Origin of the sequence: Streptomyces sp. AA4 (assembly GCF_000158875.1) — a bacterium.
Taxonomy (GTDB): domain Bacteria; phylum Actinomycetota; class Actinomycetes; order Mycobacteriales; family Pseudonocardiaceae; genus Amycolatopsis.
The window spans coordinates 1,854,735-1,966,675 of record NZ_GG657746.1 but is presented as its reverse complement, the minus strand read 5'-3'; the positions used below and the strand labels follow the sequence as shown (position 1 = coordinate 1,966,675).

The following is a 111,941-nucleotide window of genomic DNA, read 5'->3' as shown; positions in this document are numbered from 1 at the left end:
CGCAGAAGCTCACCGTCGTCCAGGGCACGCCGGAGTACAGCGACACCGCGCCGCAGGGCACCGTCCTGAGCGTGAGCCCGGCGGCGGGCACTCCGGTGGACATCGGCGGCCAGGTCACGCTGGTGCTGTCCAAGGGCCAGGAACCGCTCCCGCCGGTCCCGGACGTCACCGGGCGGTCCAAGGACGAGGCGTTCCAGATCCTCAAGCAGGCCGGGTTCCAGCCGCAGGACGGCGGCGAGGAGTTCTCGCAGAACGTCCCCGCGGGCGCGGTCACCCGCACCGACCCCGGCCCGGGCCAGCCGGGGACCAAGAAGGTCAAGGTCTGGGTCTCGAACGCGGTCCAGGTGCCGGACGTCCGGTACCGCCCGTTCGACCAGGCCGCGGACCTGCTCAAACAGGCCGGGCTCGACGTCGACCGCAAGGGCGGCGACGGCAACGGCCACGGGCACGGCGGCTTCAGCTTCGTGCTGGAGCAGGACCCGGCCCCCGGCTCGTTCGTGCCCAAGGGCACCAAGGTCAAGATCCGGGGGTTCGGCGGATGATCGGCAGCCGCGGCCGGGTGACCGGCACCGTCGGGCCCGGGCTGATCGGCGAGGTGCTGCTGAGCGTCCGCGGCGGCACCGAGGCCTTCTACGCCTATCCGGCCGAACCGGAGACGACTTTCGCCGTGGGAACCCCCGTCCTGGTGGTCGATTTCGAACCCCCGCGCACGGTCTACGTGGAAAGGTGGCAACCGTTGCGCTCTTGACCGCGTCGCAGTGCTGACGGCGCCTGAGCGCCGTGCCAGCTGAATACGGAAAGTGCGGCGAGGGCTATGGAAATCTGGGTCATCGTGGTGATCGCGGTCGCGGCCGTGATCCTGCTGTTCGGGCTCCTGCGGATCCTCTACAAAGTGGCGGAGCCGAACGAGGCGCTCATCATCTCCGGCTGGGGCGTCCGGGTCGAGCGCACCGAGACCGCCGACAGCCTCGGGTTCAAGATCGTCACCGGCCGCGGCGTGAACGTGCTGCCCGGCTTCCAGACCGCGCGCAGGCTGTCGCTGGACACCCGAGGGGTGAACCTGCAGGTCTCGTGCGTGACGAAACAGGGTCTGCCGGTCACCGTGCGCGCGGTCGTGATCTACAAGGTCGGCGACGATTTCGCCTCGATCGCGAACGCCGCCCGCCGGTTCCTCGACCAGCAGAAGGGCATGAACGACACCATCCACGAGCTGTTCTCCGGCCATCTGCGGTCGATCGTGGGCGGGCTGACCATCGAGGAGATGATCCACAACCGCGACGCGCTGACCGGCGAGGTCCGCCAGTCGTCGGCGACCGAGATGATCAAGCTCGGGCTGATCGTGGACTCGCTGCAGATCCAGGAGATCGACGACGAGTCCGGCTACATCGTCAACCTCGGCAAACCGCACGCGGCCGCGATCGCCGCCGCGGCGCGGATCGCCGAGGCGCAGCGCGACCAGGAGGCCACCGAGGCCGAGCAGGTCGCCGCCGCGCGCAAGGCGGGCGCGATCCGGGAAAGCCAGATCCAGCAGGCCGGGTACCAGGCCGAGGTGGACCAGGCCAAGGCGAAGGCGAGCCAGTCCGGTCCGCTGGCCGAGGCGACCGCGCGCCAGGAGGTCGTGGTCCAGGAGACCAGGGCCGCCGAACTCGAGGCGGCGCTGTCCGAGCAGCGGCTGCAGTCGCAGGTCCGCAAACCGGCCGACGCGAAGGCGTACGAAACGCGTACGACCGCCGACGCGGAACGCGACGCGCAAATCGCCCGCGCGCAAGCACAGGCGAAGGAAACCGAGCTGCGGGCGGGCGCGGACGCGACCCGGGTCAAGACCGCGGCGGAGGCCGAAGCGCAGGCCACGAAGGCCCGCGCGGAAGCCAGCGCGAGCGCGACGAAGGCCACGGGTGAGGCCGAAGCGGCGGCCGCCAAGGCGAAGGGGCTCGCGGACGCGGAAGCGGCTAAGGCCAAGGGTCTGGCCGAAGCCGAGGCGGCGAAGGCGAAGGGGCTCGCCGAAGCCGAGTCGATCAAGGCGCGCGCGGCTGCACTGGCGGAGAACCAGGAGGCTGTGGTAGCACAACAGCTGGCCGAGCGCTGGCCGGAGATCGTCGAAGCCGGCGCGCAGGCCTTCGGCAATGTCGACCACATGGTGGTCCTGAACGGCGCGGACGGGATGTCGGACATGTTCACCAAGGCGCTCTCCCTCGGCGGCACGGGCCTCGGCCTCGCCCGCCAGCTGATGGACGCCATGGGCAGCCCCAAGCAGTCCGGCGCCGACGGCGGCCTCGCCCCTCGCGAGGACTGATGAGCTTCTTCACGGACGGTCCTCGCGAGCGACCCCTGTTCCCGGTCCGGGAACGGGAGCTGTTCGGCTACGAGGGCCGTCCGTGGACCGGCCCGCCCGCCGACCACATCGTGCCCGCGCTGGTGCCGTGGCCGACGCCGCTGGGCCGGTCCGAGCGCACCATCGTGGCGCTGCGCGCGGTCGAGGTGTGGCCGGAGGCGATGACGCTGCGGATCGCGGTGTACTCGCGCGACCGGATGGACGGCGCGCCGCTGATCGGCCACCGGCGCATCCCGGACTACAACTCGCTGCTGGTCGGCGTGCTGTTCCCGGACGGCGGACGGGCCAGTTCCGAAACCGTTTCGGTGCCGAGCGCGGGCGAACCGCACGAACCGGTGCTGCGCGTCGAGGAAGGCAGCGGGTCGGAATTCCACTACGAGCATCCGGTCTTCGTGTGGCCGCTGCCCAGCGCCGGTCCGCTGAAGGTGATCGTGCAGTGGCTCGACCGCGAGATCCCGGAAACGCACACCAAACTCGACGGCGGACGCCTGCGCGCCGCGGCGCTCGAAGCCGGCGAACTGTGGCCCGGGCTGCCGAAGCGGCCGGGCAACGGCGTCGCGATGCGGCAGATCGCCGCCGAGGTGACCGAAACCAGAGGCCCCGGGTTGCCGCAGCGGCAGCCGCGCCGTGCCCCGGGCGAGTGAAATCCCGGGGAATTAGCGCCCGCGAAACATTGCGGCCGTCCGCCGGTCACACCCGAGTAGTGTCGTGACATTCGCCCTCGACCTTCGCACTCGACGCCGGATGTTGGATGGTGGACCATGGCTCCTGCCCCGCTCAGCTCGCTCGATGTCGCTTTTCTGTGCCTCTCCAGGGAAACCGCGCCGATGCAGATGGGCGCGGCCCTGGTTTTCGCGCCGGAGGAGCCGGTCGATCCGGACCGGCTGACCGCGCTGCTCGCGCGTCGGGCGGCGACTGTCGCGCCGCTGCGCCGGAAAATCCGCGCCGGGCTCTTCCCGCCCGGCTCCGCGACGTGGGTGGACGACCCGGATTTCCAGGCAGTGAAACATCTTCGCCAGCACCGCCTGACCACGCTGTACGACCCGGACCCGCTGCCGGAGTTCGCGGCGAGGTGGATCGCCGAACCGCTCGACCCGCACCGTCCACTGTGGGAACTCACTGTGGTGACCGGATTCGCGGACGGCAGCTTCGCGATTTTGCTCAAACTGCACCACGCGCTCACCGACGGCGCGGGCGCGTACGCCGTCGCGGCGGGACTCCTCGACGGATTGCCGGTCCCGCAGCCCGCGCCGAGGATCCCGCGGCCGCGTTCGCCGCTGAGCGCGGTGCGGGACACGTTGGAAACAGCGGGAATCGCGTCGTCGGTGGTCCGGGCGGCGCGTCCGCCGTGCCTTCCGCTGGCGGCGCCCGCCTCCGCCGAACGACGCCTCGGTTTCGCCCGGCTGGACTCGGCTGACCTTCGCCGGATCCGGCGAACGCACGGCGGCACCACGAACGACGTGGTGCTCGGGGTCCTTTCCGGCGCCTTGCGCGAATGGCTGGTCAACCGCGGCATCCGCGCGACGGGACGGTCGGTGCGCGCGCTGATTCCCGTGAGCGTGCGCGGGAGGGCGGCCGAGCAATGGGGCGGGAACAAGCTTTCCGGCTATTTGTGCGATCTGCCGATCGGAGTGGACGATCCGGTGCGGCGGCTGACCGAAGTGCGCGCGGCGATGGCGCGCAACAAGGCGGCCGGTCCTTCTCGCGGGGCAGGGGCGTTTCCGCTGCTGGCTGACCGGATGCCCGCTGCGCTGCATCGGCTCGGGACGCGGACCGCGGGGTTGGCCGCGCCGCTGTTGTTCGATCTGGTGGTGACGACGGTGCCGCTGCCACCCGCTCGCTACGCGCTCGACGGTGCGCCGCTCGCGGAGGTGTACCCGTTCGTGCCGCTCGCCCCGCACCAGGCGGTGGGCATCGCGGTCGCGCACTACCGCGACAGTGTCCACATCGGACTGCAGGCGAACGCGGAGGCGGTGGCGGACCTCGGGTCGCTGCGGGACGCGGTGGCCAAGTCGGCGGCCGAGCTGCTGGCCGCCTCGTGAGCGCCGGTGCCTGGCCGGCGCGCACGAGGCGGGAAGATCAGCCGCGCAGCATCTCCGCGACCAGGAAGGCCAGTTCCAGCGACTGCTGGGTGTTGAGCCGGGGGTCGCAGGCGGTCTCGTAGCGGCCGGAGAGGTCGACGTCGGAGATTTCCTGGGCCCCGCCGAGGCATTCGGTGACGTCCTCGCCGGTCAGCTCGACGTGGATGCCGCCGGGGTAGGTGCCGAGCTTGCGGTGCACCTCGAAGAAGCCCTGGACCTCGTCGACGATGCGGTCGAAGTGCCGGGTCTTGTAGCCGGTGGACGATTCGTGCGTGTTGCCGTGCATCGGGTCGCACTGCCAGATGACCTTGTGCCCGGACGCTTCGACCTTCTCCACGATCGCCGGCAGCACCTCGCGGACCTTGCCGTTGCCCATCCGGGAGATCAGCGTGAGCCGGCCGGGTTCGCTGCGCGGGTCGAGCCGCTCGACGTATTCCAGCGCTTGCTCGGGCGTGGTCGTCGGGCCGATCTTGAGCCCGATCGGGTTCGACAGCAGTTCGGCGAACGCGATGTGCGCGCCGTCGAGCTGCCGGGTGCGCTCGCCGATCCACAGGAAGTGCGAGGACAGGTTGTACAGCTTCGGGTTGGCCGCGTCGGCCTGGTCCAGCCGCAGCATCGCGCGCTCGTAGTCGAGCAGCAGCGCCTCGTGGCTGGCGAAGATCTCGGTGTACTGCAGCGAGGAGTCGGTGACGCCGCAGGCGTTCATGAACCGCAGGCCGCGGTCGATCTCGGCGGCGAGCGCCTCGTACCGCTCCCCCGCGGGCGACGAGGACACGAAGTCCTTGTTCCAGTCGTGCACCTGGTGCAGGTCGGCCATGCCCGCGCCGGTGAGCGCGCGGACCAGGTTCATCGCCGCGCCCGCGTTCGCGTAGGCGCGGATCATCCGGCCCGGGTCCGGCACCCGCAGCTCCGGCTTGGCGACGAGCGAGTTGATGATGTCGCCGCGGTAGACGGGCAGCCCGAGCGCGTCGGTGCCGGACGAGCGCGGCTTCGCGTACTGGCCCGCGATCCGGCCGACCTTCACCACCGGCAGGCTGGCCCCGTAGGTGAGCACGACGGCCATCTGCAGCAGCGTGCGCAGATTCGCCCGGATGTGCGGTTCGGTGTTGGACTCGAACGTCTCCGCACAGTCGCCGCCCTGCAGCAGGAACGCCTCCCCGCGGGCCACCATGGCGAGCCGGTTCTTCAGCCGGTCGATCTCGGCGGGCACGGTGATCGGCGGCACGCTCTCCAGCACGCCGCGCACCCGCTTGGCCAGCGCGGCGTCCGGCCACTCCGGCTGCTGCGCGGCGGGCAGCGACAAGGCGGTGTCGAGGCGGTCCCGCAGCTCAGGAGGCAGCGGCGGCAGCTCGGGGAGAGTGTCTACGGGAACGTCGACTGTCCAGTTCACGCGTCTCAGGATAGGGTCTGCCGCCTTCGCCCGGACCGGTGGGCGGCGAGGGTCACGCGTCCGGGGCGTCTTGGCGGTAGAGCGCCCCGAACCGGTCGGCCACGTCGAGGAGACCTGCGAGTTCGCCGGTGTCCATGGCGGGGACGATGACGGACCAGTGGTCGAGGCCGACCGCTTCGGCGAGGATCCGGCGGCGTTCGTCCGGCGGGGCGGCGGCGGAGATTTCGACCAGGAGCCGGGCGCGGTCCTCGGCGGATTCGACCAGCCGGGCTTGGGCGAGTGCGCGGGGCAGGTCGTGCCGGGCGAGTTCCGGCAGGAACGCGAGGGTGAGCCGTTCGCGCTCCGGATCGTCTTCGACGCGCTCGAGGACGGCTTCGGCCTGGTCCAGATGCCCGGCCGCGGCCAGACCGCGCACGAGCGTCCGCTGGACTCGGACCACGTCGCGCTCGTCCAGATATCCGCACAGCTCGAGAGCGACGGCGGCCTCGCCGCGGGCCGCCAGGTCCTCCATGGCGTCCTCGATCGCCGAATCGAGCCGGGCCTCCTCCGGATGGGCGGCCACCAGCTCGACGAGTTCGGCGGGTTCGCCCGCGGCGGCCAGCATCACGACGGCCGAGCGCGACTCGTTCCAGCCGAGCCGCCAGTCCGGTGGGGTCTCCTTCACGCGGCTCCGGACGTACTCGGCGATCCGGGCCAGCGCGGCGCGGTCGCCCTCGGCCCGAAGGCGCCGGGCGAGCAGGATCACGGGTTCCCGCATCGCCGACCAGAAATCGACGCCCCGGATCAGCTTTTCGGCGATCCGCGGGTCTCCTCTTTCGGCGAGAAGGCTCGCCACCGATTTGATCTCGGTCAGCCCCTGCAGGTCCGACTGCACCAGAGGAGCGAGCAGTTCGGCCCGGCGCACATCCCCGGCCGCGACGACGGTTTTGCTCAACGCGCTGATCGCCGCCGCCGCGCGCGGGTCGTCCACCGGACGGCGGGTCACCGATTCCGCCCGCTCCGCCGCCTGGCGCGCGCGGGCGAAGTCCCCCACCGACAGCAGCGCTTCCGCCAGGACCACGAACCGCTGCGCTTCGGCTTCCAGTTCGAAGGACGACCGGCGGGCGGCCGGGTACCGGAGGGTCCAATGGAAGGCTTGGTCGGCCTCGCCCGCGGCCACGAGCGCCTGAACGAACCGGGTGGTCGCCGTGCGCCGGGCGAACGGGTTGGTCATCGATTCCAGCACCGCGGGAATGTCCGCCAGCCTGCCCGTCTCGGCCAGGAATTCGATCAGGAGCGGCACGACCGTGTGCTCGCGCTCCCCTTCGGGGAACCTCGCGACGACAACTCCGGCCGGGTCTTCCGACGCGGCCAATTCGGCCGTGACGTCGAGGCGGAACAGCACTCTGGTGACCCCGCGCTCCTGCGCGAGCGCGCGAGCCCGGTCGACTTCTCCGCGCCGGACGAGCCGCTCCGCTATCTCCGAGAACGCTCTGTCGCGGCTCAGGTCGCGACTCACGGCAGCGGCCAGTTCGACGGCCACGTCCAACTCGTCGACCGCCGCCACTGCCAGTTCGACGAGCGTCCGATCCCGGACGTCGTCCCGGGAAATTTCCCGCGCCAGGCGCCCGGCCCGGGAGAAGTCCGGTTCGGCGACGGCGGCGATGCGACGACGTTGATCCGCGCTGACCCGGTCGGCGATCCGCGCGGCGGCCCCCGGTTCCCCGCGGCGCACCAGAGCCACAGCGGTCTCGGCGAGCAGGGCGTCGCACAGCTCCGGGTCAAGCTCGTCCTCGGCCAACTGCTCGGCTCGCTCCGGCTGTCCGGCGCGGACCAGCTCTTCGGAAAGCTCGAGCAGAGCTTGCCTGCGCGACCGGGGATCGGTCATGGCCTGCGCCAGCGCCACGGCGTGGTCGAACTGCCCCAGCGCGGCCCACACCGCGGGCAGGCGGACCGGCGTGATCTTGTTGCGGTCGCGGAAATTGTCCCGGTACGTGTCGAGCGTGATCAGGCGGAGGAGGTCCGGTTCGGCGGAGGCGAGCAGTGCCGCACGGGCGGCGTCCAGCTCTCCCATCGCGGCCAGATCGCCGCCGGAGACGTCCAGCAGGCGTTCGTGTCTCGCCGGGTCTCCGGCAAGGTCTACCAGCGTGGCTACGTCGCCGCTTTCCTGGACCAGCCGGAAGTAGCCGCGCAGGAGGAATTGCGGGGTGTCCGGCGGCCAGCCCGCCGACCGGTACTCGGCGGCCCACTCGTCGATCGCCTCGCGGTACCGAGAAAGTTCGGCCCCGAAGGCTTCGACAGCCTCGCGGTGCAGATTCTCGTGTCCCAGCAGGAAAACCGCCGGGGCCTCGCGGGGCCGCCAATGCGCCGGGCGGCGGGTGAACGACCGGCTGGCCACGCTGTTCAGGACCCGTTCGACGTCGCGCGGGCGGCGCTGAGTCAGCTGCGCCAGGTCGTCGCTGCTGAGTCCGCCGCGAGCCGCGACCAGAAAGCCCAGCAGGTCCTCTTGGTCTTGGAGCAGCGCGTCGAGTTCGCGCTCCATGTCGGCCTTCGCCGCGACCGCCGCGGGCGACGGGGCCAGGGAGCGCTCGATGCCGGGAGCGCGCAGAGGATGGTCAGAGCGCACATCCGGCGGGACGTCGGGATTGAGGCGGCTCGCGACGATCACGCGGAGGCCGTGCTCGGGGAACGGCAGCAGCGCGGCGATGCTGTGGCCGCCGGAGCTGGCGCCGCGGTCCTCGTCCAGGCCGTCGACGACCAGCACCAGGCGCTCGCCGCGGTTCCGGCAGTGTGCGGCGGCTTCGGAGAAGACCGCGTTGAGGTTTCGGGCTTCGGGATCCTTCGCTGTCTCAAGGATTTCCGCCAGCTGCTCCTGGACGACGTCTACGAAGGCCTCGCGGGTGTCGTCGCCGAGCGAACGCGCAGTGACGAAGAACGACACCACTCGCACCCCGTCGGGCGGCGAGAGCACGAACGAGGCCATCAGGGCGGACTTGCCGGTCCAGGGAGCCGCGCGCCACCACACGTACGCGGGGGCGTCGTCCGGGGCGGTGCAGAAGCGGGTCAGTTCGGCGAGTTCCGACTCGCGGCCGATGAGGTGTTCCGGGGCGACCTGGCGGACCCATTGCCGGTAGCGGGACCGGGCGGGCGGAGCCGCGTGCACGACGACCGAATCGGCGTGGCCCACCTGCACGAGCTTGCCCGTGACCGGGCCCAGGACCTGGTTCGTGATCCGCTCGTCCACCTGGAGACCCCCTCCGACAGCTCAGCTTCTCACGAAACGGGCCCCGGCGCGCCGTTGCGCCGGGGCCCGAGCCAGGGGGGATCACACCACCGCGAGCGGCAATGCGGTCGGGTGCACCGGAGCGGGAAGGTCCGAAGCACCGGTCAGGAACGTGTCCACCGCCGCCGCCACCGAGCGGCCTTCCGCGATGGCCCACACGACCAGCGACGCGCCGCGGTGGGCGTCGCCGCAGACGAAGACTCCGGGGGTTTCCGTCTGCCAGTCCGAGCCGCACGACAGGGTGCCGCGGCGGGTCAGCGTGAGGTCCAGGCCTTCCAGCAGCGGCATTTCCTCGACGCCTTCGAAACCGATCGCCAGCAGGACCAGGTCCGCGGGCAGGGTTTCGATCTCGTCGTTCACCGGGATGACCTCGCGGCGGCCGGTTTCCGGGTCCTTCTGCACGCGGACCTGCTGCAGTTCCACGGCTTTGACGTGCCCGGCGCCGTCGTCGACGAAGCGCTTGACCGCGACCGCGAACTTCCGCTCGCCCGCTTCCTCGTGCGCCGGGTAGGTGCGGAGGATGTACGGCCAGGTCGGCCACGGCGAACGCTCGTCGTCGCGGGTTTCCGGCGGCGTCGGGTACTGGTCGAGCTGGGTGACCGACAGCGCGCCCTGCCGGGTGGCCGTGCCGTAGGAGTCCGCGCCGGTGTCGCCGCCGCCGATGATCACGACGTGCTTGCCGTTCGCGTCGACCGGGGACGGGCCGTCGCCCTCCACGAACTTGTTGGCGGGCACCAGGTGTTCCATCGCCAGGTGGATGCCGTCGAGCGAACGGCCCGGCGTGGTGCGGTCGTCCCGCCCGCGCAGCGCGCCCACGGCGAGCACGACCGCGTCGTACTGCTCGCGCAGGTCCTCCACCGACAGGTCGACGCCGACCTCGCAGCCGGTGACGAACTTCGTGCCTTCCTTGCGCAGCTGCGCCAGGCGCCGGTCGAGGACCTTCTTCTCCATCTTGAACTCGGGAATGCCGTACCGCAGCAGGCCGCCGAGCCGGTCGTCCCGTTCGAAGACGGTGACCTCGTGGCCCGCGCGGGTCAGCTGCTGCGCCGCGGCCAGCCCGGCCGGACCGGAGCCGACGACGGCCACCTTGCGGCCCGACGACACCTCGGACACCTGCGGCTGCACGTATCCGGCTTCCCACGACTGCGCCGCGATCGTCTCCTCGACGCGCTTGATCGCGACCGGCCCGCCGGACAGCGGCGAGATCGACAGCACGCAGCCCGCCTCGCACGGCGCCGGGCACAGCTTCCCGGTGAATTCCGGGAAATTGTTGGTGGCGTGCAAGCGATCGCTGGCCGCCGCCCAGTCGCCGCGGCGAACGAGGTCGTTCCATTCCGGGATCAGGTTGCCCAGCGGACAGCCGGAACCGCCGGAGTGGCAGAACGGGATGCCGCAGTCCATGCACCGTGACGCCTGCGTGCGCACCTGCTCGTTGCGCTCCTCCGGCGGCACGTCCGCGTAGACCTCGCCCCACGAGGAAAGCCTTTCCTCGTAAGACTTCTTCTTCGGTTCCTGCCGTTCGTACTTGAGAAAACCGGTGGGGTCAGCCACGAGCCGCCTCCATGATCGCTTCGTCGACGTCGCGGCCGGCGGCGCGCGCCGCCTTCGCCGCATCGAGGACCCGCTGGTAGTCGCGCGGCATCACCTTGGTGAACGCCGCCGCGCGCCGGGTCCAGTCGCCCAGGAGCGACGCGGCCACGGCCGAGCGGGTGAGGTCGTGGTGCTTCTGCACGATCTGCTTGAGCCAGGCCAGGTCCTCCGCGGACGGCGGAAGCAGGTCCACCATGTCCTGGTTGACCTTCGCCCGGTCCAGATCGAGCACGTACGCGCTGCCGCCGGACATCCCGGCCGCCAGGTTCCGCCCGGTCGGGCCGAGCACCACCGCCCGGCCGCCGGTCATGTACTCGAACGCGTGGTCGCCCACGCCCTCGGCCACGACCGTCGCGCCGGAGTTGCGGACGCAGAACCGCTCGCCGACCTGCCCGCGCAGGAACATCTCGCCGGACGTCGCGCCGTAGGCCAGCGTGTTGCCCGCGATCGTCTGCTGTTCGGCGGCGAAGCTCGCGTCCGGATGCGGGCGGACCACGATCCGGCCGCCGGACAGGCCCTTGCCGACGTAGTCGTTGGCGTCGCCGACCATGTCCAGCGTGATGCCGCGCGGCAGGAACGCGCCGAGCGACTGCCCGGCCGAACCGGTGAGCCGCACGTGGATCGTGCCGTCCGGCAGGCCCTCCCCGCCGTAGCGGCGGGTGATCTCCGAGCCGAGCAGGGTGCCGACGGTCCGGTTCACGTTGCGCACCGGCAGTTCCAGGCGCACCGGATGCGCGTCCTCCAGCGCCGCCTCGGCGAGCTGGATGAGCGTGCGGTCGAGCGCGTGTTCCAGGCCGTGGTCCTGTTCGCGCACGCGCCGCTTCGCGCCGCCGTACGGCGTTTCGGCGGGCATCTCGAACACCGGGCCGAGGTCGAGCCCGGAGGCCTTCCAGTGCTGCACGGCCTCGTCGGTGTCGAGCATCTCGGCGTGCCCGATCGCCTCGTCGAGTGTCCGGAATCCCAGCTGTGCCAGGGTTTCCCGCACTTCCTCGGCGACGAACTCGAAGTACCGCACCACGTGGTCGGCCTGTCCGGTGTAGCGCTTGCGCAGCTCCGGACTTTGCGTGGCGACGCCGACCGGGCACGTGTCGAGGTGGCAGACGCGCATCATGATGCAGCCCGCGACCACCAGCGGCGCGGTCGCGAAGCCGTACTCCTCGGCGCCGAGCAGCGCCGCGACCACGACGTCGCGGCCGGTCTTCATCGCCCCGTCCACCTGCACCGTGATCCGGTCGCGCAAACCGTTGAGCAGCAACGTCTGCTGCGTTTCGGCGAGCCCGATCTCCCACGGCGTCCCGGCGTGCTTGAGCGAGTTCATCGGCGACGCGCCGGTTCCGCCGTCGTGGCCGGAAATCAGCACGACGTCCGCGTGCGCCTTGGACACGCCCGCCGCGACCGTGCCGACGCCCAGCGAGGACACCAGCTTCACGTGGATGCGGGCCTTCTCGTTGGCGTTCTTGAGGTCGTGGATCAGCTGCGCCAGGTCCTCAATGGAATAGATGTCGTGGTGCGGCGGCGGGGAAATCAGCCCGACGCCCGGCGTCGAATGCCGCGTGCGCGCGATCCACGGGTACACCTTGTTCGGCGGCAGCTGCCCGCCCTCGCCCGGCTTCGCGCCCTGCGCCATCTTGATCTGGATGTCGTCCGCGTTGACGAGATACTCGCTGGTGACGCCGAACCGTCCGCTGGCGACCTGCTTGATCGCGCTGCGCCGCTGCGGGTCGTACAGCCGCTCCGGGTCCTCGCCGCCCTCGCCGGTGTTGGACCGGCCGCCGATGCGGTTCATCGCGATGGCGAGCGTTTCGTGCGCCTCGGCCGAAATCGAGCCGTACGACATCGCCCCGGTGTTGAACCGGCGCAGGATCGCCGACGCGGGCTCGACCTCGTCCAGCGGGATCGGCTCGCGCGTGCCTTCGCGGAACTTGAACAGCCCGCGCAGCGTGCCGCCCTCGCGGTAGAGCCGGTGCACCTCTTCGGTGTACTTGCGGTACACCTCGTCGCGCCCGGTCTTCGACGCGTGCTGCAGCAGGAACACCGTCTCCGGCGTGAACAGGTGCAGCTCGCCCTCGCGGCGGTACGCGTACTCGCCGCCGGTCTCGAGTCCGCGATGGACCCGGTCGGTCGGGTTGTCCGGGTACGCCCGGCGGTGCCGCACCGCGACCTCTTCGGCGAGCACGTCCAGCCCGACGCCGCCGAGCTTCGACGACGTTCCGGTGAAGTACTCGTCGAGCAGTTCCTGGCTCAGGCCAAGGGCTTCGAACACCTGCGCCGCGGTGTACGCGCCGACCGTCGAGATGCCCATTTTGGACATGATCTTCAGGACGCCCTTGACGAGCGCCTGCACGTAGCTGCGGACCGCCTTCGCCGGCTCGATGCCGGTGATCGCGCCCTGGCTGATCATGTCTTCGATGGTTTCGAAGGCCAGGTACGGGTTCACCGCCGCCGCGCCGTAGCCCAGCAGCAGCGCGATGTGGTGCACCTCGCGGGCGTCGCCGGTCTCCACGACCAGCGCCACGCGCAGCCGTTCCTTGGTGCGCACCAGATGGTGGTGCACCGCGGAAACCAGCAGCAGCGACGGGATCGGCGCCATCCGGTGGTCGGAATCGCGGTCGGACAGCACGAGCGTGCGCGCGCCAGCGGCGATCGCCTCGGACGCGTCGCGGCGCACTCGTTCGAGCGCCGCCGCCAGCGCGTCCGCCCCGCCGTCCACTTCGTACAGTCCGGAAAGGACGCTGCAGGCGAAACCGGGCAGGTCGCCGTCGTCGTTGATGTGGATGAGCTTGGCCAGCTCGTCGTTGTCGATCACCGGGTACGGCAGGTTCAGGTGCCGGCACGACGCGGGCCCGGGCGCGAGCAGATTGCGCTCCGGCCCCATGATCCGGCTCATCGACGTGACCAGCTCTTCGCGGATCGCGTCCAGCGGCGGGTTGGTCACCTGCGCGAAGTTCTGCTTGAAATAGTCGTACAGCAGCCGGGACCGCTTGGACAGCACGGCGACCGGGGTGTCCGACCCCATCGACCCGATCGGCTCGGCCCCGTTGGCGGCCATCGGCGCGAGCAGGATCTTCAGTTCTTCTTCGGTGTAGCCGAAAGCGAGCTGGCGGCGCAGCACCGAATCGTGGCTCTGCACCACGTGGTCGCGGTCGGGCAGCTCGGCGATCTTGAGCAGCCCGGCGTGCAGCCAGTCGCTGTACTGCTGTTTGCGCGCCAGCGCGGACTTGACCTCTTCGTCGTCCACGATCCGGCCCGCGGCGGTGTCCACGAGGAACATCCGGCCCGGCTGCAGCCTGCCCTTCGCGACGACGTTTTCCGGTGCCACGTCGAGGACTCCGGCCTCGCTGGCCAGCACCACGCGGTCGTCCGCGGTGCGCCACCAGCGCGCCGGGCGCAGGCCGTTGCGGTCGAGCACCGCGCCGACGAGCGTGCCGTCGGTGAAGGTGACACAAGCCGGACCGTCCCACGGCTCCATCAGGCTGGCGTGGAACTGGTAGAAAGCCCGCCGTTCCGGGTCCATCGAGGTGTGGTTCTCCCACGCCTCCGGGATCATCATCAGCACCGCGTGCGGCAGCGAACGGCCCGCGAGGTGGAGCAGCTCCAGCACCTCGTCGAAGGACGCCGAGTCCGACGCGTCGGCCGAGCAGATCGGGTACAGCCGCGAAAGATCGCCGGGGAGCACGTCGGATTCGAGCAGCGCCTCGCGGGCGCGCATGCGGTTGCGGTTGCCGCGGATCGTGTTGATCTCGCCGTTGTGCGCCACGAACCGGAACGGGTGCGCGAGCGGCCACGACGGGAAAGTGTTGGTGGAGAACCGGGAGTGCACGAGCGCGATCGCGCTGGTGAGCCGGGAATCGCGCAGGTCGGGGAAGAACCGCGGCAGCTGCTCGGGCGTGAGCATGCCTTTGTAGACGATCGTGCGCGCGGACAGCGACGGGAAGTACGTGCCGCAGCCGGAAGCGAGGCTTTCGTGCTCGACGCGCTTGCGCAGGCAGAACGCCAGCCGGTCCAGCTCCAGGCCGGTTTCGCCGTGCGGGGACGACACGAACAGCATCGAGAACCGCGGCATCACCGAACGCGCGGTGGGGCCGATTTCCGCGCCCTCGGTGTCCACCGGGACCTCGCGCCAGCCGAGGACGGTGAGCCCTTCTTCGGCCGCGATCCGTTCGGTGAGCCCGACCGCCTTGCGGCGCTGCTCGTCGTCGGAGGGCAGGAACGCGATCCCGGCGGCGTACGCACCGGCCGCGGGCAGCGGGAAACCCGCCTCGGCGCGGAGCAGTTCGTCGGGCAGCTGCAGCAGGATCCCGGCGCCGTCGCCGCTCGTCGGCTCGGCCCCCGCGGCTCCGCGGTGGTCGAGATTCGTGAGCGCGGCGAGACCGTCGGTGACGATGCCGTGCGTGCGGCGGCCCTGGACGTCGGCGACCATGGCGACGCCGCAGGAATCCTGCTCGGTGTCCGGGTCGTACAGACCCTGCTTGCCGGGGATGGCGGAGAAGATCATGGAAAAGGGACCTCCTTCGTCGTTTCGTGCGGTGGCCGGCGAACCGGCCGCGGGGAGCGCACGGGACGACGATGGCCCGCTTGTTAGCGCGACTTTAACACCTGGGAAACACCCCAGCAGCGCCTCGGAGCTCCCCGAACGGGGAAGAACGGTAACGATCCGGCAGCGTGGAACGACGTAGTTCCAGATGGGTTCCCGATGCTTCGGTCCACGAAGCATAAGCCCGGAAGCGGCCCCGCGCACCCGCCACGTGACGAAGTCGATGCGCCCGCTTCGTCCCCTTCGCCCGATCCTCCCAGGTAATCGCACGAATTTCCGGGAACCGCCCACACTCGGTGATCGTCGGTTGCCATAGTGTTCGGCAACCAACAGCTCCCGGGGAGGGCGGTTTCTTTCATGTCCGGCATAAAAGTCGACGTCGAGACGATGAACCAGTACGCCGAGGTGCTCGACAGCCTCCACGAGAAGATCAGCAAGATCAACGACTACATGCGCTCCACCGCGTGCGACACGTCCGGGTTCACCGGCCTGTTCGTGGTGCTGCAGCCGGTGGTGCAGCTGGTCGCGAACCTCTACGGCGGAACGCTCGACTTCGGACACTCGCGGCTGACCTCGCTGTCGGAGGGGGTCAAGCAGGCGGCGCAGGCCTACGCGCACCACGACGCGAATTCCGCGCAGCTGCTGCAGCAGTTCATCGACCAGTTCGACGGCATCGACTCCGGCCGCGGCGCGGCCTGATGCGCACCACACGGTTCTGACGAGGGGGAACAGACATGGCACGGCACGGCGGCGGAGGGCACGGCGGCGGCCACCACTCCGGGGGCACGGGGACGACGCATCCGCCGTCCCGTCCGGGCGGCAACCAGCCGCATCCCGGCAACCAGCCGCATCCGGGAAACACCCAGCCGCACCCGGGAAACCAGCCGCCTCCGGGCGGTCAGCAGCCCACGCATCCGGGCGGAAACCAGCATCCCGGCGCCGGCGGGGACGGACGCCGTCCTTCCGGGGGCGGCGACCAGACGCATCCGAGCGGCACCGGGGGAACCGGCGGCAACTCCGGCAACTCGGGCGACGACAACGGCAACGGCAGGCACCGCGGGCAGCAGGGCGACGACAACGGTCAGTCCACTGGCGACGGACACGGCCGGGACGGTCGGGACGGTCGGGACGGTCGCGATGGCCGGGACGGTCGCGATGGTCGCGACGGCCGGGATGGCCGCGACGGCCAGGACGGCGGCGAAGAAGGCGGCGACGGGCGAGGGCGCGGCGAGAGCGGCTCCGGCAGCGAAGGCGGCGACGGGGGCGGCGAAGGCGGCACCGGCAGCGAGGGCGGCGAAGGCGGCGGCAACGGCGGCGAGGGCAGCACCGGCGGTTCGGGCGGAGACCCGGGCGGCGGCGGTTCGGGCGGGGAGCCCGGCGGCGTCCCGGGCGGCACCGGCGACTTCGACCGCGGCGATTCGATCGTCGAACTGCTGCAGCCGCCGGAAGACACGTCCGGCGAGGACGTCCAGGCGCTGGTGAAGGACGCCGGCGTCGAGGTGATGGCCGTCGAGTGGGTGTACCAGAAATTCACCGGCACCACGCTCACCCAGCAGTTCATCGAACCACTCACCGGCGATTTCTCGAAGATGTCGGCCGACGCCGAGGCGTGGCGCAACATCTCCGAGGCGATGAAGGCGTTCTCCGAGGTGATGGTCGCCAACGAGAAGACCGTCAGCGAATCCTGGCACGGCATGGCTTCCTTGGAGCACAAGGCTTACGTGCAGGCCGGATGGCGGGCGGGGCTCGCCGCCGAGGCCGGGATCGCGTCGCTGATCGCCAAGGGCTTCGACCTGCTGTCGGACACGTCGAAGAAGCTCGCGGCCAAGGCGCTCGACCTGCTGAAGAGCCTGATCGACCGGCTGCTGGTGATGGCCGCCGAGGCGTGTATTCCGATCGCGGGCTGGGTCGCGGACGCGATCACCGCGCTGTCCGAGCTGCTCCCGCTGATCAACGCCCTGATCTCGATCATCGACATGATCAAGGACATCATCACGCGGGTCCAGGAGATCTGGAACTCGATCAAGGACATCGGGTCGCAGCTGCAGAAGATCAAGGACGTCGGCAGCATCGGCGATCTCGTCGACATCGCGAAGAACATCGGCGGCGACGTCGGCGACATCAAGGACAACGCCAAGGGCATCGGCCAGGACGCGAAGGACGCGGTCGAGGCGGGCAAGGAAGGCGTCAAGGGCGCGCGCGAGGCGCACGAGGAGAACCGCCGCTCGCGCGAGTCCGGCGAGGACGAGGGCGACCGCACTTCGGGCGACCACGGCGACCGCCGCGCCGGCGAGGACGGCGACCGGTCGCCGGGGTCGGGCGAACGCGGGCAGAACCAGCGGTCCGAACCGGACGGTCCGCAGCATCAGCCTCCGCAGAACCAGCAGAACCACCAGCCCCCGCAGCAGCCGAACCACCCGCCGGCGCAGCCGAACCACCCGCCCGCGAACCATCCGCCGTCCCACCCCCCGTCCCATCCGCCCCGTCGCTCGGCGAGCGGCCGGATCCACGGCCGCATCGACTAAGGAGGAACTGCCGAGATGTCCCAGCCCGTCACCGCGGACGATTCGTGGAAGACGCCGGAGCTGCGGGAGGCCGAGGCCGCACTCGACCGGGCGGTCCGCAAATCCCAGCAGCTGCTCAAGGACCTGGAGAAGATCAAGCTCCGCCCGCTGCCCAAAACCGACACCCCGGAACGGATCGAGGCGATCAAGCGGGCCGCCTCGCGTCCGGACGCTCCCGCGCAGCTGCGGCTGATCAAGCGGAAGGTCGACGCGGGCGAGTTCTCGTGGGAGGACGTCGCCGCGGGCCGGGCCTTCGCCGACCCCGACGTCCGCGCGCTCGCCGACGAGAAGCTCAGCGAGGCCAAGGACATCCTCGAGGAGCTGGAGGAGGGCCAGAGCCCCGAGGAAATCCTCGAGGCGCGCACCGGCGGCGCCGGGAACCCGTTGTCGGGCACCGGACGCGCGACGTATCCGGACACGCCGGACCGGCCCGCCGGGTTCTCCGCCGAGGACCCGCTGGCGAGCAGCGCCCGGCCGCAGCCGCCCGTCCCGCCGCACGCTCCGGAGCCCGGCGAGTACACGAACGACAATCCGCTCGCGGACCGGACGCCGCCTCCGCCGCCCGCTCCGCCGAAGGAGGAACTGCCCGCACCGCCGGCTCCTCCTGCTCCGCCGCGGCATCGCGCCCCGGAACCGGAGCCGGAGGACGATTTCGCCAACCCGCTCGCCGACCGCGGCGACCGCCCGAAGCGGTCCGCGCCCCAGCCGCCGCCGTCGCCGGGCCGCCGCGCCCGGCGCCAGGACTCCGGCGATGACGACGACTACTTCGGCGGCTCGTTCCTCGGCTGAACCCGCTCCGCACTCACAGAAGTCCGCCGCACGAAAGAGGTCCCCGCCCAACCCGGGCGGGGACCTCTTTTCAGCTCTGCGCCTAAGACTTCTCGGACTTGCCGTTCTCGCCCGACGCGGAGGAAGACCCAGCGTCCACAGTGTCCTCCGCCGCGGCGTCCTTCTCGTCCGGCTCAGCGGGCTTCTCCCCCGCGTCGTCCGAAGTGGACTCGACCGCGGCGGCCGGTTCGTCTCCCTTGCTGCGCAACGTCTCCGGGGCCTCGCGCGGACCGCGTTTGGCCGCGAGGACGAAGTACGCCATCGCGCCGACGAACAGCAGGATCGAGGTCCACACGTTGACCCGCAGGCCGAGGATGTGGTTGGCGGTGTCGGTGCGCATCAGCTCGATCCAGCAGCGGCCGACGGTGTAGCCCGCGACGTACAGCGCGAACGCGCGGCCGTGGCCGAGCTTGAACTTGCGGTCCGCCCACACCACGAGGAGCGCGATGAGCAGGTTCCAGATCAGCTCGTACAGGAACGTCGGGTGCACCGGGCTCTCCGGCAGCGGGATGTGCCCGGTCGCGACGCCGCCGAGGGCGTCCGGGGTCCCGGTCTCCGGGTTGATGCGCTGGTAGATCTCCAGGCCCCACGGCAGGTCGGTGTGCGCGCCGTACAGCTCCTGGTTGAAGTAGTTGCCGAGCCGCCCGATCGCCTGCGCGACGATGATGCCGGGCGCGATCGCGTCGGCCATCGCGGGCAGCGGGATGCCCCGGCGGCGGCAGGCGATCAGCGCGCCGACGGCGCCGAGCGCGACCGCGCCCCAGATGCCGAGCCCGCCGTCCCAGATGGCGAACGCGTTCCAGGGGTTCTTGCCCTCGGTGAAGTACAGCTCGGGGTCGGTGATCACGTGGTAGAGCCGGCCGCCGACCAGGCCGAACGGCACCGCGAACACCGCGACGTCGAGCACCGTGCCCTTGGTGCCGCCCCGGGCCTCCCAGCGCCGCTCGCCCCACCAGATCGCGACGATGATGCCGGCGATGATGCAGAGCGCGTACGCCCGGATCGGGATCGGGCCCAGGTGCCAGACGCCTTGGTCGGGGCTCGGGATCGTGGCCAGGAATGCTGCGGAGTACACGCGGCCACCGTAGCGCGTCGGGCCCCGGTCGTGGTCCCGGTGCCGCGGAACCCTGAGTCAAGTCCCGGTCACAGCCCGGTCACGGCCGTCCCCGGTCAGCCCGGATACTCCAGGTCGGAGGCCGCCGCGAGGTACCCGGCGAGCAGCGCGTCCGCGACCTGGCCGACCGCGGAGTCCTCGGGCAGGAACGTTTCGCCGTGCAGGCTCGGCGCGCCCGCGGTCTCGCCGAGGCCGACGAAAAGCATCAATCCGCGGACGCCGTCGCCGCAGTAATGCGCGAAATCGTCCGCGCCGAAAGACCGGAAATCGACATCCACGTCCGCTCCGCCGCGTTCGAGCCAGATCCTCGCGGCGGCGGCCAGCGCCGGGTCGTTGACCAGGACGGGCTCGCACGGGCTGATCCGGAGGTCGGCGGTGCAGCCGTAGGCGCGGGCGGTGGCGTGCACGATCTCGTCGAGCGCCTCCAGCGCACGTTCGCGGTCGCTCGCGCGCATCAGCCGCAGGGAACCGAACGCGGACGCGGTGTTCGGCACGACGTTCGCCGCCGTCCCCGCGGCCAGCCGGCCGATCGTGCAGACCGCGCCGTGCATCGGGTCGATCCGGCGGCTCGCGACCTGCTGGAGGCTCACCACTAGCTGACTGATCGCCAGCACTGGGTCGCGCAGAAGATGCGGATATCCGGCGTGCCCGCCCAGTCCGTGCAGCACGATTTCGAACTCGTCGGTGGACGCGTTCACCGGCCCCGGCGCGGCCGAGACCACGCCGTACGCCAGCCGCGGCTGGACGTGCGCGCCGATCACCGTGTCGATGCCGCGCTCTTCCAGAATGCCCGATTCGACCAGGTCGAGCGCTCCGGACGGCGACGTCTCCTCGCGCGGCTGCAGGATCGCGTACAGCGGACGCGGGAGTTCGACCCGCCGCGCGGCCCGGCAGACCGCGGTCAGCGCGGCGAGGTGGACGTCGTGGCCGCAGGCGTGCATCAGCCCCGTCTTCGCGGCCCATTCGACGCCGGTGCGCTCGACTACCGGAAGCGCGTCGAGTTCGGCGCGCAGAGCGACCGCTGGCCCCGGGTGCGGAGCGGCGATCTCGATCAGCCGCCCGGTCTTCGCGACCCGCTCGCCCTCGCCCAGCGCGGCGGCCACGACCCGGGCGGTGTCGTCCTCGTCGCCGGACCCGCGCGGGTCGGCGTGAATCCGGTGGCGCAGTTCGACCGCGGCGGGCAGTTCCTCGGCCAACGCGGCGCGCCAGGCCTCGACCAGGTCGTTCATTTCCGCTCCAGCCGGTAGATCCGGGCCGCGTTCTCGTGGCCGGCCAAGTGGGCCAGCCGGACGGCGTCCACTTCGGACAGCGCGTCGGCCGCGAGGGCGGCGCGCAGGAAGTCGGACAGTCCTTGCCGGAACAGCGCGGTGCCCAGGTGATACAGCTCGGCGAGGCCGAACGCGTCGGTGGAGAAAAGGAGTTTCCCGAACGGGGCCAGCTCCAGCGTCTCGGCCAGGATCGCGGGCGCGCGGAAGCCCGCGTTGTGGGTGATGAGGCCGACGTCGACGAAGACGTGCTCGAAAACCTGCGCGAGATAGGCGGCGTTGCGGTGGAACGGGTAGTTGTGCAACAGCAGGATCGGGACGCCCGTGTCGCGGGTCGCACGCAGCAAACCGGTGAGCCGCAAGGGATCGCAGCGGTGGAGGTCGACGTCGGAATCACCGTAGCCGACGTGGAATTGCACCGGCAGCCGCCGGTCGATGCCCGCCCAGATCAGGTGCCGGTGCAGCACTTCGTCGGCCAGCCGGACCGGTTCGCCCGCCTCGATCCGCCTCAGCCACCGCCCGGCCGCGGCTTCGACCTCGTGCGGAGCCGGACGTTCCCCGGACAGTTCCAGCCCGACCCGGTAGGCCGCGATCGACTTCACGCCCACCGCGGTGGTGGTGCGACGGTCAAGCTCAGCGGCGAAGTCATCGGCGAACCCGGCCGCGCTGGTCCCGCCGATGACGTCTTCGGCGACCTGCTCCAACCGGACGATGTCGTGCGCGCGGGCGTCGGCCAGCTCGGCGAATTCTTTCGTGGTGGTGAGGGATTCGGGCAGGAAACCGCCGTCCAGCAAGTAATCCGTGCTGCCGGTGCCGCGGAGGAAGCGCCGGTTGACCTCCGCCGCGCCCAGCTCGGCACGCCGCGCGAGATAGTCGTCAGCCGGGGCGTGCTTCGGCAGGTCGAGCACCGGCGCACAGCGTTCGCGCACGGACAGGCCGATGAGCGAATCGAACAACGACGTCCCGAGCGGCGACACGGTGTCCGCCTCGGTCAGCATCCGCTCGAACCCGTCGCGGTCGACGCCGCCGGTCCGCACGCCGTGGCAGTGATGGTCGACCAATGGCAGGTCTGCGACGAAATCCAGCAGATCGGTCATGCGTCTCCTTCAGCGAGCCTCTCCCCCACCCTACGGGCGAACCGGGGCGCCGAGGCGACCACGCCGACCGCCAGCACCAGCACCCCGCCCGCCACGACGGGGAACCACCGAGCCGGGCCCTCGGTCGGATATGGCACCACGTTGACGTAGACGGTGTAGCCGAGCAGGACCAGCGCGGCGATGGGGAACGCCAAATGCCACCACGGCACGCGCATTCGCCGTCGCACGAACAGGAGCAGGATCGCGCCCAGTGTGGTGAGCAGGTAGATCACCAACAGGATCAAGGTTCCGATCGAGCCCGCCCAGGCGAAGGTGTCGTCCGCGGTGGCACCGAAGAACACCGCGCACAGCAAGATGATCAGCGCGGCCGCGAGTGCGACCGCCGTGACGGCCACGGCGGGGGTGCCTTTGGCGGAGATCCGGCCGATGCCGCGGCCGTCGAAGGCGTCGCGGCCGAGGGCGAACAGCAGGCGCGAGCCACCGACGACGCAGGCCAGGCAGCAGCCGAACGCGCTGATCGCGGCACCCGCACTGATGACGTCGCCGACCCAGGGGCCGACGAAACGGCTCCCCAGATCGCCCAGCAGCGAAGGGGAATCGTGGAACGCGGTGGCGTTGCCGCCGAACGCCATCATCTCGACGGCTGTCACCAGGACAAAGTAGGCGCCGCCGAAGATGGCCGTGCCGAGGATCGCGCGCGGGATGTTGCGGCGCGGGTCGTGGGTTTCCTCGCCGAGCGTCGCGGCGGCTTCGAAACCGGCGAACGACAAGAACCCGAACACCGCGCCGAGGAAGACGCCGGAGACTCCGGTGTCCGGCACGAAAACCTGCGGCGTGAACCGGCCGCTGGGGGCGTCGCCCGCGATCAGCCGGACCAGGATGACCACGGTGACCAGCAGGATGAGCGCGATGGTCGCGCCCTCGACGGCGAGCAACGTGCTGGTGCCGCGGCGAGCCGGGGCGACCGCGAGCAGCCAGCTCCCGAGCAACGCGACCGCGGTCAGCACGAACGGTCCCCACGACGGCGGATGCGGCCAGATCCCGACCTGGGTCAGGAACGCCGTCCCCAGCACGCCCGCGGCGGAACTGGTGACCACGGCGTAGAAGGTGTACGTGCCGAGGAGCCCGATCCCGGACACCACGCCCGCGCGCGGGCCGAGGGTCGCGCCGACGAAGGCGTAGACCGAACCGGCGTGCTGGTAGTGACGGCAAAGCTGGACGAAGCCGTACGCGACCAGCAGCACTCCTGCCGCCGAAAGGAGGAATGCGAGCGGCACCGCGCGTCCGGCGGCCGCGGCGGTTTGCTGTGGATTGATGTTCGCGGCCATGCTGGGTGCCATGAGCGCGACGGACAGCCCGACGGCCTGCCAGACTGACAAAGTGCGCCGCAATTCGGGACGGTCTCCGGACACGGATGCGCTCCTTTCCCCGCGGAGTACACAGTGAACATCCGAGGCGGCGCGGACAACCAGCGCCGACTGGCTGAACCTCGTCCAGCAGCGAAGGAGCGCGCCTTGCCGTCCACCCCCGCAGGACTCGACCGCGACCGGCTCGCGGAACTCGGCGCGGCCGCCGCCGGACAGCTGGAGCAGGCGGGCGTCGAGCTGGTCGCGCTGAGCTTCGTGGACAACTCCGGGATCTCGCGGGTCAAAGCGGTGCCGGCGGCGAAGCTGGCGAGGGTCGCGGCGTGGGGCGTCGGCGCGTCCAACTCGTTCGACTTCTTTCTCGGCACCGACAGCATCGCGGACGGCGAGCACTCCCTCGGTCCCGTCGGCGACCTGCGGCTGCACCCCGACCTCGACGCGCTCACCGTCCTCGCCGCACAACCCGGCTGGGCGTGGGCCCCGGCGTGGCGGTACGACCAGGACGGGCAGCCGCATCCGCAGGACACGCGCGCGCTCGCCGCGACTGCCGTGGCACAGCTCGCCGACCGCGGGCTGACCGCGCGGATGGCGTTCGAGCTGGAGTGGATCGCGACCGACGCGGACGGCGTCCCGCTGCCCGGTCCGGCCTACGGATACTCCCGGCTGAGCGCGAACCACGAGTACTTGCGCGCCCTTGTGTCCACTTTGGACAAATCTGGCGTGGAGGTGGAGCAGATCCACCCGGAATACGCGGCGGGCCAGTTCGAGCTGTCGATCGCCGCGACCGACCTCGTGCGCGCGGCCGATTTGGCAGTACTGACAAGGGAAACCGTGCGAACGGTGACCGCCGCGCACGGTCTGCGCGCGTCGTTCACCCCGAAGTTCGAGCCCGGCGGTGTCGGCAATGGCGGACACGTGCACCTGAGCCTGTGGGACGGCGAACGGAACCTGTGCACGGGCGGGACCGGGGCGCTCGGACTCAGCACGACCGCGGAAGCCTTCGGCGCCGGGATTTTCCGCCGGTTGCCCGCGTTGCTGGCCATCGGCGCGCCGTCGGCGGTCAGCTATCTGCGGCTCGAACCGCACCACTGGGCGGGCGTGTTCACCGCGTGGGGACTGGAAAACCGCGAAGCCCCGCTGCGCCTGATCCGCGGCGCGGCCGGACAGCGCGACACGGCGGCGAATCTGGAGGTGAAGTGCTTCGACCTCACCGCGAACCCGTATCTGGTCGTGGCCGGCCTGCTTTTCGCCGGACAGGCGGGCATCGACGCCGAGGCGCGCCTGCCCGAGCCGGTCAGCGTGGATCCCGGCTCGCTCTCCCCCGCGGACGCCGCGGCGGCCGGCGTCGCCCGGTTGCCGGAGACGTTGTCGGATGCGGTCGACGCGTTCGAAGCCGACGAGGTGCTGCGGGCCGCGTTCGGACCCCAGCTGGCCACCACGTTGGCGGACGTCCGCCGCGCCGAGGTGGCCGAGCTGGGATCGCTGGCGCCGGCGGAGTTGTGCCGGGCAATGCGTTTCCTGCACTGAACCCGCTCAACGAAGCAAGGCCGCCACCCGGGACTGCAGTTCCGGCAGCATCGCGTACAGCTTGTCGCCCGGGCAGTCCGTGTTGTAGAAGTCGCGGTGTCCCTTGATTTCCTTCACCGGGATGCCGTACTGGCGGCACACGTACGCCACGAACACCACCAGCGAATCGAACTGCGCCTTCGGCGGGGCGACCTGCATGTAGGTGCCCTCGTTCTCGATGCCGATCGCGTTGTCGTTCTGGCCCGGGCAATGCGCCGCGCGGACGATCTTTTTCCCGCTGCGCAACGCGTCCAGGCTGCCGTGGCGGCCTTCGAGGCGGTAGCCGCCGCGGGAAACCGTGAAGTGCTGGCCGGTGTCGGACCAGCCGTTGTTGTCGATGTGGTCGTGCTGGTCGTCGCGCGCGACCTGGAACGCGTGCTCGAGCGAGTAGTCGGTGCTGTTGGGGCAGTCGATGTGGTGGATGAGCACGCGGTTGGCCGGATGGTCGAGCGTGGTGAGCGGATCAGCGGGCGGCCGCGCACCCCATTCGGCACAGCTGTAGACGCGGGGCGCGGCCGCGGCGTCCGCGAGGCCGGGCAGCACGAGCCCCGCCGCCGCGGCAGCGCTCACGCCGGCCGCCCCGCGCAGGAACGTCCTCCGGGGAACCTGTCCGATGTCGAAAGCCATGCGCCGCACTGTGCGCGGACGGCGTACACGATGCGTACAACTGGCCGCTCAACCGCGCAGATCCAGCTCCGCGGGGAACGGTTCGGCCAGCGTCAGCACGCCGCCCTCGCTTTTGGCGTGCGGCAGGTAGTCGCCGTCGGAAAGCACGTAGACCGTGGCGGCTTCCTGCTCCGGGTCGACGAGCAGGCAGTACGGGATGAGGGCTTCCGCGTAGAGGGCTTTCTTGAGAATCCGGTCCGGCACGCGGGCGGAGGGAGATTCGATCTCCGCGGCCAGCAGCACTTCGGACGCTGGGTACCAGGTCGTGGCCACGTCGGGGCACGTGACGATCACGAAGTCCGGGATCAGCAGCCGGTTTTCGCCGCAGCGGACCGCGACGCCGGGGAGCAGCGCAGTGCCTTTCGGCAAGGCTGGCACCACTGCGAGCTGCAATCGCTGGAGCCACTGCTGGTGCAGCGCTGTCGGAGCCGGACCCATCACCGATGGCCCCGCCGACTCCCTCGATCCGGTTGCCGAGGAGCTGTTCGTTCGGCAAGGCGAGCACTTCTGCCAATCCGGGAGCTTCGGCCAGGTTGCTGTCGGTGGTTTGCATACCGAGAGAGTACGAACGACCACCGACAGTTTCCGGCCCCAGCCGAAGATCAGGCCGGAGCGACCGCCTCGCGCACGCCCTTCGCCAGCTCCGAGGCCAGCTCCGCCACCCCGTCCGGACCGTCCGCCGCGGCCGTGACCAGCGCGGATCCGACGATCACCGCGTCCGCGAACCCGGCCACCTGGGCGGCCTGCTCCCGCGAACGGACCCCGAGGCCCACGCCGATCGGCAGCTCGGTGTGCTCCCGGGTCCGCCGAACCAGGTCCTCCGCGTGCACGCCCACCGCGTCGCGGGCGCCGGTCACGCCCATCACCGCGGTCGCGTACACGAAGCCCGACGAGGCCGCCGTGGTCTTCGCCAGGCGTTCCTCCGACGACGACGGCGCGACCAGGAAAATCCGGTCCAAGCCATGCTCGGACGACGCCGCCATCCACTCGTCGGCCTCGTCCGGGATCAGGTCCGGCGTGATCAAGCCCAGGCCGCCCGCCGAGGCGAGGTCGCGCGCGAACGCGTCGACCCCGTAGCGGTGCACCGGGTTCCAGTACGTCATCACGACCGCGCGCCCGCCGCGCGCGGACACCGATTCCACGACCTCGAACAGCTGCTTCAGCCGGAACCCGCTCGCCAGCGCCGCTTCCGCGGCCGCCTGGATGGTCGGGCCGTCCATGACCGGGTCGGAGTACGGGACGCCGACCTCGACCAGGTCCGCACCGCCGTCGATCGTCGCGGCCAGCAGGTCCTTCGAATTGTCCACGGACGGGAATCCGGCGGGCAGGTAGCCGACCAGCGCGGCCCGGTGTTCCGCCCGCGTCGCTGCGAACAGCTCGTCGAGGCCGCTCACTTGCCCTCCCCGTCCACGAGCCCGAACCACTGGGCCGCGGTGTCCATGTCCTTGTCGCCCCGGCCGGACAGGTTGACCACGATCAGCCCCTCCGGACCCAGCTCGCGGCCCAGTTCCAGGGCCCCGGCGAGCGCGTGCGCCGATTCGATCGCCGGGATGATGCCCTCGGTGCGCGACAGCAGCCGGAAGGCGTCCATCGCGGCCGCGTCGGTGACCGGGCGGTACTCGGCGCGGCCGGAGTCCTTGAGCCACGCGTGTTCCGGTCCGACGCCCGGGTAGTCCAGGCCCGCCGAGATCGAATGCGATTCGACCGTCTGGCCGTCCTCGTCCTGCAGCAGGTACGACATCGCGCCGTGCAGGTTGCCCGGGCTGCCCTTGGTCAGCGTCGCGCCGTGCCGGTTGCCGTCGATGCCCTCGCCGCCCGGCTCCAGGCCGACCAGCCGCACCGACGGGTCGTCGTAGAACCCGGAGAAAATGCCGATCGCGTTGGACCCGCCGCCGACGCACGCCGCGACGACGTCCGGCAGCCGGCCCGCCTTCTCCAGGATCTGCGCCCGCGCCTCCTCGCCGATGACGTGGTGGAAATTGCGCACCATCATCGGGAACGGCGACGGACCGGCGGCGGTGCCGAACAGGTAGTGCGTGGTGTCGGCGTTGGTGACCCAGTCGCGCAGCGCCTCGTTGATCGCGTCCTTGAGCGTGCGCGACCCGGTTTTCACCGGCACGACCTCGGCGCCGAGCAGCTTCATCCGCGCGACGTTCAGCGACTGCCGCTCGGTGTCGACCTCGCCCATGTACACGACGCAGTCGAGGCCGAGCAGCGCGCACGCGGTGGCCGTGGCGACGCCGTGCTGGCCCGCGCCGGTCTCCGCGATGACGCGCTTCTTGCCCATCCGCACGGTGAGCAGCGCCTGGCCCAGCACGTTGTTGATCTTGTGCGAACCGGTGTGGTTGAGGTCCTCGCGCTTGAGGAAGACCCGCGCGCCGCCGGCGTGCTCGCCGAACCGCTTGGCCTCGGTCAGCAGCGACGGACGGCCCGCGTACTCGGTGAGCAGCCGGTTCAGCTCGGCGGTGAACTCGGGGTCGTGGCGGGCCTTCTCGTACTCCGCCGCGACCTCGTCGACCACGCCGATCAGCGCTTCCGGCATGAACCGGCCGCCGTACGGGCCGTAGTAGCCGCGCTCGTCCGGATCGTGCTTGCCGCGCTCGGTCACCGCGACGGCCTCGGGCAGGCGGGGTGCGAACCGGCGGTGACGAGCTTGACGACCGCGCCCTTCGGGTCGCCCGAGGCCACCAGGCCCTCTCCGACGAGCACCGCGTCCGCGCCGTGCCCGGCGTAGGACATCAGGTCGCCGGGGCCGCGGACGCCGGACTCGGCGACCTTGAACACGTCCATCGGCAGGCCGGGCGCGAGGCGGGAGAACACGTCGCGGTCCACCTCGAGGGTGTGCAGGTTGCGCGCGTTGACGCCGATGACCTTCGCGCCCGCTTCCAGCGCGCGGTCGGCCTCCTCGGCGTTGTGGATCTCCACGAGCGCGGTCATGCCGAGCGATTCGACGCGGTCGAGCAGCGCGGCGAGCGCGTTCTGCTCCAGCGCGGCGACGATCAGCAGGACCATGTCCGCGCCGTGCAGCCGGGCCTCGTGCACCTGGTACGGGCTGACGATGAAGTCCTTGCGCAGCACGGGAATGTCGACCGCGGCGCGCACCGCGTCGAGGTCGGCGAGCGATCCGCCGAAGCGGCGCTGCTCGGTGAGCACGCTGATCACGCGCGCGCCGGCGTCCTCGTAGTCGCGGGCCAGCGCGGCCGGATCGGGGATCGTGGCCAGCTCGCCCTTGGACGGGCTGCGCCGCTTCACCTCGGCGATGACGCCGATGCCGGACTCGCGCAGCGCGGCCATCACGTCACGCGGCGGGACGGCCTTGGCCGCCCTGGCCTTCAGTTCGTCGAACGGCAGCGCGGATTCCCGCTGCGCGAGATCCTCGCGCACGCCGGCGACGATGTCTTCGAGCACGCTCATCGGACGCCCCTACCCGCTGCCGCACTCCTGGGTCCACTCGCAAGCTCGCTCACAAAAACCTTCCCCTTCCCGCCGAAACGATGCTAACCCCCGCTCGATGACCGGCCGGTCCCGGGTTGCTCAGCGACGGCGCTCAGCGACGCGGATCCGGCGGATCGGTCGGGTCGTCCCCCTCCGACAGCGCCTCCCACAGCTCGGTGTCCGGATCCTTCCGCGCGGCCTTGGCTCCCGGAGCGGCGTAACGGGCCCCGAGCTTGCGCGCGGCTCCCGCCCGCTTGACCGCTGCCAACCCGCCGAGCGCGACGAGAATTCCGCCGAGGACGGCGATCAGGTGGCCGAGCACGATTTCCGTGCCGGGCAGCCCGGGCGCGAACCCGCCGAAGCGGATCCCGTCCACGCCGCTCCAGACGCCCGCGGCACCGGCGAGCACCAGCACGATCCCGAGCACGCGGCGCAGCCAGCCGCCGGTCGCGATCGCCCCGGCGACGCCCGCGAGCGCGAGGAGCGCGAGCGGCACGAGCGCGGTGGCGCGCTGCTCGCCGGGTTCGGTGTACAGGACCGTGCCGCGCACGCCCTCGTCGCGGAATTCGGCGAACCACACCATCCGCGACGCTCCCCACAGCGCCAATGCGCCGAGCAGCAGGGCGAGAATGATCGTCCACAGTGGACGCTTCGCCTTCCCGCCGCCCGCGGGCCGGGCTTCCGCCGCGGCGCCGCCCGGTGGTTCCGCCTCCTCGGACCGCTCAGACACCGGCCGCGTCCTCAGCTGGGTCCAGCTCCCCCGCCGGGATCATCGTGCCCGCCGCGGCGATCGCGGACAGCACGGTCCGGGCCTTGTTGAGCGATTCGGTGTCCTCGTAGTCCGGCACCGAGTCCGCGACCACGCCGCCGCCCGCTTGGACGTAGGCGGTCCCGTCGCGCATCAGCGCGGTGCGGATGGCGATCGCCGTGTCCGCGTCGCCGGCGAAGTCCAGGTAGCCGACCACGCCGCCGTACAGCGCGCGGCGCACCGGTTCCAGCTCCTCGATCAGCTGCATCGCCCGGACCTTCGGCGCGCCGGAAAGGGTGCCCGCCGGGAAACAGGCCGCGACCGCGTCGAACGCCGTGGCGTCGTCCTTCAGCTCGCCGGTCACCGTGGACACGATATGCATCACGTGGCTGTAGCGCTCGATCTGGAAGAAGTCGACCACGTGCACGGAGCCCGGTTTGCAGACCTTGCCGAGGTCGTTGCGGCCGAGGTCGACGAGCATCAGGTGCTCGGCGCGTTCCTTCTCGTCCGCGAGCAGGTCCTTGGCCAGCTGCGCGTCCTCCTCCGGATCCGCGCCCCGCCAGCGGGTGCCCGCGATGGGATGCGTGGTGGCGCGGCCGTCGCGGACGGTCACCAGCGATTCCGGGCTGGAGCCGACGATGTCGAAGCCCTCCAGCCGCAGCAGGTACATGTACGGGCTCGGGTTGGAGGTGCGCAGGACGCGGTACACGTCGAGCGCGTCGGCCCCGGTCTCGATCTCGAATCGTTGCGACGGCACGATCTGGAACGCTTCGCCGGCCTTGATCGCCTCGACCGCCTTGTCGACGGCCGCGTGGAAGTCTTCCTTGCTGCGGTGGCGGCGGAATTCCGGCGCGGGCCGGTCGAACGTCACGACGGTCGGCGGGGCGGGCACGCGCAATTGCTCGGTCATCGCGGACAGCCGGGCCAGCGCGTCGTCGTACGCGGCGTCCACGCGCTCGGCGGAATCGTCCCAGTTGACCGCGTTGGCGATCAGCGTGACGGTGCCCTCGTGGTGGTCGAACGCGGCGAGATCGGTGGCGAGCAGCATGGTCAGCTCGGGGATGTCGAGGTCCCGTTCGGCCAGCTCGGGCAGCTTTTCCAGCCAGCGCACGGAATCGTAGCCGAGGTAGCCGACCATCCCGCCGGTCAGCGGGGGCAGGCCGGGCAGCGGTTCGGTGTGCAGCGCCTCGACGGTCGCGCGCAGCACCTGCAGCGGGTCGCCTTCGGTGGGCAGGTTGTCCGGCGGGGTGCCGGTCCAGACCGCCTTGCCGTCGCGGACGGTCAGCGCGGCCGGGCTGCGCACGCCGACGAACGACCAGCGCGACCACGATTTCCCGTTCTCGGCCGATTCGAAGAGGAACGTGCCGGGCCGGTCGGCGGCGAGCTTCCGGTAGATCCCGAGCGGGGTCTCGCCGTCGGCGAGCACCCGGCGCACCACGGGGATCACGCGGCGGCTCTCGGCCAGCGCGCGGAACTCGGCGCGGGACGGGGTGACCGGGCCGGGCCCGGCCGTGGACGAGGCTGCTGAGCTGACCATGCGCTTCATTGTGCCGCTACGGCCGCGTCCGCCGGTCGGCGGGCTCTCAATTCAATGACTGTTGAATTCGGCGTGGCGACCGGTCAAGATGGTCCGGTGAGCACGGAAGACACTACCGCGCGCCGCCGCGGCCGCCGCCCCGCTGGTCAGGACACCCGGGCGGTGCTGCTCGAAGCGGCCCGCGCGGTGTTCGCCGAGAACGGCTACGAACGCGCGACGGTCCGCTCGATCGCCGCGCGCGCCGGGGTCGACGCGGCCATGGTCAACCACTGGTTCGGCGGCAAAGAAGGCCTGTTCGCGCAAGCGGTGCTGAAACTGCCCTTCGAACCGGCGGAACTGGTCACCGTCCTGCGCGACGGTCCGGTGGACGAACTGGGCGTCCGGATCGCGCGCACTTTTCTGACCCGCTGGGACGGCGCGGGCGGCGACACGTTCCAGGCGCTGATCCGCAGCATCGCCGGCCACGAGGCGGCGAGCACCGTGCTGCGCGAGTTCTTCCTGCAGTTTTTCACCAGCCTGCTGAGCGACCTCGGCGGCGACCGGCACGAGCTGCGGGTGGCGTTGTGCGCGTCGCAGCTGGTGGGGATGGGACTGGTCCGGTACGTGGCGCGGTTCCCGCCGATGGTGGAGGCGGAGGTGGACACGCTGATCGCGGCGGTGGCGCCGACGCTGCAGCGTTATCTCACCGGGGACATCGACTAGCGCGCTCAGTGCGACAGCAGCAAGATAAGCAGCGCCAGCCCGCCCGGCAGCACCTGAACCAGCAGGATCCGCTTGGACGACGTCACCGCGCCGTACAAACCGGCCACGATCACGCACGCCAACCCGTACAGCTTCAACTGGAAGCCCGCCGGGTCTGCGGCGATGAGCCCCCAGATCAGCGCGGCGGCGAGAAACCCGTTGTACAGCCCCTGATTCGCGGCGAGCGTCTTGCTCTCGCGGGCGAATTCCTCGGTGGTGCCGAAGGCCGCGCGCGCCCGCGGCGTGGTCCACAAAGCCATCTCCAGCACCACGATGTACAGGTGGATCAGGGCGACCAGCCCGACGAGGACGTTCGCGACGACGGTCATCGCTCGCTCTCGTCCGCGAGCAGCAGCCGTTCGTCGGTGTCGAAACACGTGTGCGTGCCGGTGTGGCAAGCCGGACCGGTCTGGTCCACCCGCAGCAGCACCGTGTCGCCGTCGCAGTCGATGCGGACCTCTCGCACGTGCTGGACGTGCCCCGAGGTCTCCCCCTTCACCCACAGCTCCTGACGGCTGCGCGACCAGTACGTGCCGCGGCGCGTGGTGAGCGTGGACTCCAGCGCCTCGTCGTTCATCCACGCCATCATCAGCACGTCGGACGTCGCGTGGTCCACGACGACAGCCGCGATCAGGCCGTCCGCGTTCCATTTCACCCGGGCGGAAATCTCCGGCGAAAGGCTCATCGCACGACCACCCCGCCGGTGCGCAGCGCGCCCTTCACGTCGCCGATCGTCAACTGTCCGAAGTGGAATACGCTCGCCGCCAGCACCGCGTCGGCGCCGGCTTCCACGGCGGGCAGGAAGTGTTCGGGCGCGCCCGCGCCGCCGCTGGCGATCACCGGGACGCGCACCGCCTTGCGGACCAGGCCGATCAGCTCCAGGTCGAAGCCGGTTTTGGTGCCGTCCGCGTCCATCGAGTTGAGCAGGATCTCGCCCACGCCGAGTTCCTCGCCGCGCGCCGCCCATTCCACCGCGTCGATGCCGGTGCCACGCCGGCCGCCGTGCGTGGTGACCTCGAAACCGGACGCGGTCGGTTCGCTGCCTTCGGGCACTCGCCGCGCGTCGACGGACAGCACGACGCACTGGGCCCCGAACCGGCGCGACGCCTCGCGCAGCAGCTCCGGACGGGCGATCGCGGCCGTGTTGATGCTCACTTTGTCCGCGCCGGTGCGCAGGAGCCGGTTGACGTCGTCGGTCGAGCGCACGCCGCCGCCGACGGTCAGCGGGATGAAGACCTGCTCGGCGGTGCGGCGGACCACGTCGAAGGTGGTTTCGCGGTCGCCGGAGGACGCGGTGACGTCGAGGAAGGTCAGCTCGTCGGCGCCCTCCGCGTCGTACCTGCGCGCCAGCTCCACCGGGTCGCCCGCGTCGCGCAGGTCGGCGAAGTTGACGCCCTTCACGACCCGGCCCGCGTCGACGTCGAGACAGGGAATCACCCGAACCGCCACAGCCATGCCGTCCAGCCTAGTCGGCCGCCCGGTCAAGCCCGCGCGACGGCTTCGTCACTCCTTTTCGGATCCGAAGCATCAAAACGGGGTGCTCGCGCGTCTGAGGATCGTGACGACCGGTTTCGACGATTTCGTGGCGGAACGCCTCGACGGGCTGCTGCGCTACGCGACCGTCCTCGCCGACGACCCGCACCTGGCGCAGGACATCGTGCAGGACGTGCTCCTGCGCGCGCAGCAACGCTGGGCGAAGATCGATTCGCCGCCCACCTACGTCCGCCGGATGATCACCAACGAATACCTGTCGTGGCGCCGCCGCGCCGCCCGCCGCGTGGTGCCGTCGAACCACACGGTGCTCGACGCGCTCGGGCCGCCGACCGCCGATCCCAGCACCGCCTACGACGAACGCGACGAAATGCTCGCTCTGCTGGCCACGCTGCCGCGGAAACAGCGCGCCGCGGTCGTCCTGCGCTACTACGAGAACTACACCGACGCCGAGATCGCCGATTTCCTCCGCTGCGGCGTCTCGACCGTGCGCAGCCAGATCTCGCGCGCGCTGGCGACGCTGCGCGCCGGCCTGCCCTCGTTGCCGACCGCCCTCACCACCGGAGCAGGAGAATGACCCCCTCGAACGAGACCGAGACGCTGGTGCGCGACAGCCTCGAACGGCTCGCCGAGCGGGCGCCGGACGGCCACGAGGTGCTCAACGCGCTCGCCCGGGCCCGCCAGCGCCGACGCCGTCCTCGCCTCGCGCTCGTCGCCGCTGCCGCCGCGGTGATCGCGGTCGCCGCCGGGGTGCCACTGGTGGTCAGCACGGTCACCGAAGCGCCCGCGCAGCTCACGCCCGCCGCCGGGCGGCCGGTGCTCGCGTACACGCCGGGTTGGCTTCCGGACGGCTTCACCGAGCAGTACCGCTCCGGCGGCCCCGGGAACGCCGCGCAGGTGCGGCAATGGCAGTCCGGCGCGAGCCGGGTGGAGCTCGCCGCGCATTCCACGGCCGATCCCGAATGGGCGCAGACCGCGCTGCGCATCTCGGCGCTTCGGGACCAGGTCGTCGTGCACGGCCGGGTCGCCATGGTGACCGGGCCGAACGACACGATCGCCACGCTGACCTGGATGCCGGACGACCACTACGTGCTGACCGCCAAGGTCGAAGGCGTCCCGGACGCCCGCGCGGTGGCCGAGCAGGTGGCCGATTCGGTGACCGTCGAACCAGTCCGGATCCGCGGCGAGGCACGGTTCGGGCCGCTGCCCGCCGGTCTCCGCGAGGAGGCCACGACGGTGCGCGGCAGCAACGCCGACACCGCGACGACCGTCCTCGACGCGAGCGGCCCGGCCGGCAAGGTGCGCGTGACGGTCGGCGGCGCTACCCCGGCCCTCGGCGGCTCCGGGCCGGTGCCGGTGCGCGGCCTCCCCGGGGCTTACCTGCCCGCCGCCGGACCGGCCGACGCGCAGGTCGCCGTGCGCTTGCCGGCCGGACGCTGGCTGACCGTCTCCGGCCGGTTGCCGCGCGAGCAGCTCGTCGCGGTGGCGGACGGGATCGTGCTCGATCCGGCGCCGGAATACGCGTGGCTGGGCGCCCGCTGACCGCTACCGTGAAGCCATGTCCGAACTGGGGGAGTCTCGGAGCACGCTTTCGCGGGCTGCGTACGCCGTCGGAATCGGCGCCGCGATCATCGCCGTTCTGGTGGCCTGGTGCGTCGGGGCCAACTACCTCGCCCAGCTGACCGCGGGCGAGCAGCTGACCTGCCGGTTGCGCGCTCTCCTGCCGTGGTCGGGCCTGGGCGTGACGCTGTGGCAGGTCAGTTCTCTCGTGCTGTTCCTTCTCGCCGGTGCCGGGATTTCCGCGCTGCTCGGGCGAATCGGGGTGCGAAAGGCGACGCTCGGGGTGTGCGCGGGCCTGGTCGTGCTGTTCACCTGGGGATATGTCGCGGCGACCCACGTGGTGATGGAGAAGGTGGCTGCCCACGGCACCTCGGTCGCCGTGCCGACGGCGCCTCCCGGCTCGCCGCCGCCCGCGGATCGCTGCCAGGCGCGGTGACGCCGTCTACCGTAGGGCTATGTCCGAACTGGAGCGTCTCGGCGCCGAGAAGTACGTCGTGCTGACCACTTTCCGCCGCGACGGCCGCGCGGTCCCGACCCCGGTGTGGGCCTCCCGCGACGGCGGCGAACTCGTGCTGTTCTCCGAACGCACCGCGGGCAAAGTCAAACGAATCCGCAACAACGGCGAGGTCCGGCTGCAAGCCTGCGACGTCCGCGGCCGCCGCGTGCACGGCGCTCAAGTGCGCGGCACCGCCCGACTGCTCGATGCCGCCGACACCGAGCGCATCCGCGGAGTCATCGCGCGGGATTACGGCATCGTCGGACGCGTGACCATGTTCTTCAGCCGCCTCCGCGGCGGACCCGAGCGGACGATCGGGATCGCGGTCAAGATCGCCGAGTAATTCACCGGGCCGCCTCGCGAAGCCGGGCGCCCATCGCGGCCGAATCGTGGTCCGGACCGCAGCCGTCGGCCAGGATCACGTCGCCCACCAGGTGGTTGGTGCGCAGGGGCAGGATCTTGGGGTAATCCGCCGAGGCGTACCACTCCTCGGCTGCGGTGAAGTCGGGGAATTCGATCACGACGGTCGCACCCGGCCAGCTGCCTTCCAGCACGCGGGTCTGTCCGCCATGGACCAGGAAGCGGCCCTGGAAAGGGTCGAGCGTCGCCTGGATCAGCTCCATGTACTCGTAGACCTCGGCGTCCACGGTTCCGGGCTGGCGGAGGTGGGCGATGGCGTAAGCGGTCATGTCCGACTCCTCGAATGGATTTCGTTGCCTGCCAAGCAATCCTCGCCGCTGCCATGCATGGAGTCGATTACCTCGCGGGTAATCGTTCAGCCCCCATAGCGGTCCGTCAGTTCGCGCCCGATGCGAGCGAGTTCGGCGCGGACCGGTTCCGGTTCCACCACCTCGACCAGGTTTCCCCATCCGGCCAACTGTTCCGCGAGGGAGCGCACCCAGTGCGCAGCCACCTTCACCCGAACCCGGCCGTCCTGCTCCCCGAGCACCTCGCAATGCCGACCGAAATGCGAGCGCAGCACGGACAGGTACCGCGCGTCGGTCAGCACCGTCGCGGACACGAGCGAACGCCGCTGCTCCATCTCTTCGACCACCCGCGCCCACTGTTCGCGGAGATCGAAGTCGTCCGGCCGTTCCGAGGGCAGGTCGGTGGTCTCCGCCTTCGACATCCGGTCGACGCGGAAAGTCCGTTGTCCCGCAGGGGTTCCGGCGATCAGATACCAGACGCCGTCCTTGTCGGCGAGGCCGTACGGATCGACCAACCGGCTTTTGCCGCTGTAGTCGAACCGCACCTTGCGCCGCCGCACGACCGCCTGCTGCAGGGACTGGACGAGCGCGGGCGGCTCACGATCGTGCTCGCCCCATCCCGCCGGATCGGACACGACGGCGCGCGCGGCGGCTTCGGCGTCGGCCCGGAACGTGGCGGGCAGCGCGCGGACGAGCTTGCGCAGTGCAGACGACAGTTCCGGACCGCCGGACGCCGCCGGTCCCAGCATCAAGAACAACGCCTGGGACTCGGCCGCGGTCAGCCCGCTGAGGTCGGTGCGGGCCCCGCCGACGAGCGACCATCCGCCGCCGCGTCCGGGCTGCGGATAGACCGGGATCCCGGCCGCCGACAACGCCTCCAGGTCGCGGCGGGCCGTGGCCACGGAGATCTCCAGGTCCTCGGCCAGTTCGGCGGCGGTCACCCGGCCGCGGGCCTGGAGCAGGAGGACGGCAGCGACAAGACGGTCAGCGCGCATGTTTTCGATTCTCTCCCCAAAGTGCTCAGAAGATGAGCACTTTGGCCGAGAAGCTAGTTCCACAAACCGAGCAGACAAGGAATCAGAGATGCTTCGAGGACTCAGCACCGTCACCTTCTACTCCCCCGACTTCGACGCGGCGAAGCGCTGGTACACCGACCTTCTCGGCGTCGCGCCGTATATGGACACGCCCGCGTACCTGGAGTGGCGAATCGGCGACTACCAGCACGAATTCGGCATCGTGCACAGCTCCTACGCCACCAGCGAACTGTCCCGGACCGCCGATCTGGCCACCGTCGGGCAGCCCGCGGGCGCGGTCGTGTTCTGGCACGTCGAGGACGTCCCCGCGACGCTCGAACGTGTCGTCGCGATGGGCGCGAAGGTCCACGACGCCCCGCGCGACCGCGGCACCGGATTCATCACCGCGTCGGTGATCGACCCGTGGGGCAACGTTCTCGGCCTGATGTACAACCCGCACTACGTGTCGGTCCGGGAAGCGCTGGTGCAGGCATGACGCACTTCCCCGACGCCGCGGCGTGGCGGAACTGGCTGGCCGAGCACCACGATTCCGCCACTGAGATCTGGGTGGTGCTGGCGAAAAAGGGCACGCCCGGTCTCACCTACGAGCAGGCACTGCAGGAAGCGCTCTGCTACGGCTGGATCGACGGCCTGACCCGCCGTTGCGACGATTCCACCTACACCCAGCGGTACACGCCGCGCCGGCCGAAAAGCCCGTGGTCGCCGCGAAATCTGGCCCGGGCCGAGCGGCTCCGGCAGGAAGACAGGATGCGCCCGGCCGGGCAGCTCGCGCTCGACCGGGCCGCGGTTCCGGCTTGTCGTCCGCTGCGCGCCGCCGTCAGCGGACCGCGGCGAGGGCTTCCGGCAGGGTGAAAGCGCCCGCGTACAGCGCCTTCCCGACGATCGAACCCTCGACGCCGTCCGACGCCAGCGCGGCCAGCGCGCGCAGATCGTCCACACTGGACACTCCGCCGGAGGCGATCACCGGGGCGTCGGTGCGCGCGGTGACCTCGCGCAGCAGGTCCAGGTTCGGGCCGCGCAGCGTGCCGTCCTTGCTCACGTCGGTGACGACGTACCGGCTGGCCCCGTCGCGGTCGAGCCGCTCCAGAACCTCCCACAGGTCGCCGCCGTCGGACGTCCAGCCGCGCGCGGACAGCCGGTGCCCGGCCTCGGTGATCCGCACGTCGAGCCCGATCGCGACGCGGTCGCCGTATTCGGAGACGACCTTCGCCGTCCAGTCCGGGTCCTCGAGCGCCGCGGTGCCGAGGTTGACCCGCCGCGCGCCGGTGGCGAGCGCCGCCTCGAGCGACGCGTCGTCGCGGATGCCACCGGACAGCTCCACCTGCACGTCGAGCCGCTTGACGACGTCGGCGAGCAATTCGCGGTTGCTGCCCTTGCCGAACGCCGCGTCGAGGTCCACGAGATGGATCCACTCGGCCCCGTCGCGCTGCCACTGCAGGGCGGCCTCGAGCGGACTGCCGTAGGAGGTCTCGGTGCCCGCCTCGCCCTGGACGAGTCGGACCGCCTGGCCGTCGGCAACATCAACTGCGGGAAGGAGCGTGAAAGTCACGCGCACAGACTAAGCGGCGGGGCCGGGCGCGCCTTCCGGGGGATGTGCGCGCACTCGGAGCGGCGGCTCAGCAGCGCGGGCAGAGTGAGCAGCAGCACATCTGCCGGTCGCCACCGCGTTCCCGCTCCCGGCTACGCCAGCGTGCCCAGCCAGTTGCGCAACAGCTGCGCGCCCGCGTCCCCGGACTTCTCCGGGTGGAACTGGGTCGCCCACAGCGGCCCGTTCTCCACCGCCGCGACGAAGTCCTCGCCGTGGTTCGCCCAGGTCACCTTGGGCTGCTGGCCCGCGAGGCCGGAGTCCAGGTCCCACGTGCGCGCCGCGTAGGAGTGCACGAAGTAGAACCGCTCGGCGGGGTCGATCCCGGCGAACAGCTGCGAATCGGCGGGCGCGCGGACGGTGTTCCAGCCCATGTGCGGGAGCACGTCGGCGTGCAGGCGCTCGACCGTGCCCGGCCATTCGCCGGTGCCCTCGGTCTCCTCGCCGTGCTCGACGCCGCGCGAGAACAGGATCTGCATGCCGACGCAGATGCCCAGCACCGGACGTCCGCCGGCCAGCCGTTTGCCGATGATCCGGTGCCCGTGCACGCCCAGCAGCCCGCTCATGCACGCCGAGAACGCGCCGACGCCGGGCACCACCAGGCCGTCGGCCTCCAGCGCGGCATGCGGGTCCGCGGTGACCTCCACCTCGGCGCCCGCGCGCGCGACGGCGCGCTCGGCGGAGCGGAGGTTTCCGGAGCCGTAATCGAGGATCACCACACGAGACACAACCCGAGCCTAGCCTCCCGGGGAATTTCGTTCCGAGCCCGTTTCGTTCTCGCCCCGAACGGGTACCCACGAAGCTATGTGCGGGCGCGGCCGGCGCCCCCGGACCCGGAAAGAGGACGAAATGTCCGAGTCCGATCTGCTCTGCCGGATGTTCCAAGCATGGCGGGAAGACATCGACAGCGTGCCGTTCCCGCAGTTCAGGGAGCTCACCATCCCGCTGCAGAAGACTCGCGCGGAGGTCGATCGCGCGCGCCGGTCGACCGCGCAGACGGCGCCTCCCGCGCGCCGTGCCGACGGCGGCTGGTGACCCCGGGCGGTTGCCCGCTGCCGAGGTCCCGGCTCATCCGGTGAAGAATTCCTTGAGGGACAACGCGATCGAACCCGCGTCGAGCCCGTGCACGAGATCGTGGTCGGCGAGCGTGCCGTAAATCCGCACTTCGGTGTCCCGGCGCGTGCCGAGGTTCAGCAGCCGGTGCGGCCGGTCCGCGAGCGCGTCGGCGACGCAATGCGCGGAAGTCCCCTTGAGATACGGCTCTACCAGCGCCACCTCCGCCACGTCTGTCACCGCGGCGCGCAGTCCTTCGACATCGAACGGGCGCACCGTCGAGGTGTAGAGGACCGTCACGTCCATGTCCTCGGTCGCCTCCAGCACCCGGTCCAGCATCGGCCCCACCGCGATCACCACGCCGCGCGCGCCCCGGTGGATCGTCTGAAGCCCGACGCCGAGGTGCGGTTCGGAGTTCTCCTGGGCGGACAGCCGCAGGTACGTCCGGCTGTCGCCAGGCACCGAATCGAGCAGCAGCCGCCGCGCCTCCTCGGGATGGCCGGGAATGTGCACGTACCAGCCGGGCAGGGAGTCGATCAGCGCGACGTCGCCGGGTGCCTGGTGCGTGCGGCCTTCCATCGGCATGTCGTAGGACGCGCCGTAGGACACCAGCACCGCGCCGAGTTCCTGGTGGCTGAGGTCCAGTTTGATCTGCTCGAAGGCGCGCTCCACGAGGAACGCGTTGAAGGTGTGCACGATCGGCCGCAGCCCGGCGAGGGCGAGCCCGGCGCCGGTGCTCACGAGCAGCTGCTCGCGGATCCCGACGTTGAGCACCCGGTCCGGATGCCGGCGCGCGGCCTCGGCCAGCGCCGCGGTCGAGATGTCGGCGAGGACGATCGCCACGTCCGGGTCGGAGTTGACGATTTCTTCGGCGGTGGCCAGGAAGGTGTCCCGCATGTTCGGCATCAGTGCGCGCCTTTCGGTTCGACGACGGCGACGACCGCGAGCGGCCGTCCGGGATGAGGGGTGGTGAACGCGTCGTACAGCGCTTCGTGATCGCGGCCGGAGACCGTCCGCACAGCCCAGCCTTCGGTTTCGAACCGGCGCGCGATGCCGCCTGGCCAGCCGTGCGTCGAGGACTGGTTGTCGATGACCACGGTGGTCAGTTTGTCGAGCCCGAGCCGCGCGGCGACGACGATCGCCTCGTGGTTGGAGCCCTCGTCGAGTTCGGCGTCGCCGATCAGCGTGACGATGCGCGAGCTGAACCGGCGGGCGCGCAGGCCGAGCGCGGTGCCGACGGCGATCGGCAGGCCGTGCCCGAGCGAACCGCTGGAGATTTCGACGCCCGGCGCGCGCATGCGGTCGGGATGATGGCCGAGCCGCGAACGCGCCGAACTCCAGCCGGCGAGTTCGTCCTCGTCCAGCCACCCCTTCGCGACGAGCACGGCGTAGTACGCCATCGGCCCGTGGCCCTTGGACAGCAGGAACCGGTCGCGGCCGGGCCGCCGGGCGGTGTCCGGGCCGAGGTCCAGGACGCGGTCGAACAGCACCCACAGGACGTCCACTGTGGACTCCGCGGCCGCGTGGTGTTTGTCGTCGCCGGTCATCAGCGAGATCAGCCGGGGCAGGTCCGCGTAGCCCGGCTCGGAGGTCGTCGTGGTCATGGTCCGACGATGCAACCTCGACCAAACTGAAGGTCAAGCGCTAACCTGAAGCAATGACGAGGTTGGCGGACAAGCTGAGCATCGGCCAGGTCGCGGAACGCAGCGGAGTCCCGCACACGGCGCTGCGGTTCTACGAGGAGCGCGGCCTGATCACCTCCGAGCGCTCGGCGGGCAACCAGCGCCGCTACGCGCGTTCGGTGCTGCGGCGGATCGCGTTCATCCGCGCCGCGCAACGGGTCGGGCTGTCGCTGGAAGACATCAGCGCGGCGCTGGAGACGCTGCCCGCCGACCACGCGCCGACGAAGGCGGACTGGGCCCGGCTGTCGCGCGAATGGCAGACCGAACTCGACGCCCGGATCGACGCGCTGCAGCGGCTGCGGGACCGGCTGACCGGATGCGTCGGCTGCGGATGCCTGTCGCTGCGCAGCTGCGGCCTGTACAACGCGGACGACGAACTCGCCCGGTTCGGGCCCGGGGCCAGCAAGCTCCGCCCGGTGCTGGAGGGCGGGATCTGAATTCCGTTGCGCGGCAGGGCTTCGGTGTGGGTTACTACGGGCAGCAATGAACGAGAAATCTCGAACCCGAGTATCCAAAAGACTGTCCCGGCACCTGCGCCACGACCCCGGCGGGCTCGGCCTCACGCTCGCGCCCGGCGGCTGGGTCCCGGTCGACGAACTCCTCGCGGCACTGGCCCGCAACCGGTTTCCGGTGAGCCGCGCGGAACTGGACGAGGTCGTCGCGAACTGCGCCAAACAGCGGTTCGCCTTCGACGGGACGGGCACGCTGATCCGCGCCAGCCAGGGGCACAGCGTGCGCGTGGATCTGGAACTGTCGGACGCGGTGCCGCCGGAAATCCTCTACCACGGCACGGCGACGCGGTTCCTGCCCTCGATCCGGGCGGAGGGATTGCGCCCGATGAAACGGCACGCGGTGCATTTGTCCGCGACCCGCGAAACGGCGTGGAAAGTCGGTTCGCGACACGGGAAACCGGTGGTGCTGACGGTCGCGGCCGGGGAAATGGCCGCGCGCGGGCATGTGTTCCAGGTGAGCGACAACGGAGTGTGGCTCGCTCCGGCGGTTCCGGCGGAGTTTCTGACGGTGGCCGAGTAGCGCATACTGAGCCTGCCGTGCCGGTTTCGGCGACCCGGCACAGGATCTCGCCGTGCGGGATCGCGAACCAGCCGTCCGGGTCAGCCCGCCCACGCACGCCAACCCTCAAGCCGATCCGGCTCGGCGATCGGCGGCTGCAGCGATGCCCGGCGTGCCGCCGTTTCCGCTCCATCGTCCGGGTCTCCGCAGACCAACTGACCGCCGAGGAACTGCGCGCGGCGAAAGCGCGCAAGGACTCCCGGCTGCCGTAATCCGTCGCGTTTCAACCGGATTCGGCGACCCGGCACAGGATCTCGCCGTGTGGGATCGCGAACCAGCCGTCCGGGTCGGCCGCCCACGCGCGCCATCCCTCGGAAATCTCGCGGAGGCCTTCGGCGGACGCGTGCCCGCCCGCCACGGCCTGCTCGGCGATCTTGGAGTCCAGGATCCGGTCCGCCCACATGCCGCCCCACCACGCGCGTTCCTCCGGCGTGGAATGGCTCCAGATGGAGGCGCTCGGCGTGACGTCGCGCGCGCCCGCGGCGTGCGCCCAGGCCAGCAAGCGCCGTCCGGCGTCCGGCTCGGCGCCGTTGCCGTGCGCGACCGCGCGGTACACCTCCTGCCAGCGGTCCAGCCGCGGATCCGCCGGCCACCAGAACGCCGCGGCGTAGTCGGTGTCGCGGGCGGCGACCACACCGCCGGGCTTGGCCAGCGCCAGCATGTGCCGCAGCGCTTCCACCGGTTCGGTCAGGTGCAGCAACACCTGGTGCGCGTGCACGACGTCGAACCGGCCGACCGCTGGAGCCGCCGTGATGTCGGCGCGCTCGAACCGGACGTTGGACACGCCTTCGCTCCGCGCGTGCGCCCGCGCTTGCTCCAGCACGGTTTCCGAGACGTCGATGCCGACGACCTCGCCCGGGGCCACTCGGCGGGCGAGGTCCACCGTGATCGTCCCGGGGCCGCAGCCGACGTCGAGCACACTGCGTCCGGGAAGCAGTTCGGGTGCCAGGTAGGCCGCCGAATTGTCGACGGAACGCCAGAGTTGAGACCGTACAACGCTTTCCGCGTGCCCCTGCCCGTAAGCGCTCTCCGAAGACATGCTCCGAGACTAGGAGCGTGTTCCCAAATAGTGCAACAGACTTCTCAGCAGTTGAGACGACGCCGCGGTCGGCCGAGCAGCCGCCGCCCCACCCCGATCAGCTCCTGGCGCAACGTTTCGTCGTCCACCTCGGCCAGATCGGGCGCCCCGCCCGCCATCGCGATGCCGGTGAACGCCACGATCGCCGTCACGCGGGCGGTCACGTCCGGCTCCGGTCCCCCGGCGACGATCGAGATCAGCGCCTGCTTGAACCCTTCGACGCCGTGCCGCGATTTCGCGAGCGCCGCGTCGATGCCCGGGTCGCTGGAGAACAGCGCGACCAGCACCCGGTGCCGCACCACGAGATCGACGAAACCGTCCAGCAGATGGTCGACGCGCGCGCCGTGCCGCCGGTGCTTCGCCGCCTCGACGACCAGCTCGTCCAGTTCCCGGATGCCCGGCTCCGCGACCGCCTCGGTGATCTCCGCCTTCGTCTTGAAGTGGTAGTACACCGCGGCCTTCGTGACGCCCAGCTCGTCGGCGATCATCTGCAGCGACGTGCCCTCCACGCCGTGCTCCGCGAACAGCCGCAGCGCAGTGGCGAGCAGCCTGGTCCGGGTGTCCGCGACCGGTTCGACGGTCGTCATCGCGCCCTCCTCGTCAAGCGGAGTGCGCTGCTCCGCAGCACACCATGGTACTTGCCGAGCGACTAGGCCGAAACTTGCCGTGCGGCTAGTCACATCCTAGCCGATCGGCTTGGCAGCTCCTTGCCGAATGGCTAGCTTCGAAAGGGCGATTCCCAGTGCGGAGAGCCCGCTTCGGGCGCGAAACGGAGACGACTCGTGGCACCCTTCCTGTACCGGCTCGGCAGGCTGTCGTTCCGCCGCCGGGTCCTCGTGGCGGCGGTTTGGGCGCTTGTCCTCGCGGCGGTGGGCGCGGGCGCGCTCACGCTGTCGGGCAAGCTGTCCGATTCGGTGACCATCCCCGGCACCGAATCCCAGCAGGCGATCGACCGGCTGGCCGAGCACTTCCCGCAGGCCGCGGCGGGCGGCGGCACCGCGCGGGTGGCGATTGCCGCGCCGGAGGGGCGGAAGGTCACGGATCCGGCGGGTCAGGCGGCGGTCGAGTCGGTGGTGGGGAAGCTGCGGTCGGCGCCGAAGGTGGCGGGGGTGGTGGATCCGTTCCAGGCGAGGTCGGTGTCGCCGGACGGGCGGGTCGCGCTCGCGCAGGTGAGCTATCAGGTCAAGGGTTTCGAACTGTCCGACAGCGACCGGCAGGCGCTGCTGGCGACCGGCGATCACGCGAAGCAGCTGGGGTACCGGGTCGAGTACGGCGGGGACGCGGTGCAGGGGATCCCGGCGACCGGGGCCACCGAAGGACTCGGCGTCGCGGTCGCGGCGGTCGTCCTGATCATCACGTTCGGGTCGTTGCTGGCGGCGGGGATTCCGTTGCTGACCGCGCTGGTCGGGGTCGGGGTCGGGATGGCGGGCATCATGCTGGCTTCGGGGTCGATGGAGCTGAACTCCAACACCCCGGTGCTGGCGTTGATGATCGGTCTCGCGGTCGGGATCGACTACGCCCTGTTCATCGTCTCCCGTTACCGGCACGAGCTGGCTGAGGGCCGCGACCCGGAGGACGCCGCCGGGCGCGCGGTCGGCACCGCGGGTTCCGCGGTGGTGTTCGCCGGGCTGACGGTGGTCATCGCGCTCGCCGGGCTGACCGTGGTCGGGATCCCGTTCCTGGGCCAGATGGGCGTCGCTGCCGCGGCGACGGTCGTGGTCGCGGTGCTGATCGCGTTGACGCTGCTGCCCGCGGTGCTCGGCTTCGCTGGCGCCCGCGTCGCCCGCAGCAAGATCCGGGTGCGCCGCCGCACCGAGGGCCCGACGCACGGCGAACGCTGGGCGCGTTTCGTGGCGCGGCACCGGGTCCCGGTCCTGCTGACCGCGCTCGTCGGACTGGCCGTGGTCGCGATTCCCGCTTTGAGCATGCAACTCGGCCTGCCCAACGACAGCACCGCCGCGCCGGACACCACCCAGCGCAAGGCCTACGACCTGGTCTCCGCCGGTTTCGGCGAGGGCGCGAACGGGCCCCTGCTGGTCGTGGTCGACACCGGCCCGAACCGCAATCCGGACGCGGTGAAGCAGGCCGCCGCGGACATCGGCAGGCTGCCGGACGTCGCCGCGGTGACGCCGCCGCGCGTCAATCCCGCCGGCGACACCGCGCTGCTGACGGTGATCCCGAAAAGCGGCCCGAGCAGCACGCAGACCGAAGACCTCGTGTCCGCGATCCGCGCGCAATCCGCTCCGCTGCAGGACAAAACCGGCGGCAGCCTCGCGGTGACCGGGCAAACCGCGGCCAACATCGACGTCTCGCAGAAACTGTCCGACGCGATGCTGCCCTACCTCGCGTTGATCGTCGGGCTCGCCTTTGTGCTGCTGATGCTGGTCTTCCGGTCGGTCGTCGTGCCGTTGAAGGCGACGCTGGGGTTCCTCGGCTCGGTGGTCGCGACCTTCGGCGCCGTCGTCGCGGTCTTCCAATGGGGCTGGCTCACCGACCTGCTCGGCGTCGCCTCGACCGGCCCGATCATGAGCATGCTCCCCATCCTGCTCATCGGCGTCCTGTTCGGACTCGCCATGGACTACCAGGTCTTCCTCGTGACCCGCATGCGCGAGGAACACGTCCACGGCGCCGAACCCCAGGAAGCGATGGTCACCGGATTCCGCCACGGCGCCCGCGTCGTCGTCGCCGCCGCGCTCATCATGATCTCGGTCTTCGCCGGGTTCGTCCTCGCCGAATCGACCCTCATCCAGTCGATCGGGTTCGCGCTCGCCTTCGGCGTCCTGATCGACGCCTTCGTCATCCGGATGACCATCGTGCCCGCCGTCATGTCCCTGCTCGGCCGCCGCGCCTGGTGGCTGCCCACCTGGCTCGACCGGATCCTGCCCAACGTCGACGTCGAAGGCGAAGGCCTCGTCCGCGAACTCGGCATCCCCGGCGACGACGAACGCGAACTCACGCGGGTCTGATTTTTGTCGGTGCTGGTTCGTACCCTGTTTTCATGATCGAGGAGACGGTACGGACTTGGGTAGCGGGATGGGCGTTGTCCCGGCGGACGCCGCCACCGGTCGAAAAGCCGTGGGGGTATTACATCGAGGTGCCGGACAACCCCGCGCAGGTCGGCAGGCATGTTCTGCCGTTGGCTGAGGAATCGCTGGTCCGCGCCGCCGCCGGGGCGGTCAGCGAACCTCGGACGTGGCTGAAAACGCCCGCCGAGCCGGAAACCATCGAACCGTGGCTCCCGGACGGCTGGGTGGTTGCCTGGGGCGAGACTGGCCATCTGATGGCGACGGACCTGCTGGCTACGCATCCGGTGGCGCCGGAGGGCTACACGGTTTCCGCGGAAGTCAGCGGTGCCGTCACGTTCCTCCGGGTCCTGGACGCGGCGGGCGCGCAGGCGGCGAAGGCCCAGATGGCGCGAACGGGCGATGCGGTGATCGTGGACCAGGTGAAGACCGAGGAGCCCCACCGACGACGCGGATTGGGCGGCTTCGTGATGCGCTGGCTCGCCGACCGCGGTTTCGGACGGGGCCGGGCTCGGCATTCTCGGGGCTACCGATGCCGGGAGGGCGTTGTACGAGACGTTGGGGTGGAAGAAGCACGCGACGTTGGCTGCGTGCGTTTATCAGCCGTTGGAGGCGTAATCCCGGGGTGCGTTGCGAATGAGGGGAGGGCCGCGCTGGTCGCAGCGAAGCATATGCCGGAAGCCTGCGGGCCCGCGCAGTTGCCAGGAAGCGGCTGCCAAGTGCGGGAAATTCCACGCTAAGCCGCGGGAACACTCGCACCAAGTGCAGGCGAGCACCTGGTGCCAGTCGCCGGGAGGCACCCGTCAGGTGCGGGCACGCGCCGCGCTAGCCGCCAGGAGGCGATTGGCAGGCGTCAGGCGGTCGCCGCTAGCCGCAGGAACACGCGCACCAAGTGCAGGCGAGCACCTGGTGCCAGTCGCCAGGAGGCACCCGCCATGTGCGAGCAAGCGCCGCGCTAGCCGCCAGGAGGCGATGGGCAGGCGTCAGGCGGTCGCCGCTAGCCGTGAGAGGAATCGCGCTAGCTGCGGAGGTGGCATACGCGCGTCGGAGGTGGGCGAAGTCTGCGCTAGTCACCGGAAGGCACGCGGCAGGAGCGAGCAGGGCCGCGTCAGGAGAGGAGATTCGCGCTAGTCGCGGGAAGCCGAGCGGTCCGCGCTAGTGGTCGGTATGCACGTTAGGGACGGGCAAGGTCCACGGTAGTTGCCGAGAGCGTCAGGCTAACGAGCCCGGCGGTGGTCAGCTGACCAGCCAGGCGATCGCCCCGCCAATAGCCAGCACCGCGGCGACGCCCAGCACCACGGCGAAGAACTTCGCGGTCTTCCACAGCGAGTAGACCCCGCCGGCCAGGAAGCCGCCGAGGGCCAGCAGCAGGACCGCGATCAGTTCTTTGCTCACAGGGGTTAGCGTGCCACATGGCTTTCACCGTGACGGTACTGGGCAGCGCGACGCCGTACCCGCGCCCGGACGCGCCGTGTTCCGGGTATCTGGTGCGCCGCGACGACACCGCGATCTGGCTCGACGCCGGGCCCGGCACCCTCGCTGCCCTGCAGGAACACGTCTCGCCGACGGCGCTGGACGCGATCTGGATCTCGCATCTGCACGCGGACCACGTCGCGGACCTGTTACCGGCGGTGTACGCGCTGTTGTTCGCCGACCTGACCCTGCGAAAGCCGATCCCCCTCTACGGCCCGCCCGGCACCGCGGCGCGGATTTCCGCGTTTCTGAGCAACACCGGGCGCGCGCCGATCGAGGAGGCGTTCTCCGTCCGGGAAGTGCACGACGGGCATCAGACGCGGGTCGGCGGTCTGCGCCTGGAGACGGTGGCCGTGTCGCACGGGTTTCCGGCGTTCGGCGTGCGGATCACTGACGGGGAGCGGACTTTCGCGTACTCCGGCGACACCGGGCCCTGCGACGCGCTTTCGCAACTGGCAGAGGGAACAGACCTGTTCTTGTGCGAGGCGGACAGCATCGAACCGTCCGCGGAACATCTGACTCCGGCCGAAGCGGGCCGTGCAGCGGCGGGTGCCGCGCGGTTGGTGCTCACGCATCTCGGCCACACGGTAACCCCGCGCGACGCGGTTCGCCTTGCCGCCGAACACTTTCCCGGGCCGGTCGCATACGCCGCGCCGCGCACGGTGTTCCGCGTGTGAATCAGATCGTGAGATCCCCCGCCCAGATCCGTTTCAGGGGCGGAACATCGCCCTGCCTGATCCGCGCCCACTCCCGCTGGTCCCGGGACGACTTCGGCCGGTGCTCCTCCAGCACCTCGAACTCCCCCAGCGAACCCAGCGCTCGCGCCGCGGCGATCCTCGTCTCCCGAAGGGTGTCCTGGAGGAGATCGATCAGCAACTCCCGGACAGGATTCGATCGCACTGCTTCACGCAAGCCAGCGTTGCCCAGCCTGCGGACCGCGTGCACGCCGAGCGTGCGCACTGCGGAAAAGCGGTCCTTCAACGCCTTCGCCAAGGGATCAAGCGCACTGACCTCTCCGGAATCCCCCAGTCCGATTGCCGCGTCCATCCGCACCACAGTGGGATAACAGTCGAGGACCCGCTCGTACTGGCCCACTGGGTCCAGCCGACGGAGGCGGCTGAAGCCGAAGTAGTACCGGGTGACGATCGGAGCCTTGACCGGCCAGGACGGTCGGCGGTCCGCAGCTCTGACGTGTCCGCCCGGGACGGCGTCGAGCAGCGGAGCCGGATCACGGTCGCGGTCGCGCTCCGCGAGAATCCGGATTGCCAGCGCGACTGCTTTGGCCGACCACAACCCGCGGGTCAGCAACTCCAAGAGCGCGTCGTCGATTCCCGCTTCTTCGGTTCGGACAAGCTCCGTCGCCAGTGCCGCCGCCTGCGAATCGGGAGCGCGCAGTATTTCCTTGAGCGCACCGCGCACGTCCATCCCGCCTCGCATTCCCAGTCTCCAGCAGAAGCAGAAGTCCCCGGGCGCGCCAGCAAACGACGCCGCGCCCGGGGACCGCGGAGGAAGCCTTAAAGAACGCCCTTCGTGGACGGAATCCCGCCCACCCGCGGGTCCGGTTCCGTCGCCGCCCGCAGTGCCCGCGCGACGGCCTTGTACTCCGCCTCCGCGATGTGGTGCGGGTCGCGGCCGTGGATGACGCGGACGTGCAGAGCGATCTGCGCGTGGAACGCCAGCGAATCGAAGACGTGCCGGGTCAGCACGAACGGGTAGTTGTTGCCGATGGTGAACGTGTTGAACTGCTCCGGTTCGCCCACGTGCACGCAGTACGGGCGGCCGGAGACGTCGATCGCCGCGTGCGCGAGGGTTTCGTCCATCGGGATCCACGCGTCGCCGAACCGGCGGATGCCGCTCTTGTCGCCCAGCGCCTGCCGTAGCGCCTGGCCGAGCACGATCGCAGTGTCCTCGACGGTGTGGTGCGCGTCGATGTGGACGTCGCCGGTCGCTTCGACCTTCAGGTCCAGCGAGCCGTGCACGCCGAACGCGGTGAGCATGTGGTCGTAGAACGGCACGCCGGTGGCGATCTCCACCTGACCGGTCCCGTCGAGGTCCAGCTGGACCAGGATGGACGATTCCTTGGTGGTGCGCTCCACCTTGCCGACGCGGCTCATCGCTTGATTTCCTTACTCGCCTCGAGAAAGGCGTCGTTCTCCTCCGGGGTGCCGACGGTCACCCGCAGGTGGCACTCGATGCCCACGTCCCGGATCAGCACGCCGTGGTCCAAATAGGACTGCCAGCTGGCCGGCGCGTCGCTGAACTGTCCGAACAGGACGAAGTTGGCGTCGCTCGGCACCGGGGTGAACCCCAAGCCCAGCAAGGCTTCCACGACGCGGTCGCGTTCGGCGGAGAGCTTGTGCACCGACGCGAGGGTGGCGTCGGCGTGCCGGAGGGCGGCCCGGGCGGCCGCCTGGGTGACCTTGGAAAGGTGATACGGCAAGCGGACGAGCTGCAGAGCGTCCACAATGGCCGGTGCGGCGGCGAGGTAGCCCAGCCGTCCGCCGGCGAAGGCGAACGCCTTGCTCATCGTGCGCGACACGATCAGCTTCGCCGGGTACTCCGCGATCAGCTCGATCGCGCTGGCCTGCGAGGAAAACTCCGCGTACGCCTCGTCCACCACGACGATCCCCGGGGCCGCGTCGAGCACGCCGCGCAGCTGGTCCAGCGGGATCGACCCGCCGGTCGGGTTGTTCGGGCTGGTCACGAAAACGATGTCCGGCTTCCGCTCGGCGACCGCCTTGGCCGCCTGCTCGGTGTCGAGCGAGAAGTCCGCGCGGCGCGGCACCGGCAGCCAGTCGGTGCGGGTGCCGGTCGCGATGATCGGGTGCATCGAGTACGACGGCTCGAAGCCCAGCGCGGTGCGGCCGGGGCCGCCGAACGCCTGCAGGATCTGCTGCAGGATCTCGTTCGACCCGTTCGCCGCCCACACGTTCGCCTCGGACAGCACGACCCGCGTGGACACCGTGAGGTAGTCCGCCAGATCGGTGCGCAGCGCCACCGCGTCGCGGTCCGGGTACCGGTGCAGCGACGCGGCTTCGGCCCGCACGGCCTCGGCGACGTCGGCGACCAGCTCGGGCGGCGGCGGGTACGGGTTTTCGTTGGTGTTGAGCCGGATCGGGACGTCCAGCTGCGGCGCGCCGTACGGGGTGCGGCCCCGCAGGTCCTCGCGCAGCGGGAGGTCGGCGAGGGTGACCTCGCCGCCGGGGGTGGCTTCGTTCATCGGCCGTCTCCTTCGAAACGCGCGGTGACGGCTTCGCCGTGCGCGGGCAGGTCTTCGGCGTTCGCGAGGGCGACGACGCGGGGGGCGATTTCGCGCAGGGCGTCCTCGGAGTAGTCCACGACGTGGATCCCCTTCAGGAAGCTCTGCACCGACAGACCCGAGGAGTGCCGGGCGAACCCGCCGGTGGGCAGCACGTGGTTCGAGCCCGCGCAGTAGTCGCCCAGCGAAACCGGGGCGTACGCGCCGACGAAAACCGCTCCGGCGTTGCGCACCCGCGCGGCCACCTCGCGGGCGTTCGCGGTCTGGATTTCCAGGTGCTCGGCGGCGTACGCGTCCACGACGCGCAGTCCGTCGTCCACAGTGGACACCAGGATGACGCCGGACTGCTTGCCGCCCAGCGCTTGGCCGACCCGCTCGGAGTGCTTCGTCGCGGCGACGCGCTCGGCCAGCTCGGCCTCGACGGCGTCGGCCAGCTCCTCCGAGGTGGTCACCAGGACGCTCGCGGCCAGCGGGTCGTGCTCGGCCTGGCTGATCAGGTCGGCGGCGACGTGCGCCGGGTCGGCCGTCTCGTCGGCGAGGATCGCGATCTCGGTCGGACCGGCCTCGGAGTCGATCCCGATCACGCCGCGGACCAGGCGTTTGGCCGCGGTGAGGAAGATGTTGCCCGGGCCGGTGACGATGTCGACCGGGGCCAGCTCGGCGCCGTCGGTGTCGACACCGCCGTACGCGACCAGCGCGACCGCCTGCGCGCCGCCGACCGCCCAGACCTCGTCCACGCCGAGCAGCGCGGCCGCGGCCAGGATCGTCGGGTGCGGCCGCCCGCCGAACGCGGCCTGCGGCGGCGAGCACACGACCAGCGAGCGCACGCCGGCCAGCTGCGCCGGGACGACGTTCATCACCACGGTCGACGGGTACACCGCCAGCCCGCCCGGCGCGTACAGGCCGACGCGCTCGACCGGCACCCAGCGCTCGGTGACCGTGCCGCCGGGGACGACCTGCGTCGTGACGTCCTGGCGGCGCTGGTCCGCGTGCACCTTCCGGGCGCGCTTGATGGACTCCTCGAGCGCGGCGCGGACCTGCGGGTCCAGCTCGGACAGCGCCTTGGCCAGCTCCTCGGCGGGCACCCGGACCGTCTCCGGGCGCACCTTGTCGAACCGCTCGGTGAACTCGAGGACCGCCCCGACCCCGCGGTCCCGCACCGCCTCGACGACCGGCCGGACCTGATGCAGCGCCGCGTCCACGTCGTACTCGGCGCGCGGAAGCGCGGCACGGAGTTCGGCAGCGGAGGGGACCTGCCCGCGCAGGTCGGTGCGGTTCAACATGGACACCAGGGTACGAGGTGGCCCGCGCGGTCCCGGCAGGGATACTCGGTGACGACCCGCTGTCCCCGGACCAGGGAGGCTCGTGTGCCCCGGATCGCGTTGTGCCAGCTCAACTCGGGCGACGACCCGGAAGAAAACCTGAAAGCGGTTCGCTCCGGCGCGGAGGCCGCGGCGGCCGCCGGAGCGCGCGTGGTCGTCTTCCCGGAGGCGACGATGGCCCGCTTCGGCCGCCCGCTCGGCCCGGTCGCGCAGCAGCTGGACGGACCGTGGGCGTCGGCGGTGGCCTCGATCGCCGCCGAGCACGACGTGCTGGTGATCGCCGGGATGTTCACGCCCGCGGACGAGGGCCGGGTGCGGAACACGCTGCTGGTCACCGGGCTGGGGCAGCATCTGGGGTACGACAAGATCCACCTGTACGACGCGTTCGGATTCGCCGAATCGGACACTGTCGCGCCGGGGTCGGAGGTCGTGACGTTCTCCGCGGAGGGCACCGTGTTCGGCGTCGCCACCTGCTACGACCTGCGGTTCCCGGAACTGTTCCGGCGCCTGGCCGACGACGGGGCGGACGTGGTGGCTGTTCCGGCGTCGTGGGGCGCGGGGGCCGGGAAGCGGGAGCAGTGGGAGGTCCTGGTCCGGGCGCGGGCGCTGGACTCGGGCTGCTGGGTGGCGGCTTGCGGGCAGGCGGATCCTTCGGCGACCGGGGTGGAGGTCAATCCGAAGGCACCGACCGGGATCGGGTACTCGCTGGTGGCGGACGGGTTCGGCCGCGTGGAGGCGCAGGCGGGGGCCGGGGCGGAGATGCTGGTGGTGGACGTGGAGCCGGAGGTGGCGGGGAAGGCTCGGACGGCTACCGGGGCGCTGGCGAATCGGCGGCTGTCGTGAGTGTCAATTCCGGTTAGAACCGGCATAGGCACTCACGACTCCCTACCTGAGCAGCCCTTCCCGGATCGCCACCCGGACGAACCCCGCCCGTCGCCGTTCCCCCGTCTTGTCCCGGATCCGGTCCAGATACGACCGCACCGTCCGGACGCTGATGTCCAGGATCTCCGCGACGTCCACGTCCCGCTCCCCCGCCGCCACCAGGCGCAGGACCTGCTTCTCCCGCTCCGAAAGCACGATCTTCGGACCCGCGTGCCGTTCGTCGCTGTCCTGGATGATCATTCCGGCCAAGGTCGGCGAGACGTACGCGTTGTCCTCCGCGATCGTCCGGATCGCGCGCAGCAACTCGTCCCCGTCGACGTCCTTCGACAGGAAGCCCTTCGCCCCGGCCTGCATCGCGCCCAGGACCTCAGGCTGTTCCGCGTGCGCGGACACCACGAGCACCTTGTGCCCCATCTGCCCCACCTCGAGCACCGCGGCCGCGTCCTGGACGCCGCGCAGTTTCAGGTCGAGGACGACCACGCTGCCCTTCGGCTGGTCCTGCACCGCGAACCGCGCCACGGAGTCGGCTACCGCGCCCAGTTCGATGTCCGGGGCCTCGTTCAGCACGCGCGCGACCGCGTCCCGGTACAGCGGGTGGTCTTCGATCACCCCGACCTGGATGGGTCCGCTCCGGCGCCGCCCCTCGTCGGCTTTCACCTCAGTGTTTCCTTCCCCACCAGGCCGCGGCGGATCGCTTCCTTCACGAGGCCGGGGCGCCGCCGTTCGCCGGTCTTGTCGCGGATCCGGTCGAGGTAGCCGCGCACGGTGCGGACGCCGATGTCGAGGATCCGCGCGATGTCGACGTCCCGTTCGCCCGCCGCGACGAGCCGCAGCACCTGCACTTCGCGCGGCGACAGCTCCATTTCCGGCCGCGTGACCGGACGGTCGGTGTTGTCCTTGATGATCATTCCGGCGACGACGGCCGACACGTACGCGCCGCCGCCCGCGACCGCGCGGATGGCGATCAGCAGCTCGTCGACGTCGACGTCCTTCGACAGGAATCCCTTGGCCCCGGCGGCGATCGCGGCGAGCACCGTCTCCGGCTCGGCTTGCGCGGACACCACCAGCACGTGGTGGCCCAGCTCGGCGACCTCGAGCACCGCGGCCGCGCCCGCGACGCCGGGCAGGCCGAGGTCCAGCAGGACGACGCTCCCGGCCGGCTGGCGCGCGACGTGGAAGCGCGCGACCGAGTCGACCACCGCGCCCAGTTCGACGTCCGGGGCTTCGAGGAGGACGCGCTCCACCGAGCGGCGGTACAGCGGATGGTCTTCGATGACGGCGACCGGGATCCTGCCCGGAGCAGGGGAATCGGGCCGGTCCGGCACGTCGCTGGGTCGCTGCGCTGTCGTGGTCACCGGCTCGCTCACCCCGTTCCCGCAGGCTGCCCGGCCACGGCGGGATCGAGCGCGGGACCGGTCGGCATCAGCGCGAGAAGCCCGCCCGCGACCGGATGCCCGGACCCCGAACCGTAGCCCAGCGAGGCGAGCGCCGTCTTGTCCGCCACCGGATATTTCCGGCCCGTGTCCGTGACGAGGTAGATCGTGCCGGACCCGGGATCGGTCGCGACCGCGCCGCGCGAGGGCGGGACGTAGACGACGTCCGCGACCCGCGCGTCCGTCCGGCTCTGCACCGGCAGCGCGCGGCCGCCGGACGGGACCGGCAGATCCGCCGAGACCGTCACGCGGCCGTTCTGCGCGCACAGGGTCACCGCGCTGCCGGTGATCGGCGCTTTGCCGGGGATCCGGTCCGGGTACGCCGCCGGATCCGCGCCGCCGGAACGGGATTCGCTCACCTTCTTCGCCGACGCGACGTCCGCGGCGCGCACCCGCACCGGTTCCGGGCGGCCGGAGTACGCCGATTCGTTCGCCGGGGTCGTGACGAGCAGCGCGGCTTCGGTCTGGCCGACGGGTTCGAGGCCGTCCGGGCGGACGAGGTAGTACGTCGAGGCGTTGGCGGGCGCGGCCATCGGGTCGACGACCGACAGCACCTGGCCGACGCGCGTCTCCTGCGTCCCGACGCGCGGGCCGCGGTTTCCCGCGCCGTCGACCGGGATCTCGCCGAGGTCGCGTCCGGCGGGCACGGTGTCGATCCAGCGCGCGGACACGCTGATCGTCGGGTAGCTGTCGAACTGCAGGGCCGCCGCGGCGGCGTCGCTCAGCCGGTACCGGTGGCCGCCCGCGAGCAGGAACCGGCCGCCCTGCGGGACGCGGACGATCACGCCCGAATCACGCGGCAGCTCGACCCCGGCCGCCGCCGGTTCCAGCAGCACGGCGACGAGCGGTTCCGCCGAGGCGGGCGCGTCCTGGGTGGTGCGGCTGCAGCTGGTCCACGGGGTGGTGATCAGGGTGCTGGGCAACGAATCCGGCGCGCCGACGATGCCGATCTGCGTGCCGCGCGGGGCCGTGCCGAGTTTCTCCGCGGGCACCGTGACCGTCTCCTGGCCGTTGCCCCCGGCCAGCAGCCGCGCGGACGAGTAGTTGAGCACCGGGTGCACCGCGCCGTCCGCGCCGAGCACGAATCTGGCCCCGCTGCCCTCCTCGACGAGCACCTTGCCGCCGGACAGCCAGTCCTTCCCGCCAGAAGGGCTGACCAGGCCGATCACGCCGAACACCGCGGTCACGAGCAGGGCCGCGCCGACGCCGAGCACGGTGCCGAGCACAAGCCGGCGGCTGGGCGACACCGGATGGTTGGCGTCCGCGGCGACGAGCGCGGACACGAGCCGGCGGCGCAGGAACTGGTACGCCTGGATCTGGTCCCGCTGCGTCCACACGCTGTCCCGGCCCCCTGGAAATCACCCACCGCTTCCCGCGCAGGGTAAACAGCTCCCCACACGCGCACGAGGGTAATTTTTACGCCCACGCGCCCGCGCGGGGACGCTAGCGTTCGCGGGGCCGGGTCGCTGCCCGGGGAAGAGGGGAATGCGTTGTCCGTGTCCGCGCCGCCTGCCCCGGCTCCTGCCCGCGCTCCCGGGGCTCCTGGGCATACCGGGATTTCGGGTACCGCGCCGTGGCCGTGGCTGCTGCCGATCCGCCCGCTGCAGGCGGCCGGATGGGAGATCGCCGCGCTGGCGCTGCTGCTCGCGTTCACCGTGCACGGCCTGTCCCAGCCGACGCGGATCACCGTCGCCGTGCTGGCCGGACTGCTGGTGGTGACGACGTCGGCGCGGATCGCCGGACGGCATTTCGCCGGTTGGGCGTGGACGTGGCTCGCGCATCGCCTGCGTCGCCACGACAGCCGCCGCGACAGCCCGGACGCCTTGCTTCGCATCGCCGGTCCGGTGAAGGTGCGTCAGCACGTCGACCGCGCGGGCAACCGCTTCGGCGTCGCCGAGGTCGACGGCGACTGGAGCGCGATCGTCCGCCTCACGCCGGGCGCCGGGGAACCTTCGACGGACGACCTGCTGGCCATCCTGCGCACGACGTTCCAGAACACGGACATCCCGCTGGCCGCCGTGCAGCTCTTGACGTGGGCGGTGCCAAGGGATTCGCGGGTGTACCGAGTGCGCTGGCTCGCGGTGCGCTACCGGCCGGAAGACGCACCGATCGCCGCCCTCGCCCGCGGCGGCGGTGAATTGGGGGCGTTGCGGAGTACGGCGAGTGCGGCGTTGAGCTTGATGGTGGCGCTGGCGGAGGCGGGCTATCCGTCGACGGTGCTGGAGGCCGGCGAACTGACCAACGAGCTGCGGGTGGCGCTGGGCGTTTCGAACGGAAACCCGGAGTCCGACGGGGATTTCTGGCGCGCGTGGAAGTGGGGTGGGCTCACGCAGACGTGCTACGCGCCGCGGTCCTCGCGCGGCCTCGCCCGGACGTTGGGGGTGGCGGTGCCGGGGGCGGCGTTCACCGCGACGTCCGCGACATTGCGGCGGACGCCGGGCGGCCGGGAGAAGCTGGAGCTGACCATCCGGGTGGGCGCGCGGGCGGAGGAAGTGCCCGTGCCGCAGGGGGTTTCGGTGGTTCCGTTGCACGGCGAGCAGGGCGCGGCGGTGCGGAGGACGTTGCCTCTCGCGTTGACCTGAGGACACCCGGCCCCGAACTCCGCATCTTGCTAGCCGTGCCCCGACAACAGGCAAAGCAGGGCGGATTCACTGACCGGACCAAGCCCGGCGAGTTCGCAGCTCGTGGGTCCGCAGCCTCGGCGCGTTCGAGGCGCGAAGATCTGTCGCCTGGCAATGTTCGCTGCCCAGATCGGGCGCGAACCGGTCACGCCCCATCGCCCGCGCGAAGCAGCCGCTCCAGCTCCGTCGCCGCCTCGCTGCTCCCCGCGTCCGAAAGCCGCTGCAGTTCCCGCAGATCGCGGTTCTCCACCGCCCGGCGGGTCAGCAGCCGTCCGGCTTGTTCGCTGCCCTCGTCCAGCAAGTCCGACAGTTCGGCCAGGTCGCCGCGGCGGTCGGCGAGGTCGGCGAGGCGGTCCAGGGCGGTCTCGTTTCCCTCGTCGGCGAGCGCGCGCAGGGTGTCGTAATCGGGCATGCGGCCAGCTTCCAACCTTGCCCCAGGGACAAGGTCAAGCGCGCATACTGGAGCCATGCTCACCATCGGCCAGCTCGCCCGCCACGCCGGGGTTTCGGCCAAGGCTGTCCGCGTCTACCACGCCAAAGGGCTCCTGCCCGAGCCCGCACGGGACGCGTCCGGATACCGCCGTTACGACGCGCAGGCGGTCATCGACCTGGCCCGGATCGTCACGCTCGCCAAGGCCGGGGTGCCGTTGGCGCGCATCCCCGAGGTGCTGAACGCCGACGAGACCGCGCTCGACCGGATCGACGCCGAGTTGCGCGATCGCATCCGGCAGCTCCAGCAGCGCCGCGCCCGGTTGCGGGACCTCGACCGGCCCGACCGGCTCTGCCTGCCGCCCGAAGCCGTCGCGTTCATGGACCGGCTGAGGCCGCTCGGGCTGTCCGAGCGGCACGAGAACGCGATCCGCGACGGCTGGATCCTCGCCTGCGCGCTGGCCCCGGACGTCGCCCGCGCCATCCTCGTCAGCCGCACCGCGTTGCTGGACGATCCGGAGTATGTCGCCGTTCTCCGCGCGTACGACGAAGCGATCGAGTGGAGTCCGGACGATCCTCGGCTCGCCGCCATCGCCGACGCCGCGGCCGCGCTCGCCGGGCGGATGACGTTGCCGTCTGATCTGCCGGACTTCCAGAAGGTGCCTCACCAGGTCGTGCAACTGCTCGCCAACCATCTGGACAGCCCCGCTTGGCAACGTCTCGATCAGCTCGTAGCCCAGCGGATCAGCGCAGAGAAGACCGCGCCGTCGGAGCCAGGCGAAGCCGCTTCACCTCGTCGTTCGTAGCCAGCCGGCGTTCGAAAGCCCGCAACGCGGCAAGATCGGGGAACGTCCAGACCCCCACCCGGACGTTCTCCCCTTCCCGCACCGGCAGCGCGCGGAAGGTGTTCTCCGCGGGCTCGGTGACGAAGGAAGCGAAAGGTCCCGGCAAGTCAAGAGAAGCCGGGCCGATGAGCACCAAGATCCGCGACGACGGAACACCCGCCTCGACCGGCCGGGAAAGCGGAGGGAAGTCGGTTTCCGGGCGGAGCAGCAAAACGTTGTCGCTGTCCGCCATGGTCGCGTTGGCGGCGTCGCGGTGCTGCCGCCAGGCCTCGCCTTCGAGGTAGAACGCCGTCAGCGCCGCGTGCCGGGCCGCCAGGTCCGGGAAGGACCGGAACCACACGAACCGGTCCGGGTCGTCCTCGTCGCGGAATTGGCCGACGACCGTGCAGCCCGCCGCCTCCTGCGGTTCCAGCAGCTCGCGGTCGAACAGGTCGATCAGGACGTCCCGCTGCCCGGGCCGGAGGGTGTACTGGCGGAGTTCCACGACGGTCACGGCAGCGAATCTGCCACCTCGCCGAAGCAGCAGCGAGTGGCAGGACTGACTCCTTCCGCAAAATTCCTGCCGTATCCTCGCGGCCATGCGAACCGTCGCGGTAGCGCTGGTCGACGACATGCCGCTGTTCGAGCTGGCCATCGCGGCCGAGGTGTTCGGGCCGTCCCGGGCCGACCTCGCCGACCCCTGGTACGAGCTGCGGTTCTGCGCGGCGAAGCCGGAAACCCGCACCGAATTCGGCTTCCGGCAGCACGCCAGCCACGGCCTTGACGCGCTCCCGGACGCCGATACCGTGCTGGTGCCCGCCTTGCCGTACGCGTGTGTCCAAACAGGACAGTCGATCCCGGCGCACCTGGTCCAGGCCATCCGAGAAGCAGCGGACCGAGGCGCGCGGATCGTCTCGCTGTGCACCGGCGCTTTCGCGCTCGCGGCGGCAGGTCTGCTGGACGGCCGGCGCGCGGCGACGCATTGGATGTACGCCGCCACGCTCGCCATGCTGCATCCGCGGGTTCAGGTGGACGCCTCGGTGCTCTACGTGGACGACGGGCAGGTCCTCACCAGTGCCGGACGCAGCGCGGGCATCGACCTCTGCCTGCACGTCGTGCGCAGCGATCTCGGCGCGCACGTCGCCAACGAGGTCGCCCGCCGGATGGTGCTGCCCGCACATCGCGGCGGCGGGCAGGCGCAGTACGTCTCCGCGACGGTGCCGGAGACCGACGACGCCGGGCTCGGTCCGGTGCTGCACTGGGCGACGCGCCACCTCGACCAGCCGCTCACCGTCGACCAACTGGCCCGCCAGGCCGGAGTCAGCCCGCGCACGTTCGTCCGCCGGTTCCACGAGGCGACCGGGACCACGCCGTTGCAATGGCTGCTCGACCAGCGCGTCCTGCACGCCCGCAGCCTGCTGGAATCCACCGACCTGCCGATCGGCCTGATCGGCGAACGCAGCGGCCTCGGCTCGGCGGCCAATCTCCGCCGCCATTTCACGCTCCGGCTGGGGACGGCACCGACGGACTATCGGCGCGCGTTCCGCGGATGAGCCCGAGCGCGGTCACCCCGGCCGCGACGGTCAGGCCGACCGCGGTCCAGCACGCGACCGTCGCGTCGGCGGCGAGGAAAACCGTGGTCAGCACGGAGACTCCGACGGTTCCGCCGAGTTGCTGCACCGCGTTCAGCAGCCCCGCCGCCGAACCCGTCTCCGACGGGCGGACGAGCGCCAGCGCGGCGGTGAAGAACGGCACGGTGAACAGCCCGGTTCCCGTTCCGGCGACCGCCAGCGCGACCAGCAGCGGCCAACCCAGCGCGATCCCGGCGATGCCAACGGCCAGGAATCCCACGCCAGCAAAGAGAATCCGGGTACCGAAGCGCGGGACGAACCAGCGTCCGGCCACAAAGGACGATACGGCGAGTCCGATCGACCACGGCAGCAACGAGAGCCCGGCGGTCCGGGCGTCGGCGTGCTGGGTCAGTTGCAGGAACAGGACGACGACTTGGGTCAGTCCGGTCATCACGGCGAAGAACAGCACTGACGTCACCAACCCAGCGGGGAAACTCAGGCCGCGGAAGAGACTGTGCTCGATCAGACCGCCGCGAAACCGTTGCTGCAGAGCGAAAACCACCAGCACCACTACTCCGGTGGCCACGAGATAGCCGTTCCCTTGCGTGAGGAGCGGATAGACGACGAGTCCCGCGCCCAGCACGACCAAGCCGGTGCCGAGCAGGTCGAGTCGCGGCCGGGCAGCGGACCGGTCTTCCGCGAGCAGCCCGGACGCGGCGAGAACGGCGAGTCCGAGCGGGACGTTCACCAGGAACACCGCCCGCCACGACCAGGCGTCGGTCAGCAGCCCGCCGAGGACCGGCCCGCTCACCGCGGCCAGTCCCATCACCGGGCCGATCATGCCGAGCGCGCGGGCTCGGGCCGCGCCGTCGAACAGGACGCGGATCAACCCGATCGTCTGCGGGATCACCAACGCGGCCGAAGCCCCTTGCACCGCCCGGAAAACGAGCAAGAACCCAGGGTTGGTCGCGGCCGCGCACAGTGCCGAGGCGAGCACAAAACCGGCTACTCCGAACTGGAAGGTGCGGCGTCGGCCGATGATGTCGCCGAGGCGGCCGCCGGTGATCAGCAGCAACGCGAAGGGCAGCGTGTACCCGGCGGTGTAGAAGGAGATCGTGCTGGACGCGCCGCCCAGTTCGGCGTGCACCGCGGGAGCGGCGACCTGGACGATCGTGGTGTCGAGAAGGTTCATCGCTTCCGCGACGAGCAGGACTGCCAGTGCGGCCCAGCGGCGTGAGTCGTTCATGCCGCCAGCCTGGGCAGCGTCGAGGCATGATTCCAGCCACTGGCGCGAACGAGCAGAAATCTTCCACTGAGGACAGTTTCGTGCAGAATCAAGCCATGCTCGACGACCTCGACCAGGCTCTCGTCCACGCGCTCCAGATCGACGGCCGCGCCCCGTTCGCGCGGATCGGCGCCGTTCTGGGCGTCTCGACGCAGACCGTCGCGCGCCGTTACCGGAGGCTGCGCGCGGAAGCTGGACTGCGCGTCGTCGGGCTGGCCGCACCGCATCGCGCCGGGCAGACGCAGTGGCTCGTGCGGCTCACCGTCGTCCCGGCCGTCGCGCAGCGGGTCGCCGACGCGCTCGTCCGCCGCACCGACACGACATGGGTCAAACTCGCCGGCGGCGGCACGGAAATCTGCGTCATCGTCCACACCGCCCACGGCTCGACGCCGGAGCACGGCCTGCTGCTGCACGACATCCCGCGCACGACCGGCATCACCGCCGTCTCCGCGCACCAGCTGCTGCACCTGTATCACGGCGGCCCCACCGCGTGGCTAGGCCGCGCGGAAATCCTCACCGACGCCCAACGTCGTCAGCTGGAGCCCGAAACTCGCGCCACGCAGGTCGAAGCGACCGCATCCGACGAACCGTTGCTCACCGCGTTGCAGCGAGACGGCCGCCTCGGCCAGACCGAGTTGGCTAACCTCACCGGCTGGTCCGCCGCGACCGTCGCCCGCCGGATCGCCGACCTGCGCGCGGCGGAAACCCTTTATTTCGACGTGGAAATCGACGCCCGGCTCTTCGGCGCGACCACGCAAGCGTTGCTGTGGATGGCTGTGGCCCCAGCCGATCTCGACGCCGTCGCCACCGAACTCGCCACCCACCGCGAACTGGCCGTCGTCGCCGCGACCACCGGGCCGACGAACCTCCTCGCACACGCCCTCTGCGCCGATCCCCCGGCCCTGCACCGCTACCTCACCCACCGGCTCGGCGCGCTGCCCGGCATCCGCTCCTGCGAAACCGCGCCGGTCCTGCGGACGCTGAAAGCGGCCAGTCCGCTCAGCCGCTGACCGCCTCGTACACCCCGGCGATCAACGCCACGAACGGCACGAGCGACAACAGCACCAGGAACTCCGAGATGTCCAGCAACCGCGACCAATACGGCGACCGCACCCCGCGCGCGACCCGCGTCGCGTAGATCAGCGACACCACCGCTGCCAGCACCAGCGCCAGCCCGGCCGCGAGCAGCGCGATCCGCTGGTCGGCCGCGATCAGCCAGAAACCCGCGGTCAGCAACGCGACAAGCCCGAAGCCGACCAGCACCAGCCGTTGCGTGCGGCCCGCGTACGCGCGCGAACGCTGGATCCACGCCGTCCCGAGAAGCGCCGCCAGCCCGGCTTCCCATGCCCCGCCGGTGGTGAGCACGATCGACGAACCGATCACGACCAGTCCGAGCGCCACCAGCAGGCTGGTGAGCAACGCCTGCGCGTACGTCGTCCGCCCGGCCATTTCCGCGCCGAGCGACGGCTGTTCGTTGGCGCGGAAGGATTCCATGTCGTCCGGCACCCGCGGCAGCGGCATCCGCCCGAGCCGCAGCGCGAGCATCGGCGCGACGGCCGCCAACGCGGTCGCCAGCACGGCCGCGACCGCCGCCGCGGCCACCGGCTTCGCCCCGGTCAGCAGCACGACGCCGGTCGCGATCGCGCCGATCCCGGCCGAACCCACGACCGCGACGAAGAACGGCAGCCGGTCGGCCACCGAAACCGCCGCCAGCACGCCGTAAACCGTCACCGCCGCGAGCCCCGCGGCAAGCGGTCCGGCAGACAGCGAGAACACCGGATGCGGGGGCAGCAAAGACATTCCGGCCAGGAACGCCACGCCCACCCCGGCCAGCGCACCGGCCGCGCCCGCGCCCGAATCGCCGTACGCCCGGCTCAGCGCACCGCCGCCGAGCAGCAGCACGATCGCGAGCAGTCCGGTGCCGATCGGCGCGAGCACGCTGCCCGCCAGCGACGCCTGGATCAGCAGCCCGCCCGCGAACAACAGCAGGGCGGCCGCCGTGATCCCGGCCCGGCGGGCGATTTTCGGCCCCCACGCGGTCGACGCGGATTCGCCGACGCTCGCGATCGAGTCGACGACGTCGTCGAACAGCAGCGGGCCGCGCGGACGTTCGCGCGGGGTCAGGTGCAGCACCTCGCCGTCGCGCACCTGCGCGGCGGCCACGGTGAGCCCGAGCGCGAGCGGCGCGCCGCCGAGCCGCGACAGCACCCAGCCCGGATGCTCGGCCGACGCCTGCCCGGCCGCGCCGGCCAGCCGGACGAGCTGCGGCACCAGTTCGGCGAACGTGCTCTGCTGCGGCAGCGCGACGTCCACCCTGGCGCGCGGGGTGACGATCGTGACGCGCCGGGTCGACCCGGCGACGGCCGGCGCGCTCACTGCTGGGACCTGGCCGCCTCGATCACCGGGGCGAACTTCGCGCTGCTCGCCTCGGCCAGCTTCTGCAGGCCCGCGTTCACCGCTTCGAGGACGATCTCCGACAGCGTGCGCGCGTCGAATTCGCGGATCGCGCGCTGGTCGATGTCGACCGAGGTGAACCGGCCGTCGCCGCGCAGCGTCACGGTCACCTCGTTCTGCCGCGAGGCGGCCTTGACCTCCATCGCCTCGACCGAGCGCTGGATCCGCTGCACCTCTTCGGTCTGCTTGCGGACCTGCGCGAGCAGCTCGTCCAGGTCCGGCACGGCATACGGTTCAGTCACCGTCGTTCTCCTTCTCCTGCGGGGTTTCCCGGCGGACGTGCACGCTGGCGACGAACTTCCGGAAGTCGGGGACGAGCGGGCGCGCGTCCCGCGGATCGGCCGTGCAGACCAGTTCCAGCACGACCCGCCCGGCCGGACCGGGCACGGTCAGGAACACCTGGATCTGCAGCAGATCCTGGCCTTCGCCGGTGCGCATCCGCAAGGTCTGGGTGCAGCCGGGCGCGGCCGGACCGCCGACCTCCTGGCGGTCGACGACGTCCAGCAACGCCATCGTACGGCCGAGCCGTTCGACGGCTTCGCCGGCGATGTCGTTCATCGGCACGGAATTCTGGCGCTGCTGGATGCCGAGCGTGATGTTCGGCGTGAACTCCGCCTTCGGATTCGGGTGCACCGCGACGAAAACCAGCCCGGGCGCGATCGGCGGGACCGGCGTCCAGCCCTCCGGGACGTCGAAGCCCAGCGGGAGCGTCACCAGATCCGCCATGGCACTCACCACGAACCCACGTACTGCACGGCGTCGTCCCAAGCCCCGCCCAGCGCGTCCGCCGCCTGGCCCGCGGCGTCGCCGACCGCGTCGATCGCCGCGCCGCCGTATTCGGTGACCGCCGCTCCGACCTTCGGCAGGTCGATGTCGATCTTCGCGCCGACGCCCGCGCCGAGGCCCAACGCGGCACCGGCCTTGAAGTTCATCTTCAAATGGCCGTTGTCGTACACGAACTGGCCGTCGAGCTGCGCGCCGATTCCATATTGGACACTCCCGCTCGCGCCGACGCCGACCCCCGCGACGTCCGCCGCGACCTGGCCCTCCAGCTTGCCGCCGGCGAAAGCGTTGGCGTGCACGCCCAGCCCGTGGATCCCCAGCTGTCCCGAAGCGCCGACCTCGCCGCCCGCGAAAGCGGAACCGCGAGCGCTGCCGTGCGCGACGCCGTAGCTTCCGCTGGTCCCGATGTCCTCCCGGAACCCCAGCTCCGCGTGGCCGGACGCCTTCGCGTCCCAGCCCTGCGAGGAGATTTTCCCGTCGTACTCCGGGATGAACCCGTCTTGCTCGTGCGCCGTCTTGTAGTAGGTGATCTCGGTGGCCCGGCCGATCGCGGTCTTCTGCTTCGGCTGCCCGAACGGCGTGTCCGCCTTCTTCGGCGCGCGGGTGCCTTCGAGTCCGTTCCAGGTCAGCTTCTTCCAGCCGGAATTGCCGAACCAGGACGGAGCCGAACGCGGCCTGTTGCGTCCGTCCAGCGTGTCGCCGTTCACCCAGGACAACGGGCCGTAGACGCGTTTGCCCAGCTTGCCCGGCTTGCTCATCGGCCCGGCCCACGGCGCGGGGAACAACTCCGCCAGCGCGTCCGAAAGCTCCTCGGCGACCTGGCCGGCCGCCGCGACCGCCTGTTCGCCCAAATCCCTTGCCGCGGCGATAAAAGCGCCCACCGCGTTCGGATCCGCCGAGCGGGCTTGGTTGATCAGCTGCGCGCCGTACTGATCGAATTGCGCGACAACCGAATCGACCCCGGAGCGCGCCCACCGCAACAGCTGTCCGGCCATCGACAACCGTTTGCCCTGATCGGCCAGCTTCGTGCCGTCTTCGGTCAACGCGTGCGCGACATCGGCCGCAGCTGTCGCGTATGCGGTGTACGCGGCACCGTCCCAGTCAGCGTGCAATGCCGTGGCAGCGTCCGCGATTTCGGTGGCTTTGCCGGTAATCGTGGACGCGTTGGTGCCGCAGCGGTTCGCCGCCGCCTCGAGCGCAGCCGGGTCGCCCGTGACCCGGCGCTGGTATTCGACCAGCACCTGCCGGTAGTTCGACAGCACCGAGCTGACGACTCCGGACGCGTCCACGGCCACCGGCTACGCGCCCTTCGCGTCGATGTCGACGTGCTGCTGGAAGTGTTTGCCCTGGTAGGTGACGTCGACATCGATGTCCACGTCCTGTCCGGCCGGAGCTTCGACCGTCGACTGCCCGGTGGTCAGGTCGGTGTGGATCACGACCTCGTGCGCACCGGTCGACTGTCCGGGCACCGAAGGCGCGGGGGCCGGAGCCGGAGCCGGGTCCACCGGAATCCAGCTGTTGCCCGGGTTGGCCCCGATCCCGGCGCCGCCGCCGGACGGCCAGCCCCCAGTGCCGCTGCCCGAAGGCCAGCCGCCGTTCGACAACGCGGGCGGCGTGTAGTTCGTGAACGACGGGCTGCCCCCGGGCACTCCCCCGCCGCTGCCGCCGATCGCCGCCTGCCCGGACGCGCTCGCGACCGGCGCGGGCAGCTGCGGCGAGCTGACCGGAGTACCCGAGACGGCCGCGTTGCCCGCCGCGCCGTTGGCGTCGGAAGAACCGTGGTGGAACAGCTTTTCGATGTCCCCGATGATCGTCGCGACCTGAGTGATCTGGTTCGCGAGATCGCCCGCGCCGAGCGCCTTCAGCAGGCCGCCGACCGCGGTGATGAATCCGCGCAGCGTCGCGCTGGTGGCGGTGGAAAGCGCGACCGCGGCCCCGTAGGTCCACCAGTTCGACATCAGCGACGCGACGGTCGGGTTCACCGCCGCGACCACCGACCGGTACGCCTCCTGCGCCGCCTTCACCAGCGTGCCCGAGACGCCGAGCAGTTCGGCGCCCTTCTCGATCACGTTGATGATCTTGGTGAGCTGGTCGAGCGAATGGGAGATCTTCTGCAGCGCCGATTCCGAGGCCCCGCCGGACCAGACCTTGCCGAGCTGGTCGGCGGCCTTGCTCAGCTCGGTGTAGAGCGAGGTCAGCTCGGCGGCCTTGTGCAGCAGGTCGAGGACGTGCTTCGCGATCTGCTCCGGCTGGCCGGTGACGATCTGCGGCAGCACGGTGATCGGGCCCCCGCCGGAAGCGGTGGCGTCCATCGCGCTGGAGTTCGGGAAGAGCATCGGACCTCACTTGGTCGGGGATCGGGGTCAGACGGAGGCGGGCCGGTACACGCTGACCTTGGCCAGTCCGCCGAGGCCCGGATCGAGCAGGCCATGGTTGTAGAGGGCGCCGCCGTCCCCGGCGACGCCGATCACCGGTTGGTGGTCGGGCAGCAGAAGCGGCTCCACCACGACGACGTCGCCGCTGTGCACGCCGCCGGGCACGTCGCCGAAAGTGCGCGCGGTGCCCGAATAGACCTCGATCAGGCCGACGCGCGCCTGGTTGTCGGCGTCGCCGGCGAGCCAGTCGTTGAAGTCCGCGACGCCGTGGAATCTCGCGTCGGTCAGCGGATGCTCGGCGAGCCTGCCGAGGTCCGCGTCGCCGAGGTAGCGCAGCACGTTGCCGACCGAAGCAGGTTCGCCGGGTGCGCCCGCGCTGTCGGTGATCGCCGCCGCGGCCAGGTGCGCCGCGTGCGGGGTCCCCCAGATCGAGGTCAGCGACGGCGCCGAGTTTCCCCCGCCCCCGCCGTAGCCCTCGGAGACTGCTTCGTCGGCGCTTTGGTAGGCGTCCGCGCTGTGCTTGACCAGGCCGTTGATCTCCTGCAGCAGCTGCAGCAGCGAGCGCACCGCAGTCACCTGCTGAGAGTGCAGCGCCTCGTTCGCCGCCGCGACGACGCTGCCGAAACTGGCGAACGTCGTCGGCTGCAGCACGAGTTTTTCCAGGTCCGCGACGGCGTTGATGCCGTGGGCGATGATGCCGCCCACGTTGCCGACGGTGGAGCGCATGGCCTCCGGCTCGGCCCGGTACTCGCCGGTCGTGCCCATGGCGCTCCCTCCCGGTCTCCCGCGAACGACGCACCGGTGCGGAGCGTCTGCGCAGAGCGTAAGTTCGCGCCGCCGGGCGAGCGGACGGCAAAAGTACCCACCGCGACCGGGCAACCGGCGGCCAAAATACGGGGCATGAGTGCCCCCCGCGACCGCCTCGGCCTGCTCGGCGAGCAGCCTGGGGAGATCATGCTGCAGTCCCCGCCGATGCTGCCCAAGAGCGGCTCCGGCGGCGTGATGCAGCTCATGATGTTCCTGCCGATGATGCTCGGCATGGGCGCGATGTCGTTCGTCTACATCGGACGCGACGGCGGGGTGATGACCTGGATCTTCGGCGCGCTGTTCGTCACCGCGATGGGCGGCATGATCGTGATGTCGCTCGGCCGCGGCGGCATGGCGAAGAAGGCGCAGATCAACGAGGAGCGCCGTGACTACCAGCGATACCTCGCGGGCCTGCGCACGCGGGTGCGCGCGGTCGCGGATTCGCAGCGCGCCACGCTGATCGCGCAGCAGCCGGATCCGGCGGACCTGTGGGCGTACGTCGAAACCGACCAGCACTGGGACCGCCGCCGCGGCGACCGCTCGTTCGCGATGGTGCGCGCGGCCACCGGTCCGCAGCCGCTCGCGACGCCGTTGCGCGCGCCGCAGATCGCGCCGCTGGAAGAGCTGGACCCGGTTTCCTCCACCAACCTCAAGCACTTCATCCAGACTTTTTCGACGGTCGAGGGCCTGCCGGTTTCGATTTCGCTGCGTTCGTACGCGGCCGCGACGCTGTCCGGCCGCCGGTTCGACGTGCTCGGGATGACGCGTGCGGTGCTGGCGCAGCTGGTCACTTTCCACTCCCCGACCGATCTGCGCGTCGCGTTCTGCGTGGCCCCGGACCGTTCGCACGACTGGGATTGGGCGAAATGGCTGCCGCACGCCACCGCGCCGGTGCTCGCCGACGCGACCGGGCCGCGGCGGTTGTTCGCGGACAACGCCGCGGAACTGGCGCGGTTGCTCGGCCCTGATCTCGGCGACCGCCCGGCCTTCTCGCGGCGTGGTGCGTCGGCGGACCTGCCGCACCTCGTGCTCGTCGTCGACGGCGGCGACTCCCACGGCGAACCGCGCCTGCTGGCCGAAGAAGGCCGGTTGGGCATCACGGTGCTGGAGATCGGCGGCGACCAGCCGCGCGCGACGTCGACCGACCGGCTGCTGAGCCTGCACGTCTCCCCGGAACAACTCGGCATGGTGGTGCTCGACGGCACCGAGGCGCGGCTCGGCTTCCTCGGCACGCCGGACCGGCTCGACCACGGCGCGGCCGAAGCGCTCGCCCGGATGCTGACGCCGCTGCACCAAGGCGGTGCCGTGGTCAGCGAACAACCGATGTCCTCGACGTTCGGCCTCGCCGGACTGCTCGGCATCGGCGACCCGCGCGACACCGACCCGACCGTCACCTGGGCCCCGCGCCCGGCACGCGACCGGCTGCGGATTCCGCTGGGCGTCAACCCCGAAGGCCGTCCGGTCGAACTAGACCTGAAGGAATCCGCCGAGGGCGGCATGGGTCCGCACGGGCTGGTGATCGGCGCGACCGGGTCGGGCAAGAGCGAACTGCTGCGCACGCTGGTCACCGCGCTGGCCGTCACGCATTCGTCGGAGAAGCTGAACCTCGCGCTCATCGACTTCAAGGGCGGCGCGACGTTCGCGGGCATGACCAACCTGCCGCACACCTGCGCGGTGATCACGAACCTGTCCGACGACCTCGCGCTCGTCGACCGCATGGCGGACGCGTTGAACGGAGAATTGCTGCGGCGGCAGGAACTTCTGCACTCGGCCGGGAATTACGCGTCGGTGCGCGACTACGAGAAGGCGCGCGCGGACGGCACGCCGCTGCAGCCGTTGCCGTCATTGCTGGTGATCATCGATGAGTTCTCCGAGCTGCTGTCATCGCGGCCGGAGTTCATCGACCTGTTCGTCGCGATCGGCCGACTCGGCCGTTCGCTGGGGATCCACCTGCTCCTGGCGTCGCAGCGGCTCGAGGAAGGCCGCCTGCGCGGGCTCGACTCGCACCTGTCGTACCGGATCGGCCTGCGGACGTTCTCCGCCGCGGAAAGCCGTGCGGTGCTGGGTGTCGCCGACGCATACCAACTGCCGCCGGTACCCGGTTCGGCCTACCTGAAGTCCGACAACGACACCCTGATCCGGCTCAAGGCCGCGTATGTCTCCGGCGAACTCCCGCCGCGCAGCCGCATCGTGCGCTCGGACGGACAGCAACTCGGGGTGCTGCCGTTCACGCTGGGTCCGGTCGAAGTCCCCGTCGCCGAACAGCCCGCCGCCGAAGCCGCGGAGAAGGGCACCGGCGAGACCATCATCGGCGCGATGCTGTCCCGTTTGGAGGGACGCGGCCCGGCCGCGCACCAGATCTGGCTGCCGCCGCTGGCCGAACCGCCCACTTTGGACCAGCTGCTGCCGCCGATCGGCGAAGACCCCCGCCGCGGTTTGTGTCCGCTCGGCTGGGGCGGCAACGGCAAGCTGACCATCCCGGTCGCGTTGGTGGACAAGCCTTTCGAACAGCGCCGCGACATGCTGTGGGCGGATTTCTCCGGCGCGGCGGGCAACGCGGTGATCGTCGGCGCACCGCAAAGCGGCAAGTCGACATTGATGAAGGACATCGCGGCGATGCTCGCGCTCACCCACACCCCCGCCGAGGTGCAGTTCTTCATCCTGGACATGGGCGGCGGCGCGCTGGCCCCGATCGCCGGCCTCCCGCACGTCTCGGGCTACGCCACCCGCCGCGATCCGCAACGCTGCCGCCGGGTCGTCGCGGAACTCGTGACATTGCTGGAACAGCGGGAAGAATTCTTCGCCGCGCACGGGATCGAGTCGATGGCCGCCTTCCGCAGCCGCCGCGGCGAGTTCGCCGAAAGCAGCGACGACCGCGAGTTCGGCGACGTGTTCCTGTTCGTGGACAACTGGACCACCATCCGGTCCGAATACGAGCGGCTGGAAGAGCAAATCACCGCACTGGCCCAGCGCGGTCTCGGATTCGGCATCCATGTGCTGGTCTCGCTGAACCAGTGGATCGGCGCCCGCGCGCAGCTGCGCGACGCGATCAGCACCCGCTTCGAACTGCGCCTCGGCGACCCCGCGGACTCGTCGATCGACCGCAAGATCGCGCAAAACGTCCCCGCCGACCGCCCCGGCCGCGGCCTGACGGCGGACAAACTGCATTTCCTCGCTGCCCTCCCGCGCATCGACTCCGACCAACGCCCGGAAACCGTAGGCGCCGGCGGCCTGGACCTGGTCCGCCGGATCTCGGCGTCCTGGACCGGCCCCCGCGCCCCCCAGGTCCGCCTGCTGCCCCCAGAAGTCCCGCTGGACTCCCTCCCCGCCGCCCCGCGCGGCCGGATCACGTTGGGCCTGGCCGAATCCACCCTGCGCCCGGTCCACCTGGACTTCCGGACGGACCCGCACTTCCTGGCCTTCGGCGACGTCGAATCGGGCAAGAGCTCCCTGCTGCGTGCCCTCATCACCGGCATCTGCGCGACCAACACGCCCGACGAGGCCCTGATCCTGGTCGGCGACTACCGCCGGGGCCTGCTGGGCGTCGTGGACCAACCGCACCTGCTCGGCTATGCCGGCGCCGAGAACACGTTGACCGACCTGGTGAACCAATGCGCGACCGCGATGCGCAACCGCCTCCCCGGCCCGGACGTCACGCCGGACCAACTGCGCAACCGCTCGTGGTGGCGAGGCCCGGACCTGTACGTGGTGATCGACGACTACGAACTGGTCGCGACCGCCGGCCGGAACCCACTGCTGCCCCTGCTGGAATTCCTGCCGCAAGCCCGGGACATCGGCCTGCACCTGATCCTGGCCCGCTCCTCCGGCGGCGCCGGGCGGGGCCTGTACGAAGCGGTGATCCAGCGGGTGCGGGAATTGGGCTCGCCGGGGCTGGTCATGTCCGGCGGCAAGGAGGAGGGTGCACTGCTGGGCGATGTGAAGCCTTCGCCGCAGCCCGCCGGCCGGGGGACGCTGGTTTCGCGACGGCATGGGGTGGAGTTGGTGCAGGTGGCGTGGACCAAGCCGGTGGAGGACTGAGCAGGACTCGGGTCGCGAGCCAGGTCCTCTCTCAAGGCAACCGCGGATACAGCACTTCCCACCGCGCCACCACAGCCCGCATCTCCGGATCCGCCAGGTACTCACGCAGCACACCGGCAATCTTGATCAACTGCTTGACCCGATGCATCCGAGCGATCTCCGGCGTGGACCGCTTCGTCCACTCCGGACTCAGCCGCGCGCACTCGTCGATTCGCTCCGGGGTCACCACCGCCATGATCCGCCGGACGGCATCCTCTGGACCATACCGCTTGTCCGGCAACGAAAACCCGAACTCGACGAGCCAGATCGACAGGAACAGCTGCCGGTCCAGCACTCGGTCCGCCCCGATCACCTCGCACGTCTCCACGAACGAAAGCACGTCGCAGGCGGTGCGCAGATACAGCTCCTTCTCCGCCTCCGACCATGGCGGATCGTCAGTCCCGTCCGGGCCGAGTTCGGCTCGCAATCCGTTCAACAGCAGCCGCAGGAACTCGCTCCAGCCGTCTCGGTTGAGTCCTTCGGGCAACTGCCCGCCGCCGATCCACCAGGCGAACCGCTCCCGGTGCGACATCCCGGCCACCGGCTCGAGCACCGGCCACGTCCAGCCCGTCACCGGGGCATCCTCCGCCCGGCGGTGCGGAGGTCGATGTCGAAGACGCAGCTCACTCTGCCACCATCCCGTCCAACTCGTTGAGGTCCACCGCGAAGCCGGAGCCGTCGTCGTGCGGAACCGCGTCCCACAACGACTTCGCGGTCCGCCACACCGCCGTTACTCTCGACCACTCGACTTCGCCGCTGAGTGTCAGCGTCACCAGCGCATCAGCCGCGCCCGTCCGGTCCGGCCCCGCCTCCGCGATCAGGCCCGCGAGCAACGGCGTCCCCGCCGTAACCTCGAGCTGAAACCCGACGTCCGCGGACACCCAACCCTCGCCTTCCCAACGATTCTCGACGGGAAGCGTCGCTGTCAACGCTTCGAACCCGGCAGCGGCACTGAGCCCGCCAGTCCGGCAGTACAACCGGATCTCGTACGCCATCACGCGAGCCGATGCAGGGCCGCACGCACTTCGGCGAGCAATTCCTCGTCCGTCGGGTCGCCCGGCTCGCGCAGCGCGGGGTCGATCGGATAGTCCTCCAGCACGAAGAAGAGATGGTTCAGCACCTTCCCGAGCGGGCCCCGCGATCTCTCGTTCCGTTCCAGGGAAAGCATCCGAGCGGCATACCACGTCCTCGCGAACTCCGGACCGGTCACTTCCCCGCGGACGAACGACTCCATCGCAGCCAACCGCCGTCCCACCCCGGATTCCGCGGGCGCCTCGCTCCGCTTGGCCCAGGAATGCTCCACCGGCCGGTACTTCGCCGCGATGCCGGGCAGTTCCGGATACTGCTGAACCAACTGCCGTGCCGCCCGCCCGAACCGGGCCCGAGCGTCGTCGACACCCCCGGGCACGGCACCGGCGAGGAACAACCGGGTGCCTGCCACCAGCACATATCCCCCGCCGCTGGCTAGCACCGCACCGGAAAAGTCGGGCACGACGAACAGCACTGAACTACCGCCCGTCAACGTGGAACCCACCGCCAGCCGCTCGGTCGCTGCCCCCGGTTCGAGACCGCAGCGCAGCACCTCGGTCGCGCCGACAAACCTCGCCGCGGTGCGCAACCGGGCCAGGATTGCGTGGTCCACTCCGGACGGAGCGGCGATCGGAGCGACGGATTTCCCTTCCTCCGCAAGCCATTTGTCGGCAAAGCGACGCGCCCCGGAAAGAACAGTCCCGCCGGGCCACGCCAGCACGTCGGCGATCCGGCCGGTGAAGTCCACGACGCTCAGTCTACCGGGATTCCGTCGGAAATTCCGCGAACCGGATAAACCCGCTCAATCGCCCTCAACCCAGCCACCACCTCCGCCAACTGCGCGTACTCAATCCCCTCGATCCGGAACGACAACCGGTTCCCGCTGGAATGATCCGCGACCGCCACGCCCTCCGCCTCGACCCGTCCGTCCGGCGCCACGGTCACGGTCAGCTCGAGCCATTCCTCCATTGACGTCAGCCGCGCGCTGCCGCCGGACTCCGGGCACGCCGCCAGTTCCCGCCGGAACTCCCGCAGTTCATCGGCCCGCAATCCGGCGGCCAATCGCGTGGTGAACCCGCCCGAGACGATCTCGATCGGGCTGACCAGCCAGTTCCCGTCCCAGAAATCGTCCGCACCGGGGTGCATCCGCCCGTGCACGGCGATCACCAGCCGGTCCCCGCTCGCCGCGCCGAACGTCACCGTGTGCATTCCGCTCCCAGGTATCGCCGCCAGCTCTGCCCCGAAAGGTACCGGCGTCCCGAACGCCGGCTCCGCACCCGGACTACCCGCGCTCACCCGTCCGGAGCAAGCCGCCGGCGGCGTGACACCGACGGCGCCTCCGCGAAACGTGGATCGAAGACCGACTTCCGTAGGTTACCGGATTTCCACATGCCGCCTACGGTCGGGAAATCACCACCGAGCCGGAGGGATTTTCCATGCGTTACGCGAAAGCGGCGGCGGTAGTCGCCGGGGCGGCGATGGCGTTCGGAGTCGGGGCGGCGGTCCCGGCCAGTGCCGACACGCACATCATCGGCGGCGACACCGTGAAGTCGGCCCCGTGGGGCGCTCAGGTGTTCTGGGACGACGTCACCGACTACGGCGGCTTCGAATGCTCCGGCACGATCATCGCCTCGCAGTGGGTGCTCACCGCGCAACACTGCCTGAACAAGGGCGGCATGCACGTCAAGGTCGGCGACGTCGCGCTGGGCCAGGGCACCGAGGCCGCGGTCGACGAGCAAAAGGCCTCTCCCAACGGCGACATCGCGCTGCTGCACCTGAAGTCCGCAGTCGACGCGACGTACCTGAAGCTCGCCGACAAGGACCCGGAAACCGGTGCCACCAACCAGATCTACGGCTGGGGCCGCACCAAGGACCAGAGCCCGCCCTCGGACACCCTGAAAACCGCGGACGTCCAGGTGACCGGCGAAAGCACGGACGCCTTCAACGGCAAGGCAATAGCCAGCAAGGGCGTCACCGGCTCCTCCTGGCACGGCGACTCCGGCGGCCCGCAACTGGCCGACGGCGTGCAGGTGGGCGTCTGCTCGACCGGCGAAAACTCCGGCAGCGACGAACACGGCACCCAAAACTACGCCAGCGTCGCCAACAGCCGCGACTGGATCAAGCAAACCGCAGGCGTCTAAATAACCCAACGTCCGTGAAGGGCTCCTTGAGGGAATCTGATTCCCTCAAGGAGCCCTTCACGGCGTTTAAGAGCCCCGCGAAACCATCCCCCGCAATGCCCCCTTGTCCGGCTTCCCAGACGCCGCAACAGGAACCTCCCCCACCACGGTCACCGAAGCCGGAACCGCCCCCTCGCCCAGTTCCGCGGCGACCGCCTCCCGCAACCGCACCGGATCAGGCACGCACCCAGGCGCGGCAACAACAAACGCGTGCGCCGCCTCTCCGGTCCGCTCATCCGGCACAGCCACGACGTACGCCTGATCCACCTCGCGATGCGAAGCGAGCACCCGCTCGATCGGCCCGGTGTAATGAATCACCGCGTTGACGATCACCACATCCCGCGCGCGCCCGGTCAGATACAAAAACCCGCGCTCGTCCAACCGCCCGATGTCCTGCGTGCGAACCCATCCGTCAACCAGCACCGAACGACTCGACGCGGGATCCCCCCAGTACCCCGCGAAAACCCGAGCCGCACGAACGAAAACCGCCCCGGAAACCCCCGCGGGAACCACGTGCCCGACAGCGTCCCGGACCTCCACCGAAACACCGTCGCAAGGCAACCCCACCGAAGCGATCGCCTCCGGATACCAATCGACGTCCTCTCGGTACAACACAGTCAATTTCCCGGTCTCAGTCTGCCCGTACCCCTGCCGCAACGCCGACCCGATCCGCTCGAACCCCTCAGCCAGCAACCCGGGCTCCACCGGCGACCCAGCCACCGTCAACGCCCGCAACGAAGAAAGATCCACAGCTTCCCGCCGCAAAACATCCAACATCCGATACAGCCGAGGAACCGTCACCAACGCCGCAGTAATATCCAACCGCGGCAAAATCCAAGGAAAGTCCGGTGCCCCCTCCGGAATCACCGCCGTCCCCCCAGCAAGCAAACAGGCTTGCAAATGCAACACCATCACCGCACTGCTCAATGTCCCGAACAGCAAAAACCGCCGATACTCCCCCTCCGGCGTCTCCCCGCGCTGCTCGATCCCGAACTCCCCCAACGCATCGAACCGATACGCCACCCCCTTGGGAAGCCCCGTGCTCCCGCTCGTGAACACCACCCACCCGATATCCCCAGCACGACCGCAAGGCACCGGCTCCTCATACGCCCCAAGCAGTTCCGCCCCGACCCGCAGCACCCGAACCCCAGGCAGCTGAAACGAATCGGAATCAGTCACCACCACCGCGACCCCGTCCAGCACCGCCGCCAAATGCGCCGCGGGCAACCCCGCCCGCACCCCCACCGCCCGCGCCCCCAGCGTCTGCACCGCGATCTGCGCGGCCCACCCCTCCGGCGTCACCCCGGTCGCGATCCCGACCCCGTCCCCGGCCCGCACCCCGGCCGCCCGCAGCCCGGCGGCGAACCGGCCCACCAGGTCCAGCACCTCGCCCCGGCGAACCCGCCGCTCCCCGTGCTCGAACGCGACGTCGTCCGGCGCGCGCCGCAGCGAATCCAGCAGTTCCTGGGGAAATACCATGACCCCGCCCTCCCGTCGGGCCAGCCACCCGCGACTGGCCCGGCAAGAGGTACCGGAGAGATCTCAGAATCCTCTCAGCGCATACCGTTCAGCGGGAACCCGCACGGCCCACAAGCCGCCCAGCGCCACCACCGCGACCAAGCCGAAAGTCGCGGCCAGCGTCCAAAAGTCCGGCCGCACAATCGACTGTCCGCGCACCGCCTGCCACGCCGTAACAATGATGACCCCCGCGTACCCGACCGCACCGGTCCACACGAGCCGCCGCCGCACGAGTTCGTTGGACAGCACCGGACAGCGCCGCGACAACGCGACCAACGCGAGCGCCAGCAGCGGCAACGCCTGAATCGCGTGGATCCCCACGAAATGCGTGATCCGCATGTCCCCGCCGACCGTGCTCCAGCCCAGCAGCGGCAGCCCCGGCCCGCCGTCCTCGAGACCGACCGTGTGCCCGCCGATCATCGACGGTTTGCCGCCGCCGTCCAGCACCTGCTGCTGCGCCGGGCTGGCCGAAAACATCGCCAAAGCCAGTCCCATACCGCCCGCCGCGAGCGCGGTTCCCCACCGCAGCGCGGACGTCAGCGCGCGGTCCGGCAGCTTTTGGAACAGCAGCAGCACGGCCACCGCCGCGGTCGCGCCCCACGCGGTGAACGCGCCGGTGGCCAGGATGTTGCCGATCGTCACGTCGGCCGGCGTCGCGTGGTTGAAGTGCAGCGGACGGTCCCGCAGCAGCACCTGCCACACCAGCAGCGCCATGTCGGTGCCTATGCCAACCGCGAACACCGTGCCCATCCACCAGCCGGCCCGGCGGCCCCGCCGCACCAGCGACAACAGCCACGCCAGAGTCGGTGCGTACAACGCCACCGAAACCGCGAATTTGAACGGTTTCGCCCACAGCGGCGCGTTGACGAGCGTGCGATCATCCAGAAGCAGCCCGAACACGCACACGACGAGCAGCACCGCCATCGCCCCGGCCAGCACGCCGAGCGGCCGATGCAGCCGGAACAGCCGCGATCCCCAGGAAGTCATGGGATCAGCCTGGTCGCGGGCGGGGCGCCGGGCACTGGCGTCGTCCCCCGTTTCCGAGGTAGGGCCCGCCTCACCTGTGGGTAATAGTGCCGTCAAAGCGACCGGCAGTTGTGCCGTTTGACCACACCCGCTCTTTTTCTAGCGTGACATTCACACCGCGCGGCCCGCCGCGCACCGGGATTTTCCACGAGAGGGAAGGAGGTGGCCCGTCAGATGTCCAGTCCGGGATTCCAGGCAGATTCCGCTGCCATGACGCGCGCCGTCCAGGGCTTCGAGGAAACCGCTTCGAACGCTAAGACGACCATGGCCAGCTTGGAGTCCGAGCTGACCGAGACGCTGCGGAACTACAAGGGCGACCAGGCGGTCGCGTTCTGGGACCTGCAGCGCCGGCTCCAGGAGAAGATGGGCGCCGCCGTCCGGGAGCTCGACACCATGTCGCAGCTCGTGCACACCAGCCACGCGAACTACAACGCGGGCGACTCCGACGTGCACCAGAGCTTCCAGAGCGTCAGCCACACCGTCGAGGGCAACGTGATCCCTCGCCTCAACCCCTGAGAGAGGACAAGACACCATGGCTGACGTCGTAGAAATCAGCTTCGGGGCCCTGCAGCACAGCTCCGCGTCGCTCGCCGCCAAGGCGAAGGCGCTGACCTCCCAGCTGGAGCAGCTGCACCAGAACCTGCAGCCGATCACCCAGACCTGGTACGCCTCGGGCAGCTCCGCCGGTGAAGCGGCGCGCGCGTCCGAGACCCGGCTCCGCCAGGCGACCGCCGACATCGTCGCGATCATCGCGCAGTTCGGCTCCAAGGTCGGCGACGCCCACGATCTCCAGCACCAGCTGGAGAACCGCAACCAGGGCCTGTTCGCCTGATCCGGCCCCGACGCCGGCCGTCCGGGGCGGGCCTACCCCCCACCCGCTCCGGACGGCCGGCTTTCCCGCGTCCTGCCGCACGAGAGGTCACCGGCCGATGCCCGACCAGTCGTACTACGTCCACCTGGAATCGCTGACGGACTTCGTCCGGGAGCTGGAAACCCAGATCCACGCGATGTCCCGGCCGAACGACTTCCTGCGCACCCTCGGGGAGCATCCGCTGCTGTTCGGGGAGTTCGGGGAAGCCGCTTCGCTCGCCGACGCCCACCGCGCCGCGGTCGCCGAGATGCAGGGCCTGCTGGAGCAGGTCCGCGGGGCGATCACCTTCGCGCAGGACGTCACCACCACCGTCGCCGACGGATACGCCCAGGCCGACCAGTCGGTCGCGGGCGACCTGCACCGCTCGGGTCAGCAGACCGGTCTGCTCGACCCGCTTTTCTCGTTGCTGGGCCTTGATTCTTCAGGGGGTAAGAACGCATGAGCGGGCCTCGCACCAACTTCGCCGGATACACCCACCAGCAGCTCTACGCGATGCTGCAGGCGGGCGACCCGACCACCGCGCGCGCCGCGGCCGAACAGTGGAACTCGGCCTCGCGCGGGCTGTACGACCAGGCCGAGAACCTGTCGGACCAGCTCACCGACTTCTCCAGCGCGTGGACCGGCGGCGCGGCCGACCAGTACCGGACGATGATGACCGACCTCGTCGGCGGCATCCGCAAGGTCGCGGTCACCGCGCAGGGCATGCGCGACATGCTGGAGGACGCCGCGGACGCGCTGGTCAAGGCGAAGGCCGAGATGCCGCCGCCGGTCGCGGTCCCGGACGTCTCCCCCGCCGACGTCGCGCTGGCGGTCAACCCGCCGCTGCTTCCGCCGGACACCCCGCCCGCCACCGTCATCGCCGCGACCCAGCAGCGGCAGCAGGCGATCGCCAACGTCGAAGCGCAGCAACAGGCCGCCAACGCCGCCGGCTCCGCGCACGCGAAGGCGATCGTGGTGATGAACAACCTCGCGACCAATTACGACACCGCCGAGGAGTCGATCCCGGTCTCGCCGAACGCGGCCGCCCCGCCGCCCAAGCCGGTCCCCGGCGGCGGCGCTGCCCCCGGCGGCGCCACCGGACCGATCGGCAACAGCCCGGACGGCGGCACCGCGGTCGGCGCCCCGGTCGACTCGCACCCGCTGCCCACCGACGGCACGCAGGTTCCCGGCTCCGAGCCCGGGCAGCACCCGACGCAGCCGTCCTCGGGCAGCCCGCTGTTCGGCGACATGTTCACCGCCGGTCTCGCGGCCGCGTCCGCCGCCGCGTTCGGCCGGTTCGGGTCGATCATGCCGAAGGTTCCGTCGTGGGCCTCGGGCGGTCCGAAGGACAAAGACAAAGACAAGGACGGCAAGGACAAAGAGCAGGACACCCCGTTGCCGGGCACGAAACTCGGCGGCGGGGCCGGTCCCGCGGGCGGGGGCGGCGGCGGGATCCCCGTCGGCGGCGGGCAAGCCCCGTCGATCGACGGCGGCGGCATTCCGTCCGGCGGCGGCCTCAGCGGTTCCGGGGAAGCTCCCGCCGCGCACTCCGGGCTCGCCGGGAACGCGCCGTCGAACGTCCTCAGCGGACTCGCGGGCGGCGCCGCCGGTGCGGCGGGCGCGGCGGCCAAGAGCGCCATGCCGATGATGCCCATGATGCCGATGGGCGGCATGGGCGCGGGCGGCGACCTGGGCTCCGGCCGCCGGATTCCCGCGTGGCTCGTCGAAACCGAGAACGTGTGGGGCCAGCAGGCTCCGGTCGCGCCCTCGGTCGTCGGCGAAGAGCCGACCGACCAGCCGTGACCGACGGCTACCGGGTCGCCCCGGCGAAACTCGCGACCGCGGCGTCCGAATTGGACACTCGCGCCGGGGCGCTCCGGACCGCGCAGCAGTCCGTGGCGGGCGAAAAGGTGCCCGCCACGGCCTTCGGCCAGCTGTCCGCGTCGTCCGGATGTGCTGCCGGGCTGGCGAAAACGCTCAGCGCCCTCGCCGCCGACGTCGACCAGCGCGTCACTCGCGTCCAGGTCCTCCGCGACGGCCTCACCGCCTCGTCGGCGGGCTACCGACGCGCCGACGAGCAGGTAGCGGCGATGTACCGCTCGCTGCTGCCCGAAGACCCGGTGCCGTCCGCCGGAAAGTCCGCTGCCAGCGGCGGATGGGCCGGAACCATCGCGGCCAACCGGATGAAGGTTTCCGACGCGCTCGCCGCCGAACGGACCCGCCTGGCCGGACTGGCCGATCCGGACGCCATCGCCCGCTCGAAGCGGCGGATCGCGCTGTACCAGAGCATTATCGACGACCATCGGCAGATCCTGCGGTTCGATCCGTCCGGCAACGGCCGGATCGCCGAACTGGTCGGCTCGATCCAGCCGGGGACGCGCAACGTCGGGCTGTTCGTGCCCGGCGTGCACACCCGGATGGACACCTTCCAGTCCTACGCCGACCTCGGCCGCAGCCTCGTCGCCGCCGACCCGAGCGGCCGGACCGCGATGGTCGTCTGGGCCGACGGCGTGTTCCCGCAGAACGTCACCACCGAGGGCGCCGAGGCCAGCTACGCGCAGACGATGGCCCCGAACCTCAAGGCGTTCGGCGACGAATTGCGCGGCCAGGTCGATGCCCAGACCGGCGGCTCGGCCACGATCACCGCGATCGGCCACAGCTACGGCGGCGCCACCGTCGGGCTGGCCGACCAGCAAGGCCTGCCCGTGGACCGGGTGCTGCACGTAGAGTCGGCGGGCATGGGACACGGCGTATGGAGGCCAGCGGACCTGCCGCCGAGCCAGGCCGGCGTGCAGCGGTACTCGATGACCGCCCCGCTCGACCCGATCGTGCTCGCCCAGGGCAACGCCGGGGCGCTGGAATGGACCGGCATCGGCCACGGTGCCGACCCGGACACCTTCCCCGGCGTCACCGAACTCACCACCGGCCGCGACGCCGCCGGAAACGTGCAGTGGGGCTTGTCCTCGCACAGCGGCGTGCTCAAGCCGGGTTCGGATTCGTGGGAGAACATCTACGGCGTGCTGACCGGAGGCCACGTCACTGAAGCACCCGTGCCGGTTCCGGCGGTGCTGCCGTGATCACGCGCGAATTGAAGGATCTGGCGGCCGAGCTGACGAACGTCATCGACAGCGTGGCGGCGGCGTTCGGTCCTCGCGCACTGCCCACAGTGGACGGTGAACTGGACTGCGATCCCGCACAGCCGGGGCATCTGGTGTGCTGGCAGTACGGGGTCCGGCTGGAGGACAGCCCGACCGCGTTGCGGGTGCTGGCCGAAGCGGTGCGGCCGACGCTGGAAACGGCGGGCTGGGAAGCCTACGACCGCAGCACTTATCGGGAAGTGATCGCGCGGTTTTCCCGGGACGGCGCGGATTTCAGCGTGCACATCGCCCGCGACGGGCGTGGGGTGGCGATCATCGGCTCGACGCGGCTCGTACGGGTCGCGGACGAGGACTAGCCCACCCGCCTCGTGCGTGTTGATTCCGGTTAGAACCGGCATACACACGCACGACGGAACGGGAGGCCACCGTCAGCTCACGCCCGAAACCGCGACGGCCGCCACCCGCGCCGTCGTCCCCGCCGGAACGCCGCCACGCCAATCCCCGCCGCAGCCGCCACCGCCACCCCGCCGAGCGCGACGACTCCCGCCGCCAGCTCGGACGTCGGCCGAGCCGGTGCCGCGGCCGGAACCACCGCGGGCAGCTCAGACCGCACCGCTGCCGCGCTCGGGCCGGGCGCCTTGGCGGGCAGGGTCGACGACACCGCGGCGTACGCGTCGAGCATTCCCCAGCCCCGGCGCGGATCGTGCGCCCCGGACGGCGGGCGGGAAGCGGTGAGCAGCAACCGGTTCACCACCTCCTCGCCCTTCATGTCCGGGTGCGCCGAACGCACGAGCGCCGCCACTCCGGCGACGTACGCCGCGGCCAGGCTCGGGTCGGTGATCGGCCAGCGGTGCGCGATCGCGCCCCCGCCGCCGGCCGACGTGCTCACCAGATTCGCGCCCGGCGCGGCGATTCCGAGGTAATCCCCGGCTTCGCTCTGCACCGACGCGCCGGATTCGTCCGTCGAACCGACCGCGAGCACGCCCTTCGAAGCGGTCGGATACGTGTGCGCCCCTTGCTGTGTGGCCGCCGCGGCCGAAATCACCACGGCACCGCGCGACTTCGCGTGGTCGAGCGCCGCGCCGAGCGCCGGACTGTCCGAACCCGCCGGGACCGCCACGAGAATCACTCCCGCGCCACGGTCGACCGCGGTGTCGATCGCGCCCGCCAGCGCGCCCGGATCGCCGCCGCCGTCCGAGGACGAGCCGTTGCTTTCGGTGTAGCGCAAGGGAAGCAGCTTCACGCCGGGGGCGACGCCGGTGAACGTGGTCTCGTCCGACGGCTGCGCGCCGACGATGCCCGCGGCGATCGTGCCGCGTCCGTCGCAGTCGGAATCCGCGGTGCCCGCGCCGCCGAGCACCTGCCCGGGCCCGAACTGCGCGTTCTGCTTGTCGACGCCGGTGCCGATCACCGCGACGGTCTGGCCCTCGCCCCTGGTCAGCGCCCACAGCCGCGGCGGGTTGACCAGCCGCTGCCCCCAGGACACCGCCCCGGTGTACGGGCCGGACGGATTCGCGCACGAGGCCGCCCCGGCCGAGGTCGCCGCGGCGGGCAGGCCGAGCACCACGAGCGCGGCCACCGCTCCGGCGGCAATTCCCCGCACCGCGGCCCCCTCCCCTTGTCGGACAAGGAGATTCTAGTGGAGAGCGGGCCGCGGCGACAGGGTTAGCGCAGGTCCATCCCGAGATCGAGAGCGGGCGAGGAATGCGTGAGCCCGCCGACGGAGAGATAGTCCACACCGGACTCGGCGTACGGCCGGGCGCGGTCGAGCGTCAGCCCGCCGGACGACTCCAGCCGCGTCTTCGGCGACACTTCGTCGCGCCGCGCGACCGCCTTCACGCACTCCTCCGGCGTGAAGTTGTCGAGCAGCACCTCGTCCGCCCCGGCGGCCAGCGCCTCGTCGAGCTGAGCCAGATCGTCCACCTCGACCTCGCACGGCAGTTGCGGCGCGTGCTCCCGGGCCGCCGCCAGCGCCGCGGTGACCGAACCGGCCGCGACCACGTGGTTGTCCTTGATCAGCACCGCGTCGCCGAGGCCCATCCGGTGGTTCACGCCGCCGCCGCACCGCACCGCGTACTTCTGCAGCAGCCGCAATCCCGGCGTCGTCTTCCGCGAATCCCGGACCGCGGCACCGGTTCCCTCGATCGCGGACACCCACGCCGCGGTCGCCGTCGCCACTCCGGACAGCAGGCACAACAGATTCAGCGCCGTGCGCTCGGCGGTCAGCAACCCGCGCACCGGACCGCGCAGCACGAGCACCGGCTCCCCGGCGACCGCGGGCGAACCGTCCTCGCGGATCGAGACCACCTCGTAGTCGGTGCCGAGAACCTGGTCGAAGACCGCCAGCGCCACCGGAATCCCGGCCACGACCCCGGCGACGCGCGGCGTCAGCTCCGCCACCGCACGGGCGTCCGCCGCAACCGTGGCCGCCGTCGTGGCGTCCGGCCCGTACCGCAGATCCTCTTCCAGCGCGGTGGTCACGACCCGCCGCACGTCGGCGACGTCCAGCCCGTCCACCACCAGCGCCTGAACGACCGCTTCCGAGAATTCCCCGCTCATGCCACCCCTTCCAACGACGTCGCCTCGACCAGCACCGGCTGTCCCGACGGGCTCAGCCGGATCAGCTGGCTCCGCCGCAGCCCTTCGTCCCGTTCCGGGAAGTCCGTCCGCACGTGACATCCCCGCGATTCCGTCCGCCGCTCCGCCGCCGCGAGCAACGCCTGCGCCACCACGGTGAGCGCCGCGTCCTCGACCGCGCTGTGCGTCCACAACGGACTGTCCGTTGTCGACAAATCGAGAGCCGAACCCGCCGCGGCGAGCCCGTCCGCGTCCCGGCCGATCGCCGCGTACCGGCTCATCACCCGTTGCAGCACATCACGTTCCGCCGCCGGCGCGACTGTCCTTTCCGGAATCCGCCCGCGCGACGGGTCCGGCAGCAATCCAGCGGCCAGATCCGCGGCGACCGCCTCCGCGGTCCGCCGCCCGACGACCAGCCCTTCCAGCAAACTGTTGGACGCCAGCCGGTTCGCCCCGTGCAAACCGGTCCGGGCCACCTCGCCCGCCGCGTACAGGCCGCGCACGGTCGAGCGTCCGTCCACAGTGGCCACCACGCCGCCGCACGCGAAGTGCGCCGCCGGGGTCACCGGGATCGGGTCCACCGCCGGGTCGATGCCGAGCACCGCGCACGCCGCGTGCACCGTCGGGAACCGCTTCGCGAACCCGGGAATGCCGGTGGCGTCAAGGAAAACGTGATCGTCGATGCCACCGGGAGCCAACAGTTGCCGCCGCGTGATCGCCGCCGCCACGACGTCGCGCGGAGCCAGATCGCCGAGCGGATGCACCCCGGCCATCACCGACGCGCCCGCCCCGTCCACCAGGGTCGCACCCTCGCCGCGGACCGCTTCCGTGACGAGCGGACACCGCCCGCGCGCGCCCGGCGTGTACAGCACCGTCGGGTGGAACTGCACGAACTCGATGTCGGCCACCGCCGCGCCGGCGCGCAACGCGAGCGCCAGGCCGTCGCCGGTCGCGATCTCCGGGTTGGACGTCGCCTGGTACAGCTGCCCGAATCCGCCGCTGGCCAGTACCACCGCGGACGCGCGCACGATCCCCGGCACGCCGTTGCGGTCGAGCACCGTCACGCCGGCCACCTCGCCCGCGGACGTGCGCAGCGCGTCGACCGCGATGTGGTGCTCCAGCACCGGAATCCGGCGTTCCCCGGCTTGCGCGACGAGCGCGCGCTCGACCTCCGCACCGGTCGCGTCGCCGCCCGCGTGGATCACCCGGAACGCACTGTGCCCGCCCTCGCGAGCCCGCGACAGCCCGCTCGAGCCGTGGTCGAACACCGCACCGTTCTGCCGCAACTCGGTGACGGCCGCCGGACCCCCGCCGACGATCGACCGCACAGCGTCCTCGTCGCAGAGCCCGGCTCCGGCGGTGAGCGTGTCGGCCGTGTGCTTCTCGATCGTGTCGCCCTCGTCGCGCTCGCCGTCGAGCACCACGGCGACGCCGCCCTGCGCCCACCGGGTATTGCCGTCGGCGACCGCCGCCTTCGTCACGACCAGCACGTGCAGCCCGAGTTCGCGGGCCCGCAGCGCCGCGGACAACCCCGCCACGCCGCTGCCGATCACGACCACGTCGGCCCGGGCTTCCCACCTCGGATCCGGTGAGGTTTTCGCCTCATCGGCGTTAACTAGGCCGCTCATTCTCCACCGCCGGGCTGCCCGATTTCGATCATCCGCCGCACCGAGGCGCGGGCCCGCGCGGCCGTCTCCGGGTCGACGTGGACCTCGTCCGCGCCCTCGGTGAGGCTCCGCAGCAGCGCGGCGGGGGTGATCATCTTCATGTACCGGCACGAGGCCCGGTCGTTCACCGCGCGGAAGTCGATCTCCGGCGCGGCCTTGCGCAGCTGGTGGATCATGCCGATCTCAGTGGCCACGAGCACTGAGGTCGCCTTGGTGTCGCGCGCCGCGTGCACCATGTCGCCGGTGGAGAGGATTTTGACCCGCTCCGGGGCCACCGCACCCTCGCCGGCCAGGTAGAGCGCCGAGGTCGCGCAGCCGCATTCGGGGTGGATGAACAGGTCGGCGTCCGGGTTCTCCTCCGCGCGCGCGGCCAGCTCGGCCCCGTTGATCCCGGCGTGCACGTGGCACTCCCCGGCCCAGATGTGCATGTTCTCGCGCCCGGTCACGCGCTTGACGTGCGCGCCGAGGAACTGGTCCGGAAGGAAGAGAACTTCCTGGTCAGCCGGGATGGAAGCAACGACGTCGACCGCGTTCGACGACGTGCAGCAGATGTCCGTCTCGGCCTTGACCTCGGCCGTCGTGTTCACGTACGAGACGACCACCGCGCCCGGGTGCTCGGCCTTCCATTCGCGCAGCTGGGCTCCGGTGATGGAGTCGGCGAGCGAGCAGCCCGCCCGCGCGTCCGGGATCAGCACCGTCTTCTCCGGGGCCAGGATCTTCGCGGTCTCGGCCATGAAGTGCACGCCGCAGAAGACGATCGTGGACGCGTCGCTGCTGGCCGCGATCCGGCTGAGCGCCAGAGAGTCGCCGGTGAAGTCCGCGATGTCCTGGATCTCCGGGACCTGGTAGTTGTGCGCGAGCAGCACCGCGTCGCGCTTGCGGGCGAGCTCCCGCACGCGGGCGGCCCAGTCGGCGTCCGCCTCGACCCCGCCGTACGGGGTCAGATCCTGGTCAAGCGTGGTGGTCATGTGTTCGGCCCTCTCGAGAATCGCCGGCCTCGGAACCGGATCGACCCCGGTTCCTCCCCAACCCGGTTTTCGCCTTATAATCGAAAACCGTGCGAAGCCATCTTAACACCCGAGCCCCCCTCGCCCACGAGGTTCTGGCGGCAGTCCTTCAAGTGCGCTCCGACACACTGCGGGTGCTGCTGTGGCGCCGAGCGCTCGATCCGCACCTGGGCCGCTGGTCCCTGCCGGGCGGCCGGCTGCGCCCGGACGAAGACGTCGAAACCTCGATCCGGCGGCAGCTCGCGGAGAAGGTCGACGTACGCCAGCTGAAGCACGTAGAGCAGCTAGCCGTCTTCAGCGCGCCCGACCGCGTCCCCGGCCCGCGCGTCGTAGCCACCGCGTTCCTCGGCCTGGTCCCCTCCGACGTCGACCCGGCCGTCCCCGAGGACACCGAGTGGCACGACGTGAACGCCCTGCCCCGCACCGCGTTCGACCACGAGGCGATCGTCCTGCGCGCCCGCGACCGCCTGCGCTCGAAACTGAGCTACACCAACCTGGGTTTCGCGCTGGCCCCAGAGGAATTCACCATCTCCGCGCTCAGGGGTCTGTACTCCGCCGCACTCGGCTACAAAGTGTCCGCGACGAACCTGCAACGCGTGCTCCAACGGCGTGGTCTGCTGGTCCCCACCGGCCACACCGCGCCCCCCGGCCGGACCGGCGGACGACCTGCGGCGCTCTTTTCTTTCGCCGCGAAAGACATGCACATCACCGACCCTTTCGCGGTACTGAAGCCTCCTCCGCGCCGCTGAACACGAACTGCGCCGGGGCTCCGCAGCCCGTACCGTGGACGCCGTGACCGAGCCAGAGCAGTGCCCCAGCGGGACGGCGACCCTGCCGTTGTTCCCGCTGCAGACAGTGCTGCTCCCCGGTACTCACCTGCCGCTGCATATCTTCGAACCGCGCTACCGGCAGCTCACCGCGGACCTCGTCACCGGCACCGTCCCCGAGCACGAGTTCGGCGTCGTCGCCCTGCGCGCCCCCCTTGTCCGCGAGGTCAGTGGTCTGGACCACGTGTACAGCGTCGGCTGCAGCACGATCCTCCGCGAAGCGAAACGCCTCCCCGACGGCCGCTACGACGTAGTCACGCGCGCCGCCCGCCGCTTCCGCCTGCGCGAGTTGCACCGAGCGTCCGCGCCCTACCTGATGGCCGTGGTCGACTGGCTCCCCGACACCCCAGTCCCGACCGCAGCGGAGCCAACGGCGCGCCAACTGGCCGACGTAGCGCGCGCGGCCCACCAGCGATACTGCGAAGCCGCCTGGCACGCAGACGACTGGCACCCACCCCACGACGACGCCGACCTGGGCGAACTCGCCTACCAACTAGCCGCCGACTGCCTCCTCCCCCTGGAGGACCGGCAGTTGCTGCTGGAAGAAACGCACCCCCTGCGCCGCCTGCGCATCGTCTGCCGCCTGCTCACCAGAGAGGCCGGTTTCCTGGAAACCCTGGGCGCGGTCCCGCTCCCGCCCACCGAACTGGCCACCTTCACCAAGCCCGCAGACCTGAACTAGCCCCCTCGCGCTAGCCCACCGTCCGTGAGGGCCACCTTCACGTACTCAGAGTCCCTCAGGGTTCCCCTCACGACCCTCCGCCGGACGTGAAGGGCTCCTTGAGGGAATTAGATTCCCTCAAGGAGCCCTTCACGGACCGCTCCCCGCCGACCCCGCCGGGATCCCCCAATGTGGCATTGGGTGCGTCAGATGCACCGAACGCCACATTGGGTGCGTCCCATGCACCCAATGCCACATTGGGGCGCTACCCGCGACCCGCCCGCCGCCCCACTCAAAGCAACCACCCACCCAAGCCGCGCAACAAACCGCCGCCAGTGCACCCAAACACCCGGGGGCACCCACCCCTCCCCCAACCCCGATACAAAGCCGCCCTGCGGTTCGGGGGTGCTTGTCAAGGCATCTTTCCCGCCTTGACAAGCACCCCCGAACCGTCAGCACAATCAAAAATCGGGGTGCCCCAAGCAACCCAAGGAACGGCAATGTCGCCCCCCAGGGCGACGAGCCGAGACAGCGATCTCACCCCAACCGCCGCCCCAAATCCTCCCGCCCATTCCACGCCGTCATCAACGCATAAACCAGACACGTCACCAACGGCGCGGCCAACACCACCCACCCGGACTCGATCCGAGGCGCCTGCTCAATCACCGCCCCCAACGCAGGCGGCGCATCCACCGAATACTTCGAATTCGCGAACGCGGGCCCCATCTGCGTCCCCAGCCAGGCCGCGACCAACGCCCCACCAGCAGCAGCCACCAGCACCACCGGCCCCCGCCGCTCCCGCAGCAACCACACGACCAGCCCGATCAGCAACCCGCCAGCCATCGCGAGAAACCCGAACACCGCCAGGTCGTCGAACCGATGCCAGCTCTCCAGCTCCAAAGGCGCCAGCTGCCCGTTGGCCCCGATCACCCGCACCCGCTCCGCCGGAGCCAGAAGAGACCACAACCAGCCCATCGGAATCCCGAGCAACGCAGCAGTGGACAACACGCTCACCGCAGGAAGAAGATCCGCCTTCACCACCACTCGCGGCCGCCGCGCCGGAAACAACACCGGCACCGACCACCCCTCAGCCGCCGCCGAAGACCGATGCGCCGCCTTGCCCGCGGAATCGACCACCCGAGGCTCCCTTCCCTACGCGTGCGTTCCCTGCGAGTGTGCGGGACTGAGAGTAACCGGTTGCGAAGTGTCTGATTGCCGCGACTGGCGTCACGGCGGAGAAATCGCCTTCACCCGGTTTCTCGCGTCAGGCGAAGCCCCCGAAGCTACTTCTGCGCAGAAGCCGCAGCAGTGAAGTCCTCCGGATCGAACTCCCCGCCGAACCACGGCGACAACCCCCGCCGAGCCTGCTCCACGAAGGCGTCCCGATCCGCCGCCCCCAGCCCGGCAGGCAGGACGCCCAGCAACGGAGCCCCCGCCGCGACCGGCAAATCCCGGAGATTCTCCAGCGCCGCCAGATCCGGATCAGCGGGCCAGGACCCGATGATCACCCCCACGATGTTCAGCCCGCGCTGGGTAGCCACCTCAGCGGTCAGCGCGGTCGTGTTGAGCGTCCCCAGCCCGGCTTGCGCGACGAGCACCACCGGCGCCCCCAGAGACCACGCGACGTCCGCCAGCGTGCTCCCCTGCGAGTCGAACCGGACCAGCATCCCGCCCGCGCCCTCGACCAGCGTCAGATCGTGCGCCGCGTCCAGTTCGCTCGCCGCGGCGGAGATCTCCCCCGGGCCCACCGTCGGGAGCCCGGAGCGCCGGGAAGCGGCTTCCGGCGACAGCGGATCCGGGTACCGCCGCAGCTCCCGGATCGTCAGGTCCTTGCCTGCCAGCCGAACCACCTCGGCGAGGTCGCCCGCCTCGCCGGGGACCACGCCGGTCTGCGCGGGTTTCAGCACCGCGACGCGTTGTCCCTGCGCGAGGGCCAGCGCCGCGATCGCCGCGGTGGCGACCGTTTTGCCGACGTCGGTGCCAGTTCCGGTTATCACGAGCGTCGTCACGAGCCATCAAGATATTGCCGTGCTCCCCGATGTCAACACTCGGGGTTCCCTCGCGCGCACCCGGAGGCGCGCGCGAGGGCCCGGGTCAGCCGGCCGGGGCCGTCGCGGGCGCTCCCGCGGCCACGAACTCCCCCTTCGCCGGGTCGGCCAGGTACACCTGCGCCGCGCCGACGTCGAAGTACAGCCCGGTCAGCGCCAGCTCGCCGCGTGCTTCGGCCTCGGCGACCAGCGGGTACTGCCGCAAATGCGTCAGCTGCTGCAGGACGTTGTGCAGCGCCAGCCGGTCCGGTTCGCGCTCCGGCCGCTCCCCGTCGAGGGTCACCGCCCCGGCGCGCTTCCGGCTCGGTTCGGCGTGCACCAGCCACTTCGCGAGCGCGGTGTCCGCGGGCGGACCGCTGGCCAGCGCGCCCATCGCCCCGCACGAGGAGTGCCCGCACACCACGATCTCCCGCACCCCCAGCACCCCGACCGCGAATTCGATCGCCGCGTTGGTCGACGGATCGGCCTGCTCGGGCGGCACCAGGTTGCCGATGTTGCGGATGGTGAACAGGTCGCCGGGACCGGACGTGGTGATCAGGTTCGGCACGATCCGCGAATCGCCGCAGGTGATGAACAGCGTGTGCGGTTGCTGCGCGTGCGCCAGCCCGCTGAGGACGTCCTTGAGCAGCGGAGCGGCCCGGCGCTGGAATTCCGTCGCGCCCCGGTGGGTCCGCTGCCCGGGCACGCGCACGTCCGCGGCCTGCCACGCCGACCACGGAGCCAGCCACCTCGGCATCGCACCGGCCGCCGCGGTGCGCCGGAGCGTCGGACGGCCTTCCTTGCCCTTCGCGAACCACGGGTGCCCGATCTCGTCGACGACCACCGTGCCGCCGGTCCGTTCATGCGCCTGCTGCCAGGCGGAAAGGCTCTCGAACGCCGCGTGGTCGAGGTAATCCGCGACCAGCTCCAGCGTCACCTTCGACCCGGCCGGAATCGTGCCGAGCACCTTCGTCAGCCGCGGCACGGACAGGAACGTCAGCACGCCTTCGACAATCACGCGCCATTCGCCGCCGTGGTGCTCGGCATGCACGCCCGACCACACGGTCCGGCGCAGCATCAGCAGCACGGCCAGCACAATCCCGGCGAGCACGCCGGTCAGCAGGTCGAACACGACGACCCCGGCGACGGTCACCAGGTAAAGCGGCAGATCGCCGTGTCGCAGGACCTGCCGCAGATGGCCGGGATTCACCAGCTTCGCGCCGACGTGCACGAGCAGCCCGGCGAGCGCGGCCAGCGGAATCGACTTCAGCACCCCGGCCAGCGCGACCACGAACACCAGCACCCACACGCCGTGCAGGACCGCCGAGGCCCGCGTGCGCGCCCCGGCCGCGACGTTGGTGGAACTGCGCACGATCACGCCGGTCACCGGCAGTCCGCCGAGCGCGCCGGACACCATGTTCGCCGCGCCCTGGCCGATCAACTCGCGGTTCAGGTCGGCGCGCGGGCCGTTCTGCAGTTTGTCGACCGCGACCGCGGACAGCAGGCTCTCGACGCTGGCGATCAGCGCGATCGTGAGCACCGCGACCGCGACCTGGCCCCAGCCGCCGTCCGGCAGCTGCGGGGTGAACCGGATCTGCAGCAGGTCGCCGGGCAGTTCGACGCGCGGCAGCGTCATCCCGGCCGCCACCGACACGAGTGTCGCGACCGCGATGGCCGCCAGCGGTCCGGGGATTTTCCTTACCGCTGAAGGAAGTTTGGGCCAGGCCAGCAGGATGGCCAGCGTCAGGACGCCGATCAGCGCGGCGGCGTCGTGGTGGGCGGCGATCTGCGCGGGCAGCTGGGCGATGTTCTCCAGCGCCGAACTCTGCGCCTTTCCGCCCAACAGCACGTGCAGCTGGCCGAGCACGATCGTGACGCCGATCCCGGCGAGCATCCCGTGCACGATCGCCGGCGAGATGGCCAGCGCCGCCCGCGCGACCCGGCTCAGGCCGAACAGGATCTGCAGCGCCCCGGCGAGGACGGTGATCAGGCAGGTGACCGCCCAGCCGAAGGTGGAGATCGTTTCGGCCATCAGCACGGTCAGCCCGGCGGCGGGCCCGCTGACCTGCAGCGGAGAGCCGCCGAGGGCACCGGCGACCACCCCTCCGACCACGGCGGCGATCAGCCCCGCGACGATCGGGGCGCCGGAGGCGAGGGCGATCCCGAGCGAAAGCGGGACCGCGACGAGGAAAACCACGAGCGAGGCGGGCACGTCGTGGCGAAGCACGGCAAGTCGTCTCATGCCGACCAGGAAACCGGCATCCCCGTGAAATGTCCGCTATGTCCCACCCTACGGAGTGGATCTTTGTCGAATAACCCACGATCGGGTTGCGTGACCAGCCAAGATCCACTACCGGCAGCCACGCCAAACCCGAAGTAACCTCAGGCCTTCGCCGCGGCGGCCCGCATCGCCGACATGATCACCGCCAGGTCGTCGTCGGTGCTGACGTACGGCGGCATCGTGTAGATCAGATTCCGGAACGGACGCAGCCACACGCCTTCGGCCGTCACCACCTCGGTCGCGACCCTCATGTCCACCTCGTGATCCAGCTGCAGCACCCCAATCGCGCCCAGCGCCCGCACGTCCACGACGTGCGGCAGCTCGCGAGCCGGTTCAAGTCCTTGCCGCAGCGCGGTTTCGATGCGAGAGACATCGGTCTGCCATCGGCCTTCGGCCAGCAACCCGAGCGAAGCATTGGCGACCGCCGAGGCCAGCGGATTTCCCATGAACGTCGGGCCGTGCGCGAGGACGGGAAGCTCGCCGCGCGCGATGCCGTCGGCGACTTCGGGAGTGCACAACGCGGCGGCCATCGTGAGGTAGCCGCCGGTGAGCGCCTTGCCGACGCACAGCACGTCAGGCGTCACGCCAGCGTGCTCGGCCGCGAAAAGCTTGCCGGTACGGCCGAATCCGGTCGCGATCTCGTCGAACACCAGCAGCACGTCGTGTTCCCGGGTCAGCTCGCGCAACGCGCGCAGATACCCGGGATGGTGGAATCGCATGCCGCCCGCGTTCTGCACGACCGGTTCCACGATCACCGCGGCCAGTTCGTCCGCGTGCTGCTCGAGCGCCTTCGCCAGTTCGTCCACATAGGACTCATCGACCGGGGTATCGAAGCCGGAAGGCGGGGCCGGCACGAAAACCTGCTCCGGCAGCACGCCGCGCCACAGCGAATGCATGCCGCCGTCCGGATCGCAGACGCTCATCGGCGTGAACGTGTCGCCGTGGTAGCCGCCGCGCCAGGTGAGCAGCCGGTGTTTGCCCGGCAGTCCTCGGGATCGCTGGTACTGCAGGCACATTTTCACCGCGACCTCGACCGAAACCGAGCCCGAATCGCACAGGAACACGTGCTCGAGCCCGTCCGGGGTCATCTCGACCAGCGTCTTCGCGAGCGTGATCGCCGGTTCGTGGGTCAGCCCGCCGAACATCACGTGGCTCATCCGCCCGGCCTGCTCCGCGAGCGCGGCGTCGAGCACCGGGTTGCGGTAGCCGTGCACCGCCGCCCACCAGGACGACATGCCGTCGACCAGTTCCCGTCCGTCGGCGAGCTTCAACCGCACCCCGCTCGCCTCTTCCACGAGCAGGGGCGGCACGCGGCTCGGCATCGGCGCGTAGGGATGCCACACGTGTGCGGCGTCGAGGGCGAGGAGGTCAGCAGCACTGGATTCCACCCGCCGACCCTAACCGGGCGGCGGGCGGGCCCGCAGTGAGAGCCGCTACACCCCGTTCGGCCGCACCGGCAGCGCCAGCAGGCCGTGCACCAGCGAACTCGGCCGGTAGACGACGCTTTCGGCGGGCACGGCCAGGCTCAGCTTCGGGAACCGCTCCAGGAGCGAGCCGATCGCGATCTGCGCCTCCAGCCGGGCCAGCGGCGCGCCGACGCAGTAGTGGATGCCGTGCCCGAACGCGAGGTGCCCGCCGGGCGGGCGCGTGACGTCGAGCGTGTCCGGATCCGGGAATTTCTCCGGGTCCCGGTTGGCCGACAGCAAGGAGATGTTGAGGAACTCGTCGGTCGGGATGGTGACGCCGCCCGCGTCGATGTCCTCGACTGTGTAGCGCATGGTCGCGAAGTTGATCGGCCCGTCGAACCGGAGGAACTCCTCGACCGCGCCGGGCAGCAGGCTCGGGTCGGCGCGCAGTTTCTCCGCCTGATCGGGCGCGCGCAGCAACGCGAACACGGCGTTGGCGATCAGGTTGACCGTGGTTTCGTGCCCGGCGATCAGCAGCAGGAACGCCATCGAGATCAGCTCGTCCCGGTCGAGCGAATCGCCTTCGTCGCTGGCGTGCACGAGGTCCGAGAGCAGGTCTTCGGCCGGTTCGGCGCGTTTGCGCTCGACCAGTTGCAGCAGGTAGGTCTGCATCTCGGTCGCCGCCGCGGCCTGGGATTCCTCGTCCGCGGCGAACGACAGCAGCGTGTGCGACCAGGCGGAGAACGCGTCGCGGTCCTCGACGCGCACGCCGAGCAGCTCGCAGATCACCGTGATCGGCAACGGCTCCGCGAACTCCCGCAGCAGGTCGACCTGCTCGTGCCGGGCCATCTCGTCCAGCAGCTCGTCGGCGATCTCCTGGATCCGCGGCCGCAGCCGGGAGACGGTGCGGGCGGTGAAGGCCTTGTTCACCAGCTTGCGCAGCCGGGTGTGGACCGGCGGATCGCTGTTGAGCATGTGCCGGGTGAGCAGAGTGCTGAAATCCGGCCCCTGGACGTCCTGGCCGACCTTCGCCGCCACCACGCGCGCCACGCCCGTGCTGTCCTTGCTGACGCGCGGATCGTTGAGCAGCTCGCGGGCCTGCTCGTATCCGCTGACCAGGTAGGACGGGATGCCGTGCCGGGCGACGATCGGGCACACCGCACCGGATTCGCGCCGCCGCGCCAGCCATTCGTGCGTGCTCTGCCAGAGTTCCTCGTCCGCGAACGGGAGTTCCCCGGTTTGTTCGTCGACGCTCACTGCTCGGTCCCCCTGTGCAGTTCGGTCAGCGTTCGGCCAATGCCGCCTCGACGCGCTCGACCACCTGTTTCCAATATGCCCGCTGCTCGGCCTTTTCCGCCACGTCCGCGAGCTGTTCCTGGCGGATCTTCAGCGTGCTGCGCTTGCCGAGATCCGCGACCTCGAGCTCCAGCAGGGAATCGTGATCCCAGTCCGCCGGACGCCAGGTGAGCCGCAACCGGTCGTCGGCATAACTGCGGATTTCGCCGGTCGTGCCGTGTTCGGTCTCGTAGCCGGCCCCGCGCTCGCGCGGCAGCTCGACGCCCGGGCCGAGCCAGATCTCCACCCCGTCCCCCACCAAGAACTCCCACACCCGGCTGCCCGGGTACGGCATCGTGCGGGAAACCGCTGTCTCCCAACCACTCCGCCCGGTCTTGCCCTCCTCGTTGGCCATGCCGCCATCATGGCATCGGGGACCGACGGAAACCGGTGCGGGATCATGCGATCGTGCGCTACCGCCCCATCTCCCCCGACGCCCTCGCCGCCGAGCTGACCGAGCGCGTCGACGCGCTCACCCACCGCCGACGAATCGCGGTCGCGATCGACGGAGCGGCCGGAACGGGCCCGCTCGCCGAGGCGCTGACCGGCCCGCTGAAGCTCCTCGGCCGCGCCGCGCTGCACGTGCCCGCCGCGGGTTTTTTGCGACCAGCGTCACTCCGTTTCGAGCACGGCAAACAAAACCCGGACGCGCGGTATACCGATTGGCTCGATTCAGGCGGTCTGCGCCGGGAAGTCCTCGACCCGCTCGCCGACGACGGAAGCGGCGAAGTGCTGCCCGCGCTGTGGGACGCCGAACGTGACCGGGCGACCCGCCTGCCGCGCGTCCCGGTGCCGGAGCGAGGCGTCGTCCTGGTCGACGGGGAATTCTTGCTGGGCGCGGGATTGGCGTTCGATTTCGTGGTGCATTTGTGGCTTTCGCCGGGGGCATTGCGCCGTCGCGTCTCCGACGAATGGGCGCTGCCCGCTTACGAGCGCTACGAAAACGAAGTCGATCCCAGCGCCCTCGCGGACGTCGTGGTCCGCGTGGACGACCCGCGCCACCCGGCGATTTACGAACCCTGAGGCGGGTTCAGCGCACCGCCGCCACCGGGTCGCCGTCCAGGAGCGTCGAGAGGCGCTGCGCCATCGTGTCCCAGCGCCAGTTCGCGGCGACCCACGAACGGCCCGCCTCGCCCATCCTGCGGGCGCGGACCGGGTCGGACAGCAGGGCCGACAAGGTTTCGGCGAGCTGCCCCGGGTCGCGGCCGTCGACCACGTGGCCGGTCACCTCGTCCAGCACCGCCTCCGGCGCCCCGCCGGACGTGCCCGCGACCACCGGCAGCCCGGTCGCGGACGCTTCCAGGTAGACGATGCCGAGGCCCTCCACGTCGAGCCCCTTGCCGCGCGTGCGGGCAGGCATCGCGAAGACGTCGCCAGCGTTGTAGTGCGCGGGCAGTTCGTCCCAGGGCACCGAGCCGGTGAAAACCACGTCGTCGGCGACGCCGAGCGCCGCGGCCAGCTGCGTGAGCCGCTTGCGATACGGACCGCCCCCGACGAGCAGCAGCGCCGCACCGGGCACGCGCTCGCGGATCGCGGGCAGCGCGGAGATCAGCATGTCCTGGCCCTTGCGCGGAACGAGCCGCGAAACGCAGACGACCGTCGGCCGGTCGCCGAGCCCGTGCCGAGCGCGGATTTCCTCCCGCCCAGCCGGGTCCGGCGCGAAAACCGTGGTGTCGACCCCGCTGGGCAGCATTTCCAGCCCCGCATGCCGCCCGAACGCGGCGGCGAACCGGTTGCGCGTGTACTTGCTGACGTACGTGACGACGTCGACTGTTTCGCCGATCCGCCGCAGTGCTTGCCGCGAGCCGGGCAGCATCGACCAGCCGACTTCGTGCCCGTGCGTGGACGCGACGATCCTGCGCGCGCCAGCCTGCCGCAGCGGGTGCCCCAGCAAGGCGAGCGGGGCGGCCGCGCCGAACCAGACGGCCTCGCAGTCGCGGGCCATCATGATCTGCTTCGCGCGGCGCAGGACGTCCGGCGTGGGCAGCATCAGCGACGTCGGATGGCGCACCACTTCGAACGGAGCCGCCGCGTCGAACTCGGTGTGCGAGCCGCTGCTGCGTTCCCACGAAGGCGCGTAGACGACCAGGTCGTCCGCGGGCAGCCGGGTGGCCAGCGAATTGAGGTAATTCTGGATGCCCCCGGGGCGCGGCGGGAAGTCGTTCGTCACGAGCAGGGTCCTCAGCACCCCCGCAGGCTACCGACGAGCGGTCGCCGGGGATCGTCCCGGTGAAGCGAGCACACCCGGGCCGGCGCGCGAAACCCGCATCTCGCCTCGCCGCTCACCTGCGTATTGGCTTCGCACCGGCCGATCGCCACCGCAGCGCCCGTGGTCATCGCGAGCATTCCCCACCGCGAACCAGCTCACGGCCCTCACCAAAAAAACCGGGGCGGCACCGCGTGTGCGGCACCGCCCCGGGGAAAGCGAGAACGTCCGGTCAGGCGACCCGGCGCGCACCCACGTACTGGCTCTGCAGCGGCGAGATCTTGACGACGTCGCCGGTGGTCGGCGCGTGCACCATCATCCCGTTGCCGATGTACATGCCCACGTGCGAAACCGGCGAGTAGTAGAACACCAGGTCGCCGGGCTGCAGCTGGCTGCGCGGGACCGGGGTGCCGGTCTGGCTCTGCTGCTGGCTCGAGCGCGGCAGGGAGATCCCGGCCTGCTTGTAGGCCCACTGCATCAGGCCCGAGCAGTCGTACGAGCTCGGCCCGGTGGCGCCCCACTCGTAGGGCTTGCCCCGCTGGCTGAGCGCGGCCTGGACGGCGGCCGCCGCGGCCGGGCCCGCGTTCGCGAGGTCCACCGAGATGTCGCCGCCGGTGTCCTTCTGCGCGTTGCGGTCGGCCTGGCTCAACGCCGACGAGGTCTTCTTCAGCTCGGCGACCTGGTCGTCGAGGGACTTCTTCTTGGCCGTGATGTCCTCGGTCAGCTTCGCCGCCGCGTCGCGCGCCGCGGTGGCCCGCTGCGCGGCGTCGGCGGCCAGCTTCTCGGCGGCCTTGGCCTGGTCGACCGCGCCCTGGAGCTTCTCCAGCGCGGCGGCCTTCTGCGAGGCGATCTGGTCCAGCGCCGACGAACGGTCGAGGAACTCCTGCGTCGACGTGCCCGCCAGCAGCGCGGACAGTTTGTTCATCTGCACGCCGGACAGGAACGACGCGTTCGCGAACTTGTCGACGTCGACCTTGTACTTCTTCTCGTTCTCGGCGGCCTGCGCGGAGAGGTTGTGAGCGTTGCTCACGTCTCCGTTGGCCTTGTCGAGGTCGCCCTGCCGGGCGGCGAGGTCGTCTTTGGCTTTGAGGAGGTCCTCGTTCGCCTTCTCCGCCTGCGCCGCGAGGTCGCGGTACTTGGCGAGAGCGTCCGAACCGGAGTCCGGCGGGGCCTGGAGGACGGGGAGGGGGGAAGCGGCTGCGGTGCCCGCCGGCTGCGCCGCGGTGACGATAGCGATCACCGAGGCGGCCGCGAGGGCGCCTGACACCACGCGCTTGACTGGATGCGACTGCACGGCCGCGCGGGTCTCCTTTGCTCGTTGGGCCGCCGTGTCCGGAACCCGGCGCGGAAGAGGTCGGGGGCCCTCTTCGCGCACGATGCCCGTCCGCGTTCCGGCCGTCGTGTGCCACAACAGCTTTCCGCGCACGGTGGTTGGTTCCGGTCCTGACTCCCCGACAAAGCCGTACCGGCGGCGATCCCGCGTCGCCGTCGTCCGACAGCTGCCTGGCGCGAGATCTCGGCCAGGTTACGAAAAGACCGTCGGCGCGTCCACCTGGCCCCCCGTAAAAACTCTCCGTAGTCCGGCGAAACACCATCGGACCAGCAAGGCAGTTACACGTGACTTAGGTCACACGCTGCGGCAGCTCAAACGACCCCTTCGACTACTTACCGTTCACCGCACCGAGGCGACCGCTCGGCGAGTCAGTGTCACCCACTGGTGTCACGCCGACCTACTGTCGGTCTCCGGAACCAGGCGCAGCCGCGGCACCATCCCCGCCTCGGCGAGCGCGTCGACAGCCCGCCGCTCGTCCGCGTCCCAGACGAGGCCGACCGGCGGCCCGAGCAGCACGCTGACCACGCAATCGGCACACGCCGCCCCGCGCACCGCACACCGGTCGCAGTCGACGACGAACGTGTCGATGTCCTCGACCGCGACGTCCACCGCACCCTCCGGCCGCCGCTCTTCCCGGCGGGAGGCAACGGGTTTCGCCCGCTTCGCGCTGCGGGACGCTCCGGAGTGCCGCCGTCCCGCGCGCCGAGGCTGGGCGAGGTCGGCGACGCCCAGCTCTCGCGACTCCTCCGCATCGTGCGCGTCCAGCCGCCTCGGTTCCCCGCCTGACGAGCCCGAGGTCTCCGCTGTTTCACCCTCGCCGCGCCGGACCCGCCCCCTGCCGAGCGGACTCACAGCACCAGGGCCTCGCCGTGCCGACCCGTCGCCTGGCGAATTCGCAGCCGCCGCTTCCTGCCGTGCCGACTCCCCGCCCGACGGGTCCGCGCTCCCCTCTCCGCCAACCACGCCTAAGCGCGCCTGCTCCCCGCTCAGAGAGCCCGCCAAGGCCACGTCCTCCCCGCCCCGCAGCGACTCCGCCCCCATCCCCTCGCCCGGCCGCCGCAAAACCACCGCCGCTTCCCCCGCGCGACAACCAGAACCAGCAGAAACGCCGCTTTCCCGGCGCGCCTCCAGATCCCGGTCCCGCGCCTCAGCCGTGGCCGGGCTCACCCCAGTGGGAAGACTCACCGCGGAACCCGCCCCGCGCGGGTGACGCACACCGAAACCGAACCGCTTGTTCTCGCCCATCGCCGAGCCTCCGTCCGTCCGCGAGGCCCCGGACCGGTTCCGGGAATCGCCTCGGGAACAAACGGTAGGAAGCACCACCGACAATTTTCGGAGCCCGGACGGCGGGCAGGGGTCAGACTCGACCCAATCGGCTGACCAGCACCGCCGCCGGAGCGGGGTGCGCGCCGGCCGCGCGGACCGAGTCCGCGACCGCCCGGTCGGACGTCGCGACGACCATCGGACGGCCCTTCGGCTCGGCCGCCACCAGCGACCGGATCACGTCGTCCGCGAGCACTCCACGCTCGGAAAACAGCACTCGAACCCCGCGCGGCACCGCGGCGGGCACCGACAGCACACCGGCCCCGTCGAACACCACCGTGACCTCCGCCGACGTGCGCGCCGCCAGCGCTGAAAGCTGGTGCACGAGCCGGTCCCGCTGATCGGCCAGCGCCAGTTCCGGGTAACCCGTTTTGGTGACGTTGTAGCCGTCCACGATGAGATGGACGTTCGGCAGCGCCAGATGCCGGTCGAGCGCCGTGACGTCCTGGATCCGCCCGCCGGGGCCGAGCCCGGACCGCGCGCCGCTGACCATGTCGGCGGGCCGCGCGCCGCGATCGCCCAACGCGAGTTCGCGCCGAAGCCCGTGGACGGCGCCGTCGATCGTGTCCACCAGCAACGCCAGCCGGACCTCGTCGGCCTCCCTGGCCTCGCGCGCCGACTGCCGCGCCATCTCCGCGTCCGCGACCGCCCGTTCGGCACGAGTGCGTTCGGCGGCGACCCGGCGGCGTTCGCGGTCGAGCTGCGCGTTCAGCATCTCGATCTCGCGTTCCCGCGTCGCTCCCCCGTCCGCCAGTTCGGCGCGCGCCGCCTCCGCCGCGTCCTTGGCCTGGCGCAGCAAAACGCCCTGCTCACGCAACCGGCGCAGCAGCTTCTCGACCTCGGCCTCGCGTTCGCCTCGCGCTCGCTCGACCGCCCCGCGCGCCTCTTCCAGCTCGGCCCGCAGCTCGGCGATTTCGGCTTCCAGCCGCTGGTTCCGGGCCAGCGCCGCGTCCCGCTCCGCGCGCAACGCGGTTTCCTCGGCGTTCTTCGCGACCAGCCGCACGCGTCCGGCCGCACCGGATTCGCCGAGCAGCACCGCGGCGGCAGCGGCCGCGACGGAGTCCGCGACGTTCGGGTCCAGCGCGTCGGTCCGGTGCTCGCGCAGCCATTCCAGGACCGCGGTCCGGAACTGCGCCGAGTCGCCCAACGCGGTCAGCAGCGCGGTGCCGCCGAGCTTCGCGCGCTTGGCCGGGGCGAACTTCGCGACCGGCCGCAGCTGCCGCGGCACGTCGGCGACCGGCAGTTTCGCGACCGCGGCCGCGGCCAGTTCGGCGATCCGCTCGCGCACTGCCTCCGGCAGGCTCGTCCACGTCGCCGGTTCCGGACACGTCCCCGGTTCCGGGACCTCGGCGTCCTCCTCCGCCCGCGCCGGAACCGCCGAGGGGCCGACGGCCTCCGCGGCTTCTTCCGGTTCGACGGGCTGAGGGTGCATTGGTCCAGGGTAGGCCCCGCCGCCGGATCCCGCGCCGCACCGGCCCGTTCCGCTGGTCACCATCGGGCCACGGGCGGCGCGCGCGAAGATTGTCGGTGGTCGGTCCTACTGTGCGCGATCATGGAGACCCGACCGAGGCCGATCCAGGCTCAGCTGGCGTTCGACGAGCTCGGCACCCCGCTGCGGGACACCACGTTCGTCGTGTTCGACCTCGAGACCACCGGCACCAAACCCGGCCCGGACGGGATCACCGAGATCGGCGCGGTCAAGGTCCGCGCCGGACAGGTGCTGGGCGAGTTCGCGACGCTGGTCAACCCGGGCACGCCGATCCCGCCGCAGATCGTCGAGCTGACCGGGATCACGCAGGCGATGGTCTACGACGCGCCCCGGATCGAACGCGTGCTGCCCGCGTTCCTGGAGTTCATCTCGGGCGCCGTGCTGGTCGCGCACAACTCCGGCTTCGACACCAGCTTCATGAAAGCGGCCTGCGAGGGACACGGTTACGTCTGGCCGCGCCCCACGGTCGTCTGCACGGTGAAGCTCGCGCGCCGCGTCATCCCGCGGGAAGAAGCGCGCAGCTACCGGTTGTCGTCGCTGTCCATGCTGCTCGGCTCGCGCACCCGGCCGACGCACCGTGCGCTCGACGACGCCCGCGCCACCACCGACGTCCTGCACGCGTTGCTGGAGCGCGTCGGCAACCTCGGCGTGCACACCGTCGAGGAGCTGATCGACTACCTCCCGGACGTCACGCCGGCCCAGCGGCGCAAGCGAAACCTCGCCGCCGACCTCCCGTCGCGACCGGGCGTGTACCTCTTCAAGGGACCGCGCGACGAAGTCCTGTACGTCGGCACCGCGCGCGACCTGAGAAGGCGCGTACGGACGTATTTCACCGGTTCGGAGAGCCGGGGCCGGATCCGGGAAATGGTCGCGCTGGCGGAGCGGGTGGACGCCATCGAGTGCGCGCATTCCCTCGAAGCCGAGATCCGCGAACTGCGGTTGATCGCCGCGCACCGCCCGGCCTACAACCGGCGCTCGAAAAACCCGCACCACGGCTGGTGGATCAGCCTCACCGACGAGGCTTTCCCGCGGCTTTCCGTGGTCCGCCTGCCGCGCGCGGGCACGCTCGGGCCGTTCCGCAGCCAGGCCGACGCGCGCACCGCCGCCGAAACTCTCGCCGACGCCTCCGGCCTGCGGACCTGCACCCAGCGCATCTCGGCCACCTCCGCGTCCGGCACGCCGTGCGTTCTGGCGGAACTCGGCCGCTGCGGAGCCCCCTGCGCGGGCAGGCAAACCGTCGCCGAGTACTCCCCCGCCGTGGACGCCGCCCGCGGACTCATCGCCGGCCACGACGGCCGCCCGCTCCATCTGGCCGCGGCGAGGCTGGAGGAAATGTCCGCGCGAAGGCATTACGAACAAGCCGCCCGGCACCGGGACGAACTGGCCGGGCTGGTCCGCGCTGTCGGCCGCGCACACCGGCAGGCCGCGCTCGCGTCGGTCGCGGAACTCATCGCCGCGGCCCCGGACGGCAGCGGCGGTTGGGAACTGTCGGTGATCCGCTACGGCAGGCTCGCCTCGGCCGGAGTGGCCCGTCGCGGGGTGCCGCCGATGCCGGTGGTCGAATCCCTGGTCGCCGCCGGGGAAACGGTGCTGCCCGGCGACGGTCCGCTGCGCGGCGCGCCCGGCGAGGAGGTCGGGATCCTGCTGCGGTGGCTCGCGCGTCCGGGGACGCGGCTCGTCCGCACCACCCGGCCGTGGGCCGAGCCCGTCGCCGTCGCCGGCTGGCAATCGTGGCTCGCCCGGGTCGCCGATGCCCGGTCGCTCGAACACGTCGCGAACTGAGGTCGCCCGCGGCGATCCGCGCGACCCGGCGGGGAATCCTTTCGAGCTGCCCCCGCCGCACCGTGCCGGGGCGTGTTCCCGGCTACGATCGCGCACGTCGGTTACCGCCAGGAAGTGGGAGGAACGCTGTGATCACGGCGATCGTGCTGATCAACGTAGAGGCCGAGGAAATCCCGCAGGCCGCGCAGGCGATCGCGGACCTCGACCAGGTGTCCGAGGTCTACTCGTGCGCCGGGGACGTCGACCTCATCGCCACCGTGCGCGTGCAGGCCCACGAGGACCTCGCCGACCTGATTCCCGGGCGCATCGGCAAGGTCCGCGGCGTGCTCGACACCGTCACCCACATCGCGTTCCGGTCCTACTCCCGCGCCGACACCGATTCCGCGTTCGAGATCGGCGTCGAAGGAGCCTGAGAATTGTCGTACCCCCGGGCTAACGTCCGGGGCATGACGACACTGCGGCTGGCCGAGGTCACCCCCGACAACGTGGGCGCGGCCTGCGATCTGGCGGTGGCCCCGCACCAGGAGCGGTACGTGGCCCCGGTCGCGCGCTCGCTGGCCGAGGCCTACCCCCGGCCGGACATCGCCTGGCCGAGGCTGGTCTACGCGGGCGACGAACTCGTCGGCTTCGTGATGGCCGCCTTCGACCCAGGCTGTCCGATCGACTACTTCCGTTGCGGCATCTGGCGGTTGAACATCGCCGCGGGGCACCAGAAGAAGGGCTACGGGAAGTTCGCCGTCGAAGCGGTGCTGGCGGAAGCACGCCGCCGCGGGGCGGATTCGGCCACGGTGCTCTGGGTGCCTGGCGAGCACAGCCCGGAGCCGTTCTATCTGCGGCTCGGATTCCAGCCCACCGGCCAGATTCACGAGGGCGAGGTCGTCGGCCGCATCCGGCTCTGAACCTCGCGGCGAGCGCTACCGTATTTCCCATGACGACCCCGAGACTGGTCGAAGTCACGGTCGACAACGTAGAAGACGCCTGCGAGCTGAAGGTGGCGAAGCACCAGCGGGACTACGTGGCCCCGGTCGCCGTCTCGCTCGCCGAAGCCTATGTCCAGCACGACGTCGCGTGGCCGAGGCTGATCTACGCCGGGAAGAAACTCGTCGGTTTCGTCATGGCCGCCTTCGACCCGGACAACCCGACCGAGTACTACCGCACCTATCTCTGGCGGCTGAACATCGCCGCCAAACACCAGAAAAAGGGCTACGGACGCTTCGCGGTCGAAGCGGTGCTGGCCGAAGCACGCCGCCGCGACGCGGAATCCGTGACGGTCAGCTGGATGCCGGGCAAGCACAGTCCCGGCCCCTTCTACGAACGACTCGGCTTCCGGCCGACCGGGGAAATGGACGAGGACGAGATCGTCGCCCGCATCCAGCTTTAGCAGCACAGCGAGAAGCGTTCGGCGGAACCCAGGGCTCAGCGCCCGGCACGACGAGCTTCCCGCGCGGCGTCGACCGCCACGACGCGGAACCGGTCAGCGCCGCCCCTCCTCCCACAACACAGCAAGAAGGCCCCTCCCTCACGAAGAGGAAGGGGCCTTCCGACGTTCAGCCAGACGCGGGGACTCAGTGCCCGGAACCGACCTCGGTGGTCGTCTCCTCGGAACCCTCGAGCTTCCCGTGCCCGGCCCCGTGGCCGTTGCCGCGGGCGCGCTCGAGCGCCTTCGTCTCCTCCGCCGGGTCCGGCGTCCAGATCGAACCCGGGACGGCGTGGCCCGCGGTGCCGAGCTTGTTCATCTTCTTCGGCACCGCCGCGCCCTGGTACTCGAGCGGGATGGCGTGGCCGTGGCTGTCCGTGCCGGCCAGCGGCTGGTGGATCTCGATGAACTCGCCGTGCGGCAGCCGCTTGATGATGCCGGTCTCGACGCCGTGCTCCAGCACCTCACGGTCGGACCGCTGCAGGCCGAGGCAGATCCGGTAGGTGAAGTAGTACGCGAGCGGCGGCACGATCAGCACGCCGATGCGGCCCGCCCACGTGGTCGCGTTCAGCGAGATGTCGAACTGGTCGGCGATGATGTCGTTGAAGCCGGACAGCTCGATCACCGCGAAGAACCCGAGCGCCATCATGCCCAGCGCGGTGCGGACCGGTGCGTCGCGCGGCCGCTGGAGCAGGTTGTGGTGCGCGGTGTCCTTGGACAGCTTGCGCTCCAGGAACGGATACGTCAGCAGCAGCGCGAACAGGATCGGCATGCCGATCGCACCGGGGAAGAACACCGCCGGGATCGTGTAGTTCCCGAGGTAGACCTCCCAGGCGGGCCAGATCCGGAGCATCCCGTCCGCCCAGGCCATGTAGAAGTCCGGCTGGGACCCCGCGGACACCATCGACGGGTTGTACGGCCCGAAGTTCCACACCGGGTTGATCTGGAACAGGCCGGACATCAGCGCCAGCACGCCCACGACCAGGGTGAAGAACGCGCCGCCCTTGAGGGCGAAGTACGGCATGATCCGCACGCCGACGACGTTGGTCTCCTTGCGCCGCACGCCCGGGAACTGGGTGTGCTTCTGGTACCAGACCAGCGCCAGGTGCGCGCCGATCAGCGCCAGCATGATGCCCGGGACCAGCAGGATGTGCAGCGTGTAGAGCCGCGGGATGATCTGGTCGCCGGGGAACTCCCCGCCGAACAGCGCCCAGTGGATCCAGGTGCCGATCACCGGCACCGACAGCACGATGCCGGACAGGGTCGCGCGGATACCGGTGCCGGACAGCAGGTCGTCCGGGAGCGAGTAGCCGAAGAAGCCCTCGAACATGCCCAGGATCAGCAGCAGGCCGCCGATGACCCAGTTCGCCTCGCGGGGCTTGCGGAACGCGCCGGTGAAGAAAATCCGGAGCATGTGCACCATCATCGACGCGACGAAGATCAGCGCCGCCCAGTGGTGCAGCTGCCGCACGAACAGGCCGCCGCGCACGTCGAACGAGATGTCCAGCGTCGTCTTGAACGCCTGGGACATCTGCATGCCCTGCATGTTCGTGAAGCTGCCGTGATACGTGACCTCCTGCATGGAGGGGTCGAAGAACAGCGTCAGGTACACCCCGGACAGCAGGATGACGATGAAGCTGTACAGGGCGATCTCGCCCAGCAGGAAGGACCAGTGGGTCGGGAACACCTTGTTCATCTGGTGCCGCAGGCCCTTGGCCAGCTTGTACCGCTGGTCCGCGTTGTCCGCGGCCTCGCCCAGGTGCTTCTGGAGTGCGCTCGTGCCCTTGGTCGGCGTGGTGAGTGAACTCATGACTTACGCTCCCAGAAGGCCGGTCCGATGGCCTCGTTGAAGTCGCCCTTCGCGATCAAGTATCCCTCTTCGTCAACCGTGATCGGAAGCTGGGCCAGCGGACGCGTCGCCGGGCCGAAGATCGGCTTCGCGTAGTGCAGGGCGTCGAACTGCGACTGGTGGCACGGGCAGAGGATGCGGTTCGTGCGCTGCTCGTACAGGGAGGTCGGGCAGCCGACGTGGCTGCAGATCTTCGTGTACGCGTAGTAGTCGCCGAAGTTGTAGTCCTCCTGGCCCTTGCGCTTGACCACGCGCGCGGCGTCGGTCGGGCGCAGCCGGATGAGCATGACCGGGTTGTCGACCCGCATCAGGGCCGCGGCCAGCTTCTTCTCGTCGCCCTTTTCCGACTCGCGGTACGGGAAGACCGTCTCCATCGCGCCCGCGTCGAGGTCCTCGGCCTTGACCAGCGCGACGCCGTTCTTGACGTCCTCTTCGAGGTTGCCGGTGTTGCGGCGCAGGTAGACCTTCTCGCCCGGGAAGTTCGGCAGCCATCCGGTGTGCCAGAGGCCGTCCTTGTTGTCGCTGTCCTTCCACGGGTCCTTGATGAAGGACGCGATCGGGAGCGCGGCGACCGCGAGGCCGAGCGCGCCCGCGCCGGCGCCGGCGGTGCGCTTGATCAGCGACCGGCGGGCGATGCCGTTGCGGGTCCCGGCGTCGGCCAGGTGGGCCAGGATGGTGGCCCGGTCGACCTCCGCGGACGGGCCGTCGCTGCGCTGCTGCACCGCGACCTCGTGCGGGACGAACTTCTTGGTGTAGAGGATCACGCCGATGCCGAGCGACAGCACCGCGAGACCGAGCGTGACGCCGAGCGCCGGGGTGTAGAGGCTGTAGGTCGAGTGCCCGCTCGGGTCGCTCGGGTCCTTGTACTCCCACCACTTCGGCCAGGCCATCACGACCACGAACGCCAGGCCGGCGAGCGCGGACAGGGTGAACCAGAACGCGACGTGGCGCTGGGCGCGCCGCTCCGCGCGGGTGTCCTTGACCGGCCACGGCTCCGGGTACTCGACGATTTCGACGCCGTCGAGCTGACCGCCGAGCTTGAGCAGCTCGTCGCGGTCCATCTCAGCCAGCTCCGCCTCCGAGGGCGGCTTGGGCCCTTCGGCACTCATGCCTTCGATCCAATCCACAGCGTAATGCCGACGAGCGCGGCGATTCCGACGACGAACGCGATGACGCCTTCCGAGGCGGGGCCGACCCCGCCGAGACCGTTGCCGCCCGGGTCGTTGTTGCCGTCGGACACCGACTTGACGTAGGCGATGATGTCCTTCTTCTCCTCCGGGCTGAGCTGCCGGTCGGAGAACTTGGGCATGTTTTCCGGCCCGGTGAGCATCGCGTCGTAGATCTGCTCCTCGGTAGCCGGGTCCAGCGGCGGCGCGTACTTGCCCGCCGACAGCGCTCCGCCCTTGCCGGTGAAGTTGTGGCAGGACGCGCAGTTGAGCCGGAACAGCTCGCCGCCGCGCGCCGGGTCGTTGCCGCGCAGCGCCTCGCCGCGCTCCTCCGGGCGCTGCGCGCCGCCGCCGTGCGCCTGCACGTAGGCCCCGACCGCGTCGATCTCGCTCGGGGTGAGCTTCGGCGGCTTGCGCGGCATCTGCGCTTCCTGGCGCGCCGCGGGCATCCGGCCGGAGGAGGTCTGGAAGTAGACGGCCGCGTCGCCGATGCCGATCAAGCTCGGACCGCGGTCCTTGACGCCCTCGAGGTTCTTGCCGTGGCATTCGATGCAGGTGTTGTTGTAGACCTGCTCGCCCTGGCGCAGCAGGGCCGGATCCCCTTGTGCCTGCGCGGTCTGCGGTTCCGGGGCGAAGACGGCGTACAGGGCGCCGGCCCCCACCAGGGCGACGCCGAGTGCGAGCACGCCCGCGAGGCGCCTGCGCATCTTCGAGCGCGCGCGGAACCGGCGCTCCGAGGATTTGGTGCTGGTGGTCATCTTGCGGCAACCCTTGCTGTCAGTTCAGGCCGTTTTGTGGTGGCGGTGCGGAGATCAGGGAAGGATGTAGATCACCGCGAAGAGGCCTACCCACACGATGTCGACGAAGTGCCAGTAGTACGACACGACGATCGCCGAGGTGGCCTGCGCCGGAGTGAACTTGCTGAGCTTCGTGCGGACCAGCAGGAACACGAAGGCGATGAGCCCGCCGATCACGTGCAGGCCGTGGAAACCGGTCGCGAGGTAGAACACCGTGCCGAACGGGCCGGACGGGATCGTGAGCCCCTCCTCGACGAGGTTGTGGTACTCGTTCGCCTGCCCGAACACGAAGATCGCGCCCATGATCAGCGTCACGATGTACCAGCGCCGCAGCCCGTAGACGTCGCCCCGCTCCGCGGCGAACACGCCGAACTGGCAGGTCAGCGACGACAGCACGAGGATCACCGTGAACGGGATCGCGTACGCGACGTTGAGGTGGAACTCCTCGCCGTGCAACGGCGGCGGCCAGGACGCCCCGGCCGGGTTCTGCGCCTTGACGGTGAAGAACATGGCGAACAGTCCGGCGAAGAACATCAGTTCGCTGGACAGCCACACGACGGTGCCGACACTGACCATGTTCGGCCGGTTCAGCGAGTGGACCCGCTGGCTGATGGTGGGAGCTGCCGTTGTCACGGATCGCATTATGTCCTCTCGCGACGGCACCCCGCCCGCCGGGTCTGCGGCGGGTCGTGGGAGCTTCGCGTCACACCCGCGCGCGAGCGGCGGACCAGCAGCGGAAGGAGCTACTCGTGAGTTGGCTGGAGAAGCTCCGTGACCTGGTGAGAAAGCCGGGAGAAGCGGTTCTGGACCCGGACGCGCCCGGTCTGCGGACCGTCGTCTCGGCGTTCGATCCGGCCGTCGCGGACTCGGCGGTGCTCGCCGATTCACCCGGCTGGGCAAGCGAAGCGCCCGCGGTGCTCGTCCATCACCTCGTGCTTCCGGCGGACCGGATCGAAGAGGCGGCGGCGATCCTCGCCCAGGACGGCTACGACCTGCGCGAGCAAAGCCGCGACGGCGACCGGGTGCTGGCGCACGCCCGGCGGGTGCAGGTGCTGGACGCCCTGCACTGCGCCCAGGAACGGTCCCGGATGGCGGGGCTGGCGCAGCGGCTCGGCGGCGACGCTCCGGGCTGGGAGGCGCGGCAACCGGGTGACTCGCCCACCGCGTCCGCGTGAGATGCGTCTCGGCGGATACGATCGCGGCTGTTCCACCCGTGACGAGACGGAGGCGTGCTCAATGAGCGAGCAGTCCCAGCGGATCCTGGTGTTCAGCCACAAGGCCGAGGTCCGCGAGGCGATCATGAACGCCGTCGGCAGGCGCCCGGCGGCCGACCTCGGCCGCGTCGAGTGGGTCGAGGCGGCCGGCATCGCCGACGTGCTCGCCGAAATGGACGCGGGCTCGGTCGATCTCGCGATCCTCGACGGCGAGGCGCAGCCGACCGGCGGCATCGGCCTGACCCGCCAGCTCAAGCACGAGATCGACGACTGCCCGCCGATCGTGGTCGCCGTCCGCCGCCGCGACGACCGATGGCTCGCCACCTGGGCGCTGGCCGACGCCGTGCTGGTGCACCCCCTCGACCCGCTGACCGCGGCGGAAACCGTCGCCGGCGTGCTGCGCGCCGGGCGGGTCCCCGCCGTCAACGGCGGCTGAGCCCGGTGGGCGCCACCCCGCACACCTGGCCCGCGCTGCTCACCCGGCTCATCGCGGGCGAGGACCTTTCCGCCGAGGACACGGCGTGGGCGATGGACCAGATCATGTCCGGCAGCGCCGGGCAGGCGCAGATCGGCGGCTTCGCGGTCGCGCTGCGCGCCAAGGGCGAAACGCCCGCGGAGATCTCCGGCATGGCCGACGCGATGCTGGCGCACGCCCGGCGGATCACGCTGAGCCGCCCCGCGGTGGACATCGTCGGCACCGGCGGCGACCGGTCGAATTCGGTGAACATCTCCACGATGGCGACGATCGTCACGGCGGCGGCGGGCGCGCCGGTGGCCAAGCACGGCAACCGGAGCGCGTCGTCGAAGTCCGGCGCGGCCGACGTGCTGGAGACCCTCGGCGTGAAGATCGACCTGCCGCCGGAGGCGGTGCTCGCGTCGCTCGAGGAGATCGGCATCGGGTTCTGCTTCGCGCCGGCGTTCCACCCGGCGTTCCGGCACACCGGCCCGCCGCGGCGCGAACTGGGCGTGCCGACCACGTTCAACCTGCTCGGCCCGCTCACCAACCCGGCGCAGCCGCAGAGTGCGCTGATCGGCTGCGCCTACGCCGACAAAACCCATGCCCTGGCGGAGATTTTCGCCGAGCGCGGGATGTCGGTGCTGGTGGCCCGCGGCGACGACGGACTGGACGAGATCACCACCACGACCACGACGTCGGTCCTGGTGGTTTCCGGCGGCACGGTGACGGAACGCACCTTCGACCCGCAGTCGCTCGACATCCCGCGCGCCACGGCCGAAGACCTGCGCGGCGGCGACGCGGCGGCGAACGCGGAGGTCGTCCGGGAACTGGTCAGCGGCAAGACCGGGCCGGTGCGCGACGCGGTGGTGCTGAACGCCGCCGCCGCGCTGGCCGCCTTCGCGGGCTTCTCTGATTCGCTCGAGGACGACC

General features: G+C 70.8%; 112 protein-coding genes (1 of these 112 only partly in view). 45 read left to right on the top strand and 67 right to left on the bottom strand.

Going from position 1 to position 111,941, the window contains the following annotated elements:
• The 5 genes from pknB to SSMG_RS09240 form a co-directional block, all read left to right on the top strand.
• On the top strand, positions 1-542 hold the end of the coding sequence (pknB, locus tag SSMG_RS09260; RefSeq protein ID WP_009075012.1) for a Stk1 family PASTA domain-containing Ser/Thr kinase. Its footprint begins 1,474 nt before the window's first position; 542 of the gene's 2,016 nt are visible here — the last part of the coding sequence; its start codon lies off the left edge, out of view; its stop codon occupies positions 540-542.
• Positions 539-748: a hypothetical protein gene (locus SSMG_RS09255; RefSeq protein ID WP_009075010.1), complete on the top strand. Its 210-nt coding sequence runs from the start codon at positions 539-541 to the stop codon at positions 746-748. The genes pknB and SSMG_RS09255 overlap by 4 nt, the downstream gene beginning before the upstream one ends.
• Before the next feature lie 66 nt (positions 749-814).
• Positions 815-2,293, top strand: a complete 1,479-nt coding sequence (locus SSMG_RS09250) for a flotillin family protein (protein ID WP_009075008.1) — start codon at positions 815-817, stop codon at positions 2,291-2,293.
• A complete protein-coding gene (locus SSMG_RS09245; protein ID WP_009075006.1) occupies positions 2,293-2,976 on the top strand; it encodes a hypothetical protein in 684 nt (227 codons plus the stop codon). Before SSMG_RS09250 ends, SSMG_RS09245 begins: the two co-directional genes overlap by 1 nt.
• A 117-nt stretch (positions 2,977-3,093) precedes the next feature.
• Positions 3,094-4,374 carry a wax ester/triacylglycerol synthase domain-containing protein gene (locus SSMG_RS09240; protein WP_009075003.1) on the top strand — a complete coding sequence of 427 codons (1,281 nt, stop codon included), beginning with the start codon at positions 3,094-3,096 and terminating at the stop codon, positions 4,372-4,374.
• A 37-nt stretch (positions 4,375-4,411) separates the two neighbouring features.
• Here SSMG_RS09240 and SSMG_RS09235 read toward each other — a convergent pair whose 3' ends face one another.
• The 4 genes from SSMG_RS09235 to gltB form a co-directional block, all read right to left on the bottom strand.
• Positions 4,412-5,740, bottom strand: coding sequence for a class II 3-deoxy-7-phosphoheptulonate synthase (locus SSMG_RS09235; RefSeq protein ID WP_286157034.1), 1,329 nt, complete (start codon positions 5,738-5,740; stop codon positions 4,412-4,414).
• A 115-nt stretch (positions 5,741-5,855) separates the two neighbouring features.
• Positions 5,856-9,026 (bottom strand): hypothetical protein, encoded by a 3,171-nt coding sequence (locus SSMG_RS09230; protein ID WP_009075000.1) that lies wholly within the window; start codon positions 9,024-9,026, stop codon positions 5,856-5,858.
• 81 nt (positions 9,027-9,107) lie between these two features.
• Positions 9,108-10,616 (bottom strand): glutamate synthase subunit beta, encoded by a 1,509-nt coding sequence (locus tag SSMG_RS09225; protein ID WP_009074998.1) that lies wholly within the window; start codon positions 10,614-10,616, stop codon positions 9,108-9,110.
• Positions 10,609-15,150: a glutamate synthase large subunit gene (gene gltB / locus SSMG_RS09220; protein WP_009074996.1), complete on the bottom strand. Its 4,542-nt coding sequence runs from the start codon at positions 15,148-15,150 to the stop codon at positions 10,609-10,611. Before gltB ends, SSMG_RS09225 begins: the two co-directional genes overlap by 8 nt.
• Before the next feature lie 396 nt (positions 15,151-15,546).
• Here gltB and SSMG_RS09215 point away from each other — a divergent pair, with 396 nt between their 5' ends.
• From SSMG_RS09215 to SSMG_RS09205, 3 genes are read left to right on the top strand one after another with little or no spacing between them, the layout of a single operon-like run.
• Complete coding sequence (locus SSMG_RS09215) at positions 15,547-15,888, top strand: hypothetical protein (protein WP_037713071.1); 342 nt, start codon at positions 15,547-15,549, stop codon at positions 15,886-15,888.
• A gap of 35 nt (positions 15,889-15,923) precedes the next feature.
• Entirely contained in the window at positions 15,924-17,714 is a 1,791-nt protein-coding gene (locus SSMG_RS42285) for a hypothetical protein (protein ID WP_009074992.1), read from the top strand.
• Between the two features lie 15 nt (positions 17,715-17,729).
• On the top strand, positions 17,730-18,542 hold the full coding sequence (locus SSMG_RS09205) for a hypothetical protein (protein WP_009074990.1): 813 nt from the start codon (positions 17,730-17,732) through the stop codon (positions 18,540-18,542).
• Between the two features lie 82 nt (positions 18,543-18,624).
• Here the strand turns inward: SSMG_RS09205 and lgt are convergent, their stop codons facing one another.
• The 4 genes from lgt to SSMG_RS09185 all read right to left on the bottom strand — a co-directional run bounded on the left by lgt (position 18,625) and on the right by SSMG_RS09185 (position 23,469).
• Complete coding sequence (lgt, locus tag SSMG_RS09200; protein ID WP_009074988.1) at positions 18,625-19,656, bottom strand: prolipoprotein diacylglyceryl transferase; 1,032 nt, start codon at positions 19,654-19,656, stop codon at positions 18,625-18,627.
• A gap of 95 nt (positions 19,657-19,751) precedes the next feature.
• Entirely contained in the window at positions 19,752-20,924 is a 1,173-nt protein-coding gene (locus SSMG_RS09195; RefSeq protein WP_009074987.1) for a M20 family metallopeptidase, read from the bottom strand.
• Positions 20,921-22,057, bottom strand: coding sequence for an amidohydrolase family protein (locus tag SSMG_RS09190; protein ID WP_009074985.1), 1,137 nt, complete (start codon positions 22,055-22,057; stop codon positions 20,921-20,923). Before SSMG_RS09190 ends, SSMG_RS09195 begins: the two co-directional genes overlap by 4 nt.
• Positions 22,054-23,469 carry an APC family permease gene (locus tag SSMG_RS09185; protein ID WP_009074983.1) on the bottom strand — a complete coding sequence of 472 codons (1,416 nt, stop codon included), beginning with the start codon at positions 23,467-23,469 and terminating at the stop codon, positions 22,054-22,056. The genes SSMG_RS09190 and SSMG_RS09185 overlap by 4 nt, the downstream gene beginning before the upstream one ends.
• Positions 23,470-23,571: 102 nt before the next feature.
• Between SSMG_RS09185 and SSMG_RS09180 the strand changes: the two genes are divergently transcribed.
• Positions 23,572-24,948 carry a glutamine synthetase family protein gene (locus SSMG_RS09180; RefSeq protein ID WP_037713068.1) on the top strand — a complete coding sequence of 459 codons (1,377 nt, stop codon included), beginning with the start codon at positions 23,572-23,574 and terminating at the stop codon, positions 24,946-24,948.
• A 6-nt stretch (positions 24,949-24,954) separates the two neighbouring features.
• Here SSMG_RS09180 and SSMG_RS09175 read toward each other — a convergent pair whose 3' ends face one another.
• From SSMG_RS09175 to SSMG_RS09145, 7 genes are all read right to left on the bottom strand, one after another.
• Positions 24,955-25,614 (bottom strand): peptidoglycan recognition family protein, encoded by a 660-nt coding sequence (locus SSMG_RS09175; protein ID WP_037713067.1) that lies wholly within the window; start codon positions 25,612-25,614, stop codon positions 24,955-24,957.
• Between the two features lie 48 nt (positions 25,615-25,662).
• Positions 25,663-26,091, bottom strand: a complete 429-nt coding sequence (locus SSMG_RS09170; protein WP_100266741.1) for a Uma2 family endonuclease — start codon at positions 26,089-26,091, stop codon at positions 25,663-25,665.
• Between the two features lie 164 nt (positions 26,092-26,255).
• On the bottom strand, positions 26,256-27,047 hold the full coding sequence (gene trpA, locus SSMG_RS09165) for a tryptophan synthase subunit alpha (RefSeq protein WP_009074976.1): 792 nt from the start codon (positions 27,045-27,047) through the stop codon (positions 26,256-26,258).
• Positions 27,044-28,261: a tryptophan synthase subunit beta gene (trpB, locus tag SSMG_RS09160; RefSeq protein WP_286156943.1), complete on the bottom strand. Its 1,218-nt coding sequence runs from the start codon at positions 28,259-28,261 to the stop codon at positions 27,044-27,046. Before trpB ends, trpA begins: the two co-directional genes overlap by 4 nt.
• Positions 28,258-29,067 (bottom strand): indole-3-glycerol phosphate synthase TrpC, encoded by an 810-nt coding sequence (gene trpC, locus SSMG_RS09155; RefSeq protein WP_009074973.1) that lies wholly within the window; start codon positions 29,065-29,067, stop codon positions 28,258-28,260. Before trpC ends, trpB begins: the two co-directional genes overlap by 4 nt.
• 133 nt (positions 29,068-29,200) lie before the next feature.
• The gene (locus SSMG_RS09150; protein ID WP_009074971.1) at positions 29,201-29,818 is read right to left on the bottom strand and encodes a Trp biosynthesis-associated membrane protein; all 618 of its coding nucleotides are present in this window, start codon (positions 29,816-29,818) and stop codon (positions 29,201-29,203) included.
• Positions 29,811-31,373, bottom strand: coding sequence for an anthranilate synthase component I (locus tag SSMG_RS09145; RefSeq protein ID WP_037713065.1), 1,563 nt, complete (start codon positions 31,371-31,373; stop codon positions 29,811-29,813). Before SSMG_RS09145 ends, SSMG_RS09150 begins: the two co-directional genes overlap by 8 nt.
• A 96-nt stretch (positions 31,374-31,469) precedes the next feature.
• On the opposite strand from SSMG_RS09145, the gene SSMG_RS09140 reads away from it, so the two are divergent.
• Positions 31,470-32,075 carry a TetR/AcrR family transcriptional regulator gene (locus SSMG_RS09140; protein ID WP_037713064.1) on the top strand — a complete coding sequence of 202 codons (606 nt, stop codon included), beginning with the start codon at positions 31,470-31,472 and terminating at the stop codon, positions 32,073-32,075.
• A gap of 5 nt (positions 32,076-32,080) precedes the next feature.
• On the opposite strand, the gene SSMG_RS09135 is transcribed toward SSMG_RS09140, so the two are convergent.
• The 3 genes from SSMG_RS09135 to hisF are packed head-to-tail and all read right to left on the bottom strand — an operon-like array spanning position 32,081 to position 33,569.
• Positions 32,081-32,443 (bottom strand): DUF1304 domain-containing protein, encoded by a 363-nt coding sequence (locus SSMG_RS09135; RefSeq protein WP_009074966.1) that lies wholly within the window; start codon positions 32,441-32,443, stop codon positions 32,081-32,083.
• On the bottom strand, positions 32,440-32,799 hold the full coding sequence (gene hisI, locus SSMG_RS09130) for a phosphoribosyl-AMP cyclohydrolase (protein ID WP_009074964.1): 360 nt from the start codon (positions 32,797-32,799) through the stop codon (positions 32,440-32,442). Before hisI ends, SSMG_RS09135 begins: the two co-directional genes overlap by 4 nt.
• Positions 32,796-33,569 (bottom strand): imidazole glycerol phosphate synthase subunit HisF, encoded by a 774-nt coding sequence (gene hisF / locus SSMG_RS09125; protein ID WP_009074963.1) that lies wholly within the window; start codon positions 33,567-33,569, stop codon positions 32,796-32,798. The genes hisI and hisF overlap by 4 nt, the downstream gene beginning before the upstream one ends.
• A gap of 103 nt (positions 33,570-33,672) precedes the next feature.
• Between hisF and SSMG_RS09120 the strand changes: the two genes are divergently transcribed.
• The 4 genes from SSMG_RS09120 to SSMG_RS09105 are packed head-to-tail and all read left to right on the top strand — an operon-like array spanning position 33,673 to position 36,004.
• Positions 33,673-34,182: a SigE family RNA polymerase sigma factor gene (locus SSMG_RS09120; RefSeq protein ID WP_086024878.1), complete on the top strand. Its 510-nt coding sequence runs from the start codon at positions 33,673-33,675 to the stop codon at positions 34,180-34,182.
• On the top strand, positions 34,179-35,147 hold the full coding sequence (locus tag SSMG_RS09115; protein WP_009074959.1) for a hypothetical protein: 969 nt from the start codon (positions 34,179-34,181) through the stop codon (positions 35,145-35,147). The genes SSMG_RS09120 and SSMG_RS09115 overlap by 4 nt, the downstream gene beginning before the upstream one ends.
• A gap of 16 nt (positions 35,148-35,163) precedes the next feature.
• Positions 35,164-35,601, top strand: coding sequence for a hypothetical protein (locus tag SSMG_RS09110; RefSeq protein ID WP_009074957.1), 438 nt, complete (start codon positions 35,164-35,166; stop codon positions 35,599-35,601).
• 19 nt (positions 35,602-35,620) lie between these two features.
• Positions 35,621-36,004: a PPOX class F420-dependent oxidoreductase gene (locus SSMG_RS09105; RefSeq protein ID WP_009074955.1), complete on the top strand. Its 384-nt coding sequence runs from the start codon at positions 35,621-35,623 to the stop codon at positions 36,002-36,004.
• A gap of 1 nt (position 36,005) precedes the next feature.
• Here the strand turns inward: SSMG_RS09105 and SSMG_RS09100 are convergent, their stop codons facing one another.
• Positions 36,006-36,350, bottom strand: coding sequence for a DUF1330 domain-containing protein (locus tag SSMG_RS09100; protein ID WP_009074954.1), 345 nt, complete (start codon positions 36,348-36,350; stop codon positions 36,006-36,008).
• A gap of 86 nt (positions 36,351-36,436) precedes the next feature.
• A complete protein-coding gene (locus SSMG_RS09095) occupies positions 36,437-37,363 on the bottom strand; it encodes a YafY family protein (RefSeq protein ID WP_009074952.1) in 927 nt (308 codons plus the stop codon).
• Between the two features lie 88 nt (positions 37,364-37,451).
• Here SSMG_RS09095 and SSMG_RS09090 point away from each other — a divergent pair, with 88 nt between their 5' ends.
• Together SSMG_RS09090 and SSMG_RS09085 are read left to right on the top strand one after the other, a co-directional pair.
• On the top strand, positions 37,452-37,877 hold the full coding sequence (locus SSMG_RS09090; RefSeq protein ID WP_009074950.1) for a VOC family protein: 426 nt from the start codon (positions 37,452-37,454) through the stop codon (positions 37,875-37,877).
• Positions 37,874-38,254 (top strand): YdeI family protein, encoded by a 381-nt coding sequence (locus SSMG_RS09085; RefSeq protein ID WP_009074948.1) that lies wholly within the window; start codon positions 37,874-37,876, stop codon positions 38,252-38,254. Before SSMG_RS09090 ends, SSMG_RS09085 begins: the two co-directional genes overlap by 4 nt.
• Here the strand turns inward: SSMG_RS09085 and priA are convergent.
• Both priA and hisH read right to left on the bottom strand, forming a co-directional pair.
• Positions 38,220-38,951 carry a bifunctional 1-(5-phosphoribosyl)-5-((5-phosphoribosylamino)methylideneamino)imidazole-4-carboxamide isomerase/phosphoribosylanthranilate isomerase PriA gene (gene priA / locus SSMG_RS09080; protein WP_009074946.1) on the bottom strand — a complete coding sequence of 244 codons (732 nt, stop codon included), beginning with the start codon at positions 38,949-38,951 and terminating at the stop codon, positions 38,220-38,222. The two genes, SSMG_RS09085 and priA, sit on opposite strands and share 35 nt — an antisense overlap.
• A 131-nt stretch (positions 38,952-39,082) precedes the next feature.
• Positions 39,083-39,715, bottom strand: coding sequence for an imidazole glycerol phosphate synthase subunit HisH (gene hisH, locus SSMG_RS09075; RefSeq protein WP_009074944.1), 633 nt, complete (start codon positions 39,713-39,715; stop codon positions 39,083-39,085).
• A gap of 121 nt (positions 39,716-39,836) precedes the next feature.
• Here hisH and SSMG_RS09070 point away from each other — a divergent pair, with 121 nt between their 5' ends.
• Positions 39,837-40,022 carry a hypothetical protein gene (locus tag SSMG_RS09070; RefSeq protein ID WP_009074942.1) on the top strand — a complete coding sequence of 62 codons (186 nt, stop codon included), beginning with the start codon at positions 39,837-39,839 and terminating at the stop codon, positions 40,020-40,022.
• Between the two features lie 33 nt (positions 40,023-40,055).
• Here the strand turns inward: SSMG_RS09070 and SSMG_RS09065 are convergent, their stop codons facing one another.
• Positions 40,056-40,946 carry a transketolase family protein gene (locus tag SSMG_RS09065; protein WP_009074940.1) on the bottom strand — a complete coding sequence of 297 codons (891 nt, stop codon included), beginning with the start codon at positions 40,944-40,946 and terminating at the stop codon, positions 40,056-40,058.
• A complete protein-coding gene (locus tag SSMG_RS09060) occupies positions 40,946-41,644 on the bottom strand; it encodes a thiamine pyrophosphate-dependent enzyme (protein ID WP_009074938.1) in 699 nt (232 codons plus the stop codon). The genes SSMG_RS09065 and SSMG_RS09060 overlap by 1 nt, the downstream gene beginning before the upstream one ends.
• A gap of 53 nt (positions 41,645-41,697) precedes the next feature.
• Between SSMG_RS09060 and soxR the strand changes: the two genes are divergently transcribed.
• Entirely contained in the window at positions 41,698-42,159 is a 462-nt protein-coding gene (gene soxR / locus SSMG_RS09055) for a redox-sensitive transcriptional activator SoxR (protein WP_037713059.1), read from the top strand.
• 46 nt (positions 42,160-42,205) lie between these two features.
• Positions 42,206-42,754 carry an RNA 2'-phosphotransferase gene (locus SSMG_RS09050; RefSeq protein ID WP_009074934.1) on the top strand — a complete coding sequence of 183 codons (549 nt, stop codon included), beginning with the start codon at positions 42,206-42,208 and terminating at the stop codon, positions 42,752-42,754.
• 262 nt (positions 42,755-43,016) lie between these two features.
• Here the strand turns inward: SSMG_RS09050 and SSMG_RS09040 are convergent, their stop codons facing one another.
• Positions 43,017-43,832, bottom strand: coding sequence for a class I SAM-dependent methyltransferase (locus tag SSMG_RS09040; RefSeq protein WP_009074933.1), 816 nt, complete (start codon positions 43,830-43,832; stop codon positions 43,017-43,019).
• A 44-nt stretch (positions 43,833-43,876) separates the two neighbouring features.
• Positions 43,877-44,458, bottom strand: coding sequence for a TetR/AcrR family transcriptional regulator (locus SSMG_RS09035; protein ID WP_009074931.1), 582 nt, complete (start codon positions 44,456-44,458; stop codon positions 43,877-43,879).
• 195 nt (positions 44,459-44,653) lie between these two features.
• Here SSMG_RS09035 and SSMG_RS09030 point away from each other — a divergent pair, with 195 nt between their 5' ends.
• Positions 44,654-46,837, top strand: a complete 2,184-nt coding sequence (locus SSMG_RS09030; RefSeq protein ID WP_009074929.1) for an MMPL family transporter — start codon at positions 44,654-44,656, stop codon at positions 46,835-46,837.
• 32 nt (positions 46,838-46,869) lie between these two features.
• On the top strand, positions 46,870-47,634 hold the full coding sequence (locus SSMG_RS09025; RefSeq protein ID WP_009074928.1) for a hypothetical protein: 765 nt from the start codon (positions 46,870-46,872) through the stop codon (positions 47,632-47,634).
• 496 nt (positions 47,635-48,130) lie between these two features.
• On the opposite strand, the gene SSMG_RS46055 is transcribed toward SSMG_RS09025, so the two are convergent.
• Complete coding sequence (locus SSMG_RS46055; protein WP_009074926.1) at positions 48,131-48,289, bottom strand: hypothetical protein; 159 nt, start codon at positions 48,287-48,289, stop codon at positions 48,131-48,133.
• 17 nt (positions 48,290-48,306) lie between these two features.
• On the opposite strand from SSMG_RS46055, the gene SSMG_RS09020 reads away from it, so the two are divergent.
• Entirely contained in the window at positions 48,307-49,044 is a 738-nt protein-coding gene (locus SSMG_RS09020; RefSeq protein ID WP_009074925.1) for an MBL fold metallo-hydrolase, read from the top strand.
• Between the two features lies 1 nt (position 49,045).
• Here SSMG_RS09020 and SSMG_RS09015 read toward each other — a convergent pair whose 3' ends face one another.
• The 4 genes from SSMG_RS09015 to hisD all read right to left on the bottom strand — a co-directional run bounded on the left by SSMG_RS09015 (position 49,046) and on the right by hisD (position 52,909).
• Complete coding sequence (locus SSMG_RS09015; RefSeq protein WP_009074923.1) at positions 49,046-49,804, bottom strand: HEAT repeat domain-containing protein; 759 nt, start codon at positions 49,802-49,804, stop codon at positions 49,046-49,048.
• A gap of 77 nt (positions 49,805-49,881) precedes the next feature.
• Positions 49,882-50,481 carry an imidazoleglycerol-phosphate dehydratase HisB gene (hisB, locus tag SSMG_RS09010; RefSeq protein WP_009074922.1) on the bottom strand — a complete coding sequence of 200 codons (600 nt, stop codon included), beginning with the start codon at positions 50,479-50,481 and terminating at the stop codon, positions 49,882-49,884.
• Entirely contained in the window at positions 50,478-51,587 is a 1,110-nt protein-coding gene (locus SSMG_RS09005; RefSeq protein WP_009074920.1) for a histidinol-phosphate transaminase, read from the bottom strand. Before SSMG_RS09005 ends, hisB begins: the two co-directional genes overlap by 4 nt.
• On the bottom strand, positions 51,584-52,909 hold the full coding sequence (gene hisD / locus SSMG_RS09000) for a histidinol dehydrogenase (RefSeq protein ID WP_009074919.1): 1,326 nt from the start codon (positions 52,907-52,909) through the stop codon (positions 51,584-51,586). The genes SSMG_RS09005 and hisD overlap by 4 nt, the downstream gene beginning before the upstream one ends.
• A gap of 84 nt (positions 52,910-52,993) precedes the next feature.
• On the opposite strand from hisD, the gene SSMG_RS08995 reads away from it, so the two are divergent.
• Positions 52,994-53,791, top strand: coding sequence for a carbon-nitrogen hydrolase family protein (locus tag SSMG_RS08995; protein ID WP_009074917.1), 798 nt, complete (start codon positions 52,994-52,996; stop codon positions 53,789-53,791).
• Between the two features lie 42 nt (positions 53,792-53,833).
• On the opposite strand, the gene SSMG_RS08990 is transcribed toward SSMG_RS08995, so the two are convergent.
• The 3 genes from SSMG_RS08990 to eccB are packed head-to-tail and all read right to left on the bottom strand — an operon-like array spanning position 53,834 to position 56,600.
• Positions 53,834-54,487 carry a response regulator transcription factor gene (locus SSMG_RS08990; protein WP_009074915.1) on the bottom strand — a complete coding sequence of 218 codons (654 nt, stop codon included), beginning with the start codon at positions 54,485-54,487 and terminating at the stop codon, positions 53,834-53,836.
• A complete protein-coding gene (locus SSMG_RS08985) occupies positions 54,484-55,185 on the bottom strand; it encodes a response regulator transcription factor (protein WP_286156942.1) in 702 nt (233 codons plus the stop codon). Before SSMG_RS08985 ends, SSMG_RS08990 begins: the two co-directional genes overlap by 4 nt.
• An 8-nt stretch (positions 55,186-55,193) precedes the next feature.
• Complete coding sequence (gene eccB / locus SSMG_RS08980; protein ID WP_009074912.1) at positions 55,194-56,600, bottom strand: type VII secretion protein EccB; 1,407 nt, start codon at positions 56,598-56,600, stop codon at positions 55,194-55,196.
• Positions 56,601-56,759: 159 nt separating this feature from the next.
• Here eccB and SSMG_RS08975 point away from each other — a divergent pair, with 159 nt between their 5' ends.
• Complete coding sequence (locus SSMG_RS08975; RefSeq protein ID WP_199785849.1) at positions 56,760-57,845, top strand: type VII secretion protein EccE; 1,086 nt, start codon at positions 56,760-56,762, stop codon at positions 57,843-57,845.
• Between the two features lie 184 nt (positions 57,846-58,029).
• Here SSMG_RS08975 and SSMG_RS08970 read toward each other — a convergent pair whose 3' ends face one another.
• Positions 58,030-58,296 (bottom strand): hypothetical protein, encoded by a 267-nt coding sequence (locus SSMG_RS08970; RefSeq protein ID WP_037713055.1) that lies wholly within the window; start codon positions 58,294-58,296, stop codon positions 58,030-58,032.
• A 55-nt stretch (positions 58,297-58,351) separates the two neighbouring features.
• Between SSMG_RS08970 and SSMG_RS08965 the strand changes: the two genes are divergently transcribed.
• On the top strand, positions 58,352-59,119 hold the full coding sequence (locus SSMG_RS08965; protein ID WP_009074908.1) for a MerR family transcriptional regulator: 768 nt from the start codon (positions 58,352-58,354) through the stop codon (positions 59,117-59,119).
• Here SSMG_RS08965 and SSMG_RS08960 read toward each other — a convergent pair.
• A complete protein-coding gene (locus SSMG_RS08960; RefSeq protein WP_037713053.1) occupies positions 59,058-59,651 on the bottom strand; it encodes an NIPSNAP family protein in 594 nt (197 codons plus the stop codon). The genes SSMG_RS08965 and SSMG_RS08960 overlap by 62 nt on opposite strands.
• Positions 59,652-59,736: 85 nt before the next feature.
• Between SSMG_RS08960 and SSMG_RS08955 the strand changes: the two genes are divergently transcribed.
• Positions 59,737-60,690 carry a helix-turn-helix domain-containing protein gene (locus SSMG_RS08955; RefSeq protein WP_009074904.1) on the top strand — a complete coding sequence of 318 codons (954 nt, stop codon included), beginning with the start codon at positions 59,737-59,739 and terminating at the stop codon, positions 60,688-60,690.
• Here SSMG_RS08955 and SSMG_RS08950 read toward each other — a convergent pair.
• Positions 60,635-61,954: an MFS transporter gene (locus SSMG_RS08950; protein ID WP_009074901.1), complete on the bottom strand. Its 1,320-nt coding sequence runs from the start codon at positions 61,952-61,954 to the stop codon at positions 60,635-60,637. The two genes, SSMG_RS08955 and SSMG_RS08950, sit on opposite strands and share 56 nt — an antisense overlap.
• Before the next feature lie 26 nt (positions 61,955-61,980).
• Between SSMG_RS08950 and SSMG_RS08945 the strand changes: the two genes are divergently transcribed.
• Positions 61,981-63,003 (top strand): Lrp/AsnC family transcriptional regulator, encoded by a 1,023-nt coding sequence (locus SSMG_RS08945; RefSeq protein ID WP_009074899.1) that lies wholly within the window; start codon positions 61,981-61,983, stop codon positions 63,001-63,003.
• Here the strand turns inward: SSMG_RS08945 and eccD are convergent.
• Genes eccD through SSMG_RS08915 form a run of 6 tightly spaced genes read right to left on the bottom strand, consistent with a single transcriptional unit; the run spans position 62,993 to position 68,370 of the window.
• A complete protein-coding gene (eccD, locus tag SSMG_RS08940) occupies positions 62,993-64,369 on the bottom strand; it encodes a type VII secretion integral membrane protein EccD (RefSeq protein WP_009074897.1) in 1,377 nt (458 codons plus the stop codon). The genes SSMG_RS08945 and eccD overlap by 11 nt on opposite strands.
• Positions 64,366-64,689 carry a YbaB/EbfC family nucleoid-associated protein gene (locus SSMG_RS08935; RefSeq protein ID WP_009074895.1) on the bottom strand — a complete coding sequence of 108 codons (324 nt, stop codon included), beginning with the start codon at positions 64,687-64,689 and terminating at the stop codon, positions 64,366-64,368. The genes eccD and SSMG_RS08935 overlap by 4 nt, the downstream gene beginning before the upstream one ends.
• Positions 64,682-65,173, bottom strand: coding sequence for a hypothetical protein (locus tag SSMG_RS08930; protein WP_009074893.1), 492 nt, complete (start codon positions 65,171-65,173; stop codon positions 64,682-64,684). Before SSMG_RS08930 ends, SSMG_RS08935 begins: the two co-directional genes overlap by 8 nt.
• Positions 65,174-65,178: 5 nt before the next feature.
• Positions 65,179-66,519 (bottom strand): WXG100 family type VII secretion target, encoded by a 1,341-nt coding sequence (locus SSMG_RS08925; RefSeq protein ID WP_199785848.1) that lies wholly within the window; start codon positions 66,517-66,519, stop codon positions 65,179-65,181.
• A 9-nt stretch (positions 66,520-66,528) separates the two neighbouring features.
• On the bottom strand, positions 66,529-67,566 hold the full coding sequence (locus SSMG_RS08920) for a WXG100 family type VII secretion target (RefSeq protein WP_009074889.1): 1,038 nt from the start codon (positions 67,564-67,566) through the stop codon (positions 66,529-66,531).
• A gap of 27 nt (positions 67,567-67,593) precedes the next feature.
• Positions 67,594-68,370: a WXG100 family type VII secretion target gene (locus tag SSMG_RS08915; protein WP_009074887.1), complete on the bottom strand. Its 777-nt coding sequence runs from the start codon at positions 68,368-68,370 to the stop codon at positions 67,594-67,596.
• 135 nt (positions 68,371-68,505) lie between these two features.
• Between SSMG_RS08915 and SSMG_RS08910 the strand changes: the two genes are divergently transcribed.
• Positions 68,506-72,450, top strand: coding sequence for a type VII secretion protein EccC (locus SSMG_RS08910; RefSeq protein ID WP_009074885.1), 3,945 nt, complete (start codon positions 68,506-68,508; stop codon positions 72,448-72,450).
• 31 nt (positions 72,451-72,481) lie between these two features.
• On the opposite strand, the gene SSMG_RS08905 is transcribed toward SSMG_RS08910, so the two are convergent.
• The 4 genes from SSMG_RS08905 to SSMG_RS08890 are packed head-to-tail and all read right to left on the bottom strand — an operon-like array spanning position 72,482 to position 74,727.
• Positions 72,482-73,063, bottom strand: coding sequence for a hypothetical protein (locus SSMG_RS08905; RefSeq protein WP_009074883.1), 582 nt, complete (start codon positions 73,061-73,063; stop codon positions 72,482-72,484).
• A 49-nt stretch (positions 73,064-73,112) separates the two neighbouring features.
• Positions 73,113-73,484, bottom strand: coding sequence for a hypothetical protein (locus SSMG_RS08900; protein ID WP_100266738.1), 372 nt, complete (start codon positions 73,482-73,484; stop codon positions 73,113-73,115).
• Complete coding sequence (locus SSMG_RS08895; protein ID WP_009074879.1) at positions 73,484-74,266, bottom strand: hypothetical protein; 783 nt, start codon at positions 74,264-74,266, stop codon at positions 73,484-73,486. Before SSMG_RS08895 ends, SSMG_RS08900 begins: the two co-directional genes overlap by 1 nt.
• Before the next feature lie 5 nt (positions 74,267-74,271).
• Positions 74,272-74,727 (bottom strand): hypothetical protein, encoded by a 456-nt coding sequence (locus tag SSMG_RS08890; RefSeq protein WP_037713049.1) that lies wholly within the window; start codon positions 74,725-74,727, stop codon positions 74,272-74,274.
• Positions 74,728-74,954: 227 nt separating this feature from the next.
• On the opposite strand from SSMG_RS08890, the gene SSMG_RS08885 reads away from it, so the two are divergent.
• Positions 74,955-75,659 carry a trypsin-like serine protease gene (locus SSMG_RS08885; protein WP_009074876.1) on the top strand — a complete coding sequence of 235 codons (705 nt, stop codon included), beginning with the start codon at positions 74,955-74,957 and terminating at the stop codon, positions 75,657-75,659.
• Positions 75,660-75,725: 66 nt separating this feature from the next.
• On the opposite strand, the gene SSMG_RS08880 is transcribed toward SSMG_RS08885, so the two are convergent.
• On the bottom strand, positions 75,726-77,177 hold the full coding sequence (locus SSMG_RS08880) for a class I adenylate-forming enzyme family protein (RefSeq protein ID WP_009074874.1): 1,452 nt from the start codon (positions 77,175-77,177) through the stop codon (positions 75,726-75,728).
• Between the two features lie 63 nt (positions 77,178-77,240).
• A complete protein-coding gene (locus SSMG_RS08875; protein ID WP_009074872.1) occupies positions 77,241-78,203 on the bottom strand; it encodes a hypothetical protein in 963 nt (320 codons plus the stop codon).
• Positions 78,204-78,416: 213 nt separating this feature from the next.
• On the opposite strand from SSMG_RS08875, the gene SSMG_RS08870 reads away from it, so the two are divergent.
• The 6 genes from SSMG_RS08870 to SSMG_RS08845 all read left to right on the top strand — a co-directional run bounded on the left by SSMG_RS08870 (position 78,417) and on the right by SSMG_RS08845 (position 82,546).
• Positions 78,417-78,758: a WXG100 family type VII secretion target gene (locus tag SSMG_RS08870; protein ID WP_009074870.1), complete on the top strand. Its 342-nt coding sequence runs from the start codon at positions 78,417-78,419 to the stop codon at positions 78,756-78,758.
• Between the two features lie 16 nt (positions 78,759-78,774).
• Positions 78,775-79,074, top strand: coding sequence for a hypothetical protein (locus tag SSMG_RS08865; protein ID WP_009074868.1), 300 nt, complete (start codon positions 78,775-78,777; stop codon positions 79,072-79,074).
• A 97-nt stretch (positions 79,075-79,171) separates the two neighbouring features.
• Positions 79,172-79,555: a hypothetical protein gene (locus SSMG_RS08860; protein WP_009074866.1), complete on the top strand. Its 384-nt coding sequence runs from the start codon at positions 79,172-79,174 to the stop codon at positions 79,553-79,555.
• The gene (locus SSMG_RS08855; RefSeq protein WP_009074864.1) at positions 79,552-80,895 is read left to right on the top strand and encodes a WXG100 family type VII secretion target; all 1,344 of its coding nucleotides are present in this window, start codon (positions 79,552-79,554) and stop codon (positions 80,893-80,895) included. The genes SSMG_RS08860 and SSMG_RS08855 overlap by 4 nt, the downstream gene beginning before the upstream one ends.
• Positions 80,892-82,169, top strand: coding sequence for an alpha/beta hydrolase (locus SSMG_RS08850; protein ID WP_009074862.1), 1,278 nt, complete (start codon positions 80,892-80,894; stop codon positions 82,167-82,169). Before SSMG_RS08855 ends, SSMG_RS08850 begins: the two co-directional genes overlap by 4 nt.
• Positions 82,166-82,546 carry a hypothetical protein gene (locus tag SSMG_RS08845; RefSeq protein ID WP_009074860.1) on the top strand — a complete coding sequence of 127 codons (381 nt, stop codon included), beginning with the start codon at positions 82,166-82,168 and terminating at the stop codon, positions 82,544-82,546. The genes SSMG_RS08850 and SSMG_RS08845 overlap by 4 nt, the downstream gene beginning before the upstream one ends.
• Before the next feature lie 77 nt (positions 82,547-82,623).
• Here the strand turns inward: SSMG_RS08845 and SSMG_RS08840 are convergent, their stop codons facing one another.
• From SSMG_RS08840 to nadA, 4 genes are all read right to left on the bottom strand, one after another.
• A complete protein-coding gene (locus tag SSMG_RS08840) occupies positions 82,624-83,793 on the bottom strand; it encodes a S8 family serine peptidase (protein ID WP_009074859.1) in 1,170 nt (389 codons plus the stop codon).
• A 62-nt stretch (positions 83,794-83,855) separates the two neighbouring features.
• Positions 83,856-84,749 (bottom strand): carboxylating nicotinate-nucleotide diphosphorylase, encoded by an 894-nt coding sequence (gene nadC / locus SSMG_RS08835; protein WP_037713047.1) that lies wholly within the window; start codon positions 84,747-84,749, stop codon positions 83,856-83,858.
• Entirely contained in the window at positions 84,746-86,395 is a 1,650-nt protein-coding gene (locus tag SSMG_RS08830) for an L-aspartate oxidase (RefSeq protein ID WP_009074855.1), read from the bottom strand. Before SSMG_RS08830 ends, nadC begins: the two co-directional genes overlap by 4 nt.
• On the bottom strand, positions 86,392-87,402 hold the full coding sequence (gene nadA, locus SSMG_RS08825; RefSeq protein ID WP_009074854.1) for a quinolinate synthase NadA: 1,011 nt from the start codon (positions 87,400-87,402) through the stop codon (positions 86,392-86,394). Before nadA ends, SSMG_RS08830 begins: the two co-directional genes overlap by 4 nt.
• An 89-nt stretch (positions 87,403-87,491) precedes the next feature.
• Here nadA and SSMG_RS08820 point away from each other — a divergent pair, with 89 nt between their 5' ends.
• Entirely contained in the window at positions 87,492-88,190 is a 699-nt protein-coding gene (locus tag SSMG_RS08820; protein ID WP_009074852.1) for an NUDIX domain-containing protein, read from the top strand.
• Between the two features lie 43 nt (positions 88,191-88,233).
• A complete protein-coding gene (locus tag SSMG_RS08815) occupies positions 88,234-88,950 on the top strand; it encodes an LON peptidase substrate-binding domain-containing protein (protein ID WP_009074851.1) in 717 nt (238 codons plus the stop codon).
• A gap of 516 nt (positions 88,951-89,466) precedes the next feature.
• On the opposite strand, the gene SSMG_RS08810 is transcribed toward SSMG_RS08815, so the two are convergent.
• The 6 genes from SSMG_RS08810 to SSMG_RS08785 all read right to left on the bottom strand — a co-directional run bounded on the left by SSMG_RS08810 (position 89,467) and on the right by SSMG_RS08785 (position 96,333).
• Positions 89,467-90,066 carry a DUF2567 domain-containing protein gene (locus SSMG_RS08810; protein ID WP_009074849.1) on the bottom strand — a complete coding sequence of 200 codons (600 nt, stop codon included), beginning with the start codon at positions 90,064-90,066 and terminating at the stop codon, positions 89,467-89,469.
• A gap of 146 nt (positions 90,067-90,212) precedes the next feature.
• Positions 90,213-90,938, bottom strand: coding sequence for a dethiobiotin synthase (gene bioD / locus SSMG_RS08805; protein WP_037713043.1), 726 nt, complete (start codon positions 90,936-90,938; stop codon positions 90,213-90,215).
• An 85-nt stretch (positions 90,939-91,023) separates the two neighbouring features.
• Positions 91,024-93,198: a bifunctional SulP family inorganic anion transporter/carbonic anhydrase gene (locus SSMG_RS08800; protein ID WP_009074846.1), complete on the bottom strand. Its 2,175-nt coding sequence runs from the start codon at positions 93,196-93,198 to the stop codon at positions 91,024-91,026.
• A 140-nt stretch (positions 93,199-93,338) separates the two neighbouring features.
• Positions 93,339-94,625, bottom strand: a complete 1,287-nt coding sequence (locus SSMG_RS08795; RefSeq protein WP_009074845.1) for an adenosylmethionine--8-amino-7-oxononanoate transaminase — start codon at positions 94,623-94,625, stop codon at positions 93,339-93,341.
• 45 nt (positions 94,626-94,670) lie between these two features.
• Positions 94,671-95,900 (bottom strand): cytochrome P450, encoded by a 1,230-nt coding sequence (locus SSMG_RS08790; RefSeq protein WP_009074843.1) that lies wholly within the window; start codon positions 95,898-95,900, stop codon positions 94,671-94,673.
• Between the two features lie 25 nt (positions 95,901-95,925).
• On the bottom strand, positions 95,926-96,333 hold the full coding sequence (locus tag SSMG_RS08785) for an SRPBCC domain-containing protein (RefSeq protein WP_009074841.1): 408 nt from the start codon (positions 96,331-96,333) through the stop codon (positions 95,926-95,928).
• A gap of 35 nt (positions 96,334-96,368) precedes the next feature.
• Here SSMG_RS08785 and SSMG_RS08780 point away from each other — a divergent pair, with 35 nt between their 5' ends.
• A complete protein-coding gene (locus SSMG_RS08780) occupies positions 96,369-97,001 on the top strand; it encodes a uridine kinase (RefSeq protein ID WP_009074839.1) in 633 nt (210 codons plus the stop codon).
• A 7-nt stretch (positions 97,002-97,008) separates the two neighbouring features.
• Here the strand turns inward: SSMG_RS08780 and SSMG_RS08775 are convergent, their stop codons facing one another.
• From SSMG_RS08775 to SSMG_RS08760, 4 genes are all read right to left on the bottom strand, one after another.
• The gene (locus tag SSMG_RS08775; RefSeq protein ID WP_199785847.1) at positions 97,009-98,166 is read right to left on the bottom strand and encodes a glycosyltransferase family 4 protein; all 1,158 of its coding nucleotides are present in this window, start codon (positions 98,164-98,166) and stop codon (positions 97,009-97,011) included.
• Positions 98,167-98,416: 250 nt separating this feature from the next.
• Positions 98,417-99,454 (bottom strand): NlpC/P60 family protein, encoded by a 1,038-nt coding sequence (locus SSMG_RS08770; protein WP_199785846.1) that lies wholly within the window; start codon positions 99,452-99,454, stop codon positions 98,417-98,419.
• Positions 99,455-99,904: 450 nt separating this feature from the next.
• Positions 99,905-100,126: a hypothetical protein gene (locus tag SSMG_RS08765; RefSeq protein ID WP_037358162.1), complete on the bottom strand. Its 222-nt coding sequence runs from the start codon at positions 100,124-100,126 to the stop codon at positions 99,905-99,907.
• A 748-nt stretch (positions 100,127-100,874) separates the two neighbouring features.
• Positions 100,875-102,272 carry an NYN domain-containing protein gene (locus SSMG_RS08760; protein WP_009074834.1) on the bottom strand — a complete coding sequence of 466 codons (1,398 nt, stop codon included), beginning with the start codon at positions 102,270-102,272 and terminating at the stop codon, positions 100,875-100,877.
• A 120-nt stretch (positions 102,273-102,392) separates the two neighbouring features.
• Between SSMG_RS08760 and SSMG_RS08755 the strand changes: the two genes are divergently transcribed.
• The 4 genes from SSMG_RS08755 to SSMG_RS08740 all read left to right on the top strand — a co-directional run bounded on the left by SSMG_RS08755 (position 102,393) and on the right by SSMG_RS08740 (position 105,492).
• Positions 102,393-104,111: a DEDD exonuclease domain-containing protein gene (locus tag SSMG_RS08755; RefSeq protein WP_009074832.1), complete on the top strand. Its 1,719-nt coding sequence runs from the start codon at positions 102,393-102,395 to the stop codon at positions 104,109-104,111.
• 128 nt (positions 104,112-104,239) lie between these two features.
• Positions 104,240-104,524, top strand: a complete 285-nt coding sequence (locus SSMG_RS08750; protein WP_009074830.1) for an Lrp/AsnC family transcriptional regulator — start codon at positions 104,240-104,242, stop codon at positions 104,522-104,524.
• A gap of 33 nt (positions 104,525-104,557) precedes the next feature.
• On the top strand, positions 104,558-105,010 hold the full coding sequence (locus SSMG_RS08745; RefSeq protein ID WP_037713038.1) for a GNAT family N-acetyltransferase: 453 nt from the start codon (positions 104,558-104,560) through the stop codon (positions 105,008-105,010).
• 29 nt (positions 105,011-105,039) lie between these two features.
• Positions 105,040-105,492 carry a GNAT family N-acetyltransferase gene (locus tag SSMG_RS08740; RefSeq protein WP_009074827.1) on the top strand — a complete coding sequence of 151 codons (453 nt, stop codon included), beginning with the start codon at positions 105,040-105,042 and terminating at the stop codon, positions 105,490-105,492.
• A gap of 184 nt (positions 105,493-105,676) precedes the next feature.
• Here SSMG_RS08740 and SSMG_RS08735 read toward each other — a convergent pair whose 3' ends face one another.
• Genes SSMG_RS08735 through SSMG_RS08720 form a run of 4 tightly spaced genes read right to left on the bottom strand, consistent with a single transcriptional unit; the run spans position 105,677 to position 109,973 of the window.
• Positions 105,677-107,338, bottom strand: coding sequence for a cytochrome bc complex cytochrome b subunit (locus tag SSMG_RS08735; protein WP_009074825.1), 1,662 nt, complete (start codon positions 107,336-107,338; stop codon positions 105,677-105,679).
• On the bottom strand, positions 107,335-108,486 hold the full coding sequence (locus SSMG_RS08730) for a ubiquinol-cytochrome c reductase iron-sulfur subunit (RefSeq protein ID WP_037713036.1): 1,152 nt from the start codon (positions 108,484-108,486) through the stop codon (positions 107,335-107,337). Before SSMG_RS08730 ends, SSMG_RS08735 begins: the two co-directional genes overlap by 4 nt.
• Positions 108,483-109,301: a c-type cytochrome gene (locus tag SSMG_RS08725; RefSeq protein ID WP_009074821.1), complete on the bottom strand. Its 819-nt coding sequence runs from the start codon at positions 109,299-109,301 to the stop codon at positions 108,483-108,485. The genes SSMG_RS08730 and SSMG_RS08725 overlap by 4 nt, the downstream gene beginning before the upstream one ends.
• Before the next feature lie 54 nt (positions 109,302-109,355).
• Entirely contained in the window at positions 109,356-109,973 is a 618-nt protein-coding gene (locus SSMG_RS08720) for a heme-copper oxidase subunit III (protein WP_286156941.1), read from the bottom strand.
• Positions 109,974-110,089: 116 nt separating this feature from the next.
• Between SSMG_RS08720 and SSMG_RS08715 the strand changes: the two genes are divergently transcribed.
• From SSMG_RS08715 to trpD, 3 genes are all read left to right on the top strand, one after another.
• Positions 110,090-110,515: a ribonuclease E inhibitor RraB gene (locus SSMG_RS08715; RefSeq protein ID WP_037713031.1), complete on the top strand. Its 426-nt coding sequence runs from the start codon at positions 110,090-110,092 to the stop codon at positions 110,513-110,515.
• A gap of 61 nt (positions 110,516-110,576) precedes the next feature.
• Entirely contained in the window at positions 110,577-110,990 is a 414-nt protein-coding gene (locus SSMG_RS08710) for a hypothetical protein (protein ID WP_009074814.1), read from the top strand.
• Positions 110,991-110,995: 5 nt separating this feature from the next.
• The coding region (gene trpD / locus SSMG_RS08705) for an anthranilate phosphoribosyltransferase (protein ID WP_009074812.1) at positions 110,996-111,941 on the top strand (946 nt) is incomplete at its 3' end.

Excerpts from the sequence above, each read along its gene's own strand:
- SSMG_RS09135 (WP_009074966.1), bottom strand. The coding sequence starts at position 32,443 with ATGACCGTCGTCGCGAACGTCCTCGTCGGGCTGGTCGCCCTGATCCAC.
- SSMG_RS09250 (WP_009075008.1), top strand. The coding sequence starts at position 815 with ATGGAAATCTGGGTCATCGTGGTGATCGCGGTCGCGGCCGTGATCCTG.
- SSMG_RS08735 (WP_009074825.1), bottom strand. The coding sequence starts at position 107,338 with ATGAGTTCACTCACCACGCCGACCAAGGGCACGAGCGCACTCCAGAAG.
- SSMG_RS08800 (WP_009074846.1), bottom strand. The coding sequence starts at position 93,198 with ATGAGACGACTTGCCGTGCTTCGCCACGACGTGCCCGCCTCGCTCGTG.
- SSMG_RS08860 (WP_009074866.1), top strand. The coding sequence starts at position 79,172 with ATGCCCGACCAGTCGTACTACGTCCACCTGGAATCGCTGACGGACTTC.
- SSMG_RS09240 (WP_009075003.1), top strand. The coding sequence starts at position 3,094 with ATGGCTCCTGCCCCGCTCAGCTCGCTCGATGTCGCTTTTCTGTGCCTC.
- SSMG_RS08785 (WP_009074841.1), bottom strand. The coding sequence starts at position 96,333 with ATGGCCAACGAGGAGGGCAAGACCGGGCGGAGTGGTTGGGAGACAGCG.
- hisF (WP_009074963.1), bottom strand. The coding sequence starts at position 33,569 with ATGGCTGTGGCGGTTCGGGTGATTCCCTGTCTCGACGTCGACGCGGGC.
- SSMG_RS09205 (WP_009074990.1), top strand. The coding sequence starts at position 17,730 with ATGTCCCAGCCCGTCACCGCGGACGATTCGTGGAAGACGCCGGAGCTG.
- SSMG_RS08955 (WP_009074904.1), top strand. The coding sequence starts at position 59,737 with ATGCGAACCGTCGCGGTAGCGCTGGTCGACGACATGCCGCTGTTCGAG.
- SSMG_RS09115 (WP_009074959.1), top strand. The coding sequence starts at position 34,179 with ATGACCCCCTCGAACGAGACCGAGACGCTGGTGCGCGACAGCCTCGAA.
- SSMG_RS08920 (WP_009074889.1), bottom strand. The coding sequence starts at position 67,566 with ATGCTCTTCCCGAACTCCAGCGCGATGGACGCCACCGCTTCCGGCGGG.
- SSMG_RS08930 (WP_009074893.1), bottom strand. The coding sequence starts at position 65,173 with ATGGCGGATCTGGTGACGCTCCCGCTGGGCTTCGACGTCCCGGAGGGC.
- SSMG_RS08745 (WP_037713038.1), top strand. The coding sequence starts at position 104,558 with ATGACGACACTGCGGCTGGCCGAGGTCACCCCCGACAACGTGGGCGCG.
- SSMG_RS09095 (WP_009074952.1), bottom strand. The coding sequence starts at position 37,363 with ATGCGCGCTGACCGTCTTGTCGCTGCCGTCCTCCTGCTCCAGGCCCGC.
- soxR (WP_037713059.1), top strand. The coding sequence starts at position 41,698 with ATGACGAGGTTGGCGGACAAGCTGAGCATCGGCCAGGTCGCGGAACGC.
- SSMG_RS09070 (WP_009074942.1), top strand. The coding sequence starts at position 39,837 with ATGTCCGAGTCCGATCTGCTCTGCCGGATGTTCCAAGCATGGCGGGAA.
- SSMG_RS09145 (WP_037713065.1), bottom strand. The coding sequence starts at position 31,373 with ATGGTCAGCTCAGCAGCCTCGTCCACGGCCGGGCCCGGCCCGGTCACC.
- SSMG_RS08915 (WP_009074887.1), bottom strand. The coding sequence starts at position 68,370 with ATGGGCACGACCGGCGAGTACCGGGCCGAGCCGGAGGCCATGCGCTCC.
- SSMG_RS08760 (WP_009074834.1), bottom strand. The coding sequence starts at position 102,272 with ATGCACCCTCAGCCCGTCGAACCGGAAGAAGCCGCGGAGGCCGTCGGC.
- SSMG_RS09215 (WP_037713071.1), top strand. The coding sequence starts at position 15,547 with ATGTCCGGCATAAAAGTCGACGTCGAGACGATGAACCAGTACGCCGAG.
- SSMG_RS09035 (WP_009074931.1), bottom strand. The coding sequence starts at position 44,458 with ATGACGACCGTCGAACCGGTCGCGGACACCCGGACCAGGCTGCTCGCC.
- SSMG_RS08870 (WP_009074870.1), top strand. The coding sequence starts at position 78,417 with ATGTCCAGTCCGGGATTCCAGGCAGATTCCGCTGCCATGACGCGCGCC.
- SSMG_RS08830 (WP_009074855.1), bottom strand. The coding sequence starts at position 86,395 with ATGAGCGGCCTAGTTAACGCCGATGAGGCGAAAACCTCACCGGATCCG.
- SSMG_RS08725 (WP_009074821.1), bottom strand. The coding sequence starts at position 109,301 with ATGACCACCAGCACCAAATCCTCGGAGCGCCGGTTCCGCGCGCGCTCG.
- SSMG_RS09170 (WP_100266741.1), bottom strand. The coding sequence starts at position 26,091 with ATGGGTCCGGCTCCGACAGCGCTGCACCAGCAGTGGCTCCAGCGATTG.
- SSMG_RS08710 (WP_009074814.1), top strand. The coding sequence starts at position 110,577 with ATGAGCGAGCAGTCCCAGCGGATCCTGGTGTTCAGCCACAAGGCCGAG.
- SSMG_RS09195 (WP_009074987.1), bottom strand. The coding sequence starts at position 20,924 with ATGAACGACCTGGTCGAGGCCTGGCGCGCCGCGTTGGCCGAGGAACTG.
- SSMG_RS09100 (WP_009074954.1), bottom strand. The coding sequence starts at position 36,350 with ATGACCGCTTACGCCATCGCCCACCTCCGCCAGCCCGGAACCGTGGAC.
- SSMG_RS09020 (WP_009074925.1), top strand. The coding sequence starts at position 48,307 with ATGGCTTTCACCGTGACGGTACTGGGCAGCGCGACGCCGTACCCGCGC.
- hisB (WP_009074922.1), bottom strand. The coding sequence starts at position 50,481 with ATGAGCCGCGTCGGCAAGGTGGAGCGCACCACCAAGGAATCGTCCATC.
- SSMG_RS09105 (WP_009074955.1), top strand. The coding sequence starts at position 35,621 with ATGTCCGAACTGGAGCGTCTCGGCGCCGAGAAGTACGTCGTGCTGACC.
- SSMG_RS08890 (WP_037713049.1), bottom strand. The coding sequence starts at position 74,727 with ATGCACACGGTGACGTTCGGCGCGGCGAGCGGGGACCGGCTGGTGATC.
- SSMG_RS08885 (WP_009074876.1), top strand. The coding sequence starts at position 74,955 with ATGCGTTACGCGAAAGCGGCGGCGGTAGTCGCCGGGGCGGCGATGGCG.
- SSMG_RS09025 (WP_009074928.1), top strand. The coding sequence starts at position 46,870 with ATGATCGAGGAGACGGTACGGACTTGGGTAGCGGGATGGGCGTTGTCC.
- SSMG_RS08730 (WP_037713036.1), bottom strand. The coding sequence starts at position 108,486 with ATGAGTGCCGAAGGGCCCAAGCCGCCCTCGGAGGCGGAGCTGGCTGAG.
- SSMG_RS09175 (WP_037713067.1), bottom strand. The coding sequence starts at position 25,614 with ATGGCTTTCGACATCGGACAGGTTCCCCGGAGGACGTTCCTGCGCGGG.
- SSMG_RS09005 (WP_009074920.1), bottom strand. The coding sequence starts at position 51,587 with ATGAACGAAGCCACCCCCGGCGGCGAGGTCACCCTCGCCGACCTCCCG.
- SSMG_RS08880 (WP_009074874.1), bottom strand. The coding sequence starts at position 77,177 with ATGGTATTTCCCCAGGAACTGCTGGATTCGCTGCGGCGCGCGCCGGAC.
- nadA (WP_009074854.1), bottom strand. The coding sequence starts at position 87,402 with ATGACCACCACGCTTGACCAGGATCTGACCCCGTACGGCGGGGTCGAG.
- SSMG_RS09085 (WP_009074948.1), top strand. The coding sequence starts at position 37,874 with ATGACGCACTTCCCCGACGCCGCGGCGTGGCGGAACTGGCTGGCCGAG.
- SSMG_RS09065 (WP_009074940.1), bottom strand. The coding sequence starts at position 40,946 with ATGCCGAACATGCGGGACACCTTCCTGGCCACCGCCGAAGAAATCGTC.
- SSMG_RS09255 (WP_009075010.1), top strand. The coding sequence starts at position 539 with ATGATCGGCAGCCGCGGCCGGGTGACCGGCACCGTCGGGCCCGGGCTG.
- SSMG_RS09245 (WP_009075006.1), top strand. The coding sequence starts at position 2,293 with ATGAGCTTCTTCACGGACGGTCCTCGCGAGCGACCCCTGTTCCCGGTC.
- SSMG_RS08900 (WP_100266738.1), bottom strand. The coding sequence starts at position 73,484 with ATGGCGTACGAGATCCGGTTGTACTGCCGGACTGGCGGGCTCAGTGCC.
- SSMG_RS08945 (WP_009074899.1), top strand. The coding sequence starts at position 61,981 with ATGATTCCAGCCACTGGCGCGAACGAGCAGAAATCTTCCACTGAGGAC.
- SSMG_RS08865 (WP_009074868.1), top strand. The coding sequence starts at position 78,775 with ATGGCTGACGTCGTAGAAATCAGCTTCGGGGCCCTGCAGCACAGCTCC.
- SSMG_RS09040 (WP_009074933.1), bottom strand. The coding sequence starts at position 43,832 with ATGTCTTCGGAGAGCGCTTACGGGCAGGGGCACGCGGAAAGCGTTGTA.
- SSMG_RS42285 (WP_009074992.1), top strand. The coding sequence starts at position 15,924 with ATGGCACGGCACGGCGGCGGAGGGCACGGCGGCGGCCACCACTCCGGG.
- SSMG_RS09015 (WP_009074923.1), bottom strand. The coding sequence starts at position 49,804 with ATGCGAGGCGGGATGGACGTGCGCGGTGCGCTCAAGGAAATACTGCGC.
- SSMG_RS08910 (WP_009074885.1), top strand. The coding sequence starts at position 68,506 with ATGAGTGCCCCCCGCGACCGCCTCGGCCTGCTCGGCGAGCAGCCTGGG.
- gltB (WP_009074996.1), bottom strand. The coding sequence starts at position 15,150 with ATGATCTTCTCCGCCATCCCCGGCAAGCAGGGTCTGTACGACCCGGAC.
- SSMG_RS08950 (WP_009074901.1), bottom strand. The coding sequence starts at position 61,954 with ATGAACGACTCACGCCGCTGGGCCGCACTGGCAGTCCTGCTCGTCGCG.
- SSMG_RS08965 (WP_009074908.1), top strand. The coding sequence starts at position 58,352 with ATGCTCACCATCGGCCAGCTCGCCCGCCACGCCGGGGTTTCGGCCAAG.
- SSMG_RS09050 (WP_009074934.1), top strand. The coding sequence starts at position 42,206 with ATGAACGAGAAATCTCGAACCCGAGTATCCAAAAGACTGTCCCGGCAC.
- SSMG_RS08875 (WP_009074872.1), bottom strand. The coding sequence starts at position 78,203 with ATGACTTCCTGGGGATCGCGGCTGTTCCGGCTGCATCGGCCGCTCGGC.
- SSMG_RS08755 (WP_009074832.1), top strand. The coding sequence starts at position 102,393 with ATGGAGACCCGACCGAGGCCGATCCAGGCTCAGCTGGCGTTCGACGAG.
- SSMG_RS09090 (WP_009074950.1), top strand. The coding sequence starts at position 37,452 with ATGCTTCGAGGACTCAGCACCGTCACCTTCTACTCCCCCGACTTCGAC.
- SSMG_RS08855 (WP_009074864.1), top strand. The coding sequence starts at position 79,552 with ATGAGCGGGCCTCGCACCAACTTCGCCGGATACACCCACCAGCAGCTC.
- trpC (WP_009074973.1), bottom strand. The coding sequence starts at position 29,067 with ATGAGCGTGCTCGAAGACATCGTCGCCGGCGTGCGCGAGGATCTCGCG.
- SSMG_RS08970 (WP_037713055.1), bottom strand. The coding sequence starts at position 58,296 with ATGCCCGATTACGACACCCTGCGCGCGCTCGCCGACGAGGGAAACGAG.
- SSMG_RS09060 (WP_009074938.1), bottom strand. The coding sequence starts at position 41,644 with ATGACCACGACGACCTCCGAGCCGGGCTACGCGGACCTGCCCCGGCTG.
- nadC (WP_037713047.1), bottom strand. The coding sequence starts at position 84,749 with ATGAGCGGGGAATTCTCGGAAGCGGTCGTTCAGGCGCTGGTGGTGGAC.
- SSMG_RS08740 (WP_009074827.1), top strand. The coding sequence starts at position 105,040 with ATGACGACCCCGAGACTGGTCGAAGTCACGGTCGACAACGTAGAAGAC.
- hisI (WP_009074964.1), bottom strand. The coding sequence starts at position 32,799 with ATGAGCCTTTCGCCGGAGATTTCCGCCCGGGTGAAATGGAACGCGGAC.
- SSMG_RS09110 (WP_009074957.1), top strand. The coding sequence starts at position 35,164 with ATGTCCGAACTGGGGGAGTCTCGGAGCACGCTTTCGCGGGCTGCGTAC.
- SSMG_RS09190 (WP_009074985.1), bottom strand. The coding sequence starts at position 22,057 with ATGACCGATCTGCTGGATTTCGTCGCAGACCTGCCATTGGTCGACCAT.
- hisD (WP_009074919.1), bottom strand. The coding sequence starts at position 52,909 with ATGTTGAACCGCACCGACCTGCGCGGGCAGGTCCCCTCCGCTGCCGAA.